The 112,770-nt window shown below is 59.5% G+C and carries 103 protein-coding genes, 3 tRNA genes and 2 pseudogenes (2 of these 108 running past the window's edge); 58 read left to right on the plus strand and 50 right to left on the minus strand.

Features of this window, described 5'->3' with window-relative positions; translation table 11 throughout:
* The 3 genes from AB5Z02_RS12845 to AB5Z02_RS12855 all read right to left on the minus strand — a co-directional run.
* Positions 1 to 559, minus strand: the beginning of a protein-coding gene (locus AB5Z02_RS12845) for a FimV/HubP family polar landmark protein (protein ID WP_368216116.1). 1,646 nt of this gene lie to the left of the window's left edge; only the first 559 of its 2,205 coding nucleotides appear in the window; it begins with the start codon at positions 557 to 559; its stop codon lies beyond the left edge, outside the window.
* 271 nt (positions 560 to 830) lie between these two features.
* A complete protein-coding gene (locus AB5Z02_RS12850; RefSeq protein ID WP_231721244.1) occupies positions 831 to 1,847 on the minus strand; it encodes an aspartate-semialdehyde dehydrogenase in 1,017 nt (338 codons plus the stop codon).
* Between the two features lie 193 nt (positions 1,848 to 2,040).
* The gene (locus AB5Z02_RS12855; protein ID WP_231721245.1) at positions 2,041 to 3,162 is read right to left on the minus strand and encodes a 4-phosphoerythronate dehydrogenase; all 1,122 of its coding nucleotides are present in this window, start codon (positions 3,160 to 3,162) and stop codon (positions 2,041 to 2,043) included.
* A 247-nt stretch (positions 3,163 to 3,409) separates the two neighbouring features.
* Between AB5Z02_RS12855 and AB5Z02_RS12860 the strand changes: the two genes are divergently transcribed.
* The 3 genes from AB5Z02_RS12860 to AB5Z02_RS12870 all read left to right on the plus strand — a co-directional run bounded on the left by AB5Z02_RS12860 (position 3,410) and on the right by AB5Z02_RS12870 (position 6,526).
* Positions 3,410 to 4,153 carry a phosphatase PAP2 family protein gene (locus tag AB5Z02_RS12860; protein WP_368216117.1) on the plus strand — a complete coding sequence of 248 codons (744 nt, stop codon included), beginning with the start codon at positions 3,410 to 3,412 and terminating at the stop codon, positions 4,151 to 4,153.
* A 99-nt stretch (positions 4,154 to 4,252) separates the two neighbouring features.
* Positions 4,253 to 4,930 carry a ribonuclease T gene (rnt, locus tag AB5Z02_RS12865; RefSeq protein WP_043819552.1) on the plus strand — a complete coding sequence of 226 codons (678 nt, stop codon included), beginning with the start codon at positions 4,253 to 4,255 and terminating at the stop codon, positions 4,928 to 4,930.
* Between the two features lie 273 nt (positions 4,931 to 5,203).
* A complete protein-coding gene (locus AB5Z02_RS12870; protein ID WP_128835913.1) occupies positions 5,204 to 6,526 on the plus strand; it encodes a Na+/H+ antiporter family protein in 1,323 nt (440 codons plus the stop codon).
* A gap of 490 nt (positions 6,527 to 7,016) precedes the next feature.
* On the opposite strand, the gene AB5Z02_RS12875 is transcribed toward AB5Z02_RS12870, so the two are convergent.
* The 4 genes from AB5Z02_RS12875 to AB5Z02_RS12890 all read right to left on the minus strand — a co-directional run bounded on the left by AB5Z02_RS12875 (position 7,017) and on the right by AB5Z02_RS12890 (position 13,288).
* On the minus strand, positions 7,017 to 8,918 hold the full coding sequence (locus AB5Z02_RS12875) for a DEAD/DEAH box helicase (RefSeq protein ID WP_368216118.1): 1,902 nt from the start codon (positions 8,916 to 8,918) through the stop codon (positions 7,017 to 7,019).
* 180 nt (positions 8,919 to 9,098) lie between these two features.
* Complete coding sequence (locus AB5Z02_RS12880) at positions 9,099 to 9,560, minus strand: hotdog fold thioesterase (RefSeq protein WP_005337262.1); 462 nt, start codon at positions 9,558 to 9,560, stop codon at positions 9,099 to 9,101.
* A 168-nt stretch (positions 9,561 to 9,728) separates the two neighbouring features.
* A complete protein-coding gene (locus AB5Z02_RS12885) occupies positions 9,729 to 10,217 on the minus strand; it encodes a hypothetical protein (protein WP_368216119.1) in 489 nt (162 codons plus the stop codon).
* Complete coding sequence (locus tag AB5Z02_RS12890) at positions 10,217 to 13,288, minus strand: FAD-binding and (Fe-S)-binding domain-containing protein (RefSeq protein ID WP_368216120.1); 3,072 nt, start codon at positions 13,286 to 13,288, stop codon at positions 10,217 to 10,219. Before AB5Z02_RS12890 ends, AB5Z02_RS12885 begins: the two co-directional genes overlap by 1 nt.
* A 167-nt stretch (positions 13,289 to 13,455) precedes the next feature.
* On the opposite strand from AB5Z02_RS12890, the gene AB5Z02_RS12895 reads away from it, so the two are divergent.
* From AB5Z02_RS12895 to AB5Z02_RS12910, 4 genes are all read left to right on the plus strand, one after another.
* Positions 13,456 to 14,382, plus strand: a complete 927-nt coding sequence (locus tag AB5Z02_RS12895) for a cation diffusion facilitator family transporter (protein WP_058056662.1) — start codon at positions 13,456 to 13,458, stop codon at positions 14,380 to 14,382.
* Positions 14,383 to 14,681: 299 nt separating this feature from the next.
* Complete coding sequence (locus tag AB5Z02_RS12900) at positions 14,682 to 16,217, plus strand: TerC family protein (protein WP_368216121.1); 1,536 nt, start codon at positions 14,682 to 14,684, stop codon at positions 16,215 to 16,217.
* Positions 16,218 to 16,413: 196 nt separating this feature from the next.
* Entirely contained in the window at positions 16,414 to 17,535 is a 1,122-nt protein-coding gene (locus tag AB5Z02_RS12905; RefSeq protein ID WP_368216122.1) for an alkene reductase, read from the plus strand.
* A 146-nt stretch (positions 17,536 to 17,681) separates the two neighbouring features.
* On the plus strand, positions 17,682 to 18,668 hold the full coding sequence (locus AB5Z02_RS12910; protein ID WP_368216123.1) for a zinc-binding dehydrogenase: 987 nt from the start codon (positions 17,682 to 17,684) through the stop codon (positions 18,666 to 18,668).
* A gap of 111 nt (positions 18,669 to 18,779) precedes the next feature.
* On the opposite strand, the gene AB5Z02_RS12915 is transcribed toward AB5Z02_RS12910, so the two are convergent.
* Entirely contained in the window at positions 18,780 to 19,844 is a 1,065-nt protein-coding gene (locus tag AB5Z02_RS12915) for an adenosine deaminase (RefSeq protein WP_110303925.1), read from the minus strand.
* A gap of 197 nt (positions 19,845 to 20,041) precedes the next feature.
* Between AB5Z02_RS12915 and AB5Z02_RS12920 the strand changes: the two genes are divergently transcribed.
* From AB5Z02_RS12920 to AB5Z02_RS12940, 5 genes are all read left to right on the plus strand, one after another.
* Positions 20,042 to 20,791 (plus strand): HAD-IIA family hydrolase, encoded by a 750-nt coding sequence (locus AB5Z02_RS12920; protein WP_368216124.1) that lies wholly within the window; start codon positions 20,042 to 20,044, stop codon positions 20,789 to 20,791.
* Positions 20,792 to 20,845: 54 nt separating this feature from the next.
* Complete coding sequence (locus AB5Z02_RS12925; RefSeq protein WP_005352794.1) at positions 20,846 to 22,420, plus strand: cation:proton antiporter family protein; 1,575 nt, start codon at positions 20,846 to 20,848, stop codon at positions 22,418 to 22,420.
* Positions 22,421 to 22,550: 130 nt separating this feature from the next.
* Positions 22,551 to 22,919 carry a cupin domain-containing protein gene (locus AB5Z02_RS12930; protein ID WP_368216125.1) on the plus strand — a complete coding sequence of 123 codons (369 nt, stop codon included), beginning with the start codon at positions 22,551 to 22,553 and terminating at the stop codon, positions 22,917 to 22,919.
* A gap of 192 nt (positions 22,920 to 23,111) precedes the next feature.
* A complete protein-coding gene (asnB, locus tag AB5Z02_RS12935) occupies positions 23,112 to 24,776 on the plus strand; it encodes an asparagine synthase B (RefSeq protein ID WP_203116611.1) in 1,665 nt (554 codons plus the stop codon).
* Between the two features lie 246 nt (positions 24,777 to 25,022).
* On the plus strand, positions 25,023 to 25,547 hold the full coding sequence (locus AB5Z02_RS12940; RefSeq protein ID WP_201901982.1) for an acyloxyacyl hydrolase: 525 nt from the start codon (positions 25,023 to 25,025) through the stop codon (positions 25,545 to 25,547).
* Positions 25,548 to 25,949: 402 nt separating this feature from the next.
* Here AB5Z02_RS12940 and AB5Z02_RS12945 read toward each other — a convergent pair.
* The 11 genes from AB5Z02_RS12945 to AB5Z02_RS12995 form a co-directional block, all read right to left on the minus strand.
* Positions 25,950 to 26,036, minus strand: a tRNA-Leu gene (locus tag AB5Z02_RS12945).
* A 41-nt stretch (positions 26,037 to 26,077) separates the two neighbouring features.
* Positions 26,078 to 26,151 (minus strand) — tRNA-Cys (locus AB5Z02_RS12950).
* Positions 26,152 to 26,186: 35 nt separating this feature from the next.
* Positions 26,187 to 26,262 (minus strand) — tRNA-Gly (locus AB5Z02_RS12955).
* Between the two features lie 181 nt (positions 26,263 to 26,443).
* A complete protein-coding gene (gene pgsA / locus AB5Z02_RS12960) occupies positions 26,444 to 26,998 on the minus strand; it encodes a CDP-diacylglycerol--glycerol-3-phosphate 3-phosphatidyltransferase (RefSeq protein WP_031227442.1) in 555 nt (184 codons plus the stop codon).
* A gap of 199 nt (positions 26,999 to 27,197) precedes the next feature.
* On the minus strand, positions 27,198 to 29,051 hold the full coding sequence (gene uvrC, locus AB5Z02_RS12965; protein WP_201950499.1) for an excinuclease ABC subunit UvrC: 1,854 nt from the start codon (positions 29,049 to 29,051) through the stop codon (positions 27,198 to 27,200).
* Between the two features lie 127 nt (positions 29,052 to 29,178).
* Positions 29,179 to 29,823 carry a UvrY/SirA/GacA family response regulator transcription factor gene (gene uvrY, locus AB5Z02_RS12970; protein WP_005337448.1) on the minus strand — a complete coding sequence of 215 codons (645 nt, stop codon included), beginning with the start codon at positions 29,821 to 29,823 and terminating at the stop codon, positions 29,179 to 29,181.
* A 212-nt stretch (positions 29,824 to 30,035) separates the two neighbouring features.
* On the minus strand, positions 30,036 to 30,785 hold the full coding sequence (gene kdsB / locus AB5Z02_RS12975; protein ID WP_201950498.1) for a 3-deoxy-manno-octulosonate cytidylyltransferase: 750 nt from the start codon (positions 30,783 to 30,785) through the stop codon (positions 30,036 to 30,038).
* Positions 30,782 to 30,970, minus strand: coding sequence for a Trm112 family protein (locus AB5Z02_RS12980; protein WP_005347033.1), 189 nt, complete (start codon positions 30,968 to 30,970; stop codon positions 30,782 to 30,784). Before AB5Z02_RS12980 ends, kdsB begins: the two co-directional genes overlap by 4 nt.
* Positions 30,971 to 31,093: 123 nt before the next feature.
* Positions 31,094 to 32,089, minus strand: coding sequence for a tetraacyldisaccharide 4'-kinase (gene lpxK / locus AB5Z02_RS12985; RefSeq protein WP_201950496.1), 996 nt, complete (start codon positions 32,087 to 32,089; stop codon positions 31,094 to 31,096).
* Positions 32,089 to 33,852, minus strand: a complete 1,764-nt coding sequence (gene msbA, locus AB5Z02_RS12990) for a lipid A ABC transporter ATP-binding protein/permease MsbA (RefSeq protein WP_005359702.1) — start codon at positions 33,850 to 33,852, stop codon at positions 32,089 to 32,091. The genes lpxK and msbA overlap by 1 nt, the downstream gene beginning before the upstream one ends.
* Positions 33,853 to 33,956: 104 nt before the next feature.
* Positions 33,957 to 36,158, minus strand: coding sequence for a DNA internalization-related competence protein ComEC/Rec2 (locus tag AB5Z02_RS12995; RefSeq protein WP_201950494.1), 2,202 nt, complete (start codon positions 36,156 to 36,158; stop codon positions 33,957 to 33,959).
* A gap of 27 nt (positions 36,159 to 36,185) precedes the next feature.
* On the opposite strand from AB5Z02_RS12995, the gene AB5Z02_RS13000 reads away from it, so the two are divergent.
* Together AB5Z02_RS13000 and AB5Z02_RS13005 are read left to right on the plus strand one after the other, a co-directional pair.
* Positions 36,186 to 36,704: a DUF2062 domain-containing protein gene (locus AB5Z02_RS13000; protein WP_103251047.1), complete on the plus strand. Its 519-nt coding sequence runs from the start codon at positions 36,186 to 36,188 to the stop codon at positions 36,702 to 36,704.
* The gene (locus AB5Z02_RS13005; protein WP_005359699.1) at positions 36,698 to 37,201 is read left to right on the plus strand and encodes a DUF2062 domain-containing protein; all 504 of its coding nucleotides are present in this window, start codon (positions 36,698 to 36,700) and stop codon (positions 37,199 to 37,201) included. Before AB5Z02_RS13000 ends, AB5Z02_RS13005 begins: the two co-directional genes overlap by 7 nt.
* A gap of 114 nt (positions 37,202 to 37,315) precedes the next feature.
* Here AB5Z02_RS13005 and AB5Z02_RS13010 read toward each other — a convergent pair whose 3' ends face one another.
* From AB5Z02_RS13010 to glpT, 9 genes are all read right to left on the minus strand, one after another.
* Positions 37,316 to 38,506 carry an amino acid aminotransferase gene (locus AB5Z02_RS13010; RefSeq protein WP_201950490.1) on the minus strand — a complete coding sequence of 397 codons (1,191 nt, stop codon included), beginning with the start codon at positions 38,504 to 38,506 and terminating at the stop codon, positions 37,316 to 37,318.
* Between the two features lie 145 nt (positions 38,507 to 38,651).
* The gene (locus AB5Z02_RS13015; RefSeq protein ID WP_368216126.1) at positions 38,652 to 39,593 is read right to left on the minus strand and encodes a hypothetical protein; all 942 of its coding nucleotides are present in this window, start codon (positions 39,591 to 39,593) and stop codon (positions 38,652 to 38,654) included.
* 171 nt (positions 39,594 to 39,764) lie between these two features.
* Positions 39,765 to 40,637, minus strand: a complete 873-nt coding sequence (hdfR, locus tag AB5Z02_RS13020; RefSeq protein ID WP_201974614.1) for an HTH-type transcriptional regulator HdfR — start codon at positions 40,635 to 40,637, stop codon at positions 39,765 to 39,767.
* A complete protein-coding gene (locus tag AB5Z02_RS13025; RefSeq protein WP_005350885.1) occupies positions 40,637 to 41,008 on the minus strand; it encodes a DUF413 domain-containing protein in 372 nt (123 codons plus the stop codon). The genes hdfR and AB5Z02_RS13025 overlap by 1 nt, the downstream gene beginning before the upstream one ends.
* A 298-nt stretch (positions 41,009 to 41,306) precedes the next feature.
* Positions 41,307 to 41,789, minus strand: a complete 483-nt coding sequence (gene eco, locus AB5Z02_RS13030) for a serine protease inhibitor ecotin (protein ID WP_005337529.1) — start codon at positions 41,787 to 41,789, stop codon at positions 41,307 to 41,309.
* Positions 41,790 to 42,007: 218 nt separating this feature from the next.
* Positions 42,008 to 43,096 carry a glycerophosphodiester phosphodiesterase gene (gene glpQ, locus AB5Z02_RS13035; RefSeq protein WP_005337531.1) on the minus strand — a complete coding sequence of 363 codons (1,089 nt, stop codon included), beginning with the start codon at positions 43,094 to 43,096 and terminating at the stop codon, positions 42,008 to 42,010.
* Positions 43,097 to 43,202: 106 nt separating this feature from the next.
* Complete coding sequence (glpD, locus tag AB5Z02_RS13040) at positions 43,203 to 44,690, minus strand: glycerol-3-phosphate dehydrogenase (protein ID WP_368216127.1); 1,488 nt, start codon at positions 44,688 to 44,690, stop codon at positions 43,203 to 43,205.
* 311 nt (positions 44,691 to 45,001) lie between these two features.
* Positions 45,002 to 45,760 (minus strand): DeoR/GlpR family transcriptional regulator, encoded by a 759-nt coding sequence (locus tag AB5Z02_RS13045; protein ID WP_005347045.1) that lies wholly within the window; start codon positions 45,758 to 45,760, stop codon positions 45,002 to 45,004.
* Positions 45,761 to 45,862: 102 nt separating this feature from the next.
* Complete coding sequence (gene glpT / locus AB5Z02_RS13050) at positions 45,863 to 47,221, minus strand: glycerol-3-phosphate transporter (protein WP_005337540.1); 1,359 nt, start codon at positions 47,219 to 47,221, stop codon at positions 45,863 to 45,865.
* 489 nt (positions 47,222 to 47,710) lie between these two features.
* Between glpT and AB5Z02_RS13055 the strand changes: the two genes are divergently transcribed.
* The 4 genes from AB5Z02_RS13055 to AB5Z02_RS13070 all read left to right on the plus strand — a co-directional run bounded on the left by AB5Z02_RS13055 (position 47,711) and on the right by AB5Z02_RS13070 (position 52,744).
* Positions 47,711 to 48,559, plus strand: a complete 849-nt coding sequence (locus AB5Z02_RS13055) for an MIP/aquaporin family protein (protein WP_005350866.1) — start codon at positions 47,711 to 47,713, stop codon at positions 48,557 to 48,559.
* A 53-nt stretch (positions 48,560 to 48,612) separates the two neighbouring features.
* A complete protein-coding gene (gene glpK, locus AB5Z02_RS13060; protein WP_005337546.1) occupies positions 48,613 to 50,115 on the plus strand; it encodes a glycerol kinase GlpK in 1,503 nt (500 codons plus the stop codon).
* A 225-nt stretch (positions 50,116 to 50,340) separates the two neighbouring features.
* On the plus strand, positions 50,341 to 52,317 hold the full coding sequence (locus AB5Z02_RS13065; protein WP_335873923.1) for a methyl-accepting chemotaxis protein: 1,977 nt from the start codon (positions 50,341 to 50,343) through the stop codon (positions 52,315 to 52,317).
* A 193-nt stretch (positions 52,318 to 52,510) separates the two neighbouring features.
* A complete protein-coding gene (locus AB5Z02_RS13070) occupies positions 52,511 to 52,744 on the plus strand; it encodes a hypothetical protein (RefSeq protein WP_204383566.1) in 234 nt (77 codons plus the stop codon).
* Between the two features lie 170 nt (positions 52,745 to 52,914).
* Here AB5Z02_RS13070 and AB5Z02_RS13075 read toward each other — a convergent pair whose 3' ends face one another.
* Entirely contained in the window at positions 52,915 to 53,817 is a 903-nt protein-coding gene (locus AB5Z02_RS13075) for a LysR substrate-binding domain-containing protein (RefSeq protein ID WP_335873924.1), read from the minus strand.
* Positions 53,818 to 54,012: 195 nt separating this feature from the next.
* Between AB5Z02_RS13075 and AB5Z02_RS13080 the strand changes: the two genes are divergently transcribed.
* From AB5Z02_RS13080 to dkgB, 5 genes are all read left to right on the plus strand, one after another.
* Complete coding sequence (locus tag AB5Z02_RS13080) at positions 54,013 to 54,411, plus strand: DUF6404 family protein (protein ID WP_335873925.1); 399 nt, start codon at positions 54,013 to 54,015, stop codon at positions 54,409 to 54,411.
* Complete coding sequence (locus AB5Z02_RS13085; protein ID WP_139428446.1) at positions 54,398 to 54,760, plus strand: VOC family protein; 363 nt, start codon at positions 54,398 to 54,400, stop codon at positions 54,758 to 54,760. Before AB5Z02_RS13080 ends, AB5Z02_RS13085 begins: the two co-directional genes overlap by 14 nt.
* A gap of 147 nt (positions 54,761 to 54,907) precedes the next feature.
* Positions 54,908 to 56,557, plus strand: a complete 1,650-nt coding sequence (locus AB5Z02_RS13090) for a hypothetical protein (protein WP_335873926.1) — start codon at positions 54,908 to 54,910, stop codon at positions 56,555 to 56,557.
* Between the two features lie 152 nt (positions 56,558 to 56,709).
* Entirely contained in the window at positions 56,710 to 57,006 is a 297-nt protein-coding gene (locus AB5Z02_RS13095) for a putative quinol monooxygenase (RefSeq protein ID WP_335873927.1), read from the plus strand.
* Positions 57,007 to 57,071: 65 nt separating this feature from the next.
* Positions 57,072 to 57,875, plus strand: a complete 804-nt coding sequence (dkgB, locus tag AB5Z02_RS13100) for a 2,5-didehydrogluconate reductase DkgB (RefSeq protein ID WP_127005839.1) — start codon at positions 57,072 to 57,074, stop codon at positions 57,873 to 57,875.
* A gap of 142 nt (positions 57,876 to 58,017) precedes the next feature.
* Here dkgB and AB5Z02_RS13105 read toward each other — a convergent pair whose 3' ends face one another.
* Positions 58,018 to 59,028 (minus strand): HAD family hydrolase, encoded by a 1,011-nt coding sequence (locus AB5Z02_RS13105; RefSeq protein ID WP_368216128.1) that lies wholly within the window; start codon positions 59,026 to 59,028, stop codon positions 58,018 to 58,020.
* 351 nt (positions 59,029 to 59,379) lie between these two features.
* Here AB5Z02_RS13105 and AB5Z02_RS13110 point away from each other — a divergent pair, with 351 nt between their 5' ends.
* Complete coding sequence (locus AB5Z02_RS13110) at positions 59,380 to 60,558, plus strand: MFS transporter (protein WP_335873929.1); 1,179 nt, start codon at positions 59,380 to 59,382, stop codon at positions 60,556 to 60,558.
* A gap of 155 nt (positions 60,559 to 60,713) precedes the next feature.
* A complete protein-coding gene (locus AB5Z02_RS13115; protein ID WP_335873930.1) occupies positions 60,714 to 61,385 on the plus strand; it encodes an NAD(P)H-dependent oxidoreductase in 672 nt (223 codons plus the stop codon).
* A gap of 113 nt (positions 61,386 to 61,498) precedes the next feature.
* Here the strand turns inward: AB5Z02_RS13115 and AB5Z02_RS13120 are convergent, their stop codons facing one another.
* The 8 genes from AB5Z02_RS13120 to AB5Z02_RS13155 form a co-directional block, all read right to left on the minus strand.
* The gene (locus AB5Z02_RS13120) at positions 61,499 to 62,107 is read right to left on the minus strand and encodes a DoxX family protein (RefSeq protein ID WP_005337566.1); all 609 of its coding nucleotides are present in this window, start codon (positions 62,105 to 62,107) and stop codon (positions 61,499 to 61,501) included.
* Complete coding sequence (locus AB5Z02_RS13125; protein WP_368216129.1) at positions 62,104 to 62,898, minus strand: putative DNA-binding domain-containing protein; 795 nt, start codon at positions 62,896 to 62,898, stop codon at positions 62,104 to 62,106. Before AB5Z02_RS13125 ends, AB5Z02_RS13120 begins: the two co-directional genes overlap by 4 nt.
* Positions 62,891 to 63,748 (minus strand): DUF692 domain-containing protein, encoded by an 858-nt coding sequence (locus AB5Z02_RS13130; protein WP_058055937.1) that lies wholly within the window; start codon positions 63,746 to 63,748, stop codon positions 62,891 to 62,893. The genes AB5Z02_RS13125 and AB5Z02_RS13130 overlap by 8 nt, the downstream gene beginning before the upstream one ends.
* Positions 63,736 to 64,071, minus strand: coding sequence for a hypothetical protein (locus AB5Z02_RS13135; RefSeq protein ID WP_335873932.1), 336 nt, complete (start codon positions 64,069 to 64,071; stop codon positions 63,736 to 63,738). Before AB5Z02_RS13135 ends, AB5Z02_RS13130 begins: the two co-directional genes overlap by 13 nt.
* Positions 64,064 to 65,023, minus strand: a complete 960-nt coding sequence (locus AB5Z02_RS13140; protein ID WP_058058746.1) for an MBL fold metallo-hydrolase — start codon at positions 65,021 to 65,023, stop codon at positions 64,064 to 64,066. The genes AB5Z02_RS13135 and AB5Z02_RS13140 overlap by 8 nt, the downstream gene beginning before the upstream one ends.
* 119 nt (positions 65,024 to 65,142) lie before the next feature.
* A complete protein-coding gene (gene cydX / locus AB5Z02_RS13145) occupies positions 65,143 to 65,253 on the minus strand; it encodes a cytochrome bd-I oxidase subunit CydX (RefSeq protein ID WP_005337572.1) in 111 nt (36 codons plus the stop codon).
* Between the two features lie 16 nt (positions 65,254 to 65,269).
* Positions 65,270 to 66,409: a cytochrome d ubiquinol oxidase subunit II gene (gene cydB, locus AB5Z02_RS13150; RefSeq protein WP_335873933.1), complete on the minus strand. Its 1,140-nt coding sequence runs from the start codon at positions 66,407 to 66,409 to the stop codon at positions 65,270 to 65,272.
* A complete protein-coding gene (locus AB5Z02_RS13155; RefSeq protein WP_368216130.1) occupies positions 66,409 to 67,980 on the minus strand; it encodes a cytochrome ubiquinol oxidase subunit I in 1,572 nt (523 codons plus the stop codon). Before AB5Z02_RS13155 ends, cydB begins: the two co-directional genes overlap by 1 nt.
* A gap of 122 nt (positions 67,981 to 68,102) precedes the next feature.
* Between AB5Z02_RS13155 and AB5Z02_RS13160 the strand changes: the two genes are divergently transcribed.
* A complete protein-coding gene (locus AB5Z02_RS13160; RefSeq protein ID WP_368216131.1) occupies positions 68,103 to 69,518 on the plus strand; it encodes a PLP-dependent aminotransferase family protein in 1,416 nt (471 codons plus the stop codon).
* Between the two features lie 93 nt (positions 69,519 to 69,611).
* On the opposite strand, the pseudogene AB5Z02_RS13165 reads toward AB5Z02_RS13160, so the two are convergent.
* Both AB5Z02_RS13165 and AB5Z02_RS13170 read right to left on the minus strand, forming a co-directional pair.
* Positions 69,612 to 70,069: pseudogene (locus AB5Z02_RS13165) on the minus strand (N-acetyltransferase family protein).
* 153 nt (positions 70,070 to 70,222) lie between these two features.
* Complete coding sequence (locus AB5Z02_RS13170) at positions 70,223 to 70,861, minus strand: tellurite resistance TerB family protein (RefSeq protein ID WP_368216132.1); 639 nt, start codon at positions 70,859 to 70,861, stop codon at positions 70,223 to 70,225.
* A gap of 148 nt (positions 70,862 to 71,009) precedes the next feature.
* Here AB5Z02_RS13170 and AB5Z02_RS13175 point away from each other — a divergent pair, with 148 nt between their 5' ends.
* Both AB5Z02_RS13175 and rsmS read left to right on the plus strand, forming a co-directional pair.
* The gene (locus AB5Z02_RS13175; protein WP_021230653.1) at positions 71,010 to 71,477 is read left to right on the plus strand and encodes an acyl-CoA thioesterase; all 468 of its coding nucleotides are present in this window, start codon (positions 71,010 to 71,012) and stop codon (positions 71,475 to 71,477) included.
* A gap of 104 nt (positions 71,478 to 71,581) precedes the next feature.
* A complete protein-coding gene (rsmS, locus tag AB5Z02_RS13180; protein ID WP_074042636.1) occupies positions 71,582 to 71,737 on the plus strand; it encodes a pleiotropic regulatory protein RsmS in 156 nt (51 codons plus the stop codon).
* Positions 71,738 to 71,812: 75 nt separating this feature from the next.
* Here rsmS and AB5Z02_RS13185 read toward each other — a convergent pair whose 3' ends face one another.
* Complete coding sequence (locus tag AB5Z02_RS13185) at positions 71,813 to 72,655, minus strand: LysR family transcriptional regulator (protein WP_368216133.1); 843 nt, start codon at positions 72,653 to 72,655, stop codon at positions 71,813 to 71,815.
* Between the two features lie 176 nt (positions 72,656 to 72,831).
* Here AB5Z02_RS13185 and AB5Z02_RS13190 point away from each other — a divergent pair, with 176 nt between their 5' ends.
* Entirely contained in the window at positions 72,832 to 74,094 is a 1,263-nt protein-coding gene (locus tag AB5Z02_RS13190) for a cyanate transporter (RefSeq protein ID WP_368216134.1), read from the plus strand.
* A 67-nt stretch (positions 74,095 to 74,161) separates the two neighbouring features.
* Here AB5Z02_RS13190 and rluF read toward each other — a convergent pair whose 3' ends face one another.
* Together rluF and AB5Z02_RS13200 are read right to left on the minus strand one after the other, a co-directional pair.
* The gene (gene rluF / locus AB5Z02_RS13195; RefSeq protein WP_368216135.1) at positions 74,162 to 75,178 is read right to left on the minus strand and encodes a 23S rRNA pseudouridine(2604) synthase RluF; all 1,017 of its coding nucleotides are present in this window, start codon (positions 75,176 to 75,178) and stop codon (positions 74,162 to 74,164) included.
* Positions 75,168 to 75,290, minus strand: coding sequence for a hypothetical protein (locus tag AB5Z02_RS13200; RefSeq protein ID WP_005359634.1), 123 nt, complete (start codon positions 75,288 to 75,290; stop codon positions 75,168 to 75,170). The genes rluF and AB5Z02_RS13200 overlap by 11 nt, the downstream gene beginning before the upstream one ends.
* 345 nt (positions 75,291 to 75,635) lie before the next feature.
* Here AB5Z02_RS13200 and AB5Z02_RS13205 point away from each other — a divergent pair, with 345 nt between their 5' ends.
* Entirely contained in the window at positions 75,636 to 77,216 is a 1,581-nt protein-coding gene (locus AB5Z02_RS13205) for an alpha/beta hydrolase (protein ID WP_368216136.1), read from the plus strand.
* A 220-nt stretch (positions 77,217 to 77,436) separates the two neighbouring features.
* Here the strand turns inward: AB5Z02_RS13205 and AB5Z02_RS13210 are convergent, their stop codons facing one another.
* Entirely contained in the window at positions 77,437 to 77,805 is a 369-nt protein-coding gene (locus AB5Z02_RS13210) for a VOC family protein (protein WP_368216137.1), read from the minus strand.
* Positions 77,806 to 77,968: 163 nt separating this feature from the next.
* Positions 77,969 to 78,436, minus strand: a complete 468-nt coding sequence (locus AB5Z02_RS13215) for a hypothetical protein (RefSeq protein WP_368216138.1) — start codon at positions 78,434 to 78,436, stop codon at positions 77,969 to 77,971.
* Between the two features lie 270 nt (positions 78,437 to 78,706).
* On the opposite strand from AB5Z02_RS13215, the gene AB5Z02_RS13220 reads away from it, so the two are divergent.
* The 9 genes from AB5Z02_RS13220 to gloA all read left to right on the plus strand — a co-directional run bounded on the left by AB5Z02_RS13220 (position 78,707) and on the right by gloA (position 87,165).
* The gene (locus AB5Z02_RS13220; RefSeq protein ID WP_263085971.1) at positions 78,707 to 79,351 is read left to right on the plus strand and encodes an HNH endonuclease signature motif containing protein; all 645 of its coding nucleotides are present in this window, start codon (positions 78,707 to 78,709) and stop codon (positions 79,349 to 79,351) included.
* Positions 79,352 to 79,548: 197 nt separating this feature from the next.
* Positions 79,549 to 80,130 (plus strand): electron transport complex subunit RsxA, encoded by a 582-nt coding sequence (gene rsxA, locus AB5Z02_RS13225; protein WP_005337600.1) that lies wholly within the window; start codon positions 79,549 to 79,551, stop codon positions 80,128 to 80,130.
* 2 nt (positions 80,131 to 80,132) lie between these two features.
* Positions 80,133 to 80,711 carry an electron transport complex subunit RsxB gene (gene rsxB / locus AB5Z02_RS13230; protein ID WP_005350799.1) on the plus strand — a complete coding sequence of 193 codons (579 nt, stop codon included), beginning with the start codon at positions 80,133 to 80,135 and terminating at the stop codon, positions 80,709 to 80,711.
* A gap of 14 nt (positions 80,712 to 80,725) precedes the next feature.
* Positions 80,726 to 83,413, plus strand: coding sequence for an electron transport complex subunit RsxC (gene rsxC, locus AB5Z02_RS13235; RefSeq protein WP_368216139.1), 2,688 nt, complete (start codon positions 80,726 to 80,728; stop codon positions 83,411 to 83,413).
* Between the two features lie 11 nt (positions 83,414 to 83,424).
* Positions 83,425 to 84,477 carry an electron transport complex subunit RsxD gene (gene rsxD / locus AB5Z02_RS13240; RefSeq protein WP_368216140.1) on the plus strand — a complete coding sequence of 351 codons (1,053 nt, stop codon included), beginning with the start codon at positions 83,425 to 83,427 and terminating at the stop codon, positions 84,475 to 84,477.
* A 153-nt stretch (positions 84,478 to 84,630) separates the two neighbouring features.
* Positions 84,631 to 85,263: an electron transport complex subunit RsxG gene (gene rsxG / locus AB5Z02_RS13245; protein WP_005359614.1), complete on the plus strand. Its 633-nt coding sequence runs from the start codon at positions 84,631 to 84,633 to the stop codon at positions 85,261 to 85,263.
* Between the two features lie 24 nt (positions 85,264 to 85,287).
* On the plus strand, positions 85,288 to 86,040 hold the full coding sequence (locus AB5Z02_RS13250; RefSeq protein ID WP_041202329.1) for an electron transport complex subunit E: 753 nt from the start codon (positions 85,288 to 85,290) through the stop codon (positions 86,038 to 86,040).
* Positions 86,041 to 86,053: 13 nt separating this feature from the next.
* Complete coding sequence (gene nth, locus AB5Z02_RS13255) at positions 86,054 to 86,695, plus strand: endonuclease III (RefSeq protein ID WP_005337609.1); 642 nt, start codon at positions 86,054 to 86,056, stop codon at positions 86,693 to 86,695.
* Between the two features lie 56 nt (positions 86,696 to 86,751).
* Positions 86,752 to 87,165: a lactoylglutathione lyase gene (gene gloA, locus AB5Z02_RS13260; RefSeq protein WP_005347113.1), complete on the plus strand. Its 414-nt coding sequence runs from the start codon at positions 86,752 to 86,754 to the stop codon at positions 87,163 to 87,165.
* Between the two features lie 85 nt (positions 87,166 to 87,250).
* Here the strand turns inward: gloA and AB5Z02_RS13265 are convergent, their stop codons facing one another.
* A complete protein-coding gene (locus tag AB5Z02_RS13265) occupies positions 87,251 to 88,126 on the minus strand; it encodes an OmpA family protein (RefSeq protein ID WP_005337611.1) in 876 nt (291 codons plus the stop codon).
* A 224-nt stretch (positions 88,127 to 88,350) separates the two neighbouring features.
* Here AB5Z02_RS13265 and AB5Z02_RS13270 point away from each other — a divergent pair, with 224 nt between their 5' ends.
* The 4 genes and pseudogenes from AB5Z02_RS13270 to AB5Z02_RS13285 all read left to right on the plus strand — a co-directional run bounded on the left by AB5Z02_RS13270 (position 88,351) and on the right by AB5Z02_RS13285 (position 92,070).
* On the plus strand, positions 88,351 to 89,316 hold the full coding sequence (locus AB5Z02_RS13270; RefSeq protein ID WP_368216141.1) for an autotransporter domain-containing protein: 966 nt from the start codon (positions 88,351 to 88,353) through the stop codon (positions 89,314 to 89,316).
* 625 nt (positions 89,317 to 89,941) lie between these two features.
* Positions 89,942 to 90,481, plus strand: coding sequence for a hypothetical protein (locus AB5Z02_RS13275; RefSeq protein WP_368216142.1), 540 nt, complete (start codon positions 89,942 to 89,944; stop codon positions 90,479 to 90,481).
* A gap of 87 nt (positions 90,482 to 90,568) precedes the next feature.
* On the plus strand, positions 90,569 to 90,952 hold the full coding sequence (locus AB5Z02_RS13280; RefSeq protein ID WP_368216143.1) for a hypothetical protein: 384 nt from the start codon (positions 90,569 to 90,571) through the stop codon (positions 90,950 to 90,952).
* An 80-nt stretch (positions 90,953 to 91,032) separates the two neighbouring features.
* Positions 91,033 to 92,070: pseudogene (locus tag AB5Z02_RS13285) on the plus strand (IS481 family transposase).
* Between the two features lie 223 nt (positions 92,071 to 92,293).
* Here AB5Z02_RS13285 and AB5Z02_RS13290 read toward each other — a convergent pair.
* Complete coding sequence (locus AB5Z02_RS13290) at positions 92,294 to 93,319, minus strand: porin (protein WP_042053211.1); 1,026 nt, start codon at positions 93,317 to 93,319, stop codon at positions 92,294 to 92,296.
* Between the two features lie 395 nt (positions 93,320 to 93,714).
* Here AB5Z02_RS13290 and dinG point away from each other — a divergent pair, with 395 nt between their 5' ends.
* From dinG to AB5Z02_RS13305, 3 genes are all read left to right on the plus strand, one after another.
* Positions 93,715 to 95,787, plus strand: coding sequence for an ATP-dependent DNA helicase DinG (gene dinG, locus AB5Z02_RS13295; RefSeq protein WP_368216144.1), 2,073 nt, complete (start codon positions 93,715 to 93,717; stop codon positions 95,785 to 95,787).
* A 142-nt stretch (positions 95,788 to 95,929) separates the two neighbouring features.
* A complete protein-coding gene (locus AB5Z02_RS13300) occupies positions 95,930 to 96,589 on the plus strand; it encodes a DUF2057 family protein (protein ID WP_368216145.1) in 660 nt (219 codons plus the stop codon).
* Positions 96,590 to 96,769: 180 nt separating this feature from the next.
* Positions 96,770 to 97,666, plus strand: a complete 897-nt coding sequence (locus tag AB5Z02_RS13305; protein ID WP_368216146.1) for a histone deacetylase — start codon at positions 96,770 to 96,772, stop codon at positions 97,664 to 97,666.
* A 157-nt stretch (positions 97,667 to 97,823) separates the two neighbouring features.
* Here the strand turns inward: AB5Z02_RS13305 and ylqF are convergent, their stop codons facing one another.
* The gene (gene ylqF / locus AB5Z02_RS13310) at positions 97,824 to 98,774 is read right to left on the minus strand and encodes a ribosome biogenesis GTPase YlqF (RefSeq protein ID WP_005334061.1); all 951 of its coding nucleotides are present in this window, start codon (positions 98,772 to 98,774) and stop codon (positions 97,824 to 97,826) included.
* Between the two features lie 323 nt (positions 98,775 to 99,097).
* Here ylqF and AB5Z02_RS13315 point away from each other — a divergent pair, with 323 nt between their 5' ends.
* From AB5Z02_RS13315 to AB5Z02_RS13350, 8 genes are all read left to right on the plus strand, one after another.
* A complete protein-coding gene (locus AB5Z02_RS13315) occupies positions 99,098 to 100,495 on the plus strand; it encodes an alkaline phosphatase (protein ID WP_368216147.1) in 1,398 nt (465 codons plus the stop codon).
* An 11-nt stretch (positions 100,496 to 100,506) separates the two neighbouring features.
* Entirely contained in the window at positions 100,507 to 101,898 is a 1,392-nt protein-coding gene (locus AB5Z02_RS13320; protein WP_368216148.1) for an alkaline phosphatase, read from the plus strand.
* A 72-nt stretch (positions 101,899 to 101,970) separates the two neighbouring features.
* The gene (locus AB5Z02_RS13325) at positions 101,971 to 102,657 is read left to right on the plus strand and encodes a hypothetical protein (protein ID WP_139464029.1); all 687 of its coding nucleotides are present in this window, start codon (positions 101,971 to 101,973) and stop codon (positions 102,655 to 102,657) included.
* Between the two features lie 82 nt (positions 102,658 to 102,739).
* On the plus strand, positions 102,740 to 103,477 hold the full coding sequence (locus tag AB5Z02_RS13330) for an ABC transporter substrate-binding protein (protein WP_043823459.1): 738 nt from the start codon (positions 102,740 to 102,742) through the stop codon (positions 103,475 to 103,477).
* Between the two features lie 245 nt (positions 103,478 to 103,722).
* The gene (gene rnk, locus AB5Z02_RS13335) at positions 103,723 to 104,118 is read left to right on the plus strand and encodes a nucleoside diphosphate kinase regulator (protein ID WP_005334070.1); all 396 of its coding nucleotides are present in this window, start codon (positions 103,723 to 103,725) and stop codon (positions 104,116 to 104,118) included.
* Positions 104,119 to 104,311: 193 nt separating this feature from the next.
* Complete coding sequence (gene uhpA, locus AB5Z02_RS13340; RefSeq protein ID WP_005334071.1) at positions 104,312 to 104,902, plus strand: transcriptional regulator UhpA; 591 nt, start codon at positions 104,312 to 104,314, stop codon at positions 104,900 to 104,902.
* Complete coding sequence (uhpB, locus tag AB5Z02_RS13345; protein ID WP_368216149.1) at positions 104,899 to 106,419, plus strand: signal transduction histidine-protein kinase/phosphatase UhpB; 1,521 nt, start codon at positions 104,899 to 104,901, stop codon at positions 106,417 to 106,419. Before uhpA ends, uhpB begins: the two co-directional genes overlap by 4 nt.
* A 21-nt stretch (positions 106,420 to 106,440) precedes the next feature.
* Positions 106,441 to 107,775, plus strand: coding sequence for an MFS transporter (locus AB5Z02_RS13350; RefSeq protein WP_151287095.1), 1,335 nt, complete (start codon positions 106,441 to 106,443; stop codon positions 107,773 to 107,775).
* A gap of 86 nt (positions 107,776 to 107,861) precedes the next feature.
* Here AB5Z02_RS13350 and AB5Z02_RS13355 read toward each other — a convergent pair whose 3' ends face one another.
* The gene (locus AB5Z02_RS13355; RefSeq protein ID WP_157161037.1) at positions 107,862 to 108,995 is read right to left on the minus strand and encodes a GGDEF domain-containing protein; all 1,134 of its coding nucleotides are present in this window, start codon (positions 108,993 to 108,995) and stop codon (positions 107,862 to 107,864) included.
* Between the two features lie 520 nt (positions 108,996 to 109,515).
* Here AB5Z02_RS13355 and AB5Z02_RS13360 point away from each other — a divergent pair.
* From AB5Z02_RS13360 to AB5Z02_RS13375, 4 genes are all read left to right on the plus strand, one after another.
* On the plus strand, positions 109,516 to 110,316 hold the full coding sequence (locus AB5Z02_RS13360; RefSeq protein WP_005334079.1) for a transporter substrate-binding domain-containing protein: 801 nt from the start codon (positions 109,516 to 109,518) through the stop codon (positions 110,314 to 110,316).
* 100 nt (positions 110,317 to 110,416) lie between these two features.
* Positions 110,417 to 111,376, plus strand: a complete 960-nt coding sequence (locus AB5Z02_RS13365) for an amino acid ABC transporter permease (RefSeq protein WP_040066206.1) — start codon at positions 110,417 to 110,419, stop codon at positions 111,374 to 111,376.
* Positions 111,360 to 111,482 carry a hypothetical protein gene (locus tag AB5Z02_RS13370; protein WP_265177200.1) on the plus strand — a complete coding sequence of 41 codons (123 nt, stop codon included), beginning with the start codon at positions 111,360 to 111,362 and terminating at the stop codon, positions 111,480 to 111,482. Before AB5Z02_RS13365 ends, AB5Z02_RS13370 begins: the two co-directional genes overlap by 17 nt.
* Entirely contained in the window at positions 111,466 to 112,209 is a 744-nt protein-coding gene (locus AB5Z02_RS13375; protein WP_111899708.1) for an amino acid ABC transporter ATP-binding protein, read from the plus strand. The genes AB5Z02_RS13370 and AB5Z02_RS13375 overlap by 17 nt, the downstream gene beginning before the upstream one ends.
* A 107-nt stretch (positions 112,210 to 112,316) precedes the next feature.
* Here the strand turns inward: AB5Z02_RS13375 and AB5Z02_RS13380 are convergent, their stop codons facing one another.
* Positions 112,317 to 112,770 carry the 3' portion of an ABC transporter substrate-binding protein gene (locus AB5Z02_RS13380; RefSeq protein ID WP_042053220.1) on the minus strand. Its footprint extends 338 nt past the window's final position, so the window shows 454 of its 792 coding nt (coding positions 339–792); its start codon lies beyond the right edge, outside the window; its stop codon occupies positions 112,317 to 112,319.

Consider the following 112,770-nt stretch of genomic DNA (forward strand, 5'->3'; position numbering starts at 1 on the left):
CAACCTTCGCGGGTTTGGCGGCAGCCGGCTTGGCGGTATGGACCTGCTTGTCAGCCAGATATTTGGGGCTTAACCCCTTCCAGCTGGCGTTGTCGCTGCGGAACTTGGCGCGGGCCTGAGCATCAGTGATGACGCTCGCCTCGGCCGCAGTCGGCAGCAGAATGCGGGATCCCACCAGAATGTGGTTGATATTGCCATCGGCGAAACTGCGGGGGTTTTTCTCGTAAATCGCCACCATGGTCTGGTAGACGCTGACCCGATTGGAGGGGCGATATTTGCTCGCCAGGCTCCATAGGGTATCGGTCGGACGAACAGGGCCATAGCTACCGGCATTGGCAGTGACCTGACGCACCACCGGCTGGGCGGTTGCTCGCACCGGTTGTGCGACGGGTCTGGCGACCGGCTGCGCCAGCGGCTGGGAATTGACGGCAGGAGGTGCGGGTTCGTCAGGGCCTTTTAGCTCGACAAAAAAAGGCTCCCGCGCCGAGTCTTCAGCCTGGACGGTGCCCAGCAGACCCAATGCGAGTAGCGTTGCCAATGTTATGCGGGAATGTCCCATATTCGTTCCTTCGTATGACGGCCCTATCACATTGAAAAATCTGGATAGTTACCCCAAAACAGTCGGTTCAATATAAATCAGGCTCGCCTGGCAAGCCAGCAGTCCGACACATTTAGCACCCAACTTGACCCTGAGTGTAGGAAAAAACTTAATCAGTTGATATCGCAACAGAATCTTGAAGTGACGGAGTGCGGCATGGGTCACACCCCGGTTTGATCACAGGCCGGATGCGCAGCACTCCCTGCTGCGCATCTGTGGCATCTGACCAGCCTTACAGATAGTCGCGAACCAGCAGCTCGGCAATCTGTACACTGTTGGTTGCCGCGCCCTTACGAACGTTATCGGCCACGATCCACATATTGATACCACTCGGGTGAGAAATATCCTGGCGCACCCGGCCCACCAGCACCTCATCCTTGCCGGTTGCGTCACGCACCGGGGTCGGATAGTCCCCTTCGTCATCAAACAGGGTCACACCCGGCGCATTGCGCAGCAGCTCCTTGACCTGTTCGGCATCGAGCGGCTGGTGCAGTTCGACGTGTACCGCCTCGGCGTGGCCGTAGAAGACCGGCACCCGCACGCAGGTGGGGTTCACGGCAATGCTGGCATCCCCCAGGATCTTCTGGGTTTCCCACACCATCTTCATCTCTTCACGGGTGTAGCCGTTGTCAGTGAAGCTGTCGATCTGCGGGATCAGGTTAAAGGCGATCTGTTGCGGATAGAGGGTCGGTTCCACCGGACGGCCGTTGAGCAGATGAGCGGTCTGACCCGCCAGCTCGCTGACCCCCTCTTTGCCGGAGCCTGACACGGATTGATAGGTGGCCACGTTGATGCGGGCAATGCCCACTTCGTCGTGCAGCGGCTTCAAAGCCACCAGCATCTGGATGGTGGAACAATTGGGGTTGGCGATGATGTTGCGATTGCGAAAATCGGCCAGCGCATCCGGGTTCACTTCCGGGATCACCAGCGGGATATCTTCGTCGTAACGGAAGCAGGAGGTGTTGTCGATGACGATGCAGCCGTGTTCGGCAGCAATCGGCGCCCACTTGGCCGAGACCTCGGCACCGGCGGAGAAGAGTGCGATCTGTACCTGGCTCCAGTCAAACGCCTCCACATCGAGGATCTCGAGGTTTTTGCCGCCAAAGCGCACGGTATCACCGGCACTGCGGCTGGAAGCCAGCGGATAGAGGGTTGCTACCGGAAATTCGCGCTCTTCCAGGATCTCGATCATCGCCTGACCCACGGCGCCGCTGGCACCCAATACCGCTACGTTAAACTGCTGGCTCATTCTGTTCTCCTCTGATAATGCTGCAATGGCGCCGGGTGGCGCCATGGTCGGCTGGCTCCCGCACGGCGAGATGACGCTGCCAGATATGGCTGAGCCGGCGCAGTAGCATCTGAGCCTGCTCAGTAAAAAATGGGATTGGTGTGGCCAGCGCGGCTCACCCCTTCCAGTTATCTTCCAACTCCTAGTCCCCGATTCAGGGGCGTGACAGCGCAAATCCCAACTCGCCCAGCGCCTGGTCGGCAAACGCTCCCTCAACCTGCAGGGAGGATAGTTCACGGCGCTCGGGATAGTGTTTGCGCTGCTCGTCAAAGCTGCCGGGCAGGCCGAGTCGGGCCCGGAAACGGGCATCATCGCGGCGCACGTCATAAACCAGATGCACCAGCTGCTTGATCAGCGCCTGCTCCGGTGCGCGGCCCGGCACCACCGCCTGCACATCGGGGGCTGGCAGGAGCTTACTCAAATCCTGACGAGGCTGGCGTCCCAGCTGCTGGCAGAGCGCCTGGTAGAGCATCCAGGTACCGCGCGCCTTCCCCTCCAGGCTGTAACCGGCGATATGGGGGGTGGCAATCTCGGTATGGGGCACCAGCGCTGCCAGTGGCTCGGGCTCGTTCTCCCACACATCCATCACCAGTCGCAATGGCTCATCGCTCAGCTGACGTGCCAGCAGGGCCCGGTTATCCCACACCTCGCCACGGGATGCGTTGATCAGGATCTGCCCGGCAGGACGCGCGGCAATCTGTTCGGCATCGAGCAGATGGTAGGTGGCATCCTGCCCTTCGCGGGTAATGGGCACATGGAAGCTGACGATATCAGCACCAAGAGCGGTCTGATAATCGACAAAGCCCGCATCGGGGGTATTACGCGCCTTGGGTGGATCGCAGCGCAGTACCCGCATGCCGAGCGCTTGGGCCTTGCCAGCCACGCACTCGCCGGTATTGCCCGCGCCAATCACCGCCAAAGTCATGGCCGAGAGGTCGAGTTCATAGCGCTCCGCCAGCACCAGCAGGGCGGAGAGCACATAGTCCCCCACCGAATACTTGTTGCAACCGGGGGCGCTGAAGAAGGGAATATTGCGGCTTGCCAGCAACGCCTTGTCCACATGGTCTGTGCCTATGGTGGCGGTGCCGACAAACCCGAGTTTGGGGCTGGTCGCCAGCAAATCGCCGTTGACGCGGGTGACCGAACGCACCAGCAGCACATCGGCATCCAGCAGATCGCGGGCCTGCATCTGCCGCCCAGGCAAGGCGATCACCTCGCCAAATTCGGCAAACAGCTCCACGGCATGGGGCATATTCTCATCAACGACTATCTTCATCGGGCTCTCTTTGGTCACAACCGCCACGGGGGCGCCATTCTAGCGCAAAGCCGCCCGAGATTTCAGCCTGTGATGCAATCCGGCGCGAAAGGGGACCACATTGCGCGGCAGCCGCTCCATCCGCCCGCTCAAACAGAGGATGTCGCCACAAATGTGTAAGCAAAGGTAACAAACTGACTGCTCAGCTTGGTGCGGGTATGCCGCGATGGCACAATGCCCCTCTTTTTCGCGATCGCCCATACCCGCCATGCTGCCACACGCTTCGTCGCTCCCAGCGTCAACCGCCTCACTCACCCGCAGTCAGGTGCTTGGCTTCACAGCCCTGTTAATCCTGCCCCTGTTACTGCTCGCCACCCTGCCTTGGCAGCCTTTTCTGACCGGCTCCCTGCAATCAGGCTGGCTATGGTGGTCATACGCCCTTACCCGCATGGTCGATATTCCCGGGATCGGGGTCAGTGGCGCCCTCTTGCTGTTGCTGACCCGCTACAAACTCAAACTGGAGCTGGCTCCCTTTATTGCGCTGGGGTGTGCACTGGCGGCCCTACTTGCCAGCGACTGGGTGCTCAAAAGCCTGATCAAGCACCTGACCGAAGAGCCCAGACCCTATCTGATCTGGCTGGAGAGTCAGTCGCTGATCCCGGCCATCAAGCACTTCTACGCCAGTAGCGTCGATCTACGCAGCGAACAGGTTCACGCCGCCAGCCAGCTGCTGGCCCTGCCCGAGTGGCTCGGCCACCACTGGCAGGCCGAGGTGAACTACGCCTTCCCTTCTGGCCACAGCATCGCCGCCATCAGCCTGGCCCAATTTTTTGGTCTGATCTGGCTGGCCCGCTCTCCCACGGGCGTCTGGCTGCTGCCACTGTGGGCACTAGGAATTGGTCTGTCACGCATGGTGATGGGAATGCACTGGCCGGTGGATGTGCTGGCCAGCGCCCTGCTGGGTACACTCACGGCGCTGATTGCCGCCCGCTGGTGGCTGCACAGATATTGAATCCGGCGCCATCTTGGCGCGGCATCCTGCGTGGGATGGGAGGACAAGCCTGTGCTTTTTTGCCATAATGCCGCCTCATTTTATCCCGACCGAGATCCCATGACCGACGCAGTTCATACCCTCAAGGGCCGTTTCCGTGGTTTTTACCCCGTCGTCATCGATGTTGAAACAGCCGGGTTCAACGCCAAGACCGATGCCCTGCTCGAAATCGCGGCTTACACCCTGAAAATGGATGAGCAGGGCTGGCTCGTTCCCGATCAGGTATTCCACTTTCATGTCGAGCCTTTCGAAGGGGCCAACCTGGAAAAGGCCGCGCTGGAGTTCACCGGCATCGACCCCTACAACCCGTTGCGTGGCGCTGTCTCGGAAAAAGAGGCGCTGACCGAGATCTTCAAGGGGATCCGCAAGGGGATGAAGGAGCAGGATTGCGGCCGCGCCATCATAGTGGCCCACAACGCCACCTTTGATCACGGCTTCGTGATGGCTGCCGCCGAGCGCGCTGGCCTCAAGCGCAATCCGTTCCACCCGTTTGCCACTTTCGACACCGCAGCCCTCTCCGGATTGGCGCTGGGTCAGACCGTGCTGGCCAAAGCGTGCCAGAGCGCCCGCATCCCGTTTGACAATAAAGAGGCGCACTCTGCCCTCTATGACACAGAACGCACCACAGAGCTGTTCTGTCATATCGTCAACCGTTGGAAGAGCATGGGGGGATGGCCGCCAGCGCATCCAGATGATGACACAACCGATGCCCCTGCCGACGATGAGGGGCAAGCATAAACGGATGAAGGCTGCCACTGGCAGCCTTCGCTTTTTGGGGAAGTGATTGATTGCACGGCGCACCGGAAATCGCTATCAACGTCACTATCCACCGCTGCGCACGGGATGCACGGAGACAAACAGGTCACAAACCCTCATGTTGAGCAACCTTGTGCCACATGCTGCTGCGATATAAGGGGTTTGACTGATTTTTTACTCGACATTTGTCACATTTTTCGCAAACTAACTCCCCTTCACATGACAGACAGCAATAACAAACTATAAGGAAATCAAATGAATCCAGTTGTTATCGCAGTCGGGCTGATGCTGGTGCTCAGTCTGCTGCGGATCAATGTGGTGGTCTCGCTGGCGCTGGGGGCCATTGCTGGCGGCCTGGTCGGTGGGCTGTCGTTGACCGATACCCTCACCACCTTCAGCGGTGGCCTGGGCGGTGGCGCCGAGATTGCTCTCTCCTACGCCATGCTGGGCGCCTTTGCGGTTGCCATCTCCCGCTCCGGGATCACCGACCTGCTGGCCCGCAAGGTGATCAACCAGTTGGGCAAGGATGCCAGCTCGACCCGCATCATGTGGGTCAAAACCCTGCTGCTCTCTTCCGTGCTGGCCGTGGCAATCTCCTCCCAAAACCTGATCCCGGTTCACATCGCCTTTATTCCCATCCTGATCCCGCCGCTGCTGCATGTGATGGCGCAGATGCAGATCGACCGTCGTCAGGTGGCCTGTGTCATCACCTTTGGCCTGACAGCCACCTATATGGTGCTGCCGGTCGGCTTTGGTGGCATCTTCCTGAATAACATTCTGGCCAAGAACCTGATCGATAACGGCGTGCCCATCACCACCAGCCAGATCCCGCTGGCGATGGCCATTCCGGTCGCCGGTATGGTACTGGGCCTGCTGATTGCGGTATTCATCAGCTATCGCAAACCGCGCCAGTACGATCTGGCCAAGATCCTGGATGCCGAGCCCGAAGCGATCGAGCTCAACCTCACCCACATCTGGGTGGCCCTGCTGGCCATTGGCGTGGCGCTGGGGCTGCAACTGATGACCAACAGCATCGTACTGGGTGCACTGGCCGGTTTTGTCATCTTCACCTGCGGCGGCGTCATCAAGTTTCGCGAAAGCCAGGATGCCTTCACTCAGGGGGTGCGGATGATGTCGCTGATCGGCTTCATCATGATCTCCGCCGCCGGTTTTGCCGCGGTGATGAAGGCGACCCACGGGGTCGACTCTCTGGTCCAGGTGGTCGCCTCCGGCATCGGTCAGCACAAGGGGATCGCCGCCTTCCTGATGCTGCTGGTGGGTCTGCTGATCACCATGGGGATCGGCTCCTCCTTCTCCACCGTGCCCATCATCGCCACCATCTATGTGCCGCTCTGTCTGCAGCTTGGCTTCTCACCGATGGCGATCATCGCCCTGGTCGGTACCGCTGGCGCGCTAGGGGATGCGGGTTCACCGGCCTCCGACTCGACGCTGGGCCCCACCTCCGGCCTCAACGCCGACGGCCAGCACGACCATATCTGGGACAGCGTGGTGCCCACCTTTATTCACTACAACATCCCGCTGGTGATCTTCGGCTGGATTGCCGCCATGGTGCTCTGATAGCCCCTCGGGCTGCGAACTCTGCACGTCACAATGCACAACAAGAAGGCGACCTGATGGTCGCCTTCTTTATTGATGCCAACCAATTACCCCGCTCGATATGAATAATGGCTGCCAGCCAGACAAAGCCTCTGAGCGGCCACCTAGTCGCCAGCCCTTGCGACCGCCGGAGTCAGCGGGCGCAATGCTGTCACTCCCCATCCAACTATCCGCCCAAGTGCACACGTCCCAACGCTTGCCAATACAAAGAAACGGCTGCCAGCCCAGATCTATGGCAGAACGGCGGATGATACCCGACCACGTCACAACCGCCTGTCGAGTAGAAAAAGTATTCTCTCTTTCCCCGACATCCAGTTATCAAATAGTGGCCTTCATTCGCTCACCCATGTAACGGCTTATGCCGATCTGGTGTTTAGTAAGAACACAGGGTAAACCGCAGGCAGAAAAAAGGCCGCTCAATGAGCGGCCTTCTGGCATTACCAATCAGGGATTAGCTATCGCGGCGCTTGCCACCGAACTTGCGATCTTTGTTGAAGCCACCTTCACGGCGCTCCCCGCTCTTGTTGAACGGACGGTCACCCTGGGGACGGCGATCCTTGTTGAAAGGACGGTCACCACGGAACGGACGATCACCACGGGGCGGACGGCTGCTGGTGTTGCCACCGGCCGGCACTTCGGTGTAGCGGGTGATTTGCAGCGGACGCTGGCAAACACGGGCTTTCTTGATCACTTCCAGTACATCGGCGGTCATGCCTTTCGGCAGATCGACGGTAGAGAAGTCATCAGCGATGTCGATGTTGCCGATGAAGCGGCTCTCGATGTTCGCTTCGTTGGCGATGGCGCCCACGATCTGGCCCGGCTTGACGCCGTGATGGGCACCCACGTCTACGCGGTAGCGCTCCATCTCCACATCCGGGTTGTCTTTCAGCGGACGCGGCTCCAGGGACGGCATGCGACGGGCAGGACGATCGCCACGGTCACCGAAGTCACGACCGCCACGGTCGTTGAAGTCACGGCGCTCGAAGCCACCACGATCGTTGCCAGTATTCAGCAGCGGATCCGGAATGGAGTCATCCAGCAGCAGCGGTTGGTCACCCTGTACCAGCTTGGCCAGTGCGGCAGCCAGCTCCAGCGGATCGGCAGAATCTTCTTCGATCAGCTCGTTTACCAAGTTGTGGTAGATCTCGAGCTCTTCGCCCATCATGGTTTCGCGGATGCGCTCTTTGAACTTGGCCAGACGATGCTGGTTGATGTCCTCGGTGCTCGGCATCTTCATCGGCTCGATGGCCTGACGGGTTGCGTGCTCGATGGCGCGCAGCATGCGGCGCTCGCGCGGAGCCACGAACAGGATGGCCTCGCCCTTGCGACCGGCACGACCGGTACGGCCGATACGGTGAACGTAGGATTCGGTGTCGTACGGAATGTCGTAGTTCACTACGTGGGTGATACGCTCAACGTCCAGACCACGGGCAACCACGTCGGTGGCGATCAGGATGTCCAGCTGGCCCTGACGCAGCTTGTCAACGGTACGCTCACGCAGTTTCTGCGGGATGTCGCCGTGCAGCGCTTCACAGGCGTGACCACGGGCGGCCAGCTTGCCAGCCAGCTCTTCGGCAGCGTTCTTGGTTCGTACGAATACCAGCAGGGCTTCGTAGGATTCCACTTCCAGCAGACGGGTCATGGCGTCCAGCTTGTGCAGACCGGTCACCTGCCAGTAACGCTGGCGAATAGTGGTAGCGGTAGCAGTCTTGGAGGCGATCTTGATCTCTTTGGGCTGCTTCAGGTGCTTCTGGGCCACGCGACGGATTTGCTCCGGCATGGTGGCAGAGAACAGGGCAACCTGACGAGTGCTCGGGCACTGCTCCATGATCCAGTCCACGTCGTCGATGAAGCCCATACGCAGCATTTCATCAGCTTCGTCCAGTACCAGGGCTTTCAGGCCGGAGAGGTCCAGGTTCTTGCGACGGATCAGGTCCATCACGCGGCCCGGAGTACCGACGACAACCTGGGCACCGCGACGCAGGGCGCGGGTCTGGGTTTCGTAGGAGGCACCACCGTAGATCGGCAGTACGTGGAAATCAGGCATGTGGTGGGCGTAGCGTTGGCACGCTTCAGCCACTTGCAGCGCCAGTTCGCGGGTAGGCGCCAGCACCAGGATCTGGGTGTTGCGGTTACCAGCTTCCAGACGAGACAACAGAGGCAAGGCAAAAGCAGCGGTCTTCCCTGTACCGGTTTGCGCCTGCCCCAGCAGATCGTGTCCCGCCATCAGGTGGGGAATTGCTGCGGCCTGGATCGGTGACGGGCGCTCATAGCCCACGTCCTGCAGCGCTTTCAATACAGGCGCGGCCAGTCCAAGCTCACTAAAAAGGGGCAGTTGTTCGGTATCAGACATAGATTCTTCCAGATTAAGGCAGGCGGCTAACACCGCGGAATAGCAAAAAGGCGGCGATTATAGCGCCACTTTGTTCTGCTGTCTTGAAAAATGTGATAAGCCTCTCAAGACGTTGGCAATTATAGAGGGATCTGACGAGTATGGCTTGCTTATTTTGCACTCATAGTGCGTTATTGCAGATCACTCCTCGCTGGAGTCCTTGCCCCGCTTGTGTTTGAGCACCGCCATGGTCAGTCGGCTGGTGCACAATAAACGCTCACGTTCGTCCCGAATTTCAATCTGCCACACCTGGGTTGTTGCTCCCAGATGGAGCGGTGCGCAACGCCCGGTCACCACCCCTTCCCGTTTGGCCCGCAGATGGTTGGCATTCACCTCCAACCCCACACAGTAGCTATCTGGCCCGACCGCCATATTGGCCGCAAGCGACCCAAGCGTCTCCGCCAGCACAACAGAGGCACCACCGTGCAGCATGCCAAGGGGCTGGTGGGTGCGGTGATCCACCGGCATGGTCGCTTCCAACCAGTCGGGGCCAAAAGCGGTGTAGACGATATCGAGATGGGCCATCAGGGTGTTGCGAGAGGTGGCGTTGAGCCCCTCCAGACTCATGGGTTTACGCCATATAGGCGCAATATCGTGACTCATTGCGAGCAGACTCCTTATGTAAGCGATGAATGCGTACCGATATGGGTGAAACGCCCTCCATCTGCAACATGGTTCGGTTATATGAGTTGTTGGTTACCGGGTGACGTGGTAACAACGCAGCCCCGACCCGGAGCTGCGTGTTACACAATCATGCCCTTAAGCGGGATGTCACCAGGGGTAGGTAACGCCGGGCCACTCAGCCCAGGGCACTTCTCGCCCCGGCAGACGGGGTTCTGGCCACTGCCACACGTTGGCGAGCCAGTCACGCAGCTGAATCTCCAGCTCCTCATCCGTGATGGGCGCCTCGACCACCTTCCAGAAGAAGAGCTCCACCGCTACCTCTGGCAACACCGAGGGGTAGAGATAAACCCCACCCCAAAATTGCGGCTCCCGATCCGGGCTCCAGAGACCATAGGCAAAGGAGCGCTTGGCCAGAAACTCCGACTGCTGCCACTCCAGATCTCCTTCGTGCTGGCTCAGGCTGAAGTTAGCGGAGGGCCAGATATCGTTCGGGCGAAACAGCTGATGGAGCTGCTCGCGCTCGCGCAACATGGCGACAAACTCCACCACCGCCTGAGCGGGAGTAGCGGGTAACAGCAAGAAACGTGGATGCCGATAGGCCTTCGGCACCCGAAACCGCTTGGGAAACGTCAGCATCAGAGCAGCTCCAGCAGGGCTTGCAATGGATGTTTGAGCTTTTCCCCCTCCATCCGCTTGACCTGACTGCGACACGAATAGCCGGTCGCCAAACAGCGCGCTTTGGGCAGGCGGGCGAGCGGGTCGGCCCAGCTCAACCCATAAATCCCCTTGGAGTTCTCCACCTGTTTGACATCGTGACCATAGGTGCCCGCCATACCGCAACACCCCACAGAGACCGGCTGCAAGCTGGCCCCGAAGCGACCAAACAGGGTGCTCCAGTCGCCGTGAGTGGAGGGCTTGGCGGTCTTCTCGGTGCAGTGGGCAAAGAGATACCAGGGTTCGCCCCCCTCCTCGCTCTTTGCCTTGTTGGCGCTAGCAGGCAGTTGATCTGCCGGCAGCGAGAGCAGCCACTCCTGTGGCAGCAACACCTGAAAATCACCGCGAGCCGACCCCAGCGCCTTGGCGTACTCGTCGCGATAACAGAGCACCATGGCCGGATCCACCCCCACCATGGGAATGCCAAGCGCCGCCACCTTGTTGAGGAACTGGGCGCTGTTGGCAGCAGTGCGGGCAAAGGCGCGCAGGAACCCCTTGATATGCTGGGGTTTACCGTTGGGTTTAAAGGGCAGCAGGTAGGGCTGGAACCCGAGCTTGCTGGCGAGTTTCACCAGATCGCGCACCACGGGGGCATCGTAATAGCTGGTGAAGGGATCCTGCACGATCAGCACCACCTGCTTGCGCTGCTCGGCGCTCATCCGCTCCAGACCCGGCAGATCAAAATAGCGGGCGCGGTTGTCGTGCAGACTCTCGGCCAGGGTCGGCACCGAGAGCAGCGGCACATCGACCATGCCGATGCTCTTCTCGGTCGCCTTCTGGGCCCACTCTTTTTCGAGGAAGAAGTTGACCAGCTTCGGCGCCTTGGCAAGCAGCGGCGCATAGCTCTCCACCGTGCCGACGAAGTAATCCTTGGGGGCGCGCAGGTAGCGGCCGTGGTAGAGCTGCATAAAGCGGGCGCGAAAATCGGGCACATCCACCTTGATCGGGCACTGGCTGGTGCACGCCTTGCAGGCCAGACAGCCCGACATCGCCTCCATCACCTCATGGGAGAAATCATACTCGCCGCGCTGTTTAGCCCAGCTGTTGCGCACCTTGTCCACCAGCTGTTTGAAGCGCACACCACCGGATTGCAGTGCCACCTCTTCCGCCAACGGATCGAAGCCCTGCTCCGCCAGCTGACGCAACCATTCACGCATCAGGCCCGCCCGCCCCTTGGGGGAGTGGCGGCGATCGCGGGTGATCTTGACCGAGGGGCACATGGGGGAGTCGGTCTCGAAGGTGAAGCACAGACCATTGCCGTTGCAATCCATGGCGCGGGTGTAGCTGGTGCGCACCGCGAGCGGGATCTGGCGGTCATACTTGCCGCGCTTGGGCCCATCCACCGACACCAGCTCGGCGCCACTGCCATAGGGGATACAGATCTTGCCCGGGTTGATACGGTTGGCCGGGTCGAACGCTCCCTTGACCCGCTGCAGCTCTTCCCACAGCTCGCCAAAGAAGGCGGGGCTGTATTCGGAGCGAAAGCCCTTGCCGTGCTCGCCCCACATCAGGCCGCCATATTTGGCGGTGAGCGCCACCACCTGATCGGAGATGCGGCGCAGCAGCTCCTCCTGCTCGGGATCGCACAAATCCAGCGCCGGACGCACATGCAGCACACCGGCATCAACGTGGCCAAACATGCCGTAGTCGAGGCCGTGGGCATCCAGCAGGGCACGAAACTCCATGATGAAATCGGCCAGAGATTCGGGCGGCACCGCGGTATCTTCGGTGAAGGCCACCGGCTTCTTGCGTCCTTCAGCGTTGCCCAGCAGCCCCACCGACTTCTTGCGCATGGTGTAGATGGTCTCGATGCTCGGCAAGTGGTCACACACCTGATAGCCGATGATCCCCGCCTCGCCCTTGGCCAGCAGCGCATCGATACGGCGACAGAGCTCCGCCACCTTGGCCTTGTGTTCTGCTTCATCGGTATCGGCAAACTCGACGATATTGAGCCCCTGCAGATCCTTGCCGGGCACATCCTGAATAAGTTCTTTCACCGAATGCCAGATGATGTCGGCGCGGGCCAGCCCGAGCACCCGGGAGTCTACCGTTTCCACCGACAGCGCCTGGGCCTGCACCATAAAGGGGGCATTGCGCAGGGCGGAGGGGAAACTGTCGTACTTGACGTTGACGAGCGTCCGGTAGCGCGGGATGGGGGTGATATTTAGTTTGGCTTCGGTGATAAAGCCGAGAGACCCTTCAGATCCGCACAGCACCCGGCTGACATCCAGCGTGTCGGTATCGGGTTGATAGAGGTGCTTGAGATCGTAGCCGGTCAGAAAGCGGTTGAGCTTGGGGAAGGTCGCCTCGATGTCGGCTCGGCGCTCCTTGCCGATACGATAGAGGGTGCGATAGATCTCCCCTTCCCGATTCTCCAGCGCCAGCTTGTCGGCCAGTCGCTCGCCGGTCAGCGGTTCGGTCACCATCAGGTCGCCATTCTCCAGCACGGCTTTGAGCCCCAGTACGTGATCCGAGGTTTTGCCGTATACCAGCGAGCCCTGCCCCGAGGCATCGGTGTTGATCATGCCACCCAGAGTAGCGCGGTTGGAGGTGGAGAGATCCGGCGAGAAGAAGTAGCCGTGAGGCTTCAAATAGGCATTGAGCTGGTCTTTCACCACCCCGGCCTGGGCGCGTACCCACCCCTCTTCCAGATTAATTTCCATGATCTGGTTCATATAACGGGAGAGATCGACGATAATGCCGCCGCCCAATGACTGACCATTGGTGCCGGTACCGCCACCGCGAGGGAAAAAACTCAAGGAGGCGAACGCCGGCTCTGCGGCCAGCTTGAGCATTGATGCTATGTCGTCCGCACTGCGCGGATAGAGAACCGCCTGAGGTACTACCTGATAGACGCTGTTATCCGTCGCCATCGCCAACCGGCTTGCATAAGACTTTTCGATATCACCACGAAATGCGCTGCGCTCTAGCAACTCAAGAAACTGCAGGGTTGCGGGTGACAAACTGTCCTGGTAATCGAGTCTCGGGATCATGAATCCTTGTTCCCATCCTTTGCTTGATGCCGGCACGCCGGCGACAACGACTGGCCAGCCGCCTGTCAATGGCAGTCAGGCCAGTCCGCTCACATGTGAGCGGGCAGTATATCAGCTAGAAAACCGCTTGCGCTTGGCAATATTCACCATTTGAAAGGAGGACTTTTATGGCTCACCACAGCCATGTTATCAGTACGCTGGTCACCACCGAAAAACAGGCGCTTACCCTGTCGCTGTTCGGTTGTATCACCTTTGCCATCTTCGGTATCGGCTACGGCCTCTTCGTCGGTTCCAACGCCATCATGCTCGATGGTATCTTCACCCTGTTCAGCATGGGCATGACAGGCCTCGGTCTTGTTACCGCCTATCTCGTTACCCGTCCTTCCGATGCGCGCTTCCAGTATGGCTACGCCCACTTCGAGCCCATCACCAACGTTATCAACGGCTCCATTATTCTGCTGCTCTGCCTTGGCGCTCTCTATAGCGGCATCACCACCCTGCTGGATGGCGGACGAGAGATCGATCTCGGCCACGCCCTTATATATGCCGCCGTCTCCACCTTCTTCTGCGCCATCATCTATCGCATCGAAGCCCAGGTTGCCGAACAGGTAGACTCCGAGCTGGTGCGGGTCGACTCCAAGGAGTGGCTGGTGGATACCCTGCTCAGCGCCACCCTGCTTATCGGTTTCGTGGTCGCCATTGGCCTTGATGCCATCGGCTACGGCCAATACAACCGCTACATAGACCCGGTGCTGGTCTCGCTGCTGGCCCTCTGTGCCACCCTCATTCCCATCAAGGTGCTCGGCCGCAACCTGCGGGAAGTGTTGAAGATCGCCCCCAAGGGGGATGTGCCACGGCAAGTCGAGCAGGAGATCGAGGCGCTGCGCCAGCGCCACGGCATCGAGTGCTACAGCCATCTGGCCAAAAGCGGTCGTCGCTTCGATCTGGAATTGAACATTCTGGTGGCGCCGGGTCAGGAGTGGCCCGTCGAACGTCAGGATGCCCTGCGTCAGGAGCTCTGGTCTCGCCTCGGCGACACCCTGGGGGATGCCTGGCTCTCGGTCTGTTTCACCCGCGAAAAGCGCTGGTTGTAACGACCGCACGGGGGAGCGCGGCACCGCCGCCTCCCCTGTCACATCACAACCCCATCACGCCCCGCTGACACTGCGCTTGCCAAATTGGCGCCAGCCGTTATCATCAGGGCTCATTTTTCACCCGAGGTTTTATTGCCCATCATGGACAATCCCCGAAGTTGCCCTTCGTCTCTCTCTGTCAAAGCCTATCTTTTTCTGCTTAATCAGCGCCTCTGAATAACACCTTTGCCTTGCTGTTACTGCGGCCATCGTGCGCCGTGATCACTCTCTGCTCTGTCTGTTTTTATTGAGGTCATACAATGGAATTGCTGCTGGATCCCCACATCTGGATTGGTCTGTTTACCCTGATCATTCTGGAAATCGTGCTGGGGATCGACAACCTGGTCTTTATCGCCATTCTGGTGAAAAAACTGCCCCCCGCCCAACGGGACAAGGCGCGCATCATCGGCCTGTCGCTGGCCCTGCTGATGCGACTTGGGCTCTTGAGCGTCATGTCATGGCTGGTCACCCTGACCACCCCGATTTTGCACCTGTGGGATCACCCCTTCTCCGGTCGGGACCTGATCCTGATGGGGGGCGGCCTGTTCCTGCTGTTCAAGGCCACCTCCGAGCTGCATGAGCGGCTGGAAGCCAAACCCCAGGATGACGGCCCGGTCGGCGCCTACGCCAGCTTCGGCGTGGTGATCGCCCAAATTTTGGTGCTTGATGCGGTCTTCTCGCTCGACTCCATCATCACTGCCGTCGGCATGGTGGAACACCTTGGCGTGATGATGGCCGCCGTGACCATCGCCATGGTGGTGATGGTGCTCGCCTCCAAGCCGCTGACCCGCTTCGTCAACGCCCACCCCACCGTGGTGGTGCTCTGTCTGAGCTTCCTGCTGATGATCGGCTTCAGCCTGGTGGCGGAAGGCTTCGGTTTCCACATTCCGAAGGGCTACCTCTACGCGGCCATCGGCTTCTCGGTGCTGATCGAGTTTTTCAACCAGCTGGCCCAGCGCAGCGCCATGCGTCACGAATCCAAACAGCCGCTGCGCGAGCGCACCACAGCCGCCATCTTCAAATTGATGGGCAGCAAGGCCTATCAGGATCAGCCGGATGACGATCTGGATGCCCCTGCCGTAGCGCCGGTGAGCTTTGGGGAGGAGGAGCGCTATATGGTGACCGGCGTACTGTCGCTGGCCGAGCGCTCCATTCGCACCATCATGACCCCGCGCTCGGAGATGGCCTGGATCGATATCAACGACTCCAGCGACGAGATCCGCACCCTGCTGCAGCGCGAGCCCCACAGCCTGTTCCCCATTTGTGACGGGGATCTGGACGAGGTGATCGGAGTGGTCAAGGCGCGCGATCTGCTGTTTGCCTTGAATGAAGGGCAATCCTTGAGCGAACTGGCCAAGCAGAACGATCCCATTATCGTGCCGCAGACCATCAACGTGATCCGCCTGCTGGCGGAGCTGCGCAAAGCCAAGGGAAGCCTTATTCTGGTCTCCGACGAGTTTGGCGTGATCCAGGGGCTGGTCACCACCCACGATCTGCTGGAGGCCATCGTCGGCGAGCTGCCGGACGAGGACGAAACCCCGGATATCGTGCGCGATGGCGAAGGGTGGCTGATCAACGGCAGCACCAACATCCACCATGTGGAGCAGGTGCTGGAGCACGAGGGGCTGGTGAGCGAGAGCGATGAATACGTGACCCTGGCGGGCATGCTGCTCTCCCACTTCGGCACCCTGCCCACCCCGGGTCAGCAGTTGCAACTGCAGCAGCTCAACTTCGAGGTGATCGAGGTGAGCGAGCGGCGCATCGAGCGGGTGAAAGTGATGCCCGCCACGGCTTGAGCCTGCCACCAGCAGAATACAGAAGAGGGCCAGACGGCCCTCTTTTTTATGCTTCAACTTTATGCCTCAACGCCTTCTTTCCCAGCGGGTTGCACTGATTGCTGCATCAAGCACAATTCTCTTGTGCAATTACCCATCTTTTTCACAACAAGATGGCGGCATAAAGTGGCCTCACTTCCACCATGAGGAACTCAAGATGAGCCACGATCACCTGTTCTGCCCGCTGCGCCTCGGCCAGCTGCACCTTGCCAACCGCATCGTCATGCCCCCCATGACCCGCTCCCGTGCCAGTCAGCCCGGTGATGTGGCCAACGCCATGATGGCGAGCTACTACGCCCAGCGTGCCGAGGCGGGCCTGATCATCAGCGAAGGCACCCAAATCGACCCCATGGGCAAGGGCTATGCCTGGACACCAGGCATCTACAGCGCAGAGCAGATCGCTGGCTGGAAGCTTGTGACCGATGCCGTGCATGCCAAGGGGGGCACTATCTTCGCCCAGCTCTGGCACGTGGGCCGGGTCACCCATCCGGATAACATCGGCGGCGCCCAGCCCATCTCCGCTTCAGCCCTGCCCGCTGTGGGCGTCAAGGTGTTCGTCGATAACGGCAGCGATGCGCCGGGCTTTGTCGAGACCGTCACTCCGCGCGCCATGACCCAGGCCGATATCGATGCGGTGGTGGGCCAGTTCCGTCAGGCGGCCCGCAACGCCATCAGCGCCGGTTTTGACGGCATCGAGCTGCACGCCGCCAACGGTTATCTGATCAACCAGTTCCTCGACTCCGAATCCAACGCCCGCACCGACAGTTACGGCGGATCGCTGGAAAACCGGTTGCGCTTCCTCAAAGAGGTGACCGAGGCGGTCTGCAGCGAAATCGGCGCCGACCGGGTCGGGGTGCGTCTTGCGCCGCTCACCACACTCAACGGCACCGTGGATGCCAATCCGCAGGAGACCTATCTGGCAGCCGCCCGTTTGCTGGGCCAGCTCAACGTGGTCTACCTGCACATTGCCGAAGCGGACTGGGATGATGCCCCCCTGATGCCGGAGAACTTCAAGCAGGGTCTGCGCGATGCCTTCCCCAACACCCTGATCTACGCCGGTAAATATGATGGTGATCGCGCACGCGCCGCCCTCGACGCGGGCTGGGCCGACATGATTGGTTTTGGTCGCCCCTTCGTCGCCAACCCGGATCTGCCGAACCGGCTGCGCCACGGCTATCCGCTGGCCCCCCACGATCCGGCCACCCTGTTTGGCGGCGGCGAGAAAGGGCTGACCGACTACCCCGTCTATCAGGCCGATGACGCAGCGACCAGCAGCTGATTGCCAATGGCCAACCGGCCACGTAAAGCAGGCCCCACTGGTTGGGGCCTGCTGTATTGTTGCCCATTCGCAGCAGTGGCAGTTTCTCTGTATTGCTGTTGCAATGACCTCGTTGTTCTCTACCCTCGCTTTCACAAGGAGTCATCATGAATCACACCCAAGCCTGGTGCTGGCATGCCCCCGGTGAACCGGATCAACTCACCCTCGCCGACCTCCCGCTCTCTCCCCTTGGCCCGGATGAGGTACTGGTGGCCAACCGGGTCATCGCCTTCAATCCGGTGGACTGGAAGCTGATCGAATATGGCCACTCCAACTGGCAGGACGGTCAGGTGCCCGGCGTCGATGGCATGGGCACTATCGTGGCCCTCGGTGCCAACGTCCGCCATCTGCGCCTCGGTGCCCGGGTCACCTATCACACCGACCTGCGCCACCACGGCAGCTTTGCCCGCCACACCCGGGTACCGGCCCGCGCCCTGCTGCCGGTGCCCGATGCCCTGAGTGACGAGGCAGCAGCCGCCCTGCCCTGTCCCGGCCTCACCGCGTGGCAGGCGCTGGCCAAGCTGCCGCGCCTGCACGGGGAAGCACTGCTCATCACAGGTGCTGGCAGCAGCGTCGGCCGTTTTGCGGTGCAGCTCGCCCTCCAGCAGGGGGCGCGGGTCTTTGCCAGCGCCAGCTCACGCCACCATCACTGGCTCAAGCAGATAGGTGTGCAGGGGGTGGCCGATTATCGGGATCCCGACTGGCTGGCCACCTTGCAGGCGGCCAACGGCAACGAGCCGTTTGAGGGGATCATCGATCTGGTCTCCAGCCAGCAGGCAGAGAGCCTGCTGCCCGCGCTGGGCTACTACGGTCACATGGTGACTGTGCTCGGGCGCATCCCGCACAATCCGTTGCCCGCCTTTAGCCATTGCCACTCATTGCACGAGATTGCGCTGGGCGCCCAGCACGCCTTTGGCAGCGACAAGCAGTGGAGCCGACTGGTGGCCGCCGGTGTCACAATGATGGATCAAATGGCGAGCGGCGAGCTGACCCTGCCGCCGCTGGTGGTCGGCGACTTTGAGGCGCTGCCCACCCTGCTCGAGCGCTTCAAGCGCGAAGGACAGGGCGAGAAGTTTCTGGTGCGAGTGGCATAACGCTGACCTTCCCTGATAACCACACCGACCATTGAAACGAAAGAGGCCCGCCAGTGATGGCGGGCCTCTCTTTATATAGTGCATGTCATCTCGACTTCATTGGCGCCTGACTCAGTGCAAGACCACCCCGTGGGTCTCGGCATAACTGCGGATCTCCCGGGTCAGCCGCGCCTTGTCGGCCAGAGAGAGCCAGCTCGCCTCCACCGCATTGAGCGACAAGCGGCAGAGCTGGCTCATGGTCGCGCCGAGGCCATCGGCCAGCGCCACAAAGTTGGCATTCATATAGCCGCCAAAGTAGGCAGGGTCGTCCGAGTTTATGGTGACGCAAAGCCCCTGCTCCAGCAGCCGCAACACATTGTGCTGGGCCATATTGCCGAACACCTTGAGCCGGGTGTTGGAGAGGGGGCATACGGTGAGCGGCAGCCGGGTATCCGCCAGATAGCGCAGCAGCTCGGGATCGTCTGCCGAACGCACTCCGTGATCGATGCGGCATACCTGCAGCTCGTTGATCGCCTGCCAGATGTAGTCGGCAGGCCCCTCTTCACCGGCGTGAGCCACTACCGGCAGCCCCAGCTCGCGGCATTTGGCAAAAATCCGGGCAAACTTGGTCGGCGGATTGCCCTTCTCCCCCGAGTCGAGGCCGATGCCATGAATGCGCGACAGGAAGGGCATAGCCTCTTCCAACGTAACGAACGCTTCATCCTCGCTCAGGTGGCGCAAAAAGCTCATGATCAGCCGCCAGCTGATGCCAAACTCCTGCTCCCCGCGCTGCAGCGCCCGCTCGATGCCGCCGAGCACGGTAGCAAAGGAGATACCGCGGGCAGTGTGGGTCTGCGGGTCGAAGAAGATCTCCACATGCACCACCTTGTCGGCGGCGCAACGCTCAAGATAGGCCCAGGTGAGGTCGAAGAAGTCCTGCTCGGTCACCAGCACGCTGGCGCCGCGATAGTAGAGGTCGAGAAAGGATTGCAGGCAGTCAAAGTCATAGGCGGCGCGCACGCTGGCCACATCGGACCAGGGCAGCGGGATGTTATTGCGGCGGCCCAGCTCAAACATCAGCTCGGGTTCGAGGCTGCCCTCGATATGCAGGTGCAGCTCCAGTTTCGGCAGTCCGGCGATAAATTGCGCGGCGGTGAGGTGTTCGGGTGTGACTGGCTTGGAAATCGGGGTGTCCATAGCGACGGCTCCATCAGCAAAATGATCCGGCGTCAGCCCCTCCACCAGACTGACCCGACGGCAGCTTTATTGTGCACCGAAGTGGCGAGACAGGGGAGACTTGTCATCAAACAGACTTATAATGGCGTCACAAAAATCATAAATGATTGAACATCTTAACGATTGGCGGCTCGCCTGCGCCCTGACAAGGAGTTTTCATGAAGAAGAACGTCATCTGCGATATCGACGGTGTCATCCTGCACAACAACGATCTCATCCCCGGTGCTGACCGTTTCGTCCATCGCCTGCTGGAGCAGGGCAGCAAGCTCTTGTTCCTCACCAACTACCCGGCACAGACCCAGAAAGATCTGCAAAACCGCTTCCGCTCCGCAGGTATCGAAGTGCCGGAGGAGTGCTTCTATACCTCCGCCATGGGCACCGCCGACTTCCTCAAGCGTCAGGATGGCAAGAAGGCCTATGTGATCGGTGAAGGGGCGCTGACCCACGAGCTCTACAAGGCCGATTTCACCATCACCGATATCGACCCCGACTTCGTGGTGGTGGGGGAGACCCGCAACTACAACTGGACCATGATGCAACAGGGGGCCAAGTTCGTCGATCAGGGAGCCCGCTTTATCGCCACCAACCCCGATACCCACGGCCCCATGATGCACCCGGCCTGCGGCGCCCTGTGCGCCCCCATCGAGCGGATGACCGGCAAGAAGCCGTTTTATGTCGGCAAGCCGAGCGCCTGGATCATCCGTGCGGCGCTCAACCGGATGGAGGCCCACTCCGACGACACCATCATCATCGGCGACAACCTGCGCACCGACATTCTGGCGGGCTTTCAGGCCGGTCTCGAGACGGTGCTGGTGCTCTCCGGGGTGAGCAAGGTCGCCGATATCGACCGTATGCCGTTTCGCCCGAACCATATTTTCGACTCCGTGGTCGACATCGATATCGTCTAATCACCACCCAAGCGTTCAACAGGGCAGGTCTCTCCTGCCCTTGCAGGATCTGTTATGGAACCCATTCTGATCGCCGTGGCTTTTGGTTGCGGCATGGTAGTCAATCTGATTGGCCTGCCTCCCCTGCTCGGCTTTCTGGCCGCCGGTTTTATCCTCAACGGCATGGGATATGAAAATACTCCCGCCCTGAGCGAGGTAGCCGATCTAGGCGTCACCCTGCTGCTGTTCACCATCGGCCTCAAGCTCAATATCAAGACCCTGATGCGGCGCGATGTGTGGGGCACCACCAGCCTGCACCTGCTGCTCTCCACCCTGCTCTTTACCGTGGTACTGCTGGTCTGCAAGGGACTGGGGCTCCACCTCGCCCTCTCGCTGGACTGGAAGCTGGCGCTGCTGCTGGGCTTTGCCCTCTCCTTCTCCAGCACTGTCTTTGCGGTCAAGGTGCTGGAAGATCGCAGCGACATGAACGCCCTCTACGCCCGCATCGCCATCGGGGTGCTGGTAATGCAGGATGTGTTCGCCGTGGCCTTTTTGGCGTTTTCCAGCGGCAAGTGGCCCAGCATCTGGGCACTCTGGGTGCTGGGGCTGCCGCTGCTGCGCCCGCTGCTGTTCAAGCTCTTGGAGCGGGCCGGTCACGGCGAGCTGCAGGTGCTGTTCGGAGTCTTTCTAGCGCTGGTGGTCGGGGCTGCCGGTTTTGAAGTGGTCGGCCTCAAGCCGGATCTGGGGGCCCTCATCATCGGCATGCTGCTCGCCTCTCATCCGGCTGCGGCAGGGCTTGCAAAGGCGCTCTTCAATCTCAAAGACCTCTTTCTGGTCTGCTTCTTTCTCACCATCGGCCTCAACGGCCTGCCGACCCACGACACCATGTTGCTGGCACTGGCGCTGGTGCTGGCCCTGCCGCTCAAAAGTGTCCTCTACTATCTGGTCTACAGCGGCGCTCACCTGCGGGTGCGTACTGCGCTGCTCTCGACCCTGGCGCTCACCAACTTCTCGGAGTTTGGCCTGATCGTCGCGGCCATCGCCGCCAAGGCGGGCTGGCTCTCCCACGAGTGGCTGGTGGCGGTCTCGCTGGCACTGGCGGCGAGCTTTATGATCTCCGCCCCGCTCAATGCCCAAAGCGAGCGCATTTATCACCGCATCGGCCACTGGCTGCGAGGATTGCAGGCAAGCAACCTCCATCCGGAAGACAGGCCCATCGAGCTGGGCGATGCGGAGGTGATCATCCTCGGCATGGGGCGGATCGGTCAGGGGGCCTACTTCGAGCTGGAGAACAAGTACGGCAACGTCATCCTCGGGGTGGAGAACGACAGCGAGAAGCTGCCCACCCTGCGTGCCCAGGGGATGAACGTCATCGAGGGGGATGCAACCGATACCGACTTCTGGGACAAGGTGCTGCTCTCCAATCAGGTCAATCTGGTGCTGCTGGCGATGCCCCACCATTCGGGGAATCTCTACGCCATCGAGAAACTGCGCAGCCACGGATTCAACGGCAAGATCGCCGCCATCGTCCGCTTCGAGGATGATATAGCCTCCCTGCAGGAGCAAGGGGTGGATGCGGTGTTCAACGTCTACAACGAAGCGGGCAGTGGCTTTGCCCGCCATGTGATCCGCCGCTTGCAGCCGCTTTGAGTCGTCGGCCAGCAGCCCTTGGCAAGTGAGGATGCATCGTTTAAGTTATGCATAACCTCGTTTAATAAAACGAACAAACGCGGGGCCGGGATGGCCCCGCTTTCCTATCTGACGAAGCCAAGGAGGCACCATGAAGACCCTCAACGACTGGATTTTGCCGGGCCGCCACGAGGTAGCCCCTACCCCGTTGATGCCAGCCCCCGAGCGCATTAAAGCAGGCAACCCGGCGCAAACGGTGTGGAACCACTACTCCGACCCCAGCCAGCAGTTTCATGTGGGATTCTGGAGCTGCGAGCCGGGCCGCTGGGCCATCCACTACACCGAGCACGAGTATTGCCAGCTGCTGGAGGGGGATGTGGTGATCCACGACAGTCTGGGCGGCCAGCTGGTCCTGAAACCCGGGGATCAATTCGTGATTCCGGCAGGCTTTGTCGGTGAGTGGGAGACCCTCACTCCCTGTCGCAAGGTCTATGTGATCTTCGAACCCGCCTCGGCTTGACGTTCACGTCACCCTGCCCCGTTGCAGCAGCCCTTATCCTGTTGATCCGCTTGACGCTTACGGCATGATTTTCTGCGGTTTTCCCGCTTGCAAAAGGTTTTTCCGCTAGGCATTGTGTCTGACGAGGAATGTAAATGGAATTTCGAGCCCAAACGTGGGGGGCTCATATAAAAATCAAGAGGATTACCGCCAATGTGTTCAATTTTCGGCATTCTGGATATCAAGTCCGATGCAGTTGCTCTGCGCAAATCGGCGCTGGAGATGTCCAAGCGACTTCGTCACCGCGGGCCTGACTGGTCCGGCGTCTACAGCTCCGACAAAGCCATTCTGGTGCATGAGCGTCTGGCCATCGTCGATCCGGGCAATGGCGCCCAGCCGCTCTACAACCCCGAGCGCACCCATGTGCTGGCGGTCAACGGCGAGATCTACAACCACAAAGAGCTGGAGAAAACTCTCAAGGTCGACTTCCAGTTCCAGACCAAATCCGACTGTGAAGTGCTGCTGGCTCTCTACAAGGAGAAGGGCCCGGCATTTCTCGACGATCTCAACGGCATCTTTGCCTTCATCCTTTATGACGCCGAACAGGATGCCTACCTGATTGGTCGCGACCACATGGGGATCATCCCCCTCTATACCGGCCGCGACGAGCACGGCAACTTCTATGTCGCCTCCGAGATGAAGGCGCTGGTGCCGGTATGCAAGAGCGTCGAAACCTTCCCGCCGGGACACTACCTGTGGAGCAAGGATGGCGAGCTCAAACAGTGGTACAAGCGCGACTGGATGGAATACAGCGCGGTCGAGCACAACGTCAGCGACAAGGCCGAGCTGAAAGCCGCGCTGGAAGCGGCGGTCAAGCGCCAGCTGATGTGCGACGTACCTTATGGCGTGCTGCTCTCCGGCGGGCTGGACTCCTCCGTCATCTCCGCCATTACCAAGCTCTATGCGGCGCGCCGCATCGAGGACGATGGCAAGAGCGAAGCCTGGTGGCCACAACTGCACTCCTTCGCCGTGGGACTGGAAGGGTCGCCTGATCTCGCCGCCGCCCGCAAGGTGGCTGATCACCTCGGCACCATCCACCACCAGATCCACTTCACCGTGCAGGAGGGGCTGGATGCCCTGCGCGATGTCATCTATCACCTCGAGACCTATGACGTCACCACCATCCGCGCCTCCACGCCCATGTATCTGATGGCTCGTTACATCAAGGCGATGGGGATCAAGATGGTGCTCTCCGGTGAAGGCTCTGACGAACTGTTCGGTGGTTACCTCTACTTCCACAAGGCGCCCAACGCTCGCGAGTTCCACGAAGAGAACGTGCGCAAGCTCGCCTCTTTGCACCTCTATGACTGTCTGCGCGCCAACAAATCGATGGCCGCCTGGGGTGTGGAAGGTCGCGTGCCCTTCCTCGACAAGGAGTTCATGGACGTGGCGATGCGCCTGCAACCTGCCGACAAGATGTGCGGCAAGGGCAAGATCGAGAAGCACATCCTGCGCGAAGCGTTCGAGGATCTGCTGCCCCACGAAGTGGCATGGCGCCAGAAGGAGCAGTTCTCCGATGGCGTGGGCTATTCGTGGATCGACAGCCTGAAAGCCATGGTCGAGACCGAAGTGACGGATCAGATGTTCGAAGCGGCCGCATTCCGCTTCCCCATCAACACCCCGCTCACCAAGGAGGCCTACTTCTACCGCGCCATCTTCGACGAGCACTTCCCGCTGGAAGCCGCCGCCCGCACCGTGCCCTACGGCAAGTCGGTCGCCTGCTCCACCCCCACCGCGCTGGAGTGGGATGCCAAGTTCAAGGAGATGGCCGACCCGTCCGGCCGCGCCGTAATGGACGTGCACCAGCAGGGCTACTGAGCCTACACGCCAAACCGAGCGGATAACGTCAGATAGCAAAAAGCCCTTCACCATGGTGAAGGGCTTTTTCATCTCCCCGCGGTCACGCACGCCAAATCACATCAGACCATCGCAGATAGTTGATTTTTCATAAATATTTAATTTTTTTACCGAGTGACCATGCATTGACAGGAAGCGCGTCGATTGACTATGCCTGAAGGGTGATCAACAGGATCACCACGATGACAACAAGGATCGGGAGGGGGCATGGACGCTAACACTCTATCAAGGATTGGCCTGCTGACAGCACTGCTCGTCAGTCCGGCTACGATGGCCAATGACAATATCGTGGTACTGCAGCTTGGCAAGGCCTTCAGCAATGAAAAGCTCGACATCAACATCGCCGACGCCAAGTTCCACCATATGTTTTGGCGTTGGGGAGACTCCGGCTGCCAATTTGGACTGGGGGTACGTGGCGGTACGCTCAAGGTAGAAGATGAAGAGACCGCCAGACTGGGGGGCGGCGCCCGTATCGAATGCCAATGGGGTAACTGGGTGACCTGGCTCCCCGGCGAAATGGTCTGGCTCGATCAGTACCAATTTGGCACTCGCGGCCACGGCTATAAGGATTACGGCGGCCCCTTCCAGTTCGCCCTGGGTATCGGCTTCGGTTACGCCATCACCAAGAATTGGCTGATCGGTTATCAGTATGAGCACATGTCCAACGCCTATATGTATGACAAGAACCCGGGGCTGGACAGCCATACCCTCCATATCGAGTACCGGTTCTGATTACAGGCTTATGCCTTGGTCTGTAGGCTACGCAACGGAATACAGGTGTGCATGGTCCAAAACGACCAGACGATAACATCGTTCACCAACGGCGATGCCACCCAGAAGAAGAATATCGACGTGCAGCTAGAAGAAACGCAGGAGTGATAACTGGATCCGAGAATGGCCCCACAATGTGGGGCCATTCTCATTTCTGTCTGACAGCACACCGAAACATGGCCAGGGAAAGGCGCCGCATGAAGTGCGCCGTCAGGCTGAGCGGCATCATACAAGAAGATCCTGTTGCTCAACATTACAGGAAGGGTGAACCGCTTAAAAAAGCGCTGTCGCCACTTTGTCGCCATTTAGGCAAAAGAAAAAGGCCACTATTTCTAGTGGCCTTTCGTAACTCTTTGATTTTAATGGTGCCCGAGGCCGGAATCGAACCGGCACGACGCGAACGTCGAGGGATTTTAAATCCCTTGTGTCTACCGATTTCACCACTCGGGCACCGCAATCGGTATCAAGCTCGCGTGGCGGGCTTGTCAATATGGAGGCACGTTCCGGAGTCGAACCGGACTAAACGGATTTGCAATCCGCTGCATAACCGCTTTGCTAACGCGCCATGCAAAAGAGAGTTGGCTCTCTATTGTCTGAATTTGGAGCGGGAAACGAGACTCGAACTCGCGACCCCGACCTTGGCAAGGTCGTGCTCTACCAACTGAGCTATTCCCGCATTGGTCTGGCTGACTGCCTGACTACGAGGACGCATTCTAGCGATGTTCCTCGCCCAGTCAACCAGAAATATTTAATTACCTGATCGTTAGGGCATTTTTTGCCCTTTTTGAACAGTTTTAGCGCCTTTGGCCGTTTCCTGCCTCAAATCAGTGGAAACCTCACCTTGCGGCGCAAGTGACTCACAGGTTGGCGTGGTGGGTCAAATCGCCCCAGGCGGCCTTCATGTACTGGAACATCGACCAGAAGGTGAGCACGGTAGCGACATAGAGCATCACATAGGCGAGCCACACCATCCAGACGTTGTATTGCCAAATCAGACCGGTGAGTGACACCATCTGGATCATGGTCTTCCACTTGCCAATCCAGCTGACCGCCACCGAGGAGCGTTTGCCGAGCTCGGCCATCCACTCACGCAGGGCGGAGATGATGATCTCGCGGCCAATCATGGTCATGGCGGGGATAGTCACCCAGATGGTGTTGTAGTGTTCGACGATGACCACCAGCGCGGCGGCGACCATGATCTTGTCGGCAACGGGGTCAAGGAAGGCGCCAAAGGCGGTGGACTGATTGAGCTTGCGAGCCAGATAGCCATCAAACCAGTCGGTGGCAGCGGCCAGAATAAAGATGATGGCGGCAGCCAGATAGGACCATTGATAAGGCAGATAGAACAGGATGACGAAGACGGGAATGAGCAAAATCCGGAAAAACGTCAACAGGTTAGGTATGTTTGTCATTATTTTCAGCCACTTCTTGTACGTCGCTACATAGTGCGCCAAAGCCGATTTGCGATGCAACCGCACTGGCGCCCGTCTTGGTCTTTTTAATCCATCAATCTTCTCAAAATGCGAGGGCCATTATGGCATTTACGGCCCCCCCGCGTCACGGCTCTTGTGCATCAAGGAGTTAGCGATTTTGCCATGCCGCTAACCCTGCTCAGGCGCTGTGCAAGCCATCGTGGATGGTCTGGGCCAGCTCCTGACTGATGCCGGGTACCTTGGCCAGTTCATCCACGCTCGCCTTTTTGACCTCCTGCAGGCCGCCCAGATATTTGAGCAGTGCCTGCCGCCGCTTTGGCCCCACCCCCGGAATATCCTCCAGACTACTGCTGGTGCGGGCTTTGGCCCGTCTGGCCCGGTGGCCGGTAATGGCAAAACGGTGGGATTCATCGCGAATATGCTGAATAAGGTGCAAAGCGGGCATATCTGCCGGCAAATGCAACTCTTCGTGACTCTCCCCCATGATGAGCGTTTCCAACCCCGCCTTGCGGGTGACCCCCTTGGCAATCCCCACCAGCAGCGGATATTTACCGCCGAGAAACTCCAGCTGACGGGCCAGGATCTCTTCGGCGCGGCGCAACTGGCCGAGGCCACCGTCAATAAACAGCACGTCCGGCACCTTGTCCGGCTCCTGCTGCTTGCCAAAGCGGCGCTCCAGCGCCTGCTCCATCGCCGCGTAGTCATCACCACCAGTGATACCGTCGATATTGAAACGACGATATTCCGATGAGAGCGGCCCCTCCCGGTTGAACACCACACAAGAGGCCACCGTGCGCTCCCCCATGGTGTGGGAGATATCGAAACACTCCATGCGAGCGATGGGGCGCTCCAGCTCCAGCAGCTCTTCCAGCTGGTCGTAGCGGGCGGTGATGGTGCTCTTGTGAGCAAGCCGCGAGCGCAGCGCCGTCTCGGCATTGATGGAGGCGAGCTTGATAAAGCGGGCCCGCTCGGCGCGGGTACGGCTCACCACCCGCACCTTGTAGCCTGCGGTCTGGCTCAGAGTCTCGGCGATGACGCTCTCATCCTCCAACGCCACATCGAGCAGCACCTCACTCGGGATATGCCGCCCCCCCTGCCCCGACAGATAGAACTGCAGCAGGAAGGATTGCACCACCTCGTCGAGCGGGGTGTCAGCCGGCACTTTCGGGAAGTAGCTGCGCGAGCCGAGCACCTTGCCCTGACGGATAAAGAGCACGTGGATGCAGGCAGCGCCTTGCTGGAAGGCGACCCCCACCACATCCAGCTCGTCCAGCACGTTGCCGCTCACCGACTGCTGCTCGGTGACCCGGCGCAGCGCCAGGATCTGATCCCGATAGCGGGCTGCCTCTTCAAAGCGCAGATCGCCGCTGGCGGACTCCATCTTGCCCACCAACTCGCCTATTACCTGCTGGTTCTTGCCCGCCAGAAACAGCTTGGCCAGCTCCACCTGCTGGGCATATTCGGCTTCGCTCACCAACCCAGGTACGCAAGGGCCAGCGCAACGCTTGAGCTGATAGAGCAGGCAGGGACGGGCGCGGTTGGCATAGACCGCATCCTCGCACTGGCGTACCGGAAAAATCTTCTGCATCAGATGCAAACTCTCGCGCACCGCGCCGCCAGAGGGGTATGGGCCGAAGTACTCTCCTTTGATCTTGCGGGCACCGCGATGCACGCCGATGCGCGGATGCTGATGCGCGGTGATGATGATCCACGGGTAGGATTTGTCGTCCCGCAGCAGCACGTTGTAACGAGGCTGGTACTGCTTGATCAGGTTGTGCTCGAGGATCAGCGCCTCGGTCTCGGTGTGGGTGACGGTGACCTGGATATCGGCGATCTGGCGCACCAGGGTGCGGGTCTTGATGCTGTCGACGTTGGTGCGAAAGTAGGAGGCGAGCCGCTTTTTCAGATCCTTGGCCTTGCCCACGTAGATCACGATTCCACCGCTGTCATACATGCGGTAGACGCCACTTTGATGGGTGACGGCACTCAGAAACGCCTTGCTGTCAAAGAGAGGTTCGGGAAAGAGGGTCATCAGCTACTCGGCTCACACAAAGGCAAAAATTGACGGGCAGAGCATACTGCCCTCGCAGCCCGAAAAGCAAAGGGGCAGAAAAGCAAAAAGGCGGCACTCGCCGCCTTTGTGACCACACGCCACCCGATTAGAGGGTATCGGCATCCAGCATGCCATAGCGAATGGCCAGATGGGTCAGTTCCACGTCACCGTTGATCCCCAGCTTGCTGAACAGACGATAGCGGTAGCTGTTGACCGTCTTCGGGCTCAGGTTGAGCTGCTCGGAGATATCGGTCACCTTCTGCCCCTTGGTGATCATCATCATGATCTGCAGCTCGCGCTCGGAGAGGGACTTGAAGGGATTCTCGTCAGCGGAGGCAAATTGGCTGAGGGCCATCTGCTGGGCAATCTCCGGGGAGATGTAGCGCTGACCGGAGTGCACCAACCGGATCGCCTGGATCATCTCGTCAGGAGCTGCCCCCTTGGTCAGGTAACCGGCGGCGCCGGCCTGCATCACCTTGGTGGGGAACGGATTTTCTGAATGAATGGTCAGCACTATGATGCGCACATCGGGGCGGATCCGCAGAATTTTGCGGGTCGCTTCCAGACCACCAATACCCGGCATGTTCATGTCCATCAGGATCACGTCCGGATGGTGTTGGCGACAGAAAGTGACTGCTGTCTCGCCGCTCTGTGCTTCGCCCACCACCTTGATCCCGCGCACATCTTCAAGAATGCGTCTTATCCCTGTACGCACCAGCTCATGATCATCGACCAGGAATACATTTATCACCCAAACACCCCGTTTTATCTCGTTTTAGCCGCCCGGTTAGGGTTAACAGGGCGTCTTGCATCATAACCAAACTCGTCGCTTTGGCAAACCATGCACGCCAAAAGTTTGAGAAAACCCATGTTTAGCGTTTAAAATCAAATAATTATATAAATTTTCAAAACAAAAAACGGTGCCTTGCGACACCGTTTTTCATGACTTTAGTGCTGTGGCCATCACTTGGCCAAAAAGGCCCGCACCTTCTCAAGATCGGCCTGGGTATCCACCCCGACCGGCGGCGCTTCAAGGGCCTGGGCGACGTGGATCTTCTCCCCGTACCAGAGCACCCGCAGCTGCTCCAGCGCCTCGACCTGCTCCAGCACGCTCGGTGCCCAGTTTACGTAACGCTGGATAAAGCCGGCGCGATAGGCATAGATACCGATATGACGCTGGTAGTGGTCACCAATCTGCTCATGGCTCTTGGCAAAGCGATCCCGATCCCAGGGAATGCTGGCGCGACTGAAGTAGAGGGCGTAGCCATCCTTGTCAGTCACCACTTTCACTGCGTTCGGATTGAACGCCTCTTCGGCATCCTTGATCGGCACCGACAAGGTCGCCATCGGCGCCGTGGCGGCGGCCAGATTATCCGCTACCTGACGAATGATGGTGGGCGGAATGAGCGGCTCATCCCCCTGCACATTGACGATGATGGTATCGGCGGCAAAGCCGTAGTGACGGCACACCTCGGCCAGACGCTCGGTGCCGGACTGATGATCCGGTGAGGTCATGCACACCTCGACGCCGGTGCTCTGCAGTGCCTGCTGTACCCGCTCGTCATCGGTGGCAACGATCACCCGATCGGCACCCGATTGCAGCGCTTTTTCCACCACATGCTGCACCATGGGTTTACCATGGATATCCGCCAGCGGCTTGCCCGGCAGACGAGTTGACGCATAGCGGGCAGGAATGACGACGACGAAACTCATGACGGCAGCTCATCGCTGTTGAGCGGACGGGCACGGTTCTCCAGTAGTACCGGGATCCCCTCTTCCAGCGGATAGGCCAGCTTGTCGAAGCGGCAGACCAGCTCATGAACTGCTTTGTTGTAGTGCAGCTTACCCTTGCAGACCGGGCAGGCGATGATGTCGAGCAACTTGATGTCCAAAGCCAAAACGATACTCCTTCAACGATGTCGCGCTGGCGGCTTCATCACGCCAGCGATGGATGTCGAGCAACCAGATATTCCATACGGGACCGCTATTGGTCCACTTCTCCCCCGCTCAGGCAAGAGAGATTAATCTTGCGCCCTGGTCGCGCCCTTTGCCTTCACCCCCAGCTTGTGCAGCAGGGCATCGAGCAGGGAGGCGGGCAACTCGGCACTGACCGGCAGATACCACCAGTTATCGAGGGCAAACGGACGACACTTGACCGCATCCTTCTCGGTCATCAGCAGCGGCTTGCAGGCAAAGCGGCCCACCAGCTCATCCCGATCGAAGGGGTGATGATCGCCGTAGGCGGCCTGCTGATCCAGCTGGTAGCCGAGCCCTTCCAGGGTGGCAAAGAAGCGGGGCGGATGACCGATCCCCGCCAGCGCATCAACCGGCCTCGACAAGGGGGCCGCCAGCGGGGCATCGTCGCGCACCCGGCGCGGGGTGTCGGCGACCAGTTGCATGGGGTACTCCCCCTTGCCCGGCTCGCCGCCGTTGCAGATGATGGCGTCCACCCGTTTGAGACGAGTGACCGGCTCGCGCAGCGGCCCCATAGGCAGCAGGCAGGCGTTGCCGAAACGGCGCGCTCCATCCACCACCACCAGCTCGATGTCGCGGGCCAGCGCATAGTGCTGCAGACCATCGTCGGTGATGATGATATCCACCTCACCGCTCTGCTCCAGCAGTCGTACCGCGTCGGCCCGTTTCGGGGCAACCACCACCGGGCAGCCGCAGCGCCGGGCAATCAGCACCGGCTCATCTCCGGCCTGCGCCGTGGTGCTGGTTTCATCCAGCCGATAGGGGTAATGGGGCGCCTTGCCACCATAACCACGGCTCACCACCCCGGGGCGATAGCCGCGGGCTTGCAACTGCTCCACCAGCCAGACCACCACCGGCGTCTTGCCGTTGCCCCCCACCGAAATATTGCCCACCACTATCACCGGCAAGGAGGCGCGATACCCCCTGCGCCAGCCGTGACGATAGGCGTAGCGGCGGGTGCCGCTGATGATGGCAAACAGCAGGGCAAAGGGGGCCAGCAACCAGCGCCAGCCACTTTTGCGATACCAGAGCCGTTCCAGCATCAGGCCTTGCTTCCCGCGTTGCCAAACTGAATGGCGCGCAGCTGGGCATAGGTGCCGCGCTGCTCCATCAATGCTTCGTGGTTACCGCGCTCGACGATATGACCTTCGTCGATCACCAGGATCTCGTCCGCCTTCTCGATGGTGGAGAGACGGTGGGCGATCACCAGCGAGGTACGCGCTTTGCAAAGCTCGTCGATAGCAGCCTGAATATGGCGCTCGGATTCGGTATCGAGGGCCGAGGTGGCCTCATCCAGCAGCAGAACCGGGGCATCGCGCAGCAGAGCCCGCGCAATGGCAACACGCTGGCGCTGACCACCGGAGAGGGATGCACCGTTCTCGCCAACCACAGTGTCATACCCGTTGCTCATCTTGCTGACGAACTCGTCGGCGTGAGCAATACGAGCGGCCTGAACGATCTGATCGCGGCTGTACTTGTCTTCCGCCGCGTAGGCGATGTTGTTGGCTACCGAGTCGTTGAACAGGTGAACATGCTGGGAGACCAACGCGTACTGCTTGCGCAGCTCGCTCAACTTGTATTCACGGATGTTGATGCCGTCCAGCAGGATCTCGCCCTGATCTATGTCGTAGAAGCGGGTCAACAGGCTGGCAATGGTACTCTTGCCTGAGCCGGAACGGCCCACCAGCGCCACCGACTTACCCGCCTCCACCTTGAAGCTGACGTTGTGCAGCGCCGGGGTGTCCTTGGTCGGGTAGGTGAAGGTGACGTTGCGAAACTCGATCTCGCCGCGAGCACGCTCCAGAGTGCGGGTGCCGGTATCCTGCTCCGGCTCGGTGTCGAGCAGGCCAAACAGGCTGTGGCAGGCGGTGATGGCACGCTGGAACTGGTTGTTGACGTCGGTCAGGCTTTTCAGCGGCTTGAGCAGCATCATCATGGAGGTGATCATGACGGTAAACGTACCGGCAGTCAGAGTTGATTTGACACTGTCAATGGTCGCGACGTAGAGGAAGGCAGCCAGCGCGATGGAGGCCACCATCTGCACCACAGGACTGCCGATGGCATCGGCGGCGACCATCTTCATGGTCTGCTGGCGCATGTTGTTGCTGACCTGGAAGAAGCGTTTCTCTTCCACCTTCTGGCCACCAAACATCAGCACCTCTTTGTGCCCTTTGAGCATCTGCTCAGTGGAGGTGGTGATATCCCCTACCGCCTGCTGGATGTGACGGCTGATCTGGCGGAAACGGCGGCTGATAAGGCCGATGATGACCCCCACCAGCGGGCCAACCACCAAAAAGATCACCGACAGCTGCCAGGAGTGCCAGAACATCAGGCCGAGCAGACCGACCACGGTCGCCCCTTCCCGCACCAGGGTCACCAGGGTGGTGCTCGCCGCCGAGGAGACCTGACTGGCGTCATAGGTCACCTTGGAGAGCAGATGACCGGTGTTCTGACGGTCGAAGAAGCTCATCGGCATTGCCACCATGTGATTGAACACCTGCTGTTGCAGACGCATCACAACGTGGTTGCCGACCCAGGCCATGCAGTAGTTGGAGAGAAAGTTGGCGACACCGCGCAGGGCCACGATGCCGAGGACGAAGAAGGGCATCCATTTCAAAACGGTGCTGTCGTTGCCATTGATGCCCTGATCGATCAGCGGCTTGATGGAGTAGACAAAGGTGGTATCCACGGCGGCGTAGCCCAGCATCCCTATGATGCCACCGACCAGGCCCAGCTTGCGATCACGGACATAACCGAGCAGGCGTTTGAATACTGGCCAGCTCTCTTGTGAGGTTTCTTGTTGCATGAATAGCCGTTAGTAATGGAAATGACGGGCTATTCTAGCCAAAGCACAGGCTTACACCAAGCGCCGCCACCTATATCGCATTCCTACACGGCAGAAATGGCGGATTATTGCTCAAACCACACTCTCGGTCGCCACCACTCACCACTGCGCCGGTACCAGGGCCCCAGATCTCGCTCGGCGGTGACGCTCAAGCCCGCTGCGGTGTGCTCGACCAGCATCGCCCCTTGCTGACCGGTGATCCACTGGCGGGCATCCCGATAGCGGGCCACCACATCGGGACGGGGAAAGCCCCACTGATTCATAAAACCGGCGCTGTGGATCACATCCTTTGCCGCCACCGCCGCGACAAACGGGGGCGTGGAGGAGGTGCGACTGCCATGATGGGGGCTCACCAGCAAGGTGCTGGCCAATCCCTCTCCCTCCAGTGCCACCAGTCTCAGCTCTGCCTGCCGTTCGATATCGGCACTCAGCAATATGCTGCGCTGCCCATCGCTGATACGCACCACGCAGCCATCGTTATTGCGCCCGCCACCGGGGCGTTCTGGCCAGAGCACTGCAAACGAGAGCCCCTGCCAGCGCCACTGTTGCCCACGCTGGCAGAGCGTCGTTCCCTCACTGAAGGGATAAGAGGATAGCTCGTTACGCACCGGCATGGCGCTGAGCAGTCGCTTGCGATTGCCGGCATGATCCCGATCCTTGTGGCTGATGATGAGGCGATCGATGACCCGGATCCCCAGATGGCTCAGCTGGGGCAGGATCACCGCATCCGCCATGTTGTAGCCTCCGGGATAGCGATCACCGGTGTCATAAAGGATGGCACGCTCCCCCTTGCTGATCAGCACCGCCAGCCCCTGCCCCACATCCAGCACCCGCAGTTGCCAGCGGACAGGCGTTGGCCAGAGCGCCAATAACAGCGCACACAGACCCGGTAGCAACAGCCAGCGTGCCGGGCGCCACTGCGCGGCGAACCAGAGCAGCAACAGCAGGGTGCAGAGTGGCAGCCACCAGCCGGGCAGTGGCCACCACAGTTGCAGTTGATCGGCCAGCCAGTTCAGGATCGTCAACACCCACCCGAGCCCCAGATCCGCCAGCCAGAACAGGCCATAGGCAAGCGAGCTGGAGAGCGGCGCCAACAGCACCCCAATCAACGCCAGCGGTATGATGGCGATACAAAAGAGCGGCACCGCCAACAGGTTGATCACCATGGCAAGGGGCGCTATCCCCTCGAACAATGCCAGTTGCAGCGGCAGCAGACCGAGCAGCAGCCAGAGCTGGATCTGCCACAGTCCCGGCTTGTCGTGGACATATCCCACCAGCAGCAAGATGGCCACCGCCAGAAACGAGAGCCAGAAGCCGGCCGAATAGAGGGCGAAGGGATCCCAGAGGGTCAATACCACAAAGGCCCATAGCCAGATGCGCCAGGCCGGCCACTCCCGCCGGCTCCAGCGCAACACGCTCCACACCAGCACCATGATCAGGGCCCGCTCGGTCGCCACAGCAAACCCCGCCAACGCGCTGTAGACGGCGGCAAACAGCAGGGAGGTGATGATGGCGCCACGCAGACCAAACAGCCTGCCCAGCCACCACCCGAGCACCGCCACCAGCGCGATGTGTTGCCCTGAGATGGCGATGATATGGGTCAGGCCGCTGCCGCGAAACAGCTCCCACTGGGCATCCGTAATGCCACTCTGCTCGCCAAAAGTGAGTGCCGCCAGCAAGGGGGCATGATCAAGCGGACGCCAACTCTCGGTCGCCGCGCCCAACCAGCGTTCGCGCCACCCCGCAGGTGCCTGTTGAATATCTATCACCCGACGCAGATTGCCGGTGGCAGTGATCCCCTTGCCCAGCAGCAGACGCCGCCCATCCAGCCCCGCCTCGTTGGCCAGACCGTGAGCCGGTTTCAACGAGGTCACCAGGGTGATCCGGCTGCCTACTGTCATGGCGGGTAATGCCTGATAGGCATTGACCCGGATCAGGGGCTCAGGTGTCACCGGTTGCTCGTCGAGGGTGCTCACCCGCAGTAGCAGCCGGACAAATTTATCCCCCTCGGGCTCTGCACTTTGCAGCTGTGCGGTTATCATGTGGCTCGTCTGATCGCCCAACCGCTCCAGCCAGGCCAGCCGATAGGCAAGATTGGCCTGCATCCAGAGGATGCCGAGCAGGAGAAACAGCCACCGCCAGGCACGGCAATATGCAAGGGGGATCAGCAGGGACAGCAACAGGCCCCCCCATGCGAGTGAAGGTAACCATGGCCAGAGCAGTGAGGAGCTTGCCCCCAAGGCAAACGACAACAGACGCAGATCCATGGAGCAAGTATTTAGCAAGGTTTCAATATGCCCAAACGACTCATTAAACGCTGGATGCCCGATCAGCAAACCCTGAAAGAACACAAGCACCTGCGGCTGTTCGGCAAACTGCTGCTCGATGCCAACCTCTGGCACCTCAACCGCCGCTCGGCTGCCGGGGCATTTGCGGTGGGCCTCTTCATGGCCTGGGTGCCGCTCCCCTGCCAGATGCTGCTGGCTGCCGGTGGCGCCATCCTGTGCCGGGTCAATCTGCCGCTCTCGGTGGCGCTGGTCTGGCTCTCCAACCCCTTTACCATGCCACCCCTGCTCTATGGCGCCTATCTGGTAGGTTGCCAGTTGCTGGGACATTCAGCGCAGCAGATAGAGATTGAGTTCACTTGGGATTGGCTGGTCTCGGTACTGGGCACAGTGGCACCGCCGCTGTTGCTGGGCTCGCTGATCCTGGCCCTGCTCAGTTCCCTTATCGGCTACACCCTGATCCGCACCTTCTGGCGGATCAGCACGGTGCGCCAGTGGCAAAAACGCAAGATGGCACGCCCATGCTGAGTCGCTGGTTTGCCCGCTTCAAGCTAGATCCCGATACCCTGCGCCAGCAGAAGTGGTTTGCCCTGTTTGGTGAGCGACTGCTTGCCCCTGCCCTCTGGCAAGGGGGCACCCGCGCCCTGAGCGGCGCGGTGGCGGCCGGGATCTTCGCCTGCTGGTTCCCCATCCCGATGCACTCGCTCATCGCAGTCGGTCTGGCGCTGGCATTCAGCCTCAACCTGCCGCTGGCACTGCTGGCGGTCTGGTTCAACAATCCGCTGACCTTGCCGTTCATGTATCTCTACGCCTATCGCACCGGTTGTCTGGTACTGCACCAGACGCCGGAGCCTTTCCACCTCAGCTGGACCCTGCACTGGCTGGAGCAGGAGGCGGCCACTCTGGTGCCTCCCTTCCTGCTCGGCAGCCTGCTGCTGGCGGTACTCACCGCCCTGAGCGGCGGCGCCCTGACCGCGCTGCTGCTGCAACTACGCAAACTGTGGCAAGGTGCCCGCCACCAGTGAGTCCCCCTTCCCATTGTTTGACTGTTTGACGATCAGCCGTTGGCGATCAAAAAAGCCCGTCACCAAGGTGACGGGCTTTTTCATGGCATAGTGCCAGAGCAAAAGGCGATGCGATTACAGCACCTTGGCAATGGCCTCGCACAGGGGATCGATATTGGCGCGGGTAATCCCGGCTACGCTGATCCGGCCTGAGCCGACGATGTAGATGGCAAATTCGCTCTTGAGGCGCTCCACCTGCTCCTTGGTGAGACCGGAGAAGGAGAACATGCCGTTCTGCTCGCGGATAAAGCTGAAATCCTGGCTTACGCCGAGGGCAGCCAGCTTCTCGACCAGCAATTCGCGCATCTCGCGAATGCGCACCCGCATGGCAGCCACTTCTTCGACCCACTCGGCATAGAGCGCCGGATCGCTCACCACGGCGGTGACCACAGCGGCGCCGTGTGACGGCGGGTTGGAGTAGTTGGCACGGATCACGGTCTTGACCTGAGTGAAGGCCACATCGGCGATCTCCTTGGTCGCGCTCACCAGCGTGAAGGCGCCGACCCGCTCGTTATAGAGGCCGAAGTTCTTGGAGAAAGAGCTCGCCACCAGCAGCTCGTCATGGCACTCGGCGAAGATACGCAGGCCTTCGGCATCCTCTTCGATACCACGGGCAAAACCCTGATAGGCGAAGTCAAACAGCGGCAACCAGCCGGCGGCCGCACTCTGCTTGGCCAGCGCGCGCCACTGCTCGCTAGTGGGATCGATACCGGTCGGGTTGTGGCAGCAACCGTGCAGCAGCACCAGCTCACCCGGCTGCACTTCGGCCAGCGAGGCCTGCATGGCGGCAAAGTCGAGTCCCTTGGTGGCGGCGTCGTAGTACTTGTACCACTTGACGGTCAGGCCCGCGGCCTGGAATACGCTGACGTGGTTGGCCCAGGTGGGATCGGAGATCCAGATGGTCTTGGCCAGACCGTTGCGCACCACGAATTCGGCCGCGATACGCAGGGCACCGGTACCGCCCGGCGCTTGCGCGGTCTTGGCACGACCGCTGGCAACCAGCGCAGAGTGCTGCCCGAACAGCAGTTGCTGCACGATGCGGCCATATTCGATATTGCCTTCAATACCGAGGTAGTTCTTGGTCTTCTCGTCGGTCAGCAGCTTCTGCTCGGCTTTCTTGACGCAGTGAAGAATTGGGGTGGCACCGGACTCGTCCTTGTAGATCCCTACGCCCAGATTGATCTTGTGGCTGCGAGAGTCAGCGCGGAAGGCTTCGGTCAGGCCCAGGATCGGATCCGCTGGGGCGGCAACAACCTTTTCAAACATGGTATTCCCTGTATTCCGTTGAGTTCGTTGGGTGGCAAAGCGGCTTGATAAACAAAAGCGCTCATCTGGCGAGCGCTTCGTCAACTCTTTATATCACCGCGTTCAATGGGGGAAAACCGCTTTTTGGCTCGCTTTCAGGCCAATTTCAACCAACGGCATGCCACGCTGGCGCCAGTGCGCACACCTCGGCCGACAAGCCACCATTGGACTCAACCAAACCGCTACAAACTGCTAACAATGGCTTGGGGATCCGGCTCGGTTCCCACGGCCTAGCCTCAATCAAAGGTTGGGCATACGCACTGAGAATGGGGGCCAGATCACGGGGCAACCACCAGCTGGCCGGACGACCCAGCCGCTGGGCCAGCGCCTGCAGCCGATCCACCCCGGCAGGGTCGAGAGCGGTGAGATGACTCCACAACACATTGGGGGGCAAGGCGGCCACCACCTGCTGCAAGGCTAGAGGAGCCGATGGAGGGGCCCACACCAGCAAGGTGCCGGGTTCAAGAGGCAGCTCGGCAAAGGCGCCGACGCTGTCTGTGGTGATCACCCGCTCGATACTCCCCTCCCCCCACAGGATCTTGCCAAGACCCGCCAGGGTGCGCTCGGGTAGCGCCACCTCCCCCAGCGCCTGCAACCAGGGGGCTGCGTCGATCAGGGTGCCACCGCTGAAAAAGAGGCTGAACGGCTGGGCTGCGCGCAAGCGCAACAGCTGATCGGCGCAAAGCCGGATCCCCTTGTCCTCGAAATCGATCTGCTCGTTGGGGGTGAAGTTCACCTCGCTCTTGCGATAGAGCGCCGCCAGCACCCGCTCGTTGACCTGCTCCCCCAATTGCCAGCCCTGAGCATGCAACCACTCCTCAGGCTCGGGGGGAGCGGTGGCGATCTCGGCCAGCATCAGCTCGCGGGTGAGATAGCGCCGTCCGGCCAGGGTGAGCTCATAGCTGTGGCTGCCATGGGCAAGCAGCAGCTGGTTATCCTTGAGCAGCCCCACCAGCGGTTGCCACTGGCGGCCACGGATCACCACAGGTGAGTGGCTCAGCAACTGCTGCGCCAGCGCCCGCCATTCGGGGTGACTAAAGTCGATCAATTACAATCCATCCCTGTCAGTGCTCAATCGGATAAACAGCCTGAAAAGGTACCGTTACAGGCCGATGACGCCAAGCCTCCCGCGCCAATTACGTGACCTCGCTCCCTGCAATTTTCCCCAAACAGAAGAGCCCACCGTGGGGTGGGCTCTTCCTTGGATAACACTCGACGCTTATTCGACGTTGAGGCACAGCTCGGCGTCGTGCCAACCCAGTGGCAGGGTCAGCAGCTGATCGATCAGCTCCCGGCGATCGGATTTCTCCAGATAGGCGAGATAGAGCGGGCGGCTCAGCGGCTGGCCCCCCTCCACCAGATGGAGCGCCCCCTTCTCGAGGAAGGGGCTGACCATCCGCCGTGGCAGGTAGGCAGCACCACCGTTGGCCAGCACGAACTGCAACGCCATGCTGGCGGAGCTGGAGTGCAGCACCGGGGTCTTTTGCAGGCTCTGCAACCGGCTGGGTTGCGGCTCGAAGCTGGTGCCCCAGTCGAGGTGGATGTGCGGCATCTGCATCAGGTTGTCGGCATTGGCGGCCGGATCCCGGCTCACCAGCTCGAACACCAGCTCACCGATGGGATGCAGGGCAATCTCGTCGATCTTGGTGGGTTCGGAGAGCAGGGCCAGATCGAGGGAACGCTCCAGCAACTGACGGCAGAGGTGCTCGCGGGAAGCCGTTTCCAGCCGCACCGCCAAACCGGGCGCCAGCGCATAGATATGATTGAGCCAGTCGTTGAAATCGAGCTCCCAGAACACAGCGGGCGCGCCGATAGCCAACTGCTGGCTGAATCCTGGCGAGAGTGCCACATCCTGCTTGGCACGACCAAGGGTGTGCAAGATGGCGTCTGCGTAGGGCAGCAGACGCTCACCGGAGGCGGTCAGGCGGATGTTGTTGCGATGACGGGCAAACAGACTGACACCCAGTTGCTGCTCTAGCTGGCGGATCCGGAAACTCACCGCCGACTGGGTCAGGTAGAGATTTTCAGCAGCCCGGCCAAAGTGCCGGGTCTTGCTCACCTCGATAAAGGTCCGAAGCAGCTCGGTATCCATTAATCGATGGACTCGTCACTGCCACCACCGCTGCCACCACCGACATCAAAGCTGCCGCCACCGCTGCTCTCTTCGCTGGCGCCGCCAACGACGGTGCAGAGGCGATGAACGCGCTTGGGACCGATCACCTTGAGGTACTTGAACCACACCTTGGCATGGGGGTTGGCACCGGCTTCGCCGGATTTGACCTGCTCGACAAAGGCGGACTCGACATCGTCACGGGGTGCAAGGTTGCCCTGGTAGAGTGCCAGCATGGCGGTACCATACTTTTCCAGACTGTCCGCTTCGGCCACAGTGAATTCGCCACTGCGACGCAGGCCACGGGGAAAATGTTTGAAGTCGTTGAAACGCTTGTCTGATTCGAAGCTCATAGTGCTCTTTTTTCTGGTTAGTTTGACCTTTGCGGGCAAGTATCATCAGGCCATCGCCGAGTGCAAAATCAATTTTCTCACTATGTTAATAAATATCTTTTATCGAAGTCACTTTGCCCCATCGTTGACGCCGATTTTGTGGCATAACACACAAAAAACGTTGATAAATAATAAACTTATGTAAACGCGCAGCCAATTTACACGTCACTTTTTGGACTGTGCAGGCAAAAATAAAGCGCCATACGGCGCTTTATTTATCACATCAGGTGAACCAGCTGAACCTTTGGTTCAAACATGCTTACTCAATCATGGCCGGTTGGGCCAGGTTGTCGGCACGCCACAGACGGTAGCGCACTTCATACTCCTGCGGCACGTAAATCACGAACGGCAGTTTTGAGTTGTAGTTCACGAAGAAGCCCTGACCGTAGATCTGGACGAAGGTCTCTTTCTGCTGGTTATCCGGGCACATCATCAGGGTGCTGATGGGGTCGGAGACTTTGCCCAGTTTCAGGTAGTTGTAGCCCCAGCCTTTGACGCTGTGCTGTTCCAGGTTGCCTGCAAAACGCGGTACGTTGCAATCAACCATCATCTTTTTGCCGACCTGCAGCTCGACCATCATGTCGGCTTCTTTCTCGACTTCAGGCAGGCGGATCACCACACGTTCCTGATTCACGTCAGCGGCTGGGAACATGCTGATATCAAATTTTTTCGGCTCGGCGGCGAAGGCATGGCCACCCAGCAACAAGGCGCCCAGCAGGCTAAAACGCAATACGGTTTTCATCTGTACCTCATGGGGTTGGTTCAACGCCGCTAGACTAACCGCTCTGCCGATTTCATGCCAGCGATCTGCTACGTAAAAACTGCGTAAAATGATGCAGATCCGGCACACCATGACGTGATCTGGCTATTTTCTGACAGGGCGCACACTCCCGTTGCGGGAACCTGAAACAAAAAGCGAGGCCAATTGGCCTCGCTTTGCATTCAAATGGCGCCAGAGTGCTATTTGGCCGCCTCTTGATGGGCCTTGATGACGGCCACCGCCTTGTCAGGGAAGTCACTGAACACCCCGTCCACATCGGCTTGATAGAGGAAGATGTTGAGCAGATCGGTGAAGTCCTTGGCATAGGCCGGGATCTGCCCCTCATCCTGACGGAAGGTATAGGGGTGAACTTTCAGGCCCGCCGCATGGGCTTCTTTTACCATGCCGGTGAAGACCGGTTTGCCCAAAGTGCCCGGCTCGGTGACGATCATCGGCTTCCACGGGCCAATCCCTTCGGCATAGCTGGCGATGGTTTTCATCGCCCCCGGCTTGAACATCCAGTCATAGTTGTAGGGGGTCGCCTTGCCCTTGGCGTCGTAGACCATGGTCTCGTTCCAGTCGGTCTCGGCCATCAGCTGCACCAGTTTCAGATCCATACCCATGGCGGGCATCAGTTCGCTGTTGATGCGCTTGAGTTCATCGGCATCGAAGCACTGCAGATAGACCTTGTCATCCTTCCCGGTGTAGCCGTACTCCTTGAGCACCTTCAGCACCGCCTTGGAGATATCCTTGCCTTCGTGACGGAACAGCCAGGGCGCCTTGATCTCCGGATAGATCCCGATGTTCTTGCCGGTGCTCTTGTTGAGCCCCTGGATCATCTCGATCTCCTCCTGGAAGGTGTGGATCTTGAAGTCTGACTTCCAGAGCGGGAAGCGGGCCGGATAGACCGGCACCTGCTTGCCATCCACCAGCTGGAACGGTTCGGTCATACGCAGGGAACGCACCTCATCCAGGGTGAAATCCACCACATAGTAACGGCCGTCCGGACGGGCACGGCCGGGGAAACGCGCCGCCACATCGGTGATGCCATCGAGGAAGTGATCGTGCATCACCACCAACTGGTCATCCTTGGTCATCACCAGATCCTGCTCCAGATAGTCAGCCCCCATGCCATAGGCCAGCGCCTTGGACTCCAGGGTATGCTCGGGCAGGTAGCCGGAAGCGCCACGGTGGGCGATCACCACCTTGCCTTCATCGGCAGCCAACACGGGTAATGAGAGGGATGCCCCAAGGCTCAAGGCGATGAGGGAAACGGCGAGTTTTTTCATATGTGATGCTCTTTATTATTGTGTGTAGGTAATTGTTCTATCAGAGGTTTGTTGCATATTTACGGTGGAAAGCGGTGGGCAGCAGCGCACTGCCCACCGTCACTCATCAGCTCGCCTTGCGCAGAGCCTGATGGTATTGGTCGAGCCAAATCTGCAGCATCTGTTGCTCTGAGTCGTTCAGGCGCAGCCCCAGCTTGCTGCGGCGCCAGAGGATATCGTCCAGTGAACAGGCCCACTCCCGCTCGATGAGATAGCGCACTTCCGACTCGTACAGGCCGCCACCGAAGTGAATGCCGCGATCCTCTTTCAGCCAGAGACGGGCATGGGCGCCATAGGCCTCGGCAATGCGCAGGGCACTGCGATCATCGAGCCAGTCAAACTCCAGCGCAAAGGCGCGGGCCAGCTCGCGCACCGAGCAGTCAAACTCGCCGCCGGGCAGACGGCTGGTCGCCGTCCAGTCATCCCCCATCTGGCTGAACCAGGGCTTGAGCTTGTTGCAGGCGGCCTGCGCCAGCTTGCGATAGGTGGTGAGCTTGCCGCCAAACACCGACAAGAGCGGCGCACCGTCAGACTCGCCAGAGAGTTCGAGGGTGTAGTCGCGGGTCACCGCCTGCGGCGAGTCTGACTCGTCATCACAGAGCGGGCGCACCCCGGCGTAAGTCCAGATCACATCTTTCGGCGCAATTTGGCGAGTGAAGTGGGCGTTGACCACCTTGCACAGGTAGGTAATTTCGGCCTCGCTGATCTTCGCTTCCCGCGGGCTGCCGTGGTGCTCCACATCGGTGGTGCCGATGAGGGAGTAGTCCTGCTGATACGGGATGACGAAGACGATACGGTTGTCCTCGTTTTGCAGGATATAGGCCTCTTCGCGCTTATGGATGCGCGGCACTATCATGTGGCTGCCTTTAATAAGGCGAATGCCGCGGGGGGATTTCTCGTTCAGGCTCTCGTCGTAGAAGGTCTTGACCCAGGGACCCGCCGCATTGACCAGACCACGGCAGGTGACGGTGAACTGCTCGCCCCCTTCCCGCTCCAAAGTGAGCGTCCAGTGTTTGGATCCGCGCACCGCCTTGATACAGCGGGTGCGGGTCTGCACATCGGCCCCCTTGTCACGGGCCATCATGGCGTTAAGCACAACCAGCCGGGCATCGTCGACCCAGGCATCCGAGTATTCAAACCCCTTATTGATCCCTGCGGTCAAGCCATCTTGCGGCAGGAAGCGCACACCACAGCTCCCCTTGAGCTTGTCGCGCTTGGCAAGATTGTCATAGAGGAACAGACCGGCGCGGATCATCCAGGCCGGACGCAGGTGTGGACGGTGCGGCAGGCGAAAACGCATGGGACGAGCGATGTGAGGCGCCATACCGAGCAGCACCTCACGCTCCGCCAACGCCTCTTTCACCAGCCGGAATTCGTAATGTTCGAGATAGCGCAAACCGCCGTGGATCAGCTTGCTGGAGTTGGACGAGGTGGCAGAGGCGAGATCTTGCGCCTCAAACAGGGCAACCTTCAGACCCCGTCCTGCCGCATCGGCTGCGATGCCGACCCCGTTGATGCCGCCACCGACGACGACCAGATCATAATGTTCGCTCATGTTCACCTACTTTCATTTTTATGATTGCTATAACAGCAATGTTTGATTTCGCTCATTTTAGAACATGAAAATACAACAAACGAACATTTTATGATGAAAGTGTGATCGCCACAGCCCGCCAGAGGTGGCAAAGGGGACAGGTCAGCTGAGCAAATGGCGTCGGGCCAACATCGGCGAGTTAATAGCCAAAAAAACCAGATTGAATAGTGGTTTTGGCAATACCTATAAAGGGGGGATATGGGTGCAGGGATGGGGGAGAGAAAGGAGGCCGCCCTGACGGGCGACCGGCACAGCCTTGGCGTGTTTCGCCGTCAGCAGATGTGGCAGGCGATCTGGTGTTGCGCCATCAATCGCGTCAGCTTTTCCGGTGGCTCCTGATCGGTAAAGAGGGCGTGGATCTGGCTGAGATTGCCCAGATTGACCATGGCATTGCGACCAAACTTGGTGTGGTCAGCGGCCAGAAAGACCTGACGGGAGTGGGCGATGATGGCCTGGGCAATCTTCACCTCGTGATAGTCGAAATCGAGCAGGGAGCCGTCGTTGTCGATCCCCGAAATCCCGATGACGCCATAGTCCATGCGAAACTGACCAATAAAGTCGCGGGTCGCCTCCCCCACGATGCCGCCATCGCGGTTGCGGATCTCGCCGCCGGCAATGATGACGGTGAAGTCATCCTTGGCCGTCAGAATGCTGGCCACGTTGAGGTTGTTGGTGACGATGCGCAGCTCGCGGTGATCGAGCAGGGCGCGGGCAATGGCTTCGGTGGTGGTACCTATGTCGATAAAGAGCGATGAGCCGTCGGGAATATTGGCCGCGACCTCGCGGGCGATGCGCTCTTTCTCCTTGAGTTGCATCACTTTACGGGCGCTGTAGGCGGTATTGACGGTACTCGAATGCAGGGAGGCACCGCCATGATGGCGCCGGATCTTGTTCTGTTCGGCGAGATCGTTCAGATCCCGGCGAATGGTCTGGGGGCTGACGTCAAAGTGGGTCACCAGATCGTCGGTCGAGACAAATCCCTGCCGCGTCAGGACGTCCAGGATCTCCAGATGTCGTTGGGTTTGCTTCACGCTTGCACTCCGATGATGAGACAAAAAAAGGCCCCGGCAGATGCGGGGCCTTTTGGCAGTTTACCTGATCCCCTTTGGGATCAATAAGCTGAGGATCACGTTTTATGCCTTATGGGCAGCCGCTTTCTTGGCCGCAACGGCAATGTTCTCATGCTTGAGGGTCATCGCCAGCAGGATGATGGAGAGCACGCAGGAGACGGTCAGCACCATGAAGCCGCCATCCCAACCGAAGTGGTCAACGGTATAACCCAGCATGGCGTTGGCTGCCACGGCGCCGCCCAGATAACCGAACAGACCGGTGAAACCTGCCGCAGTACCGGCTGCTTTCTTCGGTGCCAGCTCAAGAGCATAGAGGCCGATCAGCATGACAGGACCGTAGATCAGGAAGCCGATAGCCACCAGCGCCATCATGTCGATGGTCGGGTTGCCGGCCGGGTTGAACCAGTAAACCAGCACAGCCAGGGTCACCAGCACCATGAACAGGATACCGGCCGGGGCACGGCGGCCCTGGAACATCTTGTCAGAGATCCAGCCACACAGCAGGGTGCCCGGAATACCGGCCCACTCGTAGAGGAAGTAAGCCCAGGAGGAGTTGTCGACGGTGAAGTGCTTGGCCTCTTTCAGGTAGGTTGGAGCCCAGTCCAGCACACCGTAACGAATGAGGTAAACGAAGGCGTTGGCGATCGCGATGTACCACAGCAGTTTGTTGTGCAGCACGTACTTGACGAAGATCTCCTTGGCGGAGAACTCCTGCTCGTGGCTCTCGTTGTAATCCTTCGGATAGTCGTTCTTGTACTCCTCGATGGGAGGCAGACCGACTGATTGCGGGGTATCACGCATCACGAAGAAGGCGATCACCGCGATGGCGGCCGCCGCTGCCGCAGGCACATAAAAGGCGCTGCGCCAGTCGTTGAACCAGCCCATCCCGAGGATAAACAGCGGGCCAATCATGCCGCCGCCCACGTTGTGCGCCACGTTCCAGACCGCAACCACTTCGCCGCGCTCTTTCTGTGACCACCAGTGCACCATGGTGCGACCGCAGGGCGGCCAGCCCATGCCCTGTGCCCAGCCGTTGAGGAACAACAGCACAAACATGATGGCAATGCTGGAGGTGGCCCAGTGCATGGTACCCATCATGAACATGATGGCAGCCGAGAGCAGCAGACCGGCGGAGAGGAAGTAACGGGCGTTGGAACGGTCAGAGACGTTCCCCATCAGGAACTTGGACAAACCGTAAGCGATGGAGACCCCGGAGAGCGCGAAACCGAGATCACCACGGGAGAAGCCCTGCTCGATCAGATAGGGCATCGCCAGACTGAAGTTTTTCCGTACCAGATAGTAGCCGGCGTAACCGAAGAAGATCCCGAAAAACACCTGCCAACGCATGCGTTTGTAGAAGGGGTCGACCTTGTCAGCCGGGAGCCTGTCGATGTGCGCCGCAGGCCTGAAGAGACTAAGCATGTTCTGCTTCCTTATTGTTGTTATGGGCGGTTGAGGATGCCCTGACCATTCCAACGAATCATGTGAGTCCGCTGATTCGTAAGCGAGCCTATTGTGCTCATATGCGCTCATTTAATCTGTGATGCATGCTCAAATATTGCAGTTTTATTACAAATAAAAGCTCCAAATGAGAAATCACTCAGCAAGCGCCAGCCCTTGTGTGGCAAGGGCCGCAAGCTACCCCCTAAGTGGTAACTGGCGGTTATCAAGATGCTTTACGTCACATTTTCTTAGCAATGAGTGGGATCTTGTCCACATTTCCTATGGAGGGGGGATGGTGAAATTATTGGGAAGGGTTATTTTCTGTCACGACCGATAACGAGCGCAAACGAGCATAACGTTTGCGCAAGACGCAAAAACAACAAGGAAACGTTTTCGGCGGCAACGGATAGACACAAAAAGATAAAACGGAACATCAAACCTCTACGGGTGGATATAAGGAACAAAAGTATGAGCATACAAAGACCCAATACCCTGCTTGGTGAGTGCATCGCCGAGTTTATCGGAACCGGCCTGCTAATATTTTTCGGCGTCGGATGTGTGGCTGCACTGGTGCTGGCAGGCGCCAACTTCGGGCAGTGGGAAATCTCCATTACCTGGGGTCTGGGTGTGGCCATCGCCATCTATGTGACCGGCGGCATTTCAGGTGCTCACCTGAACCCTGCTGTAACCCTGGCGCTGATGACCTTCTGCGGGTTCGACAAGCGCAAGGTGGTCCCCTACATCATCGCCCAGATGGCCGGTGCCTTCTGCTTCGCCGCCCTTGTCTACTTCCTTTATGGTAACCTTTTCACCCAGTGGGAAGTGACCCATAACGTGGTGCGCGGCAGCGTCGAGAGCCTCGGCACCGCCGGGATCTTCTCCACCTATCCCAATGCCCTGCTGACCAACATGCAAGCTTTTGCCGTCGAGCTGGTGATCACTGCCGTCCTGATGCTGGGCATCATGGCGCTGGGTGACAACAACAACGGCGCTCCCAAAGGTTTCGCAGCCGCTCTGCTGATCGGTATCCTGATCGCGGTGATCGGTGCCTCCCTTGGCCCGTTAACCGGTTTTGCCATGAACCCGGCCCGTGACTTTGGTCCGAAACTGTTCGCGTTCTTTGCTGGCTGGGGTGATGTTGCCCTGACCGGTGGTCGTGACAACCCCTACTTCTGGGTTCCGATCCTTGGCCCCATCGTTGGCGCCCAGATTGGTACTGCTCTGTATGTCAAAGTGCTGGCTCCCTGCGTCCCGGGCAACCGTGTCGTCACCACCGAGCAAGCGACCCAAACCGCCAAAGAAGAGGCTGCCGCATAAGAGCGGCCCCTCCAACGTATAAAAACGTGGAAAATAGAAACGTGGAGAACATCATGTCTGCTGAAAAGAAATATGTCGTCGCTCTGGACCAGGGAACCACCTCTTCCCGCGCCATCGTGTTTGATCAGGATGCCAATATCGTTGGCACCTCCCAGCGCGAATTCACCCAGCACTACCCGAAAGCGGGCTGGGTAGAGCACGACCCGATGGAGATCTGGGCAACCCAATCCTCCGTCTTTACCGAAGTGCTGGCCAAGACCGGGCTGCGCAGCGAAGAGATCGCCGCCATCGGTATCACCAACCAGCGTGAAACCACCGTTGTCTGGGAAAAGGCCACCGGCAAGCCCATCTACAACGCCATCGTCTGGCAGTGCCGCCGCACCGCCGCCATCTGTGAAGAGCTGAAAGCGCGTGGTCTGGAAGAGTACGTTCGCGAGAACACAGGTCTGGTGCTGGATGCCTACTTCTCCGGTACCAAGGTGAAGTGGATCCTCGACAACGTGGAAGGTGCCCGCGAGAAGGCGATGAACGGCGAGCTGCTGTTCGGCACCATCGATACCTGGCTGGTCTGGAAGATGACCAATGGCGAAGTGCATGTCACCGACCCGACCAACGCCTCCCGTACCATGCTCTACAACATCCGTGAGCTGAAGTGGGACGAGAAGATGCTGGACGAGCTGGGCATCCCCATGTCCATGCTGCCGGAAGTGAAACCCTCTTCCGAAGTGTACGGCTACACCACCCGTGGCGGCGGTTCCCGCATCCCCATCGCCGGTATCGCCGGTGACCAGCAGTCTGCCCTGTTCGGCCAGCTCTGCTTTGAAAAAGGGATGGCCAAGAACACCTACGGCACCGGCTGCTTCATGCTGATGAACACCGGCACCGAGCCGGTTCGCTCCAGCAACGGCCTGCTGACTACCGTTGCCATCGGCCCGAAAGGGGAAGTGAACTACGCGCTGGAAGGTGCAGTGTTTATGGGCGGCGCCACCATCCAGTGGCTGCGTGACGAGCTGAAGATCATCCACGATGCCCGCGACACCGACTACTTCGCCTCCAAGGTGGGCGATACCAACGGCGTCTATCTGGTACCGGCCTTCGTCGGTCTGGGTGCGCCCTACTGGGATCCGTATGCTCGCGGCACCATGGTCGGTCTGACCCGTGGCGCCAACCGCAACCACATCATCCGTGCGGCGCTGGAATCCATCGCCTATCAGAGCCGCGATGTGCTGGATGCGATGCAGCAGGACTCCGGCATCAAGCTGGCAGCGCTGAAAGTAGACGGCGGCGCCGTAGCCAACGACTTCCTGATGCAGTTCCAGGCTGACATGATGCACACCCCGGTAGTGCGTCCGACCCGCATCGAGACTACCGCCATGGGCGCCGCCTTCCTGGCGGGTCTGGCCGTCGGCTTCTGGAAGAGCTCGGACGAGCTGGAAGACAAGTTCAGCGTGGACCGCGAGTTCATCCCGCAGATGGACAGAGACGATCGCGCCAAACGTTACAGCGGCTGGCAAAAAGCGGTTGAGCGTTCACGCCGCTGGGCTGAAGAGGATTGATCGGGCACCCGACATTCCGTTGAGATAAACACCAGAGAGGCCGACCGCAATGTCGGCCTCTTTTTTTATGCTTTCCCTTGCCGGTTTCTGCCCCCTTCCCGCTCATTGCTCCCTCCTGTTTTTCTGCCGCCCTCTGTTGTCATCATCCACCACAACGCAATTGAGTTCTCTATCTATAATCATCATCTGGGTCGCATATGCGACCTTATTTATGAGGAGAGCGATATGGAGAGGGCGATACACCGTTTTACACTGCACTCACTCTGGTCAGGGCTCGGGATCCGCACCCGGATCCTCGCTGGCGTAGCGATACTGATGGCCATCGCCATCAGCTGCATCACCTTGATCCTCGAGCAGATATCCCACAGTCAGGCCCAGCAGCGGGTCGAACGCTACGAGCTGCCAAGCAGCGTGGATCGCATTGCCAACCAGCTGACCGCCCAGCTTATCCAGCACCTGACCGAAGCACAGGCGCTGGCCAGCAACCGTTTTGTCATCGACTGGCTGACCGCTGGCATGCCAGAGCAAGAGTGGTCCGCCATGGAGCGTTACTTTCAGGATCTGCAACGGCGGATCGGCGGCAACGTCTTTATCGCCCCCCGCCAGAGCAACACCCTGATCAACTTCAGCGGCGGCCCCACCGCCCAGAAATCGCTGAGCGAATCAGACCCGAAAGATGGGTGGTTTTTCGGCTTTCTCAAACGCAGCAAACCCTATGAGCTGAACCTCGACATCTCGGATTTTGACAAGCGCGCCTCCCTCTATATCAACACCGCCGTCACCCACGAGGGCAAGACCCTGGCAGTGGCAGGCACCTCCATCGACATGAGCGCCCTGAGCAAACTCATCAGCGGCTACCGGATCGGCAAGAGCGGTCAGGTCTATCTGGCCGACATGGAGGGCAATATCGAGATCCACCCCGAGCAGGAGGTGGAGGGGGCAGCCCACCACCAGCAATCCTTCCTCGATACCGTCAAGCGGCTTATTCCCAATGCCCGGGAACAGGTGGCCGTAGAGGCGCTAACACTGGAGGGGCAAACCTACCTCATCGCGGTACGTTACATCCCCACCCTCAACCGACTGCTGATTGGCGAGATCAACAGCGCCGAGCTGGAAGAGGGACTGCAGGAATCCCGCCAGCTCATTATCATGGTGTCGCTCGCCATCGGCGGGATCGCCATGCTGGCCTCCGCCTGGCTGGCTCACTCCATCAGTCGCCCCATTCGTCAGGCTGCCGATGGCATGCACCACATCACTGCCGATCGGGATCTGGCAACCCGTCTCGACTTCTCTGACGAGTCGGAGCTGGGGCTGATGGCCCAAAGCTTCAATCGGCTGATCCAGAGCCTGAACCAGAGCTTCTCCCGCTTCCAGCAGTCAGGCAGCGCCCTCTCCGCCCAGTCGTCCCAATCCATGCAGCAGGCCCAGGCACTGGCAGGAGAAGCATGCCAGCAGGCCCAGAGCATTCAGGAGCTGACCACTGTGGTCACCACCATCGGCGACAATGCCGAGCAGATCGCCAGCCGCTCTGAAGGGGTCAACGACGTGACCCAACGCATCGCCAACCATATGCTCAGCATCGAGCAGGATGTGACCCAGAGCGCCGCGCAACTCGACACCTTGCGCAGCAGCATCGGCAGCTCCTCTGCCCTGCTCGATGAAGTAGTGAAAGACAGTAACAACATCACCCAGATCATGAACCTCATCCGCGATGTCTCGAACCAGACCAACCTGCTGGCCCTCAATGCGGCCATCGAAGCGGCCCGGGCAGGGGATATGGGACGGGGCTTTGCGGTGGTGGCCGACGAGGTACGCCAACTGGCGGTGCGTACCCAGACCGCCACCAAGGATGTGCAGGATCTTATCTTGCGCCTGCAGGAGGGAACGCGGCAGGCCAGCAGCTCGATGGCAGACTCCCGCAACCTGAGCGAAGAGGGATACAACCGGATGAATCAGGCCAGAGAGGTGCTGGTTGATGCCACCAGCCAGATCAACCAGACCGCCCTCGAGATCAACGAGATCAGCGCGCTGGCGCAGGCGCAGAATCAACAGATGGGGCAAGCCAGAACCGCGCTCGACGAGCTGGCCATGGTGGCCGAACACCAGCGGGAACACGCGCAGGAGAGCAATGCTGCCAGCCGCGAACTGTTCGAACTGGCCAAAGCCATCGACGAGCAGATCCGCCAATACCGGATTGGCTAGACCCGCAGCTTCCCTCTCTCCCTCTCAATAACCAAGACGCCACCACAGGGTGGCGTTTTCATTTTGCAAATCATTTTGCCTGCGCTCTCGAAATGGGAATGACGAAAAACAGTACAAATCACTGATAAATAACATAAAAAAATGTGGAACGGCCATTGCTTAGTGATATCAGACTCAACAGAGGGATATCGCCATGAAACCGACCACCAATCAAGCGCCCGTAGCTCACGTCGCCACTCAAAAAGAGACACTGACCCCCCGCGAAGGCACCTTCCTGATGATGGTGGCCCAGCTGGTGGTGCTCACCTGCATCGTACTGGCCGCCACCGTCGGCGGCCTCTCCTGGCAGTGGACCCTGCTGCTGGCCATTCCGCCGGTGATCGGCGGCGCCCTGCTCAACCGAGTATGGGGCAAACTGCCACGGTAACTGCGCTTCAGCTCACACACCTTCCCGAACCGGCGGCCGACCCTCAAGTCGGCCGTCTGTTTATCTGCCGGCTGGCTCATGCTGATTGGCCGCAACGAAGCCGCGGCTTGTTTTCGTTAAGCAAACCGCAGCGACTCACCGTTCAAACAAACCGCACAAACCAACCTGTGCTACAGGGTATGGCTGCCCAGCTGCTCTTTGAGAAAATCGAGCCAGACCCGCAGTCGGATATCCCGCTGGGCATCGGAGTAGAAGACTGCATTGATGGGGCGCGAGGCGCCACTGTTGCTGCGCGCCAGCACCTCCACCAGCGCGCCGCTCTCCCGATCCGGCCCGGTCATGAAATCTGACAGACAGACGATCCCCTGCCCCGCCAGCGCCAGCTGACGCAAGGTTTCGCCGCTGCTGGCACGCAGACTGGGGGTGATGGCAAAGCGATCCCCCTGCTCGGCACTGAGCAGCGGCCAGTGGTTGAGGTGATCGGGATGCAAAAAGCCGAGCAGCTCATGACCGCTCAGCAGATCCGTCGGTTGGCGCGGGGTGCCGCGCTCGCTCAAGTAAGCAGGAGAGGCCAGCAGCCGCAACCGCGAACGACCCAGCGGCAGCGCGCGCAGGGAGGAGTCGGTCAGCTCACCGATGCGGATGGCCATGTCCACCCGCCGCTCCATCAGATTGATAAAGCCCTCCGAGCTGTGCAGTTGCAACTCAATGGCAGGGTAGCGGCGGCGAAACTCGCCGATGATCGGCACCAGCCGGTGCAGGATAAAGGGGGTGGCCGCATCGACTCTCAACACCCCTTCGGGTTGTTCCCGGCGCATCAGCAGATGCCCCTCCGCCTCGCTCATCTCGGTCAGGATCTTCACCGCCCGCTGATAGAACCAGCTCCCCTCCACGGTCAGGCTGACCCGGCGGGTGGTGCGATTGAGCAAAACGGTTGAGAGCTTCTCCTCCAGCCGCTTGATACCGCGACTCACCACCGAGTTATCCATACCGAGGTTCTCCGCCGCCTGGCGAAAACTGCCCGCCTCCACCACCGCCACAAACAGGGTCAGTTCATCAGAATGGGTCTTCATTGCTGTTATCCGGACAAGAGTAATGGGCCTTTATAGGCGCAGCTGCTGTGGATTGGCAAGCGTGCGGTGAGGCCAGTTCTTTTTTTCTACAGAGAAAGAACGTGACCGCGAGCCCACATCATGCTCGCGATTTGTCAGTACAATGCAGCCTGAAAAGCACCGTATGACACCACTTATTTCACAAGGATGAATACCATGACATTTGAAGAACGGCTGGCCGCCGCCCATCAGGAGCTGGCTAACAAAGGGGTATGGCAGTCCAACTACAATCCCCCCTTGTTCTGGTTGTTGCGCCAACTGGGTTGGTCTGTCAAACCGCCACATTACGAGAGCTGGCTTACCAACTTTCTGGTATTTGGCATCGGCCTTGGACTGATCTGGAGCATACTGTTGTGGTTTTTCAGCTGGCAACCCATGGGAATGGATCTGCTATTTGCTCTACGTCAAACCGCTTTTTTTGCGGGATTAATCGGCCTCATTATGGCCAGTGTCCTCAGGTTACGGCACAAGCAACTTAAACTGACACCGTGGGAACAACTTGCTGAGCCCAGAGATGCTGATGATGAGGGAGATGAACTGAATGAAAGCCCATGAGAAATTGAACTATGTGGAGTTTGCAGCCAGGGATCTCGCCGCAACCAAGGCATTCTTTCAGGCTGTATTTGGCTGGCAGTTTGTCGATTACGGCCCCGACTACAGCGCCTTTGCCGATGAGGGGCTGGATGGCGGATTCTATCGGGCAGAGCAGTGCAATCAGATAGCTCTGGGCGGCGCCCTGCTGGTATTCTACAGCGCTGATATTGAAGCGACCCAAGCCAAGGTGAGCCAGAACGGTGGCACCATCAACCGCCCCCTGTTTGACTTCCCCGGTGGCCGCCGCTTTCACTTTGTCGAGCCCAGCGGCAATGAATTTGCGGTCTGGTCGGAGCCGGCCAGCATCTGACGGCAGGAGGGGGAATATCAAAATATCCGCCCCTCTAGCCACACTCGGAGTAAACCAGTATCTCTTTATGCAACCAAAATATTCCTGACAGAACACCTGTTTTGTGATCTTGCAATAGCCAAATGGGAGAGAAAATGATTTATCATAGTGTTCGTATTGATATGGCAAGAATATTTTTTAACTTTATTTAACACTATTTCTATATTGAGAGGTTATAAATTGGACCCTTATGGGATAATCACTATTATAGGTCTTGCTGTTGCTGTGTATGCAACATTTCCTGTAGAGAAAAGATTGGATTTAGTTCTTAGATTTTCAATTTTTGATAGAGTTATTATTACGCTAACTTTATTGGCAGTTCATTACATCATATACCTCCCTGTACTTGAATCCTTGGGGCTTTATATTTACCTAGGCCCTTGGAAATATGGTTTCAATGAATCAAACACCATATACCTTATGTTCTTATCCCTTAGCGTCTATATTTTCATTAGAATAAAGTCAGCAAAGGTTACGCGTTCAAATATAGATACCGCATATGAACTATTTGAAACGCTTTTACTAGAAAATAAATATAGTGAATTAACTCTGTTAGTTAAAAAACATATACGAAGTATTATCGAGATTAGTGGCAGCAGAAGCTTAAGAAACTCCATTGCAGGAAAAATAAAACCACGTTCTAATTTTCATACTTTACTTTTAGAGGGAAAAACCTGTGATGAGCCATCATTATCAAACAAACTAATGGTTAATATTTATGAAAAATTAGTCCACGATGATAAAAAACCAGAGGTGGCCGCCAATATACTTCGCAGGTTGGTAAGCAATTATGGCTTCGTAAATTACATTTCAATTGCACAACCATACTTAGGAATAGATATAATAAAATATGAAAATTCATTTACAAGAGATTTTATCAGTGGATTTATATCATGCCTAATAGAAAACCCTAATAGTATTTACTACTATGAATTAGAAAACACTCAAAATTTAACTCATGGCCATAGATATTATATTTCTGACAACAATAAGTTTCTTTATTTTTTCCTTGGGGATATAAATATTGCCAAGAAATTTTCCATTTACAAACCAATTGGAGATAAAGTATGTTTCTATATTGAGAATGACACAGAAATATCCTCTAGATTTAATCGCTCTTTAGGTACATATGTAGATCACCAAAGATTCAAATGCCCTATCTATAGCTCTATGCATTTTTTTGACATTATGATAATGGAATCTATACATAATAATGTCCGCTGGCATATGTGGTTATTTTATTTTGTATCATTCACAAAACTAATTTTAAGCAAACTAAATCCATCGGCAAATGTAGACCTTGAGGCCGAATGGCCAACACCATACCATTATACGATTTATAATATAATTACCATTATGCTTCGATGGTTAGAGGAGTCAGAATATCTCGCAGATAAATCACAGCTATATATAAAGAACCAGAGTTTATCTCATGATAATGGCTCCATTATGAAGAGCACGGCACTAGCTCTTGGTAGTATCGTGTACATGGTTATAAACTCATCCAATATCACAGAAAAGTTTAAAATATATATTCTTGAGATTGTTTGTCGATACCTTGCAGATACAAAACATGAACCATTGCTAAATAATTTAAATAAAGTTCTTATGTTGTCCATATTGAGAAATGGAGTACATAACAAACATCACAATGAATATGTGCGCACACTCAGTTACTGTTTCAATAAAATAGATCACTGTTTGATATATGAACTTAAGGATTTTGAGGCGTTTATAAGTAATGCTCTCATGGAATAATAGCAATTCCATTCCCCCAAAACAAAACCTAGTTATTAAAATGTCAATTACTGATTATTGCTTATGTCTCAATTCACTGCTGCGCCATTAACCCTGTTTCCAGCCAGTCACGGCAGGCATACTGCCCCTTCGTTTTTGCCAAGGAGGTTCAGATGTCATCACCCGTGATTGTGATTGCCCAGCTTGAAGCCAAACCCGAATTCGCCCCCCAGTTTCGCGCCGCCCTTGAGCCGCTGATTGCGGCCACGCTGCAAGAGGCGGGTTGCCTGCGCTATCAGCTGCACCAAGACTTGGACAATCCAAACAGCTGGATGCTCTACGAGGTGTGGGAGAGCGAAGCGGCCCTCACCGCCCATCAGGGTCAGCCCCACTTTACGGAATTTGTCGCCAAGGCCGAGCCCTGGTTTGCCAGCAGCACCATTCGCCGCTATCAGCCGCTGGGCGCCTGACTGGCCCCTGTGCCACTTTCCACTTAGCCCATCAAGGGCCAACCACCACCCCATTGAGGAACAAGATGATCAATATGCCACCCATGGGTCTGGGCACTTTCCGCCTGAAGGGCGAGCCGCTGCTTGCCACCCTGACCAACGGTCTGGAGCTGGGCTATCGCCATATCGATACCGCCCAGATCTATGACAATGAAGCCGAGGTCGGCGCCGTGCTGACCCGCAGCACTGTTGCCCGTCACGAGATCTACCTGACCACCAAGGTGTGGACCAGCGAGTTTGGCCCGGGCAAGCTGATCCCGAGCCTTGAGGTGAGCCTGGAAAAACTGGGCACTGACTATCTGGATCTGGCGCTGATCCACTGGCCCTCCCCCAAGGATGAGGTGCCGATGGCAGTCTATCTGGAGCAGCTGGCAGAGGCCAAGGCCCGGGGCCTGACCCGGGAGATCGGGGTCTCCAACTTCACCGTGGCCCAACTCAAACAGGCTATCGAAATTTTGGGGCCGGGGGCCATCGCTCACCAGCAGATCGAGGTTCATCCGCTGCTGCAAAACCGCAAGGTGGTCGAGTTCTGCAAAGCCCAGGGTATCGCCGTCACCGCCTATATGCCGCTCGCCTATGGCAAGGTGCTGAGCGAGCCGCTGCTGATGGAGATTGGCCAGCGCCACGGAGTATCAGCGGCACAGGTGTCGCTGGCCTGGCTGCTGGCGCAGGACATGACAGTGATTCCGAGCTCCACCAAGCGGGAGAATCAGGCCGCCAATCTGGCCGCTCTCGATATCACCTTGAGCAGCGAGGAGATGGCCGCCATCGCCACGCTGGATCGGGGCGAGCGCTGCGCCAATCCCGATTTTGCCCCCGCATGGGACTAACGCGAAAAAAGGGCAGGTTCTGCCGACCAGCCAGATAAAACAGGGAGAGCATCATGCTCTCCCTGTCTCTTTTCTTGCCTCACGCTTTGCAGCGCTTGCTGAACGTCCAGCCGCCATATTGATGCCAGATGCAGCCCCGCAATCAGGGCGCGTTCTGGCAAAGGGCGGGATCGAACACTTGCTTCCAGTCTGATTTCATATCGACCACCACCCAGCCCCGCGCTTTTGCCTGTGCCAGCCCGTCGATCAGCTTGCCGCTGGCTGGCGGATGGCTGTCGTAGGCGTATTCGCGCTTGGCATCGGTGTGGTGCACCAACAAACCAAAAGTGTGGAAATCCGGGTTGGTCGAGGTGTATTGCAGCATGGGCACGTCGCCATCGCTGTTACCAAAGGCGCCGACCGGACGCTGCCCCATAAAGAGGTGAATGGCGGCCGGTTTCGCCTTGCTGTCATCGAAATAGGCGCCGCTCATGGTCTTGCGGATCTCGCTGCCCTCCCCGGTCAGGGCAAACTCGCCGAGGGTAAAGGAGCCAATCACCTGCTGGGGCGGGATGCCATACATCTGCTCGGACATCACCCGCATAAAATCGATGCCACCGCCGGAGACAATCCAGGTCTGAAAGCCATTGTCCCGCAGATACCCCAGCAGCTGCTTCATCGGCAGATAACCGAGCTGATCGTAGTGGCAGCCAAAACGGGGATCCTTGCTGCTGTTGACCCAGCGAGTGACCCGCTCGGCAAACTCGGTGGTGGTCATGCCGCTGTGGGTCAGTCCCACCAGCTTGGCGAGCCCCTTCTCCCCCGATTTGGCCAAGGCCTTGAGGTCGTTGTTCAGCACTGCCGCGACGATGGGGTCGGCCTTCCACTCCGGGTGTTTCGGTGCCAGGCGCTTGATCTCGTCCATCGCAAACTGCAGCTGATAGGTCATGGGCGCTTCAGGCCAGAGGGTGCCGTCATTATCAAACACCACATGGCGCTTCTCTGGCGGAATATAAGTGGGCTGCTGCTGATCGGTGGCATTGGTTACCCATCGGGTGATCGCCTGCTTGGCTGCCGTGTCATTCCAGGCAGAGAGGGGATCGCTCTGGCCAGCCTGTACCGCAAAGGCGCCGCACAGCAACAAAAGAGAGGAGAGTCGATTCAATGTCATCATGTTACCTGTCAGCTGGATATTGCCTGTCTATTGCCTGTAGATGAAAGCGCACGGCCATCACAACACCGGCGCGCATGGGTTCAACACACTCGGGTTTCACAGGGAAAATCCTATGGCGGCCAGCTTGTACTGGAGCTTAAGCAAGCTCAGAAAAGGAACAGCGTTCATCCCGTTCTGCGAGGCAGATCACTGCGTTGCGCTCACGCCGCGGGCACCACAATCCCCTCCCACTCAGCGTTATTGCTGCTTATTTGGCAAAAGTAATTTGATGTCACCGTCATTTTTGCCAACAAAACCCATCGGCATACTGGCGCCATTCTCCCGTCGGGAGTCCCTAACCAAGGAGTTGTTATGCCACTGGCGTTATTTGCCCTTACCCTGAGTGCCTTTGCGATCGGCACCACCGAATTTGTGATCGTGGGGCTTATCCCCACCATCGCCGAGCAGCTCAATGTCTCGCTCCCCTCGGCGGGCCTGTTGGTCAGCCTCTATGCCCTTGGCGTAGCCATCGGTGCCCCTGTGCTCACGGCGCTGACTGGCAAGGTGCCGCGCAAGTGGTTGCTGGTGGGGCTGATGGCACTCTTTACCGCCGGCAACCTGCTGGCCTGGCAGGCCCCGGGTTACGAGAGCCTGATCGTGGCCCGCATCCTGACCGGATTGGCGCACGGGGTCTTCTTCTCGGTGGGTAGCACCATCGCCACGGGTCTTGTGGCCAAAGAGAAGGCGGCGAGCGCCATCGCCATCATGTTCAGCGGCCTTACCGTGGCGCTGGTAACCGGCGTACCGCTCGGCACCTGGATTGGTCAGGTCTTTGGCTGGCGTGAAACCTTTCTGGTGGTGAGCCTGCTGGGTCTGGTCGCCATAGTGGGTAGCCTGCTGCTGATCCCGAGCAACCTGCCCAAGGGGGCAGCCTCGACCATCCGCGAGCAACTCTCGGTACTGACCAAAAAGCCGCTGCTGCTGGTCTACGCCAAGACCGCCCTCGGTTATGGCGGCGCCTTCACGGCGTTTACCTTCCTCGCCCCCATCCTGCAGCAGGTGAGTGGCTTTAGCGCCGGTGCGGTGAGCCTGATCCTGCTGGTCTACGGGGTATCGGTTGCCGTCGGCAATATCTGGGGCGGCAAGCTGGCCGACAAGATGGGTCCATTGCCGGCGCTGAAGCTGCTGTTTGCCGGTCTGGCGCTGGTGCTGCTGGCCCTCACCTTCACCGCCCCCCATCCGGTGCTGGCCGTGCTCACCGTGCTGGTGTGGGGCGCCTTTGCCTTCGGCAACGTGCCGGGTCTGCAGGTTCTGGTGGTGAAGCAGGCCGAACTGCACACCCCCAAGGCAGTGGATGTGGCATCGGGCCTCAATATTGCCGCCTTCAACGTCGGCATCGCGCTGGGATCTGTGGTCGGTGGCTTGGTGGTTGAGCACCTCGGCCTGATGCACACCCCCTGGATCGGCGCCCTTATCGTGCTGCTGGCCTACGGGCTAACCCATGTCAGTGAGCGCCGCGAAGCCCTCCGGCTCGCTGCCTGTCAGGCATAAGCTGCGCCAGCAGGCGTCACGCAAGGGCGTGGCGCCTGCTGCAATCGGCGCGGCAGGCTTCTATGCTGTGACACAGCGCCAACCCGGCAACTGTTTCAGCAACTTTTTCAGCAACCAAGCCTGTCACCCTCGCATCATTTGCCACGGAGTCTGTTATGAAGGTGCTTATCGTCTATGCCCATCCCGAACCCAAAAGCTTCAACGGTGCCCTCTTCTGCCACGCCATCAGGGCGCTGGAGCAGGCGGGCCACACAGTGATGACCAGCGATCTCTATGCTATGGGCTTTGATCCCGTCTCGGATCGGCGCAACTTCACTGCCGCCAGCGATCCCGATTTTCTCAAGCTGCAGCTTGAAGAGCTGGCTGCCACCGAGCAGGGCAGCTTTGCCCCGCAGCTGGAGCAGGAAATGCAAAAGCTGGAGGCGGCCGATCTGCTGATCTTCCAGTTCCCGCTCTGGTGGTTTGGCCTGCCCGCCATTCTCAAGGGGTGGGTGGATCGGGTCTTTGCCATGGGGCGGATCTACGGTCAGGGTCATATCTACGAGAGCGGCAAGTTTCGCGGCAAGCTGGCGCTGCTGAGCCTCACCACCGGCGGCCCCGCCGAGACCTATCTGCCCGACGGCTTCAACGGCGATATCGACGGGGTGCTGCGCCCCATCCAGCGCGGGATCCTGCAATTTGTCGGCTTCGACGTGCTGCGCCCCCATATCTGTTATGCCCCGGTGCGGGTCTCGCAAGAAGAGCGGGAAACCTGGCTCGCCCAGTGGGCCGAGCGCCTTGGCCAGATTGAGCAGGAGCCCCCCATCGCAGTCGGCCGCTACCAGTAGCGGCTGACGCGGCTGACACTCCCCCCACACAGCACAAAAACAGCGAGCGGCCCCCGGCCGCTCGCTGTTTTTCACGCTCTGTCGTTATGGTTTTTGTTATCCGTGGGCAAGCCTTATGCCGCCTGTTGCACGCCTGCTTTGCCGGTCACCGCCCGCTTGAGCCAGTAGTCGAGGCTGACGTAGCGGCCACCGCCGTAAACCAGCAGCACCAGCAGCATCACGAAGTAGGTGGCGGCAAACTCCATCCCGTTGTTGAGCATCACGGGATCCCCGAGCTCGGTGATGTAGTTGTAGCGACCGGGGAAGTTGGCGGCCAGCCACTCGATAAATCCGTTGAGGCGCACAGTGGCCTCCATGCTGCCGGTGGCGATGGCGTCCCAGCCGTGCTTCCAGTGCACCATGGCGCTCGCCACGCTCATCAGGAAGATGGTGGGAATGGCCATGATACGGGTAAAGAGGCCAAGGGCGATGCAGATGCAGCCCAGTACCTCGGTGCCCGCCGCCAGAAAGGCGAGCAGGGTCGGGAACGGCAAGTTGAGCCCCCCTTCCGAGACCGGGGCACCAAACCAAGCGACGGTGCCGGCAAAGCCCATCACCTTGGAGTGGGCCCCCACATAGATGACCGGAATGAGATAGAGACGAATGGCCAGCAGGGCCAGAAAATCGAGCCGCTTGCACTGGGCCACCGCCCGCTCGTACCACTGGATCAGGGTGTTGTTCATGGGAATTCTCCTTGGTGTTTGCTAAATGGGGGCAAGGGAGTGCCAGTCTGGCGCTCACCGACGGGCAGGGTAAGCAGACCCAGCCGGTGAAAATGGCGTGCCCACTCGCTCAGATCAAAGTCGCTGCGAACCTGTTGTACCTGTTGCAGGAACGCGGCTTGGGTGATCCCCGGTTGCTGTTGCAGCAACTGGATCAGCGCCACATCCCATTCGCGCAAGCGCTGGGTCACCACCTGATGTTCCGGGCTGCGAAACAGGCCATAGAAGTGGTTGCCCTGCCGGGTCGGCACCACGCCGCTGCGACGAATGGCAAAGGGGAGCTCAAGCAGTTGCAGGGTGGGATTGAGCGTAAACGAACTCTCCGCCGTTACCTCCTCCCCCGGCAACACTTGCGGCACCACCCCTTCATCAATCTCGACACAGAGGCAGGCCCACTCGAACTCCAGCAGCGCCAGCCGCTGCCTGGGCCAGTTGAGAGAGCCTTCACTGTGGCGATGCTGCACATAGCGGACAAACTCGGTGGCGATATGGTGAAACTCGGGAGCCTCGGCGCCGTGCGCGATGACAAAGCCCTCCACCAGCTGCCACCTGTCCACCGGCGCCCAGTGAGCGTGGGTGAGCGGAAAGGCACTCTCCAGCACCGACTCCACATTGGCGCGCACGCTGCGGGCATAGTGGCTGGCGATGCCATCCTGCGGCAGCCGTACCCGGCTCGCCAGCCAGGCGGTCTGCTGCTGCATCCGCTGCGGCGCCGTTTTGGGCGCAGTGATCAGTGATAACTGTCTATCCATAGCGCACCTCCCGCACCTGACTGTCGATCGCCTCGCAACAGGCGCCGTGCACCCGCGCCAGCTCGGCCTCCAGCTCTGCCAGCGGTGGCAGATGGTGATCCCGCTCCAGCAACAGGGGACGCAAACCGTGGGTCTGCACCGTATAACGGGCCAGCGCCACCACCTCCTCGCACACCGGTTTGCCATGGGTATCCAGCAAGGTGCCATCCGCCTCTTCCAGATGACCGGCGATATGGAAATAGCGGATCGCATTGCTCGGCAGCCCGGCGATCATCCGTTTGGGGCAGTAACCGTGGTTGCGGCTGTTCACAAAGACGTTGTTGATATCGAGCAGCAGCTCGCAGCCGCTGCGCGCCACCAGCTCGGCGAGAAAATCCTCCTCCGGCATCTCGTGGTCATAGCCGTGGTAGTAGGAGATATTTTCCAGCACCAGCGGGCGGGCCAGCGCCTCCTGCACCTGCGCGATCCGCTCGGCCAGATAGGGGATGTTCTCCCACTGACGCGGCACCGGCAGCAGTTCGTAGAGATAACCCTGTTGGTCGCGGGAAAAGCTCAGGTGCTCGCTGTAGATCCCGATACCGAACTCATCCAGAAAGGTGCGGATCTGGCTGAGCAGGGTGCGATTGAGGGGCTGACAATCGCCGAGGGAGAGGCTGAGGCCGTGGGCCACCAGCGGGTAACGCTCGGCCAGCTGATGCAACTGCTCGCGCCTGGCGCCGCCGATGGCCATCCAGTTCTCCGGCGCCAGCTCGAGAAAATCGATGCCGGGGCGGACGGGGCCGGAGCAGAGCGCATCCAGATGCTCCTGCCGCAGCCCGATCCCCCGACTGCGGGAGCTTATTGGCCGCATATCCCCTCCGTCATCTTGCTGCCGTTGTTGGAACCGGATCTGTCGCCATCAATCCCCTCTCCCGCCACGCCACACTTGCCGTCACGGGCGCGCACCAGTAGACCCTGTGGATCGCTGTCGAGGGCTTGCTTCTCGAAGCGCTTCTCGGTGCCGCACTTCCCCGCCGCACACTTGCCGCCGTGCTGTTCGCTGGGGGCGGCTTTCACCGGCGCATCACTCGGGGTGGCCGCCAGCGCCAGCCCCGGGGTCAGGGCAATCAGGCTTGTCATGGCGATGGAGAGGGTCAGTTTGCCGGTGGTTTTGTTGCTGCTTGAGTTACTCATGAGCGGACTCCTTGACGGATGAAACGGGGTAGCTGGAGAGATCGCGGGCGGCCACGATCTGGCCGTGGAACTGCTGTTTGACGATGGCCATCGCCTCTTTCTTGTGATTGAGGCCAACCCCCATCCAGTGGTTGAGCACCAGCAGCTTGGGGTTCACCTCGGCGGCAATTTTTGCCACCACAGATGGCTTGGCATGGAGCGAGGCGGAGACAGGGTCGGCCCCTTCGTGGATGGCGAGCGGCATCACCAGAATGTCGGCCCCCTTGGCAAACGGCACAAAGGCCGGGTTGCTGCCGTTCTGATCCGCCGAGATAACGATGGTCCCCTCGGCGCTCTCGATGCGATAGGCCAGACAGGGCACGTCACCGTGAGGAATGCCGAGCGCGGTGATGGTCAGCCCATCCTGCTGATAGACGGTGTGGGGCCGCGGGCTCTGGTAGGACACATCGTGCAAGGTGATGGGGAAGAGGCCATCGGTGCCATCCTTGAAACCGCTCAGGTAGGCATAAGCGCCCTTGTCCTTGTTGAAGAGGGCATCGAAGTAGCCGCTCATGCTGGGGAAGGCCGAGCCGGCCTCTGGCCCCGCCAGATCCAGCGGATCGCTGCGCTCGAAGAAGTAGGCCCCCTTGAGCAGGGCGGGCAGGTCGGTCACATGGTCGGTGTGAAAGTGGGTGATGCCGATAAAATCGACCTCTTCGAGCTTGGCCCCCGCCTGGCCGAAGCGCAGGTAGACGCCGCCACCGGCATCGATCAGGATGCGGGATTTCCCCTTCCACCAGATCACCTCGCTGGAGGAGGCGCGAAGGTCGTCGGAGATGGGGCCGCCACTGCCGAGCACCTGCAGGGTGAAGGTTTTATCCAGTGGCGTCAGTTGTACCGGTTCGGCACAGGCCGGGGCGACGGTGAGCGCGCACCCGATGGCCAGCGCCACCGCTTTCAATCTCTGTTTCATCACAATTACCTGTCGGTTGGTTGTCGGTTGAAAGTGTGTCGTTTAAAGAGGGGGAGAGAGGGGCCGATGGCGAAGTGTGAACGCCCACCACCGGCCGTGGCGGGGCGCGAGCCCCGCCGTCAGTTACCGTCCCGTTCGTCCGCCTGCCAGCGCGCTTCCAGCCAGAGCAGGTTGCACAGGCCCAGCAGCAGGGCGAATCCGAGGCCCAAAATCCAGGTGAAGTACCACATAGCAGATCCCTTGAGGTCAGTAGAGTTGATGGCTGTCGCGCTTGATGCGGGCACGGTCGAGCTTGCCGCGCACCACCCGATAGACCCAGCCGGTGTAGCCCAGGTTGACCGGCATCAGCACCAGCACGAGGCCGAACATGATGGCCAGGGTCTTGTAGCTGGAGGTGCTGTCCCACAGGGTCAGGCTGCTGACCACATCGAGGGATGAGGGCAGCACGAAGGGGAACAGGGCGATGGCCACCGAGCAGAGCATGGCGGCGCAGGCAATGGCGCTGGCCAGCAGCGAAATCCGGCCCCGCTCCAGCCAGGAGGCAATCCCGCTCACCAGCGGCGCCAGCGCCCCGATGATCGGCACCAGCCACAGCAGCGGATAGTCAAAGTAGTTGCGCAGCCAGCCTCCGGCGTGGGGGATCACCCCCTTCATCAGCGGGCTGATGGCGGCATTCGGGTCAAAGGGTTGTGTGCCCACACCGGTCAGCTGAAACCCTTGCAGATCCACCAGATGCCAGCCGGCCAGCAGGTAGCAGAGGCTCACCAGCGGGGCCAGCAGGATGGCGATCCCCCGTGCGCGCAGCGCAGGGGTGCCGGTCACCTTGGCTTGCAGAAAACCGGCGCCGTGCAGCAGCAACAGGCTGATGGCTGTGGCCAGCACCGAGATCAGCCAGCCCCAGTGGAAGTCGAACGCGCCATAGTGCAGACGCAGCGCCGTGTCGAAGCGAAACGGCAGCCCCTCCATCACCAGACCGATAGCCGCACCGAGGATGAGCGCCGGTATCAAGCCACCGGCCACCAGCGCTCGATCCCACCAGCGGCGCCACAGCGGATCGGCCAGCTTGCTGCGATAGTCAAAGCCGACCGGACGCAAAAATAGCCCAAGCAGCAGCACCACCATGGGGATGTAGAGCCCCGAGAAGGCGGCGGCATAAACCAGCGGCCAGGCGGCGAACAGGGCGCCGGCACCGGCAATCAGCCACACCTGATTGCCCTCCCACACCGGCCCCACGCTGTTGATCACCAGACGGCGGTCGTCGTCATCTTTCGACACCACTGGCAGCAGCATGGCGATGCCGAGATCGAAGCCATCCATCACGATAAAACCGACCATCATGAAGAGCACCAGCGCCCACCAGATGAGTTTCAGGGTTGCGTAATCCATCAGGCGATCCTCGCAAGTTCGGGTTGTTCACCGCTGTAGCGGCCGGTATGGAGAATGGCGGGCCCCTTGCGGATCACATGACGCAACAGGAACAGCTCCACCACCAGCAACAGGGTGTAGATGGAACAGATAGCGATGAGGCTGAACCAGAGTTGGCCCGGCTGAAGCAAAGAGACCGAGGCCGAGACCGGCAGCACATCGCTGATGGTCCAGGGTTGACGGCCGAGTTCGGCCACCAGCCAGCCCGCCTCGATGGCAATCCAGGGCAGCGGAATGCTCCAGAGTAGGGTCTTGAGCAGCCGTGGCGAGTCTTGCAGCCGGTTGCGGCAGAGCTGAACAAAGCTCACCACCATCAGCCCCAGCATGGCGACACCGAGCCCCACCATCACCCGAAAGCCCCAGAACAGCGGCGCCACTGGCGGGATGGAGTCATCGACCGCTTTGGCAATCTCAACCTCACCGGCCTTGGCGATATTGCTGGCATAGGGGGTGAGCAGCATGCCGTAGCCGAGATCCTTGCCGTGCTGCTCGAAGCGGGCGCGGTTGGCAGGTGTATCAGCGCCCTGCCGGATCTGGTCGAGGGCCTCGGCCGCCACCATGCCGCTGCGAATGCGCGCCTCGTTCTGCACCTTGATATCCTTGAGGCCGGTCACCGCCTCGTCGATAGAGCGGGTAGCGATGATCCCCATCAGATACGGGATCTTGATGGCTGCGTGGGTGGTCTCGGCAGTCTGATCCGGGAAGCCGAACAGGGTAAAGGAGGCTGGCGCTGGCTCGGTCTCCCACTCCGCCTCGATGGCGGCGAGCTTCACCTTCTGCACCTCGCCGGTGCGATAGCCCGACTCATCTCCGAGCACAATGACCGAGAGAATGGCTGCCAGCCCAAAGCCGGAGGCAATAGCGAATGAGCGCAGGGCAAACTGCACTTCCGTCTTGCGCAGCAGATACCAACTGCTCACCCCCATCACGAACATGGAGGCGGCCACATAGCCTGCCGCAACGGTGTGAACGAACTTCACCTGTGCCACCGGATTGAACAGCACGGCGGCGATATCCACCAGCTCCATCCGCTGGGTCAGCAGGTTGAACTCGGCCCCCACCGGGTTTTGCATCCAGCCGTTGCCGATCAGGATCCAGAGCGCGGAGAGATTGGAGCCGAGCGCCACCAGCATGGTCACCAGCAGGTGCTTGCCGCGGGAGAGCTTGTCCCAGCCGAAGAAGAAGAGCCCCACCAGGGTCGATTCGAGGAAGAAGGCCATCAGCCCCTCGATGGCCAGCGGAGTACCGAAGATGTCCCCCACATAGTGGGAGTAGTAAGCCCAGTTGGTGCCGAACTGAAACTCCATGGTGATCCCCGTGGTGACCCCCATGACGAAGTTGATGCCAAACAGTTTGCCCCAGAAGCGGGTGATGTCCTGATAGATCACCTTGCCGGTCATCACATAAGCCGACTCGGCGATCACCAGGATCCAGGACAGCCCCAGCGTGAGGGGCACAAACAGGAAGTGGAACAGGGCCGTGGCGCCAAATTGCAGGCGAGACAGGCTGACCACGTCATCCGGATTGATCATGCGTCACTCTCTTTTGTTGTATTTGCCTTGCACGTTTCGTGCGTGACAAGTACATCACGGAGCATGACACCTATAACAGATGCAGTTATATTGAATTACACCTATAACAGTTGATCCAGATCATGTCCCTTTACCAGCAGTTGGCCGACCGCCTGCAAAGCCAGATCGACGATGGCATCTGGCAACCGGGGGAGCGCATCCCCTCCATTCGCCAGAGCTGCAAGACCCACGGGCTCAGCCCCATGACAGTGTTGCAGGCCTATCAACTGCTGGAAAGTCAGGGGCGGATCCTCGCCCGCCCCCAGTCCGGCTACTACGTCAAAGCCGCTTCGCCGCAGGTCGTGCAGCACACCCCGAGCCAGACCCACTACAGCGGCTCGGTGGATATCAACGATCTGGTGTTCGAGGTGTTGCAGGCGAGCAAATCGCGGGATCTGGTGCCCCTTGGCATGTCGGTAGCAGACCCGACCCTGTTCCCCCATCCCCAGCTCGGGCGGGCCCTGGCCAGCTGCATGCGCAAGCTCGATCCCTTCAGCACGGTGGCCGACCTGCCCCCCGGCAACGAAGCGCTGCGCCGCGCCATCGCCCAGCGCTACGCCAGCGACGGGGTGGCGGTCAATCCGCAGGAGATCATCATCACCACAGGCGCCATGGAGGCACTCTCCCTCAGCCTGCAGGTGCTGACCGAGCCCGGTGACTGGGTGGTGGTGGAGTCCCCCACCTTCTATGGCGCCCTGCAGGCCATCGAACGGCTGAAACTCAAGGCGGTGGAGATCCCGGTCATCCCGGGGGTGGGCATCGATCTGGCGCTATTGGAAGATGCCCTCAACCAGATGCCGGTCAAGGCGTGCTGGCTGATGGGCAATGTGCAGCACCCGCTGGGCCACACCATGCCCGATGCGCACAAACAGGGGCTGATGGCACTGCTCAACGCCCACAAGGTGCCGCTAGTGGAGGATGACGTCTATGCCGAGGTCTACTTCGGCCGCGAGCGCCCCAAGCCGATCCGCCACTGGGATCAGCGTGGCGACAGCCTGCTCTGCAGCTCCTTTTCCAAGTGCCTGGCGCCGGGCTTTCGGGTCGGCTGGGTGGTGGCGGGGCCCCATGCCGAGCGGGTGCAGCGGCTGCAACTGATGTCCACCCTCTCCACCAATGTGCCGAGCCAGCTGGCGCTGGCCGAGATGCTGCGCCAGGGCGGGGTCGATGCCCACTTTCGCCGCCTGCGCCACACCCTGGCCCAGCGCCAGCAGCAGATGCGGGCGGCCCTGCAACGGCTGTTGCCGGACGAGGTGCGGATCTCCTCCCCCGATGGCGGCTACTTCCTCTGGCTGGCGCTGCCTGCCCATTTCGACAGCCGAGCCCTGCACGCCAAGGCTCTGGGCAGCGGTTTTTCAGTAGCCCCCGGCGCCCTCTTTTCCAGTCAGGGGCAACACAACCACTGCCTGCGCCTCAACAGCTCCCATCCCTGGAGCGAACAGCTGGAGCAGGCCCTCACCCGACTGGCCGCGCTGATTGCCGCACAACTCGGTGAAAAGTAACGAGGCAAAGAGCCGCTGACGAAACGAACAAAGGCCAGTAACGGGCCTGTGTAGTTGGGGAGTGACGCACCTTGGCTCGCCATCAGAAACTGGTTATCTGACCATGATTTGCGACTGCACCTTGAACCCCAGCGCCTCGTAGAGGGCTTTGGCGCGCTCGTTGAAGGCCATCACCTCCAGCCGGATTTGCTGAGCATCACGGGCATTGGCCCACTCATCGCAATGGGCGATCAGCGCCCTGCCAATCCCGAGAGAGCGGTGCTGCTCATCCACCACCACCGAGCCGATACGGCAAATCGGCGCACGGGTGAGAAAAGGCACGCTCTCATTGATGTTTATCCGCGCCGTCAAAAAGCCCACCACCCTGCCATCCTGCTCGGCAACGCAGAACAGACGCCTTCTGCACCGATGGCGTCGAGCAAAAATGCCCGCTCCTCTGGCGAAGGGGGGCAGAACACCTCGGGATAGTGTTGATGGTGGATCTCTCCTATCTGCCGGTTCAGCTCGACAATGGCGTCGATATCCAGTTCGCTTGCCTTGCGTATCTCCAACGGTTGCTCCTTGCAAAAAAGTGATGGTCCTGCGCCATCTTAGAGGCTGTGTCCCGCAATCCAAATAGGCTCATTCGTATCTTTTTACGAGCAGCAGAAACAACAACGCCCCTTGAGCGGGGCGTTATCGGCAATCCATGGCGATGAGGGATATCAGGCGGGGGCGTTAAGTTGGGCCACCTGCCGCTCGATGCTCTCTTTGAGGTTCTCATCGAGTTTGAGGGCGCGCGCCAGCTCATCGAGATAACCGCGCTCCATAAAGTGATCCACCTCGATGGCGAGCAGGGAGGCGAGATAGACCTCGGTGGCCAGCTCCATATCGGTCACTTCCCGCGCCAGCGCGTGGGGATCGAGGGGACGGGCCAGCTCGGCGTCAATCCAGCGGGCGACATCGCTCTGACCCTGTTCGGTCAGGTACTCCTGAATTTTCTGGCGCTCGGCGCCGTCGATATGGCCATCGGCCCGGGCCGCAGCCACCATGGCGCGCACCAAAAGCGCCGCGCGGGCATCCAGCGCATTGCCTTCCAGCCCACTGACGGGATGGGTCGGCTGGGCGGGCGCCGCCTGCTGGGCCTGCCAATCCTGATAGAGCTTGTAGGCCAGCCCGCCAAGGGCTGCGGCGCCCCCCACGGCAGCGGCCTTGCCGCCATATTTGCGCATCTTCTTGTTACCCAGCAGCAGACCGAGCGCGCCGCCGGCCAGCGCTCCCTGCATCTGCCCCTTGCGCTTGTCTCCGCCTTCGTTGAGCCAGCCTTTGCCAGCCCCCAGCAACTGTTCCAGCATCTGTTTCATGGTGTCACTCCTGCGGGTCAAAAAAGTGAAATCGGGATGAATAAAGACAGATAGTGACCCCGCCCCCCTGAATCGGGGATGAACCCTTGACCGGGCAGGCCGATGGGGCAAAGCTCAGGGAAACCCTTCAGGCAATAAGGATGTAACTGTGCCAAATCGCGAACTGACCCTGCAATTTCTGGCCGAGCCCTCTGACGTCAATTTCGGCGGCAAGGTACACGGCGGCATGGTGATGAAGTGGATCGATCAGGCGGGCTATGCCTGCGCTGCTGGCTGGTGTGGCGGCTATGCGGTGACCGTCTATGTGGGGGGGATCCGCTTTTTGCGCCCCATCCAGATTGGCCAGCTGGTGGAGGTGCACGCCCAGGTGATCCACACCGGCACCACCAGCATGCATCTGGCGGTGGATGTCTACAGCCGCCACCCCACCGACACCGAGCGTCACAAGACCACCCACTGCATCATCATCTTTGTGGCGATGGATGAGCAGGGCAAACCGACCCCGGTGCCCCAGTGGCAGCCGGTGAGCGAGAGCGATCTGCAGTTGCAGCAGTACGCCAAAAAGCTGATTGCCCTGCGTGAGGAGATCGACAAGGAGATGCGCCAGCACCTCTGACCCTTTACCCCTCCCCAAAACAGCGGGGCGCTTTCGGCCAGCGGCGGCGCCCCTGTATACTCCCCCCTTATTCCCGCAACCCGAACCAACCGAGGCCATACCGAATGTCACTGGAAACTGCCCCGCCCGAGGTGAAACTCGCGGTGGATCTGATTGAACTGCTGGAGACCAACCAGCTGGCTCCCGAGCTGGTGCTGGCGGCGCTGGCCATCGTGAAACAGGATTACGAGCGCAAGCTGGCGGAGGGGAAGGATCACTGATCCCTCCCCGCATTTTTTCCGCCTTATCTTGCCGACGTCAGTTTTTCCCACTGAAGTTTTCCCCCACATAGCAACTCACTGCGGCCCCATCACCTCGTCACAGAGGGCGATCAGGGCCGAACTCAAGCGGGTGAGCGGCTCGCTCCCGCTTCCCCCGGCATGGAGCGCTAGCTCCACCGGCGCCACCTTGGGCCACTGAGTCAGGGCCAGCTGATCGACGGGCATCAACCGTTTGGGCAGCAAGCTCACCCCGATCCCCGCGCTCACCGCCCCCTGCAAACTGGCGAGACTAGCGCTGACATAGGCAATGCGCCAACGCTGGCCAAGGCCATCGAGCGCCTCGGTCATCTGGCGCCGATAGAGACCTTCGCTCGGGAACACCACCAGCGGCAGCGGATCCCGTTCCCGTGCGGGCCAGTCGCGACTGTCGACCCACACAAGCGGCTCGCGCCAGCTGGCAAGGGGCGAACCCTGCCCCCGCGCCTGCTTGACCAACGCCAGATCCAGCTCTCCCGCCTCGAAGCGCTGCCAGATCTCGTGGCTCAGGCCGCTTTGCACCTCCAACCGCACCTCGGGGTAGTCGCGGGCAAAGGCGGCCAGCACCGGGGTAATGGCACCGGCGGCGAAATCCTCCGGCACCCCGAGGCTGAGCGCCATGCTCCCCTCGCTCACCTGCTCCTCGGCCTGCGCCAGCAGCGCCAGAATGCGGCGGGCCAGCCCCAGCAATTTTTCCCCCTCCGCCGTCGCCACCACCTGACGGCCAGCACGATCGAGCAGCGGGCAGCCAAGCTGCTGCTCAAGGCGGCGGATCTGCTGGCTGATGGTGGATTGGGTCAGATGGACCCGTTCACCGGCGCGGGTAAAGCTGCCGGTGTCGATAATGGCGACAAAACTGCGCAGTAACAGGGGATCCAGCATGGGGCGCTCCATTTATAAAACCACTGAAACCCATTCTATCATTTAATTTCCAAATGATTTTCGAGCCCGCTAGGCTGGCATTTTTGCCTCCTTTGACGGTGATCCGCCATGTTCAGCCCCGATGACTCCGCATCCCGAATGCATCCCACTTCTCCCAGAACCGGAAACTGCACCCGATGAATCAACGAAATACGGATCAACCCGCAGGCCAGACGGCCCTGCTGGTGCTGGTGATCCTGATTGGCCTGAATCTGCGCCCCTTTCTTACCGCCATCGGCCCGCTGAGCGGCGAGATTGGCCGCGCCCTGTCGCTCGGGATGGATACCCTGGCCTGGCTCACCCTGCTGCCGCTGTGGCTCATCGGGATTGGCGTGCTGCTCACTCCCAGCCTGCGTCGGCGCGCCAGTGCGGGCCAACTGCTGGGGCTGGCCCTGTTGCTGCTCGGCATTGGCAGCGCCATGCGCCTCGATGCCAAAAGCGGCGCCCTGCTGATCGCCAGTGCGGCGCTCTGCGGCCTTGGTTCGGCGCTGGTGCAGGGAGTGTTGCCCGCGCTAATCAAGCAGGCCTTCACCCGCAAGGTACCGCTGGTGATGGGGATCTTCTCCGCCTGCATGATGGGGGGCGGAGCACTGGGGGCCAGCCTCACCCCAAGGCTGGCGGCGAGCCTCGACTGGTCGCGGGCACTGGCGCTCTGGAGCCTGCCGCTGCTGCTGGCCCTCGTCTGGCTGGTGTGGCAAGTACGTCTGCCACGGGCCGCCGCGGTCGCCATTCCCGATGGCGAGCAACGGCTAATCACCCTGCCCCGCAGTTGGTTGCTGATCGTCTGCTTTGGCATCATCAACAGCGGTTACGGCATCGTCGTGGCCTGGCTGGCCCCCGCCTATATGGCGAATGGGTGGAACGCCGCACAGGCTGGCGAGCTGGTCGCCTGGCTGGCACTGGCGCAGACTGCCAGCGGCCTCGGTCTGCCGCTGCTGGCGGCGCGCAGTCTAGATCGGCGGCCATGGATGGGGCTGGCGATTGCCATGCAGCTGGCGGGGTTTGGCGGCCTCTGGCTGGCACCAGCCAGTGCCCCGATTCTCTGGTGCATGCTGTGCGGCGCCGGTCTTGGCGGCAGTTTTTCGCTGATCATGGTGATTGCGCTCGATCACCTGCCCGACCCGCGCCGCGCCGGCACCCTGAGCGCCCTGATGCAGGGCTTCGGCTTTATGCTGGCGGCCACCGGCCCCTGGGTGGCGGCGCGGCTCTATCACTATGTGGGCGACTTCACAGCCGCCTGGCAGTGGCAACTGGGGGGCTTGCTGCTGATGAGCCTGCTGGTAGTGCGCCTCGACCCGCGCCACTACCCTCGCGTCATGGGGTTACCGACCGCCAGCGAACCAACCCTTTCAGCGCCCCTCCCGGCCAGCGCTGCGGCCCAAAGCAACACACCGGCCTGAGGCCGGTGTGTTGGAGATAACAGTGTTGGGGATGACAAGGTAGGCTGATGCCACTCAGGGGAGCAACTCAGCGCCCCTTCTTCTGCCGTCCGCTGTTAGCAGTGCGCGGCTTGCCAGCGGCCGGTTTGCCACCCTTGGGTGCCCCTTTGCCAGCGCCGCCCTTGTTGGCAGCACCTTTGCCCGCGCCACCCTTGCCCACCGGCAGCTTCTTCTCGAAGGCTTCCGGGCCCGGCACATTGGGACGCCCGCCAATCTCGTGATCGTCATCGCGGCGCGGTTTCTTGCCCTGCCCCGGTTTGGCGGTTTGCGCCGCAGGGGCCTTGGCCGCCTTCGGCTTGTCGCCTTTGGCCGGTTTCACCTCGGAAGAGGAGTCCTCAATCAGCTTGAACAGATCGATCAGCTCGTCGTCGGTGAGATCGCGCCACTCGCCCACCGGCAGCCCCTTGAGGCTGACATTCATGATGCGGATGCGCTCCAGCTTGGTCACTTCAAAACCGAAGTACTCGCACATGCGGCGGATCTGGCGGTTAAGCCCCTGCACTAGCGTGATGCGAAAGACGAACGGCGCCTCTTTCTTCACCTTGCACTTCTTGGTCACAGTACCGAGGATCGGCACCCCGGCCGCCATGCCGCGCACAAACTCGTCGGTCACCGGCTTGTCGACGGTCACCAGATACTCTTTCTCGTGATCGTTGCCCGCCCGCAGGATCTTGTTGACCAGATCGCCGTGGTTGGTGAGGAAAATCAGCCCCTGCGAATCCTTGTCGAGCCGCCCGATGGGGAAGACCCGAGTGCTGTGGTTGACGAAATCGACGATGTTGTCCTTCTCGCCCGCCTCTGTGGTACTGACGATGCCCACCGGCTTGTTGAGGGCGATCAGCACCAGACTGTCCGCCTCGCGCGGCTCGATCACCTGACCGTTGACCTTGACCAGATCACCAACCTGCACCTGATCGCCAATCCCGGCCCGCTTGCCGTTGATAAAGACGTGGCCCTGCTCGATAAAGCGGTCGGCCTCGCGGCGCGAGCAGATGCCGCTCTCGCTGATGTATTTGTTCAGGCGCATGGATTCGTTAGCCAGCATGGATCACCTGCCACAGGTTCTGGGCCGCGCCCGGTTGTGCCATCGCCTGTTCCGGCTGCGCCGGGGAGGCTGTTTGCTGCATCAGCCAATTCACTACGTCAAAGTTCTGCATACCATTCCATCTTCAAAAAAGGCCAATGCCAGCTTATCCATCAAAAAACGCCGCTACAGTAGCATAATTGCCCCCTCTCAGGGGCAGATAGTTGCAGGGCCGCAGCGCCCAAGCGGGCATCCGCGAACAAGTTCACGCCGCCAGATGGCCCGCGATGCAGCCTTCGAACGGCCAGCCTGATGTAAGCGGCGGGATCAGGCGCCCACAGCCAGCGCGGCCGAACGCCATCAACTATACATATCACCTTGTTTCCATTAGGCTTTAAGCCGGTTGGCCGCGCCAAATGTGCTGCGCCAAACTCGCCCGCCCAAAGGCGGCTCTACCTCTATCGCCAAGGATTGCACCATGCTGGCTCACACTCGCCGCCTTGTTCGCCGTGCTCTGCTGACCCTGTTGCTGCTGTTGCTGACCGCTTGGGCGGTGATCGCCTACTTCGCCTGGCAGGCAACGCCGCTGCAGCTGTGGCACACAGTTGTACCCCCCGAACTCAGTGCCGATGAGCTCGACAGCAGCGACTGGCAAGCCTATCTGGCCCGCGAAGCAGAGCTGTTCGAACTGGTGGCCACCGAGGTAGTCGCCAAAACACCGCCGGAGCAGCAACTGGCCAGCAATCGCTACTATCAGGACGCGCCCATCAATCCCGCCCGCTTTCAGCAGAACTGGAACCGCTCCTATCTGCTGCGCCCCGAGGGGGAAGTCAAAGGGGTAGCGGTGCTGCTGCACGGCCTGACCGACTCCCCCTACAGCCTGCGCCATCTGGCCAGACGCTATCAGGAGCAGGGCTTTATCGCGCTGGGGCTGCGGATCCCCGGCCACGGCACCGTGCCCGCTGGCCTCGTGGATGTGGATTGGGAGACTTGGCTGGCCGCCACCCGACTGGCGGTGCGGGAGGCCAGATTGCTGGCACCGGGCAAGCGGCCGCTGCATCTGGTGGGCTTTTCCAACGGCGGCGCGCTGGCGGTGAAATATGCGTTCGATGCGCTGGCCGACCCGAGCGGCACGCTGGCAAAACCGGATCGGCTTGTCCTGATCTCCCCGATGATCGGGGTGACCCGCTTTGCCCGCTTCGCCGGGATCAAGGCCGTGCCAGCCCTGCTGCCCGCCTTTGCCAACGCCGCCTGGCTCGACACCATGCCGGAGTTCAACCCGTTCAAGTACAACTCGTTTCCGGTCAACGGGGCTCGCCAGTCCTATCGCCTGACCCACGCCATCCAGCAGCAGGTGCGCCAGCTGGCCGCCAGTGGCGAGCTGGCGGCGTTTCCCCCCGCCCTCACCTTCCAGTCGGTGATGGACTACACCGTCAGCACCCGCTCCATCATTGCCGATCTCTACCACTACCTGCCGGCCAACGGCAGCGAACTGGTGCTGTTTGATATCAACCGCAGCACCCTGTTTGGCCCGCTGATGAGCTCGGCCTCCGAGCTGGCGCTGCAGCGCTTGCTGCCAAACGCCCCCGGGCACTATCGCCTCACCGTGGTGGGCAATGTGGAACCCGCCTCCCACGCGACGCAGGCCAGAACGCTGGCCAGCGCAGACCAGCCTGAGCAGGTTCGCCTGCTGGGTATCGATTATCCCAAAGAGATCTACTCCCTCTCCCACGTGGCGCTCCCCTTCCCGATGGACGACCCCCTCTATGGCATGGCAGCGCGCCCGGAGCAGCGGGAGCAATACGGCATCAATCTCGGCGGTCTGGCCCTGCGTGGTGAGCGCGGCGTGCTGATCGTCAACCCCGGCGCCCTCACCCGCACCTCCTCCAACCCCTTCTACCCCTATCTGCAGCAGCGGGTAATCGAGACCCTCACCGCCCCTCCCGTGGCCCGGTCTGCAGCCGTAACCCCTGCCAGCAGCGGTCAACCTGATGCGGCCTATCAGGCAGAAGTGGAGCAGTTTTTACAGGAGAGCGACGAGAGCAACGCGCCTTTCTAGGGCGTTTCTGGAGTATCGGCAAAGAGCTACTGGCGCAGGGTCGATGGCGATACAAGAAAGGGGCCGTCAATTGACGGCCCCTTTCTGTTGCTGATGGCGATGGGGGTGATGGTTTAGTGGGCTCAGGGATAACGGCTCACTTCTATCAGGTTCTGATCCGGGTCGAGGAAGTAGAGTGATTCTGATAGGTGTTGCACCGTCAGGCGCCGCGCCAACCCTGTCAGGGGTAGATGCTGACCTCAATCAGGTTCTGGTCAGGGTCGAGGAAATAGACAGATTCTATCGGCCCGCAGGCGCCACTTTTGGTCACCGGCCCCTCGACAATATCCACCCCGTGGCAGGCAAGCTGGGCCATCACCTGCTCCAGCGGCCAGCGGGTGATAAGGCAGACATCTCCCGACCCCACCTGCGCCCGGTTGCGCGGCTCCTGTCCCAGCAGTTGCAGATTGATCTTCTGGTTGCCAAACCCTACCGCCCGGCGCCCCGCACCGAAGGTGATGGCCTCCATATTGAGCACCGAACTGTAAAACGCCACGGCCCGTTCGATATCACTGACCGTCAATACCAGATGGTCGATATGGCTGATCATGGTTACCTCCTGGTGGTGATCTGGCTGATGTGACCGACATATGCCCGCAAACATCCGATTATTGCCCCCACGGCGGGCAACCCCATCATACCCGGCAAGGGGAAGCCCATGTGTGCCGTGGCGCGCAAAGAGAGCGCAAATGATCTAGTCAAATAAATTCGCGTTACTGCACCGCTGCGCACGCTTTGTCACGCTGGGCCAGCAGGGCTTCATCGTCACTGTTCATTGCCGCCAGAATCGCCTGATTGCAGGCGCGCTCCGCCAGCTTGGCAGGACTCTGCTTGGCATCCCCAATCTCTGCAATCATCGGCCGATAACTGACGGCAGCCGAGCAGTACATGGTGCGAAATTTGGGCAGTTGCCAACTGCTGTCATCCTGCCGGGTCAAGTCATCACACAGCTTGTGAAACAGGGCGGACGCCTTGACCGTGCACTGGCTAAAGCGCCGCACATCCTGCACGTATGGACGACAAACGCTCGGCTGCCGGATCTGCCACAGCTGAAAAGAGAACGGGACCGACTCCCCCTCATACTGCACCACCAGCGTCTTGGCCTCGGTGCCATAGATATCCGCAACCTGCTGCTGTACCAGATTGAGATAAGCCGAAAAAAGATAGGAAACCGGATCCATCACCACCTCCCTGTGGTTGTGTTACGTGCAACGCAACATAGTTGCGTAGCCTATCCAATAGCGTGCCTAAAACATGAAAATGAAAACTAGCTTACTGATTTATTTAGATAAATTTATGGACTGGGCGCACGCTATCGCAAAATGACAGCTGAAATGCGGTGTCGTTTGGATTAATATGCCAGGCGATAAAAGCACACTCGGATGACGCCGTCTATCACTGTGATACCGGCCAATCCCAACAGCATTATCTCCTCTACTTAGGATCTGGTTTTGAGCGATAACTGGACAGAAGAAGAGCTAAGGGCTGCGGTTATTGCATATTTGGATATGCAAACCAAAGCATCTCTTGGTGAGCCCTTCGTGAAAAAGCACTATTACCGGGAATTGGCGAGCCAATTCGGGCGTACGGAGAAATCCTTCGAATATCGGATGCAGAACATCTCATATGTCTGTGCCGAAATGGGACGAGAGTGGCTTCCCGGGTTAAAACCCGCCAAAAATGTGGGTGCAACCGCTTTTACGCATATCGAACGCCTGATCCGCCAACAGGAACTTAACCTTCGCTCTTACAAAAACGCGCTGGAACAGCCGCTTCCACAAGGGGTCGAAACGCCCCAATCACGTTATGTCATCACCAACAGTCATGAACGAGACCTGCAAGTCAGGGAGTGGGTACTGCAAAATGCAGCCCAACAATGTGAATCATGTAACGCACCTGCTCCCTTTATAACCGCCGCAGGGGAACCCTTCTTGGAAGTACATCACCTGAAAGGGCTAGCAGAGGGTGGCTCAGATACGGTTAGCAACACGGTAGCCCTTTGCCCTAATTGCCACCGAGAGATGCACTACGGCTGTAATAAAACGGAGATTGTCGAGGCTCTTTATCAACGGATTAAACGTCTCGTTCGCGAATAATCACCTACTCAGAGGTAGATTGTTCACGCAGTGTTGCTTACTGACGCAAAACCCACCGGATTCTCGCCCAAAACCCCGGCTAAATTATCCAGTTGCATAATAACCATGCGGCCTTGCGGTTGTTTAACTGGCCCTAACGTCAGATAATACCGCCCGCCTTCAACCCCCGATAACCCGACTTTCAGTGACGGTAATTGATGACTGAGTACCTGCTTTTATTGATCGGCACCGTGCTGGTTAACAACTTCGTGCTGGTGAAATTCCTCGGCCTCTGCCCCTTTATGGGGGTCTCCGGCAAGCTGGAAACCGCCATCGGCATGGGGCTGGCGACCACCTTCGTGATGACCCTCGCCAGTGCCAGCTCCTATCTGGTGGAGCACTATATCCTGCTGCCGCTGGATATCGCCTATCTGCGCACCCTCGCCTTTATTCTGGTGATCGCAGTGGTGGTGCAGTTTACCGAGATGGTGGTGCGCAAGAGCAGCCCGACCCTCTATCGCCTGCTGGGGATCTTCCTGCCGCTCATCACCACCAACTGCGCGGTGCTCGGGGTGGCGCTGCTGAGCATCAATGAGCGACATGACTTTATCCAGAGCGTGATCTACGGCTTTGGCGCTGCCACCGGCTTCTCGCTGGTGTTGATCCTGTTTGCCGCCATGCGCGAGCGTCTGGTCGCCGCCGATGTACCCGCCCCGTTTCGCGGGGTGTCGATTGCCATGATCACCGCCGGTCTGATGTCGCTGGCCTTTATGGGCTTTACCGGCCTTATCAAGATATAACCATGATCCATATTCTCTTTGCCATTCTGGTGCTCACCCTGCTGGCGCTGGCGTTCGGGATTATCCTGGGCTTTGCCGCCGTCAAGTTTCATGTGGAAGCAGACCCCATCGTCGACCAGCTCGATGCCCTACTGCCCCAGACCCAGTGTGGCCAGTGCGGCTATCCCGGCTGCAAACCCTACGCCGAGGCGCTCGCCAACGGCGATCAGATCAACAAGTGCGTGCCCGGTGGCGAGGCTACCATGCGCAAGATTGCCGATCTGATGGGGGTCGAGCCCCAGCCGCTGGGGGGCAGTGATGAGGCCGCAGTGCCGGTCAAAAAGGTCGCCTTTATCCACGAAGATCAGTGCATCGGCTGCACCAAGTGCATTCAGGCCTGCCCGGTGGATGCCATCGTCGGCGCCACCAAGGCGATGCATACCGTGATTGCCAACGAGTGCACCGGTTGCGATCTCTGTGTCGATCCCTGCCCGACCGACTGCATCGAGATGATCCCGGTGCCTACCACGGTCGATAACTGGAAGTGGGATCTCAATAACGTGCATGTTCCGGGCAAGATTCCGGTCAAGATAGTGGAATAAACAGCGGAGCAATCATGCATTCCTTACTCGAACGTATCAAAGCCGGCACGCTCTGGGACTTTCACGGTGGCATTCACCCCGCCGACAACAAGCTGCAATCAAGCCAGAGCCCGGTGGTAGACGCCGGTCTGCCGCCGCGCCTCATTATTCCGCTGCGCCAGCACGCAGGCCCCGCCGGCGATCTGCTGGTGCAGGTGGGCGACAAGGTCAAAAAAGGGCAGCCGCTGACCCGTTATGCCAAGGGGCGGGTCGTCCCTGTCCATGCCTCCACCTCCGGCACCATCACCGAGATTGGCAACCACACGGTTGCCCACCCCTCCGGACTCGGCGATCTCTGCGTCATTCTCACCCCGGATGGGGAGGATGAGTGGGGCGAGCGCAACGGCAAAGCCGATTACTGGAATCTGGAGCGGGGCGAGCTGCTCGAGCGCATCCAGCAGGCGGGGGTGGCGGGCCTTGGCGGCGCCGTGTTCCCGACCCACAGCAAGCTCGATGGCCGCGGCCAGCTCACCGAGATCCTGATCGTCAACGGGCTGGAGTGCGAACCCTATATCACCACCGATGATCGGTTGATGCAGCAGTACGCCGACGAGATCATGGATGGCATCCGGGTGCTCAAGCACCTGCTCAAACCGAAACTCACCCTGATCGGGGTGGAAGACAACAAGCCCGAGGCGATCGAGCAGCTGACCCGCCACGCCACCGACGAGGACGTGCTGGTCAAGACGGTGCCGACCAAGTACCCCTCGGGCGGTGCCAAGCAGACCATCGAGCTGCTCACCGGCCGTCAGGTGCCCAAGGGGGGCCGCGCGGTCGATATCGGCATCATGGTGCTCAACGTCGCCACCGTGTTTGCCATCAAGCGCGCCATCATCGACGGCGAGCCGCTGATCGAGCGGATCGTCACCCTCACCGGCGACAGCTTCAAGCAGCCCGGCAACGCCTGGGTGCGCCTCGGTACGCCGGTGCGCTGGCTGTTGCAGCGTTTCGAACTGCAACCGGAAGCGGAGCAGCGGGTGATCATGGGTGGCCCCATGATGGGCTTTACCCTGCCCCACGCCATGGTGCCTGTGGTCAAGGCCACCAACTGCCTGCTGGCGCCGACGCAGGCCGAACTGCCCGCCCCCGGCCCGGAGCAGCCTTGCATCCGTTGCAGCGCCTGCGCCGATGCCTGCCCGGCCACACTGCTGCCGCAAGAGCTCTACTGGTACAGCCGGGCCAAGGAGTATGACAAGGCCGAGAAGCTCAACCTGATGGACTGCATCGAGTGCGGCGCCTGTGCCTGGGTCTGCCCCAGCGAGATCCCGCTGGTGCAGTACTACAAGATTGCCAAAGACGACATTCGCGAAGCCCGTGCCGAGGCCGAAAAAGCCGAACGCGCCAAGCAGCGCTTTGAGGCGAAGCAGGCCCGTTTCGAGCGGGAAAAAGCGGCCCGCGAAGCGCGCCATGCCGAAGCCGCCGCCCAGCGCCGTCAGACCATGACGGCCGCAGGCGGGGAAGATCCGGTGGCAGCGGCACTGGCCCGTATCAAGGCCAAGCAGGATGCCCCCATCACTGCCATTGCCGCCACCGCCGAGGGCTTGCCTGACAACAGCGCGGTGATTGCCGCCCGCGAAGCCCGTAAACGGGAAGCGGAAGCGCGCCGCGCCGCCAAGCTGGCAGAGAGCGCAAACAGCGAAACAGCCGCTGCGGCGCAACCCGCTGAGGCGGTTGACCCCGCCAGCGATCCCAAGAAAGCGGCTCAGGCTAGCGATAGCGCCGAGCCTGCGACTGCCGAAACCACTGCTGCGCCTGCGGTAGATGCTGATCAGCAAAAGGCAGCTGTTGATCCGAAAAAAGCGGCGATTGCCGCCGCCATTGCCCGGGCCAAGGCCAAAAAGGCCGAAGCCAGTGGCGAGTCGGTAAGTGCAGATAACAGCGCGGTAACCGACGCAGGCACGCAAGGCGATGCACCATCTGCTGCCAGCGAAGCAATTGATCCCAAGAAAGCGGCTATCGCTGCTGCCATCGCCCGCGCCAAGGCCAAAAAGGCGGCCCAGCAGGGTGACAGCGCTGAGGGCGATCTGACTGCAACCGCAGGCACCAGCGAATCCGCTGCAACCCAAAGCGATGCGCCATCTGCGGCCAGCGAAGCGGTTGATCCCAAGAAAGCCGCTATCGCTGCTGCCATTGCCCGCGCCAAGGCCAAAAAGCTGGCCCAGCAGGGCGACATCGCCGGTGCTGAAGGTGCGCAGAGTGAGCCAGCTGCCAGCGCACAGACCCACGACGTGGCGCTAGCCAAGAGCGAAGTAACCACCAGCCACAGCGATACGGCTGCAAGCGAAGCGGTCGATCCCAAGAAAGCCGCTATCGCCGCTGCCATCGCCCGTGCCAAGGCCAAAAAGCTGGCCCTGCAGAGCTCAAGTACCAGTGCTGAGGTAGAGAGTGCCGGTACTCAGGTAGAGAGTGCCGGAGCTGAGGGTGAGCGCGCACCGGCCGAGCCGATGCAAAGCGATGCAACCAGCAGTGAGCAACCACTTGCCGTCACTGCCGCGCCTGAAGCGAGCGCTCCAGCGGTTGACGCCCCGGTTGATCCGAAAAAAGCGGCCATTGCAGCCACCGTGGCCCGTGCCAAGGCGAAGAAGCTGGCGGCCGAGGCGGCCAGAGCCGCAGAGACCGCCGCTGAAGATGCACCGTCAGCCGACCGAACAACCACAAGGTAATCGACAGACTCATGTTCAATATTGCGACTGCGCCGTTTGCCCATAACCGCAAACAGACCCGAACCCTGATGCTGCTGGTGATCCTGGCCTGCGTGCCGGGCTTGCTGGCCCAGACCTGGTTCTTCGGCTGGGGCTCCTTTATCCAAATCCTGCTGGCGATGGTCACTGCGCTACTGTGCGAGGCGCTGGTGCTCAAGCTCCGTGGCCGAACCATCAAGCCTGCCCTGATGGATGGCAGTGCGGCGCTCACCGCCGTGCTGATCGGTCTCTCCCTGCCGCCGCTGCTGCCGTGGTGGATGCTGGTGGTGGGCACGGCCTTTGCCATCATTGTCGCCAAACACCTTTACGGCGGACTGGGTCAGAACCTGTTCAACCCGGCCATGGTCGCCTATGTGCTGCTGCTGGTCTCCTTCCCGGTGCAGATGACCAGCTGGCTGCCGCCGGAGAGCGTGCGCGCCTACAGCCTCGGCTTTGGCGATGCCGCATCGGTGATCTTCACCGGCTTTAGCCTCGACGGCTACAGCATGGCGCAGCTCAAGCAGGGGGTGGATGGTCTCACCATGGCAACCCCCCTCGATACCCTGAAAACCGGCCTGACTCAGGGGCTCACCACCGGCGAGATCCTGAGCGGCCCGCTATTCGAGGGTTGGGGCGGCATCGGCTGGAGCTGGGTCAACCTCGGCTATCTGCTGGGCGGCCTGTTCCTGCTGCAGCAGAAGGTGATCAACTGGCGCATTCCCACCGCGATTCTCGGTGCCCTGCTGGCGGCCTCCACCATCGGCTATCTGGTGAGCCCGGATGCGACCGCCACGCCCATGTTCCATCTCTTTAGCGGCGCGACTATGCTGGGGGCCTTCTTTATCGCCACCGATCCAGTCAGTGCCTGCACCACGCCGCGCGGCCGACTGGTCTATGGCGTACTAATCGGAATGCTGGTCTACATCATTCGCCGCTTTGGCGGCTATCCGGATGCGTTCGCCTTCGCCGTGCTGCTGGCCAACCTTTGTGTGCCGTTTATCGACAGCCTGACTCGTCCGAAGGTATACGGAGCCCGTCGCCAATGACCAAGACGATAACGCCGAAACGTATCGAGTGCTGCTGGCCAACCTCTGCGTTGCCCATTTTTATCGACACGCTGACTCGCCCGAAAGTGTATGGAGCTCGTCGCCAATGATGTTTCTGCCCTTTTCCCCCATCACAGCTGACGGAGCCCGGACATGTTAAAGAGCATGCGCAAGAACGGCCTTATTCTGGCGATGTTCGCGCTCGGCTGTACCGCGCTGGTGGTACTGACCAACGAACTGACCAAGGATAAAATCGCCCACCAGCAGCAGCTGGAGAAGCAGCAGACCCTCTCGGTATTGCTGCCAGAGGGGAGCTATGACAACGATTTGGTGGCCAGCTGCAAGCAGGTGACCAGCAGGAAGTATCTCGGCAGCGATCAGCCGCAGGCCCTCTATACCGCCAGCAAGAATGGCGTGGTGACCGGCTATGCATTGGAGGCGATTGCGCCGGATGGCTACAGCGGGGCGATCCGCATCGTGGCGGGCTTTGATGCCAAGGGCACCATCACCGCCGTGCGCGTGCTCGCTCACAACGAGACCCCGGGCCTCGGTGACAAGATCGAGCTGAAGAAATCGGACTGGATCAACAGCTTTGCCGGAAAATTCCTGACCCATGACAACGAGCCTCAATGGGCGGTGAAGAAGGATGGCGGCGAGTTCGATGCCTTTACCGGCGCCACCATCACCCCCCGTGCCGTGGTCAAGGCGGTGAAGAACCTGCTGAAACTGCAGCAGGAGCAACCCGAACTGCTCAGCAACGCCCCGGCTTGTCCGGCGGCGAACTAACGGAGTCGAGCCATCATGAACCAGATGGAACAGATTGAAACGGGCGCTGCCCCGATTGCCGAGCTGGAAAGCCGCAAGGGCGAGCTCAAGGAGCTGATGAGTCAGGGGCTGTGGAAGAACAACCCCTCGCTGGTGCAGGTGCTGGGGCTCTGCCCGACCCTCGCCGTCTCCTCCACCTTTACCAATGCGCTGGGGCTGGGCCTTGCCACCATGGCGGTGCTGGTCTGCTCCAACCTTGCCGTCTCGCTGGTGCGCAACTGGGTGCCGAAGGATATTCGCATTCCGGTCTATGTGATGATCATCGCCTCGCTGGTGACCAGCGTGCAACTGCTGATGAACGCCTACACCTATGGCCTCTATCAGGCGCTAGGCATCTTTATCGCCCTCATCGTCACCAACTGCGTCATCATCGGCCGCGCCGAGGCCTATGCCTCCAAGAACCCGCCGCTGCTGGCGGCTCTCGACGGCCTGATGATGGGCCTTGGCTTTACCCTGGTGCTGCTGGTACTGGGCGGCATGCGCGAGATCATCGGCATGGGCACCCTGTTTGATGGTGCCGAGCTGCTGCTGGGCGAGTGGGCCAAATCCCTGCGTATCGAGCTGTTCCACGCCGATGCCAGCCTGCTGCTGGCGATTTTGCCGCCGGGCGGCTTTATCGGGCTGGGGCTGCTGATCGCCGCCAAGAACGCCATCAACGACTGGCGGGACCGCAAACAGGCCGCTACCGTAGCCCACTGCAACGTTGCCCCGGCCCGCGTCCGGGCGACCGAACTATGATCGGACGCAAGGGATGAACAACCAGAAACGCAGAGAGATACTGGAGCGGCTGCGGGAAAACAACCCCCACCCCACCACAGAGCTCAACTTCAATTCGCCATTCGAGCTGCTGATCGCCGTGCTGCTCTCGGCGCAGGCGACCGATGTCAGCGTCAACAAGGCGACCGACAAGCTCTATCCGGTGGCCAACACCCCGCAAGCGATGCTGGATCTCGGGGTGGACGGGCTCAAGGAGTACATCAAGACCATTGGCCTCTTCAACACCAAGGCCGAGAACGTCATCAAGACCTGCGCCATCTTGCTGGAGCGCCACGGTGGCGAGGTGCCGGAGAATCGCGAAGCGCTGGAAGCCCTGCCCGGCGTCGGCCGCAAGACCGCCAACGTGGTCCTCAACACCGCCTTTGGCTGGCCCACCATCGCCGTCGATACCCATATATTCCGGGTATCGAACCGCACCGGCTTTGCGGTAGGCAAGAATGTGGATCAGGTGGAGGAGAAGCTGCTCAAGGTGGTGCCTGCCGAGTTCAAGTTGGATGTCCACCACTGGCTAATCCTGCACGGGCGTTACACCTGTCTGGCTCGCAAGCCCCGTTGTGGTTCCTGTATCATCGAGGACTTGTGCGAGTACAAAGAGAAGGTCTATCCCGAGAGCTGATAGCCTCACAACCGAGATTGAAAGCAGTACACATCACCAACCCGGAGAACTGAGCAATGAGAATTCTGCATACCATGCTGCGTGTCGGCGATCTGCAACGCTCCATCGACTTCTACACCCGCGTCCTTGGCATGAAGCTGCTGCGCAAGAGCGAGAACAGCGAGTACAAGTACACCCTGGCCTTCGTCGGCTACGGTGACGAGAAGGATGAAGCGGTGATCGAGCTGACCTACAACTGGGGGGTGAGCGAGTACGAACTGGGCTCAGCCTATGGCCACATCGCGCTGGAAGCGGACGACATCTACGCCACTTGCGACGCCCTGCGCGCCGCCGGTGCCAAGATCACCCGCGAACCGGGCCCGGTCAAGGGCGGTACCACCGTCATCGCCTTCGTCGAAGATCCGGACGGTTACAAGATTGAACTGATTGCCAAGAAAGATGCCGGTACCGGCCTGGGTGACAGCTTCTAAGCTGCCCTAATCCCGCTGCCGGATGGCAGGATCAAAAAAGAGCGCAAATGCGCTCTTTTTTATGCTTCTCTGACCGGGGACGGCGCTAGATCTCGCCATTGCGCCCCATGCTGATCACCACTCGCCGGTTCTTGGCACGACCCTGTTCGGTTTCGTTGGAGGCGACGTGTTGCTTCTCGCCATGCCCCTCCACCGAGATCTTGCCGGGATCGATCCCCAGATCGACAAACACCTTCTTGATGGCATCGGCCCGCTTCTCGGAGAGTTTCAGGTTCGGCCAGCGGCCGCCATAGCTGTCGCTGTAGGCGTCGATCACCACCACATCGATGCTCTTGTCCGCCTTGATAAACTCGCTGATCATCGCCAGCCGCCGCTTGGAGGGGATGGAGAGCTGATCGCTGTTCTTGTCGTAGGTAAGCACGCTAAAGGCGATGTCATTGAAGCTGTAGGGCAAGAGCCCGCTCAGACAGTCGATAAAAGCCTGATATTTCACCCGAAAGTTGACCGACGAGAGGGACACCCGCACCGCGCGGTTCTGGCGATACCAGTCCCGATACTGGAAGGTCGGCATCCGCCCCCCCTCCAGCTCGTCGAGCATGGTCCAGGCGGTTTGCCCCTCCACCAGTCCATCGAACTGCTGATAGAAGCGCAGCTGGCTCACTTCTCGCCCGGCGATCCCCGGGCGCCATACCGGTGGCATGATGCCAAGACTCACCGTCTGGGTCTGGGCCTGTGGCCGCTTGCCCTTGAGCTCGAAGTCGAGGTTGATCTTGCGCCCGGCGCGGCTGACAAAGGCCCCCGTTCCCCAATTGGGAATAGGGTGTTCGAGGCGACACTCAATCTGGGTATCGGAGGTCAAACGCCAGACGGATTGATCCAGACCGGCACCAAATTCGGTGACCCCAGCCTGTAACTGCATACTCACGGATATGCTGACCAACCCCAACACCCAAGCGTTCAATTGCTTGCCCTCCACACGATCTCACAAGAGATATCGGCGGCAAGAGGCCAAGCTTTAGCGACAAACTGCAAAGGCGTGCCGTTGGTGTGGCAAAGGCTTGCCCCCAAGCGGCAACCGACCACAAGCGGCGCTCACTCTCCCCCTCTTTGCTCCGTGCCAACCGGCAGGAAGCTCGCTACAGTAAAATCAGGGCAATCAGACGCCGCTTATCGGGAACCACACTCATGCACCGCTCTTGCTCCTCTTTATTGCAGATGTTGTTGCCAATGCTGCTGGCGCTATCCGGCAGCACCGTCAAAGCTGCAACACAGGATCAGGAGTGGGCACAGGAGCGCGCCAATGCGGTGCTCTCGCTGATGACCTTCACGGTGGTGCCCGACATCACCGCCAGCAACCTCGATATCGGCAGCGGCACCAATCAATCTGCCGCCCTCAACATGACCCAGATCGGTGGCGGCGCCACCATGAGCGAAGCCCTGCCCATCTATCTGGAAGGGGCGATCGGCTTTAGCCGCTACGATCCCCAGTTTGTGGTGAGCAACGGCACCGAGAGCCGCACCCTCCCGACCAAATGGAACAGCCTGACCGCCTCTGGCGGGATCGGCTGGGATATCGCCCTCCATGAAGACCCGCGCGGTGGCCACTGGGTGCTGCGCCCCATCGCCAACGTCTCGCTCGGTACCATGGCCAGCGATCTGCGGATCGGCAACTGGCTGCTGGAGCGTACCAAGGGCTACTCGCTGGATTTTCTCGATGGTGGGCAGCTCAATATGTACGGACTGGGAGGCTCGCTGATGCTCGACTACGAGCTCTTTTCAAAGGTGCAGGATATCGATATCGAAGTGCGCTACTCCAACCAGCACCTGCAGAGCTTTGGCGGTACCTCGACCAGCGTCCGTGGTCACGCCGAGGCGGAGAACCTCGGTCTCTATCTGCGCCGCCGGGCCCCGCTGTTCCACTGGACCCTGCTCGACAGACCGGTGCGTTATGTACTGGAGGGAGCCCATACCGCATATCTGGGGGAACAGCGGGGGTTGCTTGGCTTTGACTCCCTCAACTCCATCGGCGCCGGTCTGGAGCTGGATAGCAGCAAGTACGACATCATAGTCACCCGTACCCGGCTGGTTGCCCGCTATATGTTCAGCCACAACACCAGCGGTTATTCCATCGGGTTGGCCATGAGTTTCTAAGTCGTTATATTTTCCTGCCACAAGTGGGCAATCCTCAGGGAAAGCACATTAACAATCCATATAATCACGCCCTATTGACGGAGGGTTTATTTATCCTGACCCTTTCATATGCCTCACCACCCAGTCATATCAGGTAAAAATATCTTCCTGCTGGCAGGCCAAATTTTCCACCCACACACACAGAATATTGGAGTTTTTATCTGTATATTTACGGTGCGCAATGGCTCAGTGGCCCAGTGATGTCGCCAGCCTGCGCCCGCTTGCAACAGAAAAAATACCAAACGCCCGACATCACTGACCGATGGCCAACCTTATCGATGCCCATAAGGAACCAACTCGGAGGTCCCCCATCTTTTGCACAGTGACTTGAACAGCACCTAACTCATTGTTTTAAATGATTTATAGTTTTTCATATTTTATGAATCCAATTAATCCTGTTTTATTTTACTTAGATCACCCGACTGCTAAATTTGGCGCCATCCCGGCAGGACGAGGCGCACTGAAACGACTGACTGCGGGCTACCGATAACAGGTGTGCAATGAGCACAGAAATAACGTTCAGGCATAGCAACCGTTATTTTGACGACATCACACTTGCTGATCCTTGTTGATTTGAGGTTATCTGATGAAAAAAACGCTGCTTGCTCTCTCTGTATTGGTCATGACCGGAACCGCATATGCAGGGGTGCCTGATTTATCCGCCAGCTGTCCTGGACATATTAATCTTCGCGTCGAAGATGGCACGGCTTATATCAATAACCAGCAAGTTCCACTTAAAAAAGTGAATTCAAATTTCTACGAGGCGAGCAAGGGGCACACCACCCTCTCCATGGTGAAAAATGGCGACTGGGGCATCACCTATTTTGTCAAAAATGGCGACAGCGGCGCCTGCCAGCTCAATGACGAAGAGAACGATGACGACGGCGATGATGAGAGCGCCAGCAGCAGTGCCTACAACGGCAGCACTGCGCAAACCAAGGTTGCCGAGAACGCCTGCATGAACGCCGTCGCCAGAAAAGCGGGCGTCAGCCGCAGCAAACTGACCCTCGACTATGTGGCCGACTCCCAGGCGGGGATGATGATTGATATCAAGGGGCCCCATGACCGGCTCTGGCACTGCCTCACCGACTCCCGCGGCCATATTTCGGGGATCAATCAGGACTGATTTCGAGCCATGGCTCAACGGGGCCCACACCGACCGTGGGGGCTCCACCCCTTATCCATTGCAATTATTTGATACAGGTAAATGAAGATGGAATCCAAACAGACTCTGCTCAATGTCACCCTCGGTTGCCTGCTGGCGGTCGGTATCTCCGGCTGCGCCGTGGCCAAAACCCATCACGGCCACAAGACCCATGCCCAAGCGCACGCTCAGGAAGGGGCCGTGCAGTATGGCGACGAGAGCCCGTGGGCTGGCAACTATAAAGCAGTCACTGACAATGGCCGCACTGTGGCTGAAATTCACGTCGATACCACAGGGGAGACCTATATCGATGGCAATCAGGTCAGACCAAGCCACAGCGGCAGCGACTACCTGAAATTAAAGCAGGAGACCATCACTTACACCCTGCGCAAAAGCGGCGCCAGCTGGAAAGACAGCGATGCCGGCACCAGCGGCCGCATCCTGTTCGATTGATAATCCCGACACAGGCCTTGCCAGACACCAAGCCCCGCCAAGGGGCTTTTTTGCACCTGCAAAATACTATCAGCCTCTGCATGATCACCAACGAGAAAGTAGCACGTCGCAAACTCAGCCTGATAGAGCTTGCCAAAGAGCTCAATAATGTCAGCAAAGCCTGCAAACTCATCGGCTACAGCCGTCAGCAGTTCTATGAGATTCGCCGTAACTACCAGACCTATGGCGCCGAGTGATTGCTCGACAAATTGCCTGGCTGTAAAGGGGCTCATCCCAATCGGGTTGCGCCCGAGATTGAACAGGCCATCTTCGATTACTCCCTCACCAGACCAACTCATGGCCCGCTGCGGGTCGCGCAAGAGCTGGCTCTGCAAGGCATCAATGTCAGTGCGGGCGGTGCGTGGCGTGTGGCAACGGCACGACTTGCTCTCCAAACACGACCGTTTGTTGCGCCTTGAGAAAACTCACCGGGATCAGACCATTGAGCTCAATGACGAGCAAATTCGCCTGCTCGAGCGCTTCAGCCCCGAGTTCCGCGAACGCCAGATAGAAGTTCACTACACCGGGAACTGGTGGCGATCGACACCTTCTTCGTCGGCGCGCTCAAGGGGTTTGGCAAGGTGTATCTGCAAACCGTGCTGAACTGCTACAGTCGCCACGCCTGGGGGCGGCTCTACACCAGCAAGCTGCCGGTGACCTCGGTTCATGTGCTCAACGAAACGGTGCTGACATTCTTTGAAACCCACGAGGCACGGGTCTAGACCATCCTGTCGGACAACGGACGCGAGTTCTGCGGGCGCCCTGACCATCATCCCTACGAGCTGTTCCTGCAACTGGAGGGGATTGAGCACCGGACAACCAAGGTGCGCAGGCCGCAGAGCAACGGCTTTATCGAGCGACTGCATCGCACACTGCTGGATGAACACTTCCGTATCAAGGGGAGAACGACCTGGTATGAGTCGGTAGAGCAGATGCAGACAGACCTGGATAGCTACCTGGAGCGCTACAACACCCAGCGGCCACATCAAAGCAGGATGATGGAGGGTCAAACCCCCTACAGCATGTTCAAGAAGGGTCTGAAATTGATACCGAAGGAAGTACGCTCTAAGGTAGCGTAAACAAGAAACCGGTTTGAGGCCGGTGTCAGGTGATAACTAGATCTGTACAAATTAACCGAGACCGGCAATTTGCCAACTATCACTAGAAATTACAATCCGGCGATTCACCAGAACTCCGTTACGCAATAGCAATGCAGCCAAAAAGAAAATGGCCGAGATATCATCTCGGCCATTCGTAGCTTGATCAAAGACTCAAGCCTGGATATTACTCATGTGCAACTTATTAGAAGTTGTACTGCAGAGCAACAGTCCACTGGTCGTCTTTGTTATCCAGACCTTCGATTTTGTACTCGGTATAAGCTTTCAGCTTGGAAGTGAAAGCATATTGAACGCCCAGCAGGGTATCTTTTACGAGATCTTTGTCTACGCCAGAATGTTTAGATTCTGCGAAGTTGTAACCAGCCAGGAAAGTCCAAGCATCTACGTTGTAAGAGGCGGCAAGCTCATAGCCTTTGCCTTCAACCTTGTTACCAGTAGTTTTGTTCTTGATTTCGCCATCGGTATACATACCTGCGAAGTAGAAACCGGCGATGCCATAGTTGGCACTAACAGCCCACTCAGACTTCTCGCCTTTTTGACCAGCATGAGTCTTTTGACCTTCCAGATCAGAGTAAGCATAACCAGCATTCAAGCCCAAACCGAAATCAAAAGCGTAGCCAAGATTTGCAGCATAGGCAGAATCACGAGCAACATCACCAATTACAACAGTTTTGATATCACCACCGGCATCGCTGGAAACTTCAAATTTGTCATCATGGGTCTGATAAGAAAGCTTACCGGTCAAACCACCAAATTTATTGGAGTAAATGACCTGACCTTCTTGACGGCCGTCGTAAAAGTTACCGCGGCTACCCCATTCGTTGAAGATATCGGTTGCAGCGATGGCATCATAGAAGGCAGTGTCAGTTTGACCAAAGATAACCTGACCATATTGGGTGCCATCAAAACCTGCATAAATATGACGAGCTTTAAACTTGCCGCCGTCCTTATTGTCAGAGTTTTCAGCAGCAACTTGCCACTCGGTCTTGGCGATACCGGACCAGGTGTTGTTCAGAGCAACTTTACCGGACCAGCCCAGACGGGAAGAGCCAATCAGCTCGCCATCGGTATCATCGTGCTCACCGTAGTAGTTAGCTTGTACACGGCCGTATACGTCGAAAGTGGTACCGTCTTTGTCATAGATCACTGCGGCGTTAGCAGCGGATGCAAACAGAGCCGGAATAGCAATAGCCAGAATTGTCTTTTTCATAGTTTCCAATGCCTACTGTAATTAAACACTAAGTTGTTGTTATTCCCTGTGTTAGCGATGTTCTTTGCATCACTATGCCGCCGAGACTAGCACCGGATTTTTTGAACCGCAATGAAAAAACTTGGAACTTTTTACGGAAACCATAGTCATGGAGGCAAAAATGTGAGCCAAGTCTCACCTAACGGCAAGGCAAAAGGAAAACGTTTACAACGAATCCTGCTGATTATTTGGACTCAAATAGTCTATTTTGCATGCAAATAACGCTAACTACCTGATAAACAACCAAAGTGGTCTGATCAGCGTAAAACAGCCGTGATAATGGCAGTTGCCTCGACCTCACCAAGGGGTTGCGGGTATCCTTGTCCTTCGATTAACCCCTAACTGGCCTTCTCTTCATGCTCTCTACTCGCCTTAAAGCCACCATTCGTCAAACCTATCGCCAGATTTCGGATGGATTACCCGGTTTTGTGCCGCGCAAAGAGCAGAACTTTCTGGTGGCAGAGATAGCCAAAACCCTGACCGGCGAGTACGACAAGCAGCGCCGGATCCTGGTGGCCGAGGCGGGCACCGGTATCGGCAAATCCCTCTCCTATGCGCAAGGTGCCATCCCGGTGGCGCGGCTCACCCAGAAGAAGCTGGTGATCTCTACCGCCACCGTGGCCCTGCAAGAGCAGCTGATCCACAAAGACCTTCCTTTTTACCACCGCCACAGCGAGCTACCGTTTCGCTTTATGCTGGTCAAGGGGCGTCAGCGCTACTGCTGCGAGCATCTGCTGGAGCAGGCAGCCAGTGGTGCCGAGATGGCCAACTTCGAGCTCGACTTTGGCAGTCTGAGCAAATCCAAGCCATCTGCCAGCGACAAAGATCGCTACCAGGCCCTGTGGCAGGCCTACACTAATGGCAAATGGGACGGGGATCGGGACAACTGGCCGGAGCCCATTCCCGACACTTGCTGGGATCGCATCGCCGCTGACCGCCACACCTGCAACAAGGCGCTGAGCCATCACCAGCACTGCCCCTTTCATCGCGCCCGCAACGACATGGAGAGCGCCGATGTGCTGGTCGTCAACCATGCGCTACTGCTCTCCGATCTCACCATGGGGGGCGGCATCATTCTGCCCCCCCCCGATGAGTGCATCTATGTGCTGGATGAGGCCCATCACCTGCCCACCATCGCCCGGGATCACGGCGCGGCGTCGGCCAGCGTCAAAGGCTCGCGCCGCTGGCTGGAGAAGCTGGTACAAAGTGCAGGCAAGCTGGCGCGGACTTTTAATAAGGAAAGCCTGCTCGACCCCCAACTCAAACTGCAGGATGCACTGGCCTCCATCCAGCCCGACCTGAAGGCGGTCGAGCAGTGGCTCAGCGCCAACGATCGGCTGTTTGGCACGGAACCCCACTACCGCTTCGCCGAAGGGGTATTGCCGGATCCCCTGCCCATGCTGGCAGAGAATCTCAAGGAGTCGAGCAAGAAGGCGCTGCGGGCGCTGGATCGGATGCAGGGGGCCATAGGTGAAGCGCTGAAAGATGGCGAGATCCGCCGCAAGGAGGCCGAACCTCTGCTGGCAGAGAGCGGTTTTCATCTGCAACGGCTGGAGAGTTTCTGCGCCCTGTGGGAGATGCTGGTGCGCCATGTCCCGACCGGTAAAACCCCGCTCGCCCGCTGGATGGCCAAGAGCGATGACGGCGATATCTGGCTGCACGCTTCACCGATTGAAGTGGGGTATCTGCTGGAGGAGTGGCTCTGGTCGAAATGTCTGGGAGCCGTGCTGGTCTCGGCGACCCTCACCGCCCTCTCTTCCTTTAGTTATTTTCGCCATCAGGTGGGGCTCAAGGAGCACGACGGTACCCGCTATCTGCGCCTGCGCTCCCCCTTTGACTATCAGAAAGCCGAGCTCTATCTGCCCAAGATGGAGCACGAACCCAACTCGCCGGCCTTTACCAACGAGCTCATCAGCGTACTGCCACGTATTCTGGCCGGCAAAGAGGCGAGTCTGGTGCTCTTCTCCTCCTACCGCCAGATGAATGAGGTGGCTATTGGCTTGCGAGCCAAGGGACTATCACTGCTGGTGCAGGGGGAAGCCTCCCGCAATGCCCTGCTCACCCTGCACAAACAAAAGTGCGATGGCGGTCAGGCCAGCATTCTGTTTGGTACCGGCAGCTTCTCGGAAGGGCTGGATCTGCCGGGTCACTACCTCACCAATCTGGTGATCACCAAACTCCCCTTTGCCGTGCCCAACTCGCCGGTCGAGGAGGCCACCGCCGAATGGGTGGAGCAGCGAGGGGGGAACCCCTTTCTGCAACTGACGGTGCCAGAAGCATCGCGCAAGCTTATCCAGGCCTGTGGCCGCCTCATCCGCAAAGAGGCAGATCGGGGGCGGGTCACCATTCTCGACCGCCGTCTGCTGACCAAGCGTTATGGCAAGGGGTTGCTCGACGCCCTCCCCCCGTTTACACGGCGGATCGAATAAATAAGTCGGTCGCTATTGACAAACAAACTGACAGCAGCGCGAACATCGGCCACCAGAAAGAGCCATTGCCGCAGTAGGCCAAACCTGTAAAAATGAGCCCCTGTTTTCAGTGGGCAATCGCCTGACTGTTCAAGGAGATGAAATGAAACTGACTGTTCTGGTACCGGCGCTGGCTGGTCTGTTGTGGGCCGGTAGCGCCCTTGCTGATGCCCAATTGGAAGTGACCAACCCCTATGTCGTCCAGCTGATCGATGGTCAATCCATCAACCCCAAGCTGCTCGACAAAACCAGCACCTTCCCCCTCTCTGCCGGCAAACACCAGTTGGTCGTCGCCTTTGAAGGCAACTACTCCAGCCGTAACGAAATCAAGCTGGTGACCGCCGAGCCGCTGGTGCTGAACTTCACCGCCGCCGATAATCAGCAGCTGGTGCTGGACTACAAAAAGCCCCGCAACGAAGCCGAAGCCAAGCAGTTTGTCAAAGAGCAGAAAGTGGCGCTGAAAGACAAAGTCAGTGGCCAGCAAGTGAGCAGCGAACAGTTCGTGATGCCGAAAGTAGAGGGCTTCCAGCTGACCCGTGACTATCAGCAAGAGCTGATCAACATGGGCAAAGCCTTCAACCAGCCCAAAACCGTTGCCGTCTCTACTGCTGCCGTGATGGCTGCCGCCAGCGCACCGGTTCAGGTTGCCCCCAGCAAGGCTCAAAGCAATCCGGAAGCGCTGACCCAGTTGCAAAACTGGTACAACAAGGCCGATGCGGAAACCCGCAAAGCCTTCCAGATCTGGGTTATCCAGCAGCAATAAACCGAGCTGGGATATTGACTGAAAGGGGAGCCAAGCTCCCCTTTTCCATATCCTGCGGTCTCACTCACGACGCGTCTTGATTTATGCGCTGCCACTTCCCCTTTATATAGGGAGTGCATACATGGATTCATCTCTGATTTCATATATAGAAAGCGTCACCTTGCCAGGGAGAATGGCACCATGTCGTTGCGCATTTTCTATCACCCCCTCTACTCCTCCCTGACGCTACCCGAGCGCCATCGCTTCCCGCTGGCCAAGTATCAAGGGCTGTTTGAACGCCTGCAGGTGCAGGGTTACCCCCTTGGCGAAGCGCCGTCGGCCACCCGGGAGCAAATCTGTCGCATTCACGATGCCGATTATGTCGCGACGGCCCTGAGCGGCCAGCTGGAAGATCGCGCCATCCGCAAGATCGGTTTTCCCTGGTCACCCATGCTGATAGAGCGCACCTTGCGCTCGGTGGGTGCCACCGTTGCCGCCAGCCGCCATGCACTTGAGCAGGGATGCGGCTTGCAGATCTCCGGCGGCTATCACCACGCCCATCGCGATCACGGCAGCGGTTTTTGCCTGTTCAACGATCTGGTGATTGCGGCGCAGGCTTGCCTCGACGAGGGGCACTGTGAACAGGTGCTGATCGTCGATCTCGATGTGCATCAGGGGGATGGCAGTGCGGCCCTGTGCGCCGGACGGCGCGATATCATCACCCTCTCCCTCCATGGGGAGCACAACTTTCCCCATCACAAAGCCGCCTCTCACCTCGACTTTCCACTGCCAAGCGGCATGACGGACGATGCCTATCTCACCACACTGCAACAGGCGCTATCACTGGCACTGCGGCTCTATTCGCCGGATCTCATCCTCTATCAGGCAGGCGTCGATGTGCATCATGCCGACGAGCTTGGTTATCTCTCCCTGAGCGATGAAGGGGTTCGCCTGCGCGATGCCATGGTATTTGACTGTGCAATCAAGCATGGGTTGCCTGTCGCGGCGGTGCCCGGTGGCGGCTATCGCCGTGACTGGCAACAGCTGATCCCGCTTCATATGTCGCTGTTTGAAATAGCGCGCCACCGTTTTGGCTGATGGCATGGCTTTATAGCGCGGACACCCCATCAGAGTCGGGCGGGCACTTCACCAGATAAAACAGAAGAGGCGACCCTGGGGTCGCCTCTTCGTGTTTCGTCATCTCGGTCACACAAGCTCGCTCGTTGTCAGGCAAGCTCGGGACGCCTGAGGATAACTATTTCTGACGCTTGCGGGCGTACTTGCGACGGGCGCGGGCCTGACGCTCCTCTTCCCGCTCGGCCTTCTCTTTGGCTTTTTGCTCGGCTTCTGCGGCGGCTTCGACAATCTCGACGCTCACCATCTCCGGCGTCTCCAGCGAGATGCGGCCAAGCAAACCGGAGCGGAACTCGTTGATCAGGATCTCGGACGCCTTGTGCAGGTCGGCCAGCCCCCCTTTGCGCATAAACGCCCGCTGGCGGGCGATCATCTCCAGCAGCTCGATCTCGGTCTCGGGCAACTCATCAATCTGGTAGCGCGCCTTGATCCGCTCCGGATAGGCCTTGATGAAGTAGTCAGCGGCGAACATGGCGATATCGGCATAGTCGAACACCGTGTCTTTAATAGCCGCTGTGATGGCCAGACGATAACCACAGGAGGGCGGATTGAGCTTGGGCCAGAGGAAACCCGGGGTATCGGTCAGGATAACGTTGTTATCCAGCTTGATCCGCTGCTGGGACTTGGTCACCCCCGCCTCGTTGCCGGTACGGGCGATGATGCGCCCCGCCAGGGTATTGATCAGAGTGGACTTGCCCACGTTGGGGATCCCCATGATCATCGCCCGCACGCCGCGCAGCTCAAAATTGCGCTCCGGCAGCATCTCGTGACAGAGAGTCAGCAATTGCTTGATCTTCTCCGGCTCTTGTTGCGTCAGCGGCAGCGCCTTGATCCCCTTCTCTTTTTCCATGTGCGCCACCCACAGATCGGTGATCGCCGGATCGGCCAGGTCCGCCTTGTTCAGCACCTTGATCACCGGGGTATCACCACGCAGCTCGGGCACCAGCGGGTTTTCGCTGGAGAAGGGGATGCGGGCATCGAGCATCTCGATGATCACATCGACCTGGGGCATGACCTCGGCAATCTCTTTGCGGGCCTTGTGCATGTGACCGGGGAACCAGTTGATGGACATATCCGTTACTCTCTGTGGGGGCTGCGGGCGCGCGCATGGAACAACAGGCGCTCTGCCGCGGGCATCGAACGAAGGGGGCGCATTTTACCTGCTGCGGGCCTCTTTTGACAGGTCATTCTAACCATCACCTCATCAAATCAGCAAACCACCGAGGCGGAGCAACCTTGCCGGAAGCGACCGGACCAACTCGCTCAATTGACAGATAACACATTGATATAATGTAACATTTTTATCATCTTTTCACACAACCGTCACCGATAGTCAGTAAAAGTGTCATCTGCCCCCTCTAGGCTGCGCTCAGGTTTTACAAGGAGCGAACCCCAATGAGAAAAATGGCAGGACTTGCAGTGATGATCGGCGCCGCCCTGGCTGCCGGCTGCAAATCAGACAATGACACGGTGGCGACCAAGCCCGCAGCCCAACCCACCAACGTCATCTTCTTCCTCGGTGACGGCATGGGCCTCAACACCCTGACGGCAGCCCGCATCTACGGTGTCGGCGAAGAGGGTGATCTCACCATCGATACCCTGCCAGAGACGGCCTTTATCAAGACCTTCTCCCACGATGCCCAGGTCACTGACTCGGCCCCCTCCATGGCGGCCTACATGACCGGGGTCAAGAGCAACAACGGCGTCATCAGCATGGACGGCGACGCCACCTATGAGAGCGACTGCAGCAAGAGCGCCGGCAAGCCGGTGACTACCCTGCTAGAGCTGGCCAAAGCCGATGGCCGCGGTACCGGCGTGGTAACCAGTACCCGGGTGACCCACGCCACCCCGGCGGCTACCTATGCCCATATCTGCAACCGGGATCTGGAGGCAGATATCGCCGTCCAGCTGGTACCGGGCGGCAAAGGCTACAACAGCGCCCTCAAGGAGGGACTGGATGTGCTGCTCGGTGGCGGCAGCAGTTTCTTCCTGCCCAAAGCCGACAAGGGCAAGCGGGAGGATGGCCGCAACCTCATCAGCGAAATGCAGGCCAAGGGCTACCAGTTTGCCAGCAATCTGGATGAGCTGAACAAGGCCGATGCGGGCAAGCCTCTGCTGGGTCTGTTTGGTTCCAGCCACATGAAATATGACCTGGACCGTCCCGCCAGCGAGCCGTCACTGGCCCAGATGACCCTGGCCGCCATCAAGCAGCTCAAGGGCAAAGAGAAGGGTTACTTCCTGATGGTGGAAGGGGGCCGCATCGACCACGCCCTGCACGACACCAACGCCAAGCGGGCGCTGCAGGACACCATCGCCTTCGACAACGCCATCAAGGCTGCTATCGACGAGGTGAAAAAGAGCGACCCCGAGCTGAAAAACACCCTGATCGTGGTCACCGCCGACCACGACCACACGCTAGTGCTCAACGGCTATGCCAAGCGCACCGGCAAGACCACCGCCAACAACCCCGGCGTACTCGGGCTGGTGAAGAACTACGAGACTGGCGAGCCAAGCAAGGATAGCGAGGGCATGCCCTACACCATCATAGGTTTTGGCAACGGCTACAACCGGGTAGATGGCCCGCGCAGCAGCGTCGCCCCGCTCGACGATGCCACCGTCTCCGCCAATGACTACCACCAGGAAGTGGTGGTCAAGGTGGGCGAGATCGGCAACGAGACCCACGGCGGCACAGATGTATTCCTCGGTGCCATCGGCAAGGGGGCTGACAGCTTCCATGGCTCACTCGATAACACCGCCGTGTTCGGCAAGATCAAGGCTGCGGCCAAGCTGTAAGGAGCACTTTCATGAGCAAACAGATGAACATATCCATCAAGCACACGCTGGTCTGCGCCGCCCTGTTCAGTGCGCTGGGCGCAACCTCCCAGGCACAGGCCGGTGATGCCAAAAACGTCATTCTCTTTATCGGTGATGGCATGGGCCCTACCGTGCTCACCGCCACCCGCCTGTTCAAGGTGGGGGAAGAGGGCAATCTGGAGATGATGAAACTGCCGCGCAGTGCCCGCATCAAGACCTTCTCCAACGATGCCCAGACCACCGACTCTGCCCCCTCCATGGCGGCCTACACCACCGGGGTCAAGATGAACAACGAGGTGATCGCCATGAGCAGCGACACCAAAGCCGTCGCCCCCGGCAAAGACGTCAATGGCAACAAAACCGTCAACAATTGCAGCAGCGATAACGGCAAGCCGGTGCCCACCATCCTGGAGCTGGCCAAGGCGGCAGGCAAATCGGTCGGAGCCGTCACCACCACCGAGCTGACCCACGCCACCCCGGCGGCTACCTACGCCCACATCTGCCATCGGGATGCCGCTTATGACATCGCCGCACAAGCTGTTCCGGGAGGAACTGGTTTCAACCAGGCGCTTGGGGATGGGGTCGATGTGCTGATGGGCGGTGGTGCCAACCACTGGACCCCCTACAGCGCCAGCAACAAGGGCGGTCGCAATGACAACCGCGACCTGACCGCCGAGATGAAGGCGCAGGGATACAGCTATGTCACCACCCAAAGTGAACTGGCCAAGGTCACCAGCGGCAAGGTGCTCGGTCTGTTCAGCAGCAAATCCCACCTCGACTACGAGCTGGATCGGGTCGCCAAGGGGGCTGCCAATACCCAGCCGTCCCTCTCCGAAATGACCGCCAAGGCGATCGATTTACTGAGCAAGAACAGTCAGGGTTACTTCCTGATGGTAGAAGGCGGCCGGATCGATCACGCCCTGCACGGCACCAATGCCAAGCGCTCGCTCACCGACGCGGTGGCACTGGATGAGGCGGTCAAGACGGCGCTGGGTAAAGTGGATCTCAACAATACCCTGATCGTGGTCACCGCCGACCATGACCACACCATGACCATTAACGGCTACTCCGCCAAGGGCAATCCGGTGCTGGATCTGGTGAAAAATGGCGATGGCTCGACCCAGAACGATGTGGATGGCAAGCCCTTCACCACCCTGGTGTTCGGTAACGGCCCCAACCGCCCCGATGTGCGTTCCGTCCTCACCAGCGATCAGGTGATGGCTAATGACTATCTGCAGGAGACCGGCGTCAAACTGACATCGGAAACCCACGGCGGCGGCGATGTGATGCTGTTTGCCGATGGCGCCGGCAGCAACCGCTTCAAAGGCACGCTGGATAACACCAAGGTGTTTGGCAAACTGCGGGAGGCGCTCGGCCTGTAAGCAGCAGGGGCCCGGGTGCATCTGAGCAATCGACTCAGCGGCCCGGGCCCCGGCTCTTTCGAGCGACAGATGATGATGCGACTTTTGCTTTCGTTATGGCTGCTTGGCAGCACCCTCGCCTTCCCCCTGCATGCTGACGACACGCCCCCGGATCTCGCCGCCCGGATCAGCTATCACGACCGGAACACCGGCAGCGATGGCATCGCCAGAGAGAGTGTCTGGCAAGAGAAGTGGCTGCGCGTGGGCAATCAGGTGTGGAGCCAGCGGCTCATTCCCCTCCCCCTTGCCCGTGCCTATCACGCCACTCACGACGCCACCCCCGGCCACAAGCACTTTACCCACCAGATGGCGGCCCGCTGGGTCAGTCGCAGTGATGAGGGTGAGCTGCAGCTGCGTTATGCCGACAGCTGGCACAACCAGCTGGTTGAGGTGCCGGTGGAAGAGTATGGCCAGGTGGCCTTCAAGCCCGACTGGCCGCGGATCCGCCATCTCGTCAACCCGGCGCTGCTCGAGGGGATGACCCCGCTGGATGAGGCCGCCCCCGAGCAGGCCCGCTGGTATGAAAAGCGCGAAGGGCAGCAACGAACCCGCATTCTCTGGTCGAGTCAGTGGCAGATCCCGCTGGTGGTCGAGTCGGCCAGCCTCGATGGCTATCGCAGCTACCGGATGGAGGTGACCCTGCGCAAGCTGCCTGCTCAGCTCCCCTGGCAGCAACTCGCTGATTACGAAGTGCGCGATCTGCGGGATTTCTTCGACTGAGATCCCAACCCCTCAGCGGGCACAACGACAACGCAGGCAGGAATGTTACACTCTGCATATTCGACTCTGGCTCACGACCTTGATGCGCGCTCTCTGCCTGCCCTTTTTTGCCCTGCTGTTATTGCTGGTGAACACCGGTGCCCAGGCTATTGTGCTGGTGGCAGCCGAGTTGCCCCCCTATGTCATTCGCTCCTCTCACGGCAAACCAAGCGGTGTCGCCATCGAGATCATGGAAGAGGCCGCCCGACGCCTCAAAGAACCGCTCACCATCGAGCTGATGCCACTGGCCAGAGCCCTCACTCAGGCTATCCACCGCAAGGATGTGCTGCTGATCCCGCCGGTACGCAGCACTCAACGGGAACACCTCTACTACTGGGTAACACCGATACTCGATGACGATTTTGTCATCGTCAGCGATCGCCGCTTTCATCCTTCTCCCCTCAAAGTGACAGATCTCCCACCGCTGCAGATCGGCACCTTGCGCTACTCCTTCGGTCAGCATCTGCTCAGACAACGACTTAAGCTTGAAAGTGATACCGTGGCCACCGAGAAGCTCAATGCCCAGAAATTGCATCGGGGCCGTATCGATGCCTGGGTGGCCGCCTGGAACGCCATCCTCTACAACCAGCGCCTTGGTGATTTGCCAACCGACCGGCTGGTACGTGGGGAGACTCTGATGCGTACCCAATTTTATGTCGCCGCCAGCAAGGAGTTCCCCTTCACCGAGGGACGTCGCTGGCAAGCCGTAATCGACGAGATGCGCCATGATGGCACACTGGCGCGGATCATCCGTCAGTACAACTATCAGGCTCCTGAGTAGTCACTCAATCGCGGTTGCCAAGGCCGGCCAGAATGGTTATGGTAGCCCCATGAAAATACTCGCTATTTCCTCGCATTTGCTCACACCCTGCTGAGCCCCCGCCTCGCTCCTTCGGCCGCGAGTCGCTTGGGGGCATGGCATTTTCAATCGATTGAACCTGTTGAATCCATTTTTGTAACACTTTGCGTGATGGCCAACCTGCACCCGCCGGTATGGGCCTATCCGCTATTGATAAGGAATATCTTATGAAACAACCTCATCTGGTTATCTCCAGCCTTGATCTGGACCGTATCGAACAACTGCTTGGCAACCACCCGCAGCATCTGGCCCTGCAAGAGGAGCTGGACCGCGCCGAGATCCGCGAACCGGCCGACATGCCGCCGGACGTGGTCACCATGAACAGCAAGGTACGCTTCAAGATGCAGAGCAGCGGCAACGAGTTCTGCCTCACCCTGGTCTACCCGCGCGATGCCAAGGGCGACGAGAGCAACATCTCGGTACTGGCGCCGGTGGGCAGCGCCCTGCTCGGTCTGAAAGTGGGCGACAGCATCGCCTGGCCGGGCCCGGCCGGTCGCACCATCGAGGTCGAAATTCTGGAAGTGGTCTATCAGCCGGAGCGCGCCGGCGAGCTGCACCGCTGAATCCCCCGGGCTGGTCATCCCCCTGTTGATCAGCCCGCTTGCTCGCCCTTGCCAGCTGATCCCGATCAAGCTTTGCGCACCTTGCCCCCCGGTTTTTAGCCCCTTTTCCTGCTGCTGCTTGAGCCTGACTCGGGGGGCAGGTATCTTGTTGGCCGCGTCATGGTCATGACGCACCGAATTTCAGGCTGACATCATGATAAAAATTGCCCTCATCGACGATCACCAGATCGTCCGATCCGGTTTTGCCCAACTGCTCAATCTGGAGCCAGACCTGCAGGTGGTCGCCGAATTCGGCTCCGCCAGCGACGCCCTTGCCGGCCTGCCCGGCAGCGGGGCGCGAGTCTGCGTCTGCGACATCTCGATGCCCGACCAATCGGGGCTGGATCTGCTCAAGCAGCTCCCCTCCGGCCTTGCTGTGGTGATGCTCTCGGTGCACGACAGCCCGGCCCTCATCGAGCAGGCACTGCAAACCGGCGCCAAGGGATTTCTCTCCAAGCGCTGCAGCCCGGACGAGCTGATCGCCGCCGTGCGCACCGCCGCCCAGGGGGGGTGTTATCTGACGCCGGACATCGCCCAGAAACTGGCCAGCAGCAGCCGAGATCCCCTCACCAATCGGGAGCGGGAGATTGCCCAGTTGCTGGCGCAAGGGCTGGAGGTGAAGGCCATCGCCGAGCAGCTCGGTCTCTCCCCCAAAACGGTCCACGTCCATCGCGCCAACCTGATGGACAAGCTCAAGGTCAGCAACAACGTCGAGCTGGCCCACCGCATGCTGGATAGCTGGTGATCTCCCGTTTTGCCAGCTATGTCGCCATCGCGCTGGCGGCCTGCTTCATCTTTGCCGCCGGCTGGTTTTGCCTCTGGAGCATCAGCCTGCATCTGGCGGGCGGCCCGGCGCTGGCGGTGCTGCTGTTCCCCTTCGGCCTGCGCCTCGGCCTGCTGCTGCAAAGTCCCGGCCACTACTGGCCGCCGCTGTTGCTGTGCGAAGGGCTGCTGCTCTACTGGCTCAATCTGGAGGTGGGGCTGCCCCACTGGCCTTGGCTGGTCGCGGGCAGTCTGCTGACCCTGCTACCGCTGCTGATTGCCCGTCGCCAGCAGGTGCGCAACGACTGGCAGCAACTGTTGCTGCTGCTCGCAACCGTCACGGCGGCGGCGCTGCTGCAAGCCCTGCTCTGGCATCTGGCGGGGGAAGATGGCCTCTCGGCCCTGCTGCTCAGCCTGACCGGCGGGCTGACGCTGACCTCCACCTGCATGCTGATCTGGCACTACCTCACCCGCGCCACCTGGGTACCGCTCGGCCCTGCGCTGGTGGATCAGCCGGTAGAGTGGCGCTTTCGCCATCTGGTCTGGTATCTGCTGCTGTTCGTATTGAGCCTCTGGCTGCAACTGGGATTGCCCAACTCGCTGGTGCGCTTCACCCCATTTTGTCTCGCCATCCCCATCATCGCCATGGCGTGGCGCTACGGCTGGCAGGGGGCACTGCTCGCCACCCTGATGAACACCATCGCCCTGCTGGCCAGTCAGGCCTGGCATGATCACCCCCTCGATCTGCTGCTCTCCCTGCTGGCCCAGAGCCTCACCGGCCTGCTGCTCGGCGCCGGGATCCAGCGCCAGCGCGAACTCAATCAGGCGCTGACCCGCCAGCTCGCCCACAATCGCCAGCTCACCGAACGGCTGCTCGAGACCGAGGAGAGTATCCGCAAGGAGGTGGCGCGCGAGCTGCACGACGACATCGGCCAGACCATCACAGCAATTCGAACCCAGGCAGGGATCGTGCGCCGCCTCGCCCCCGACAACGCCGGGGTGGGCCAGAGCAGCGCCCTGATCGACACACTGTCGCTCGGGATCTATGACGCGGTGCGCGGTCTGCTCGGGCGGCTTCGCCCGCGCCAGCTCGACGACATGACTCTGGAACAGGCGGTATGGGCACTGCTGAGGGAGCTGGAGCTGGAACGTCACGGCATCGTCACCCGTCTGGAGTGGCAGCTGGCGGATGGGGATCTCTCCGATGCCCAGCGGGTCACCCTGTTTCGGGTCTGTCAGGAGGGGCTCAACAACGTGGTCAAACATGCCAACGCCCACTCGGTAACCATTCGCGCCCGTGCCAGCGGCGAGCAGTTGCAACTGGTGCTGGAAGATGATGGCCGCGGTCTGCCGGAAAGCCGCCCGCAGCAGGGCTATGGCCTGCTCGGTATTCGCGAGCGGGTACAGGCCCTCGGGGGCCGTCTGCAACTCTCCTGCATCCACGGCACCCAGCTGACGGTCAACCTGCCCAGTCGCAGACGGGAGGAGAGTCATGGCTAATCACCACCAGAGGGCCTGCCTGTGCTGAGTTTTATGAGAAGTGCGCCGCCCCGGCCCCTTATCCGGGATCAGGCCGAGATCGACACCACCTATCGCCACTGGCGGCTGCACCTGCTGCTGACCATGTATCTGGGCTACGCGGTCTTCTACTTCACTCGCAAGAGCTTCAACTTCGCCATGCCGGACATGCTGGCGAGCGGCATGCTGGACAAGTCCGATATCGGCATGCTGTGGACCCTGTTCTACATCACCTACGGCTGCTCCAAGTTCTTCTCCGGCATCATCAGTGACCGCGCCAACCCGCGCTACTTCATGGGTGTCGGACTGATGGCCACCGGCGTTATCAATATCCTGTTCGGCCTCTCGTCGGCACTCTGGATGTTTGCCGCCCTCTGGGTCGCCAACGCCTTCTTCCAGGGCTGGGGCTGGCCCCCCTGCTCCAAGCTGCTCACCAGCTGGTATTCGCGCACCGAGCGCGGGGTCTGGTGGTCGGCCTGGAACACCGCCCACAACGTCGGCGGCGCGCTCATTCCCCTTATCGTCAGCACCATTGCTCTGCAACATGGCTGGCGCTACGGCATGATAGTGCCCGGCCTTATCGCCATCATCGCGGGATTGTTCCTCTGCTGGCGACTGCGGGATACCCCGAGCGCCATGGGATTGCCAACAGTGGGCGAGTGGCGCAAGGATGCGATGGAGCTGGCCCAGCAGACCCAGGATGCGGGGCTCTCCCATCGCCAGATCCTGCGCAAATATGTGCTGGGTAACCCCTATATCTGGCTGCTCGCATGCTGTTACGTGTTGGTCTATGTGGTGCGCACCGCCATCAATGACTGGGGCAATCTCTACATGACCGAGCAGCGCGGCTTCAATCTGATGAGCGCCAACTCGGCCATCTCCATGTTCGAGGTGGGAGGCTTTATCGGTGCGCTGGTGGCGGGCTGGGGATCGGACAAGCTGTTCAACGGCAACCGTGGCCCGATGAACCTCATCTTTGCGGTGGGGATCCTGCTGGCGGTGGGGTCACTCTGGCTGATGCCCTTCTTCAGCTATGTGATGCAGGCGGCCTGCTTCTTTACCATCGGCTTCTTCGTGTTTGGCCCGCAGATGCTGATCGGCATGGCGGCGGCGGAGTGCTCCCACAAGAACTCGGCGGGGGCGGCCACCGGCTTTGTCGGGCTGTTCGCCTATATGGGGGCGGCGCTGTCGGGCTATCCGCTGGCCAAGGTGATGGAGATCTGGCACTGGAACGGCTTCTTCGTGGTGATCTCGGTGGCAGCGGGCGTCTCGGCCCTGCTGCTGCTCCCCTTCCTCAAGGCGCAGGCACCGAGAACCCCTCAAACGAATGCAGAGTAGCGGGTGGCATCTGACAAGTCATAGCCGGCAAACAGACAGGGCGCGGATCACCGCGCCCTGATTTTATTCCTGAACCTATTCCGGCATCAGGCAGCCTGACAGACCCGGTTCTTCCCTTCCCGCTTGGCCCGATAGAGAGCGTCATCCGCACGGCTGAACAGGCTGTCAAAGTGCCACTCCCCCTGCCAGTGAGCAATACCCATGCTGACGGTGATATGGATCCCTTCTACTTCGCTGGCCGCAAGCTGAACCCGCAGTGACTGACAACGGGCGATCGCCTCCTCTGCGGTGGCATGGCGAAACAGCAGCACAAACTCCTCGCCCCCAAAGCGACTGGCCAATACGCCCTCCAGCTCGCGCATTGCCAACCCGACCCGCTCCAGCACCCGATCCCCCACCTCATGACCATGCCGATCGTTGATCTGCTTGAAGTCATCCAGATCGAGCACCACCAGCGCCCCCTGCTGTGCAGGGCGTCCCCGGGCCAGACGTTCCATAAAACCACGGCGATTGAGTAACCCGGTCAGCGGGTCATGACTGGCCTGATAGCGCAGCTCCAACGCCCGGTGCTGGTTGCAGAGCAGCAGCACCCCGAAGGTGAGCATGGAGCTACCCACCAGCATGGAGACATAGGGCAACACGTTGAACAGCTGACGCTGGAACGGGCTTTCGATCACCTCGCCCCACACGGTAAACATCCGCATCAGGGTCATGGCGATCAGCACCAGATTGAGGCCAATCAGCACCCAGACCGCCACCTGATAATCGGGTCGGCCGTGACGCCAGAGCTGCCAGATGATGAGCGAACTGAGCATGAGGAAGGTGGCGCTGCTGATCATCACCCGCACCGCAATCCGGCCATCGATGGCGACCGACCAGGTCATGACGGCGGCAAACAGCAGGATGAATCCCCAGCAGACAGGCCAGCCCGGCGATTGACGGAAGAAACAGCGTTGGGCAACCAGCAATAACGACACATGAAAAATCAGGAAGACATTACCCACCCAGGAGCCATAGGGGGTGGGTGTCAACAGCAGGCTGGCAAATCCCGCCTGACCCAGCATGGCAAACAGACTGGACCACCACCAGACCCCGACGCCGGGAATATCGTTGTGGGTAACGCGAATGATGGTGAGAGTGAGGAAACCGAGACAATAGCCACACAAGGCCATGATCATCAAGGTAAAAATATCCAGCTTAAGCAGTAGTGAGGCGTCCATACCAAAGCCATGCAGAGAGGGTAACTGAGTATATGAGAAGCGTTTGCCAAGACCCAGTACGACTTGATGGTTTTCACAATAAAGCCCGTTCGTTTGCTGACAAACAGAGCAATGCGTGTGATATCCCGCCAATGTGTATTCGTATTAACCCCATGAAAAGCCTCTTACGGAGCCCAGAAACTCAATAAGAGCCGCAAGCGGCGCCCTGACTTTGTAACAAAATGTCTTGGGGATAATTTGGGCTTGAACCCACTCAATTAGATAGATATGTTGTTTTCGTGTGATTTTATGAATGAAGCCATGAGCAATAAATGCCTCTAACCTGTTGAGTCTTCTGACACAATCTGTTTTTGGTACATTTTTCACTCAACCACTATTCATAGCATCTCATATGGGGCTTTTGTCCCGCTCAAGACATTCATCCTGTCTTGCCTGTTGCCGGATGCAGCAGTCTCTTGTGCCACGGAGTCGCACGGGATCAGGTTCAAGGCCGAACACACCACCGACAGAGACGTCACTTATGATCAAAAAACTGATTCTTTCTACCCTGCTGTTTTGCGGGATCGCCACGGCGGCCCCGACCCCTGCCCCCACCTCCACCCTGGATGCCGTGCTCGAACGCGGCGTGCTGCGAGTCGGCTTCGATGCAGGCTATCAACCCTTCGAGATGACCAACAAGCAGGGCCAATACATCGGCTTTGACGTGGATCTCGCCAAGATGGTCGCCAAAGAGATGGGCGTGAAGGTCGAGTTCGTCAACACCGCCTGGGATGGCATCATTCCGGCGCTGCTGACCAACAAGTTCGACGTCATCATGGGCGGCATGACCGTCACTCCCCAGCGCAACCTGCGAGTCAACTTCGCCGATCCTTACATCGTGGTCGGCCAGACCATAGTCCTGCGCAAAGAGAAGGCGGGCGAAATCAAATCCTTCACCGACCTCAACGACCCGAAATACAAGATCGCGGTCAAGCTCGGCACCACCGGCGAGCAGGCAGTCAAGCGCCTGATCCCCAAAGCCACCCTGCTGCAGTTTGAAACCCAGGATGACGCCAAGCTGGAAGTGATCAATGGCAAGGTCGATGCGTTCGTCTATGACCTGCCCTACAACGCTATTTTCGCCTCCCAGAATCAGGGCGCCGTGGTGCACCTCGACAAGCCGTTCACCTTCGAGCCGCTGGCCTGGGCCATCCGCAAAGGGGATCAGGACACCCTCAACTGGTTCAACAACTACTTGCGCCAGATCAAGGGCGATGGCAGCTACGACCGTCTCTACAAGAAGTGGTTCGAATCCAACGCCTGGCTGAACCAGCTCAAATAACCTCCGGGGGGCGGCGCATTGCCGCCCTTGCACCACGCAGCTCCCCACACAATAACGAGAAGAGGTTGTGACTGTGCACACACCCAAACCGACAAGACAGATGGAAAAACAGCCCAATCAGCTGCTCTGGCATGGGGTTTTCCTGCTGATGCTGCTGGTTGCCGTATTCGGCATCTACAAGGCTGTCCAGTCTGTGGATTACACCTGGCGCTGGGAACGCATTCCCCAATACATCGCCTATCAGGCGGAGCAGAAGAATCTCGCCGAATTTGACGGCACCGTGATGGCGGGCACCAGCGAGGCCGAGAAGGGCAAGCTGTTCCTGCAAGACGATCTCGACCCCAATGTGCGGCAAGCCATTGCCAGTACCGGCGTACAAGTCGCCGAAGGGGATACCGTTTTTCGTGGCGATACCCTCGACACCCAACTGAGCTGGACCGCAGGCCCCATCGCCTGGGGCGTCTGGGTCACCGTCAAGCTCTCGCTGGTGGCAGGCATCTTCGCCATTTTGCTTGGCACCCTGGCCGGGCTGGCGCGCCTCTCCCCCAATCCGGCCCTGCGCAATCTGGCCATCACCTATGTGGAGCTGATCCGCGGTACGCCGCTGCTGGTGCAGATCTTTATTGTCTACTTCTTTATCGGTACCGTGCTGAACCTCGATCGCTTCACCGCCGGGGTCGCGGCACTGGCGGTCTTTACCGGTGCCTATGTGGCGGAGATCGTCCGCGCCGGTATCAGCTCCATCCACAAGGGGCAGATGGAGGCGGGCCGCAGCCTGGGTATGACCTCGGCACAGACCATGCGCTACGTCATCCTGCCGCAGGCGTTCAAGCGGGTGCTGCCACCGCTGGCAGGCCAGTTCATCAACCTGATCAAGGACTCCTCGCTGGTCTCGGTCATCTCCATCACCGACCTGACCAAGGCGGGGCGCGAGGTGGTGAGCTCCACCTTCAGCCCGTTCGAGGTGTGGTTTACCGTGGCCCTGCTCTATCTGGTGCTCACCGGCACCCTCTCTTTTCTGGTACGCCGTCTCGAGGTGAAATATGCACGCAGCAACTGATCCCATCATCAAGGTGCCACAGGCGTCGAGAAGTGCAGCCATCACCGACACCCCCTTCGCCTTCCCGGTTCGTTTTCTGGAGGCGAAATATGCGCGCAGCAACTGATCCCATCATCAAAGCGACCGGTGTAGAGAAGTTCTACGGCAGCGAAGTGCATGCCCTGAAAAACGTCAGCACCGAGGTCGCCGAAGGGGAAGTGGTGGTGATCGTCGGCCCCAGCGGCTCGGGCAAATCGACCTTCCTGCGCACCCTCAACCAGCTGGAGACCATCAACGACGGCAACATCGTGGTCGACGGCATCTGCCTGACCGAGCCGGGCGATGTCAACAAGCTGCGGGAAGAGGTGGGTATGGTGTTCCAGTCCTTCAACCTCTTTCCCCACCTGACTGTGCTGGACAACATCTGTCTCGCCCCGCAAAAGGTGCGTGGCCTGTCGCGCCGTGAGGCCGAAGACAGAGCCAAGGCGCTGCTGCTGAAAGTGGGGCTGTCGGTGAAAGCGGCCAGCTATCCCTCCCAGCTCTCCGGCGGTCAGCAACAGCGGGTGGCCATTGCCCGGGCGCTCGCCATGCAGCCACGCATCATGCTGTTTGACGAGCCCACCAGTGCGCTCGACCCCGAGATGGTGGGGGAAGTGCTGGATGTGATGAAGGGACTCGCCCGCGAAGGGATGACCATGGTGGTGGTGACCCACGAGATGGGCTTTGCCCGCGAGGTGGCGGATCGGGTGCTCTTTATGGAGAGTGGCGAACTGCTGGTGGATGAAAAACCGGCCGATTTCTTCGACAATCCCCCCTCCCCGCGTCTGCGCCAGTTCCTGAGTCAGGTGCTGTAGCCAACATGCTCTGCTGGATAAACGAAGAGGGACCGCAAGGTCCCTCTGCTTGTGTGTCACGCTGAGCAGGCTTAACCCAGCTGAACCCGAGTGCCCCTCTCATCGGCTCAGCGCGGGGACTTTCCCAAATAGCGCTCCACGATCACTTTCACCCCGTCACGTTTTTTGAGCTGATAGAGCTCCTTGTCAAACTGGTCGATAAAGGCCTGTTTGTAGGGATACTCTCCCTTGCGGCTGTAGCCGAGAAACCCCTGCTCCTTGCTGAGCACCGGCCCCTGTTTGAGCAGGGACATATCGGCCACCGCCAGCTGATCGGCCTTTATCATGTTGAGCAACTCATAGAGCAGGGAGAGGCGATCATTGATGGTGCAATCGACCCGGCCGCGAACAATCTTGAGCAGGTTCTCCCGATTGCTTTTCACCTCCTCCACGTCGATCTGCTTCTCTTTTACCGCCAGCCAAAAGGCATCGCCGCCGACGGCAAAACCGGCGTTCATGCCAAAGCGTAAACCATGATAGTCGAGCGGAAATCTGGCCTGCGGGGTATTAGCCGCCACACTG

Origin of the sequence: Aeromonas sp. R2-3 (genome assembly GCF_040908375.1) — a bacterium.
Taxonomy (GTDB): Bacteria; Pseudomonadota; Gammaproteobacteria; order Enterobacterales; family Aeromonadaceae; genus Aeromonas; species Aeromonas veronii.

What these genes read in the sequence shown, in the direction of transcription:
- AB5Z02_RS12850 (WP_231721244.1), bottom strand. Translation starts at nt 1,847, where the DNA reads ATGAGCCAGCAGTTTAACGTAGCGGTATTGGGTGCCAGCGGCGCCGTG.
- AB5Z02_RS12855 (WP_231721245.1), bottom strand. Translation starts at nt 3,162, where the DNA reads ATGAAGATAGTCGTTGATGAGAATATGCCCCATGCCGTGGAGCTGTTT.
- AB5Z02_RS12860 (WP_368216117.1), top strand. Translation starts at nt 3,410, where the DNA reads ATGCTGCCACACGCTTCGTCGCTCCCAGCGTCAACCGCCTCACTCACC.
- rnt (WP_043819552.1), top strand. Translation starts at nt 4,253, where the DNA reads ATGACCGACGCAGTTCATACCCTCAAGGGCCGTTTCCGTGGTTTTTAC.
- AB5Z02_RS12870 (WP_128835913.1), top strand. Translation starts at nt 5,204, where the DNA reads ATGAATCCAGTTGTTATCGCAGTCGGGCTGATGCTGGTGCTCAGTCTG.
- AB5Z02_RS12875 (WP_368216118.1), bottom strand. Translation starts at nt 8,918, where the DNA reads ATGTCTGATACCGAACAACTGCCCCTTTTTAGTGAGCTTGGACTGGCC.
- AB5Z02_RS12880 (WP_005337262.1), bottom strand. Translation starts at nt 9,560, where the DNA reads ATGAGTCACGATATTGCGCCTATATGGCGTAAACCCATGAGTCTGGAG.
- AB5Z02_RS12885 (WP_368216119.1), bottom strand. Translation starts at nt 10,217, where the DNA reads ATGCTGACGTTTCCCAAGCGGTTTCGGGTGCCGAAGGCCTATCGGCAT.
- AB5Z02_RS12890 (WP_368216120.1), bottom strand. Translation starts at nt 13,288, where the DNA reads ATGATCCCGAGACTCGATTACCAGGACAGTTTGTCACCCGCAACCCTG.
- AB5Z02_RS12895 (WP_058056662.1), top strand. Translation starts at nt 13,456, where the DNA reads ATGGCTCACCACAGCCATGTTATCAGTACGCTGGTCACCACCGAAAAA.
- AB5Z02_RS12900 (WP_368216121.1), top strand. Translation starts at nt 14,682, where the DNA reads ATGGAATTGCTGCTGGATCCCCACATCTGGATTGGTCTGTTTACCCTG.
- AB5Z02_RS12905 (WP_368216122.1), top strand. Translation starts at nt 16,414, where the DNA reads ATGAGCCACGATCACCTGTTCTGCCCGCTGCGCCTCGGCCAGCTGCAC.
- AB5Z02_RS12910 (WP_368216123.1), top strand. Translation starts at nt 17,682, where the DNA reads ATGAATCACACCCAAGCCTGGTGCTGGCATGCCCCCGGTGAACCGGAT.
- AB5Z02_RS12915 (WP_110303925.1), bottom strand. Translation starts at nt 19,844, where the DNA reads ATGGACACCCCGATTTCCAAGCCAGTCACACCCGAACACCTCACCGCC.
- AB5Z02_RS12920 (WP_368216124.1), top strand. Translation starts at nt 20,042, where the DNA reads ATGAAGAAGAACGTCATCTGCGATATCGACGGTGTCATCCTGCACAAC.
- AB5Z02_RS12925 (WP_005352794.1), top strand. Translation starts at nt 20,846, where the DNA reads ATGGAACCCATTCTGATCGCCGTGGCTTTTGGTTGCGGCATGGTAGTC.
- AB5Z02_RS12930 (WP_368216125.1), top strand. Translation starts at nt 22,551, where the DNA reads ATGAAGACCCTCAACGACTGGATTTTGCCGGGCCGCCACGAGGTAGCC.
- asnB (WP_203116611.1), top strand. Translation starts at nt 23,112, where the DNA reads ATGTGTTCAATTTTCGGCATTCTGGATATCAAGTCCGATGCAGTTGCT.
- AB5Z02_RS12940 (WP_201901982.1), top strand. Translation starts at nt 25,023, where the DNA reads ATGGACGCTAACACTCTATCAAGGATTGGCCTGCTGACAGCACTGCTC.
- pgsA (WP_031227442.1), bottom strand. Translation starts at nt 26,998, where the DNA reads ATGACAAACATACCTAACCTGTTGACGTTTTTCCGGATTTTGCTCATT.
- uvrC (WP_201950499.1), bottom strand. Translation starts at nt 29,051, where the DNA reads ATGACCCTCTTTCCCGAACCTCTCTTTGACAGCAAGGCGTTTCTGAGT.
- kdsB (WP_201950498.1), bottom strand. Translation starts at nt 30,785, where the DNA reads ATGAGTTTCGTCGTCGTCATTCCTGCCCGCTATGCGTCAACTCGTCTG.
- lpxK (WP_201950496.1), bottom strand. Translation starts at nt 32,089, where the DNA reads ATGCTGGAACGGCTCTGGTATCGCAAAAGTGGCTGGCGCTGGTTGCTG.
- msbA (WP_005359702.1), bottom strand. Translation starts at nt 33,852, where the DNA reads ATGCAACAAGAAACCTCACAAGAGAGCTGGCCAGTATTCAAACGCCTG.
- AB5Z02_RS12995 (WP_201950494.1), bottom strand. Translation starts at nt 36,158, where the DNA reads ATGGATCTGCGTCTGTTGTCGTTTGCCTTGGGGGCAAGCTCCTCACTG.
- AB5Z02_RS13000 (WP_103251047.1), top strand. Translation starts at nt 36,186, where the DNA reads ATGCCCAAACGACTCATTAAACGCTGGATGCCCGATCAGCAAACCCTG.
- AB5Z02_RS13005 (WP_005359699.1), top strand. Translation starts at nt 36,698, where the DNA reads ATGCTGAGTCGCTGGTTTGCCCGCTTCAAGCTAGATCCCGATACCCTG.
- AB5Z02_RS13010 (WP_201950490.1), bottom strand. Translation starts at nt 38,506, where the DNA reads ATGTTTGAAAAGGTTGTTGCCGCCCCAGCGGATCCGATCCTGGGCCTG.
- hdfR (WP_201974614.1), bottom strand. Translation starts at nt 40,637, where the DNA reads ATGGATACCGAGCTGCTTCGGACCTTTATCGAGGTGAGCAAGACCCGG.
- AB5Z02_RS13025 (WP_005350885.1), bottom strand. Translation starts at nt 41,008, where the DNA reads ATGAGCTTCGAATCAGACAAGCGTTTCAACGACTTCAAACATTTTCCC.
- eco (WP_005337529.1), bottom strand. Translation starts at nt 41,789, where the DNA reads ATGAAAACCGTATTGCGTTTTAGCCTGCTGGGCGCCTTGTTGCTGGGT.
- glpQ (WP_005337531.1), bottom strand. Translation starts at nt 43,096, where the DNA reads ATGAAAAAACTCGCCGTTTCCCTCATCGCCTTGAGCCTTGGGGCATCC.
- glpD (WP_368216127.1), bottom strand. Translation starts at nt 44,690, where the DNA reads ATGAGCGAACATTATGATCTGGTCGTCGTCGGTGGCGGCATCAACGGG.
- glpT (WP_005337540.1), bottom strand. Translation starts at nt 47,221, where the DNA reads ATGCTTAGTCTCTTCAGGCCTGCGGCGCACATCGACAGGCTCCCGGCT.
- AB5Z02_RS13055 (WP_005350866.1), top strand. Translation starts at nt 47,711, where the DNA reads ATGAGCATACAAAGACCCAATACCCTGCTTGGTGAGTGCATCGCCGAG.
- glpK (WP_005337546.1), top strand. Translation starts at nt 48,613, where the DNA reads ATGTCTGCTGAAAAGAAATATGTCGTCGCTCTGGACCAGGGAACCACC.
- AB5Z02_RS13065 (WP_335873923.1), top strand. Translation starts at nt 50,341, where the DNA reads ATGGAGAGGGCGATACACCGTTTTACACTGCACTCACTCTGGTCAGGG.
- AB5Z02_RS13070 (WP_204383566.1), top strand. Translation starts at nt 52,511, where the DNA reads ATGAAACCGACCACCAATCAAGCGCCCGTAGCTCACGTCGCCACTCAA.
- AB5Z02_RS13075 (WP_335873924.1), bottom strand. Translation starts at nt 53,817, where the DNA reads ATGAAGACCCATTCTGATGAACTGACCCTGTTTGTGGCGGTGGTGGAG.
- AB5Z02_RS13080 (WP_335873925.1), top strand. Translation starts at nt 54,013, where the DNA reads ATGACATTTGAAGAACGGCTGGCCGCCGCCCATCAGGAGCTGGCTAAC.
- AB5Z02_RS13085 (WP_139428446.1), top strand. Translation starts at nt 54,398, where the DNA reads ATGAAAGCCCATGAGAAATTGAACTATGTGGAGTTTGCAGCCAGGGAT.
- AB5Z02_RS13095 (WP_335873927.1), top strand. Translation starts at nt 56,710, where the DNA reads ATGTCATCACCCGTGATTGTGATTGCCCAGCTTGAAGCCAAACCCGAA.
- dkgB (WP_127005839.1), top strand. Translation starts at nt 57,072, where the DNA reads ATGATCAATATGCCACCCATGGGTCTGGGCACTTTCCGCCTGAAGGGC.
- AB5Z02_RS13105 (WP_368216128.1), bottom strand. Translation starts at nt 59,028, where the DNA reads ATGATGACATTGAATCGACTCTCCTCTCTTTTGTTGCTGTGCGGCGCC.
- AB5Z02_RS13110 (WP_335873929.1), top strand. Translation starts at nt 59,380, where the DNA reads ATGCCACTGGCGTTATTTGCCCTTACCCTGAGTGCCTTTGCGATCGGC.
- AB5Z02_RS13115 (WP_335873930.1), top strand. Translation starts at nt 60,714, where the DNA reads ATGAAGGTGCTTATCGTCTATGCCCATCCCGAACCCAAAAGCTTCAAC.
- AB5Z02_RS13120 (WP_005337566.1), bottom strand. Translation starts at nt 62,107, where the DNA reads ATGAACAACACCCTGATCCAGTGGTACGAGCGGGCGGTGGCCCAGTGC.
- AB5Z02_RS13125 (WP_368216129.1), bottom strand. Translation starts at nt 62,898, where the DNA reads ATGGATAGACAGTTATCACTGATCACTGCGCCCAAAACGGCGCCGCAG.
- AB5Z02_RS13130 (WP_058055937.1), bottom strand. Translation starts at nt 63,748, where the DNA reads ATGCGGCCAATAAGCTCCCGCAGTCGGGGGATCGGGCTGCGGCAGGAG.
- AB5Z02_RS13135 (WP_335873932.1), bottom strand. Translation starts at nt 64,071, where the DNA reads ATGAGTAACTCAAGCAGCAACAAAACCACCGGCAAACTGACCCTCTCC.
- AB5Z02_RS13140 (WP_058058746.1), bottom strand. Translation starts at nt 65,023, where the DNA reads ATGAAACAGAGATTGAAAGCGGTGGCGCTGGCCATCGGGTGCGCGCTC.
- cydX (WP_005337572.1), bottom strand. Translation starts at nt 65,253, where the DNA reads ATGTGGTACTTCACCTGGATTTTGGGCCTCGGATTCGCCCTGCTGCTG.
- cydB (WP_335873933.1), bottom strand. Translation starts at nt 66,409, where the DNA reads ATGGATTACGCAACCCTGAAACTCATCTGGTGGGCGCTGGTGCTCTTC.
- AB5Z02_RS13155 (WP_368216130.1), bottom strand. Translation starts at nt 67,980, where the DNA reads ATGATCAATCCGGATGACGTGGTCAGCCTGTCTCGCCTGCAATTTGGC.
- AB5Z02_RS13160 (WP_368216131.1), top strand. Translation starts at nt 68,103, where the DNA reads ATGTCCCTTTACCAGCAGTTGGCCGACCGCCTGCAAAGCCAGATCGAC.
- AB5Z02_RS13170 (WP_368216132.1), bottom strand. Translation starts at nt 70,861, where the DNA reads ATGAAACAGATGCTGGAACAGTTGCTGGGGGCTGGCAAAGGCTGGCTC.
- rsmS (WP_074042636.1), top strand. Translation starts at nt 71,582, where the DNA reads ATGTCACTGGAAACTGCCCCGCCCGAGGTGAAACTCGCGGTGGATCTG.
- AB5Z02_RS13185 (WP_368216133.1), bottom strand. Translation starts at nt 72,655, where the DNA reads ATGCTGGATCCCCTGTTACTGCGCAGTTTTGTCGCCATTATCGACACC.
- AB5Z02_RS13190 (WP_368216134.1), top strand. Translation starts at nt 72,832, where the DNA reads ATGAATCAACGAAATACGGATCAACCCGCAGGCCAGACGGCCCTGCTG.
- rluF (WP_368216135.1), bottom strand. Translation starts at nt 75,178, where the DNA reads ATGCTGGCTAACGAATCCATGCGCCTGAACAAATACATCAGCGAGAGC.
- AB5Z02_RS13200 (WP_005359634.1), bottom strand. Translation starts at nt 75,290, where the DNA reads ATGCAGAACTTTGACGTAGTGAATTGGCTGATGCAGCAAACAGCCTCC.
- AB5Z02_RS13205 (WP_368216136.1), top strand. Translation starts at nt 75,636, where the DNA reads ATGCTGGCTCACACTCGCCGCCTTGTTCGCCGTGCTCTGCTGACCCTG.
- AB5Z02_RS13210 (WP_368216137.1), bottom strand. Translation starts at nt 77,805, where the DNA reads ATGATCAGCCATATCGACCATCTGGTATTGACGGTCAGTGATATCGAA.
- AB5Z02_RS13215 (WP_368216138.1), bottom strand. Translation starts at nt 78,436, where the DNA reads ATGGATCCGGTTTCCTATCTTTTTTCGGCTTATCTCAATCTGGTACAG.
- rsxA (WP_005337600.1), top strand. Translation starts at nt 79,549, where the DNA reads ATGACTGAGTACCTGCTTTTATTGATCGGCACCGTGCTGGTTAACAAC.
- rsxB (WP_005350799.1), top strand. Translation starts at nt 80,133, where the DNA reads ATGATCCATATTCTCTTTGCCATTCTGGTGCTCACCCTGCTGGCGCTG.
- rsxC (WP_368216139.1), top strand. Translation starts at nt 80,726, where the DNA reads ATGCATTCCTTACTCGAACGTATCAAAGCCGGCACGCTCTGGGACTTT.
- rsxD (WP_368216140.1), top strand. Translation starts at nt 83,425, where the DNA reads ATGTTCAATATTGCGACTGCGCCGTTTGCCCATAACCGCAAACAGACC.
- rsxG (WP_005359614.1), top strand. Translation starts at nt 84,631, where the DNA reads ATGTTAAAGAGCATGCGCAAGAACGGCCTTATTCTGGCGATGTTCGCG.
- AB5Z02_RS13250 (WP_041202329.1), top strand. Translation starts at nt 85,288, where the DNA reads ATGGAACAGATTGAAACGGGCGCTGCCCCGATTGCCGAGCTGGAAAGC.
- nth (WP_005337609.1), top strand. Translation starts at nt 86,054, where the DNA reads ATGAACAACCAGAAACGCAGAGAGATACTGGAGCGGCTGCGGGAAAAC.
- gloA (WP_005347113.1), top strand. Translation starts at nt 86,752, where the DNA reads ATGAGAATTCTGCATACCATGCTGCGTGTCGGCGATCTGCAACGCTCC.
- AB5Z02_RS13270 (WP_368216141.1), top strand. Translation starts at nt 88,351, where the DNA reads ATGCACCGCTCTTGCTCCTCTTTATTGCAGATGTTGTTGCCAATGCTG.
- AB5Z02_RS13275 (WP_368216142.1), top strand. Translation starts at nt 89,942, where the DNA reads ATGAAAAAAACGCTGCTTGCTCTCTCTGTATTGGTCATGACCGGAACC.
- AB5Z02_RS13280 (WP_368216143.1), top strand. Translation starts at nt 90,569, where the DNA reads ATGGAATCCAAACAGACTCTGCTCAATGTCACCCTCGGTTGCCTGCTG.
- AB5Z02_RS13290 (WP_042053211.1), bottom strand. Translation starts at nt 93,319, where the DNA reads ATGAAAAAGACAATTCTGGCTATTGCTATTCCGGCTCTGTTTGCATCC.
- dinG (WP_368216144.1), top strand. Translation starts at nt 93,715, where the DNA reads ATGCTCTCTACTCGCCTTAAAGCCACCATTCGTCAAACCTATCGCCAG.
- AB5Z02_RS13300 (WP_368216145.1), top strand. Translation starts at nt 95,930, where the DNA reads ATGAAACTGACTGTTCTGGTACCGGCGCTGGCTGGTCTGTTGTGGGCC.
- AB5Z02_RS13305 (WP_368216146.1), top strand. Translation starts at nt 96,770, where the DNA reads ATGTCGTTGCGCATTTTCTATCACCCCCTCTACTCCTCCCTGACGCTA.
- ylqF (WP_005334061.1), bottom strand. Translation starts at nt 98,774, where the DNA reads ATGTCCATCAACTGGTTCCCCGGTCACATGCACAAGGCCCGCAAAGAG.
- AB5Z02_RS13315 (WP_368216147.1), top strand. Translation starts at nt 99,098, where the DNA reads ATGAGAAAAATGGCAGGACTTGCAGTGATGATCGGCGCCGCCCTGGCT.
- AB5Z02_RS13320 (WP_368216148.1), top strand. Translation starts at nt 100,507, where the DNA reads ATGAGCAAACAGATGAACATATCCATCAAGCACACGCTGGTCTGCGCC.
- AB5Z02_RS13325 (WP_139464029.1), top strand. Translation starts at nt 101,971, where the DNA reads ATGATGCGACTTTTGCTTTCGTTATGGCTGCTTGGCAGCACCCTCGCC.
- AB5Z02_RS13330 (WP_043823459.1), top strand. Translation starts at nt 102,740, where the DNA reads ATGCGCGCTCTCTGCCTGCCCTTTTTTGCCCTGCTGTTATTGCTGGTG.
- rnk (WP_005334070.1), top strand. Translation starts at nt 103,723, where the DNA reads ATGAAACAACCTCATCTGGTTATCTCCAGCCTTGATCTGGACCGTATC.
- uhpA (WP_005334071.1), top strand. Translation starts at nt 104,312, where the DNA reads ATGATAAAAATTGCCCTCATCGACGATCACCAGATCGTCCGATCCGGT.
- AB5Z02_RS13355 (WP_157161037.1), bottom strand. Translation starts at nt 108,995, where the DNA reads ATGGACGCCTCACTACTGCTTAAGCTGGATATTTTTACCTTGATGATC.
- AB5Z02_RS13360 (WP_005334079.1), top strand. Translation starts at nt 109,516, where the DNA reads ATGATCAAAAAACTGATTCTTTCTACCCTGCTGTTTTGCGGGATCGCC.
- AB5Z02_RS13365 (WP_040066206.1), top strand. Translation starts at nt 110,417, where the DNA reads ATGGAAAAACAGCCCAATCAGCTGCTCTGGCATGGGGTTTTCCTGCTG.
- AB5Z02_RS13370 (WP_265177200.1), top strand. Translation starts at nt 111,360, where the DNA reads ATGCACGCAGCAACTGATCCCATCATCAAGGTGCCACAGGCGTCGAGA.
- AB5Z02_RS13375 (WP_111899708.1), top strand. Translation starts at nt 111,466, where the DNA reads ATGCGCGCAGCAACTGATCCCATCATCAAAGCGACCGGTGTAGAGAAG.